The organism is Enterococcus sp. AZ063 (assembly GCF_051715045.1).
Classification (GTDB): domain Bacteria; phylum Bacillota; class Bacilli; order Lactobacillales; family Enterococcaceae; genus Enterococcus_D; species Enterococcus_D casseliflavus.
The window spans coordinates 697,501-812,843 of the sequence record NZ_JBIOTA010000001.1; the positions used below are offsets into that span (position 1 = coordinate 697,501).

General features: G+C 42.9%; 102 protein-coding genes, 2 tRNA genes, 1 pseudogene and 1 other annotated feature (1 of these 106 running past the window's edge). Of the genes and pseudogenes, 77 read left to right on the plus strand and 28 right to left on the minus strand.

Annotated elements, in window-relative coordinates:
• Positions 1–2: 2 nt before the first annotated feature.
• A complete protein-coding gene (locus IGK61_RS03175; protein ID WP_074536336.1) occupies positions 3–359 on the minus strand; it encodes an iron-sulfur cluster biosynthesis family protein in 357 nt (118 codons plus the stop codon).
• A gap of 392 nt (positions 360–751) precedes the next feature.
• Between IGK61_RS03175 and IGK61_RS03180 the strand changes: the two genes are divergently transcribed.
• Together IGK61_RS03180 and IGK61_RS03185 are read left to right on the plus strand one after the other, a co-directional pair.
• The gene (locus tag IGK61_RS03180; RefSeq protein WP_074536338.1) at positions 752–1,186 is read left to right on the plus strand and encodes a universal stress protein; all 435 of its coding nucleotides are present in this window, start codon (positions 752–754) and stop codon (positions 1,184–1,186) included.
• A gap of 356 nt (positions 1,187–1,542) precedes the next feature.
• On the plus strand, positions 1,543–1,782 hold the full coding sequence (locus tag IGK61_RS03185) for a hypothetical protein (RefSeq protein WP_074536339.1): 240 nt from the start codon (positions 1,543–1,545) through the stop codon (positions 1,780–1,782).
• Between the two features lie 95 nt (positions 1,783–1,877).
• Here the strand turns inward: IGK61_RS03185 and IGK61_RS03190 are convergent.
• Positions 1,878–1,950: transfer RNA gene (locus tag IGK61_RS03190), tRNA-Thr, on the minus strand.
• Positions 1,951–2,144: 194 nt separating this feature from the next.
• On the opposite strand from IGK61_RS03190, the gene IGK61_RS03195 reads away from it, so the two are divergent.
• Positions 2,145–2,218: transfer RNA gene (locus IGK61_RS03195), tRNA-Asn, on the plus strand.
• Between the two features lie 90 nt (positions 2,219–2,308).
• Here the strand turns inward: IGK61_RS03195 and IGK61_RS03200 are convergent.
• Together IGK61_RS03200 and IGK61_RS03205 are read right to left on the minus strand one after the other, a co-directional pair.
• On the minus strand, positions 2,309–3,697 hold the full coding sequence (locus IGK61_RS03200) for a hypothetical protein (RefSeq protein WP_438844687.1): 1,389 nt from the start codon (positions 3,695–3,697) through the stop codon (positions 2,309–2,311).
• Positions 3,694–4,083 (minus strand): GntR family transcriptional regulator, encoded by a 390-nt coding sequence (locus IGK61_RS03205; RefSeq protein ID WP_074536342.1) that lies wholly within the window; start codon positions 4,081–4,083, stop codon positions 3,694–3,696. The genes IGK61_RS03200 and IGK61_RS03205 overlap by 4 nt, the downstream gene beginning before the upstream one ends.
• Before the next feature lie 164 nt (positions 4,084–4,247).
• On the opposite strand from IGK61_RS03205, the gene IGK61_RS03210 reads away from it, so the two are divergent.
• The 6 genes from IGK61_RS03210 to IGK61_RS03235 all read left to right on the plus strand — a co-directional run bounded on the left by IGK61_RS03210 (position 4,248) and on the right by IGK61_RS03235 (position 11,004).
• The gene (locus IGK61_RS03210) at positions 4,248–5,264 is read left to right on the plus strand and encodes an acyltransferase family protein (protein ID WP_008377006.1); all 1,017 of its coding nucleotides are present in this window, start codon (positions 4,248–4,250) and stop codon (positions 5,262–5,264) included.
• Between the two features lie 119 nt (positions 5,265–5,383).
• Entirely contained in the window at positions 5,384–6,712 is a 1,329-nt protein-coding gene (locus IGK61_RS03215; RefSeq protein ID WP_005225135.1) for an aminopeptidase C, read from the plus strand.
• A 345-nt stretch (positions 6,713–7,057) separates the two neighbouring features.
• Positions 7,058–8,446 (plus strand): L-cystine transporter, encoded by a 1,389-nt coding sequence (locus tag IGK61_RS03220; RefSeq protein ID WP_010747447.1) that lies wholly within the window; start codon positions 7,058–7,060, stop codon positions 8,444–8,446.
• Between the two features lie 157 nt (positions 8,447–8,603).
• Positions 8,604–9,383 carry a tyrosine-protein phosphatase gene (locus IGK61_RS03225; protein WP_074536345.1) on the plus strand — a complete coding sequence of 260 codons (780 nt, stop codon included), beginning with the start codon at positions 8,604–8,606 and terminating at the stop codon, positions 9,381–9,383.
• Between the two features lie 16 nt (positions 9,384–9,399).
• Positions 9,400–10,230 carry a fructosamine kinase family protein gene (locus IGK61_RS03230; RefSeq protein ID WP_074536346.1) on the plus strand — a complete coding sequence of 277 codons (831 nt, stop codon included), beginning with the start codon at positions 9,400–9,402 and terminating at the stop codon, positions 10,228–10,230.
• Positions 10,231–10,245: 15 nt separating this feature from the next.
• Entirely contained in the window at positions 10,246–11,004 is a 759-nt protein-coding gene (locus IGK61_RS03235; protein WP_015509041.1) for an acyl-ACP thioesterase domain-containing protein, read from the plus strand.
• 50 nt (positions 11,005–11,054) lie between these two features.
• Here IGK61_RS03235 and IGK61_RS03240 read toward each other — a convergent pair whose 3' ends face one another.
• On the minus strand, positions 11,055–12,023 hold the full coding sequence (locus tag IGK61_RS03240) for an asparaginase (protein WP_074536347.1): 969 nt from the start codon (positions 12,021–12,023) through the stop codon (positions 11,055–11,057).
• 88 nt (positions 12,024–12,111) lie between these two features.
• Here IGK61_RS03240 and IGK61_RS03245 point away from each other — a divergent pair, with 88 nt between their 5' ends.
• From IGK61_RS03245 to IGK61_RS03255, 3 genes are all read left to right on the plus strand, one after another.
• The gene (locus IGK61_RS03245) at positions 12,112–12,942 is read left to right on the plus strand and encodes a DUF72 domain-containing protein (protein ID WP_005225141.1); all 831 of its coding nucleotides are present in this window, start codon (positions 12,112–12,114) and stop codon (positions 12,940–12,942) included.
• Between the two features lie 8 nt (positions 12,943–12,950).
• Positions 12,951–13,811, plus strand: coding sequence for a Cof-type HAD-IIB family hydrolase (locus IGK61_RS03250; protein WP_005225142.1), 861 nt, complete (start codon positions 12,951–12,953; stop codon positions 13,809–13,811).
• A 96-nt stretch (positions 13,812–13,907) separates the two neighbouring features.
• Complete coding sequence (locus IGK61_RS03255) at positions 13,908–14,432, plus strand: haloacid dehalogenase (RefSeq protein ID WP_034695349.1); 525 nt, start codon at positions 13,908–13,910, stop codon at positions 14,430–14,432.
• Between the two features lie 71 nt (positions 14,433–14,503).
• Here IGK61_RS03255 and IGK61_RS03260 read toward each other — a convergent pair whose 3' ends face one another.
• A complete protein-coding gene (locus tag IGK61_RS03260; RefSeq protein ID WP_074536348.1) occupies positions 14,504–15,853 on the minus strand; it encodes an aspartate kinase in 1,350 nt (449 codons plus the stop codon).
• Positions 15,854–16,211: 358 nt separating this feature from the next.
• On the opposite strand from IGK61_RS03260, the gene ezrA reads away from it, so the two are divergent.
• The 10 genes from ezrA to IGK61_RS03310 all read left to right on the plus strand — a co-directional run bounded on the left by ezrA (position 16,212) and on the right by IGK61_RS03310 (position 28,561).
• On the plus strand, positions 16,212–17,933 hold the full coding sequence (gene ezrA / locus IGK61_RS03265) for a septation ring formation regulator EzrA (protein ID WP_074536349.1): 1,722 nt from the start codon (positions 16,212–16,214) through the stop codon (positions 17,931–17,933).
• Between the two features lie 186 nt (positions 17,934–18,119).
• Positions 18,120–19,262 (plus strand): aminotransferase class V-fold PLP-dependent enzyme, encoded by a 1,143-nt coding sequence (locus tag IGK61_RS03270; RefSeq protein ID WP_074536395.1) that lies wholly within the window; start codon positions 18,120–18,122, stop codon positions 19,260–19,262.
• Positions 19,263–19,309: 47 nt separating this feature from the next.
• The gene (gene thiI, locus IGK61_RS03275; protein ID WP_005225147.1) at positions 19,310–20,518 is read left to right on the plus strand and encodes a tRNA uracil 4-sulfurtransferase ThiI; all 1,209 of its coding nucleotides are present in this window, start codon (positions 19,310–19,312) and stop codon (positions 20,516–20,518) included.
• Positions 20,519–20,672: 154 nt separating this feature from the next.
• A complete protein-coding gene (locus tag IGK61_RS03280) occupies positions 20,673–21,326 on the plus strand; it encodes a redox-sensing transcriptional repressor Rex (RefSeq protein ID WP_005225148.1) in 654 nt (217 codons plus the stop codon).
• 65 nt (positions 21,327–21,391) lie between these two features.
• Complete coding sequence (gene tpx / locus IGK61_RS03285) at positions 21,392–21,883, plus strand: thiol peroxidase (RefSeq protein WP_074536350.1); 492 nt, start codon at positions 21,392–21,394, stop codon at positions 21,881–21,883.
• Between the two features lie 57 nt (positions 21,884–21,940).
• Positions 21,941–22,175 (plus strand) — a binding site (T-box leader).
• Positions 22,176–22,612: 437 nt separating this feature from the next.
• Complete coding sequence (locus IGK61_RS03290; protein WP_016611927.1) at positions 22,613–25,258, plus strand: valine--tRNA ligase; 2,646 nt, start codon at positions 22,613–22,615, stop codon at positions 25,256–25,258.
• Between the two features lie 147 nt (positions 25,259–25,405).
• On the plus strand, positions 25,406–26,719 hold the full coding sequence (locus IGK61_RS03295) for a bifunctional folylpolyglutamate synthase/dihydrofolate synthase (RefSeq protein WP_074536352.1): 1,314 nt from the start codon (positions 25,406–25,408) through the stop codon (positions 26,717–26,719).
• Entirely contained in the window at positions 26,712–27,386 is a 675-nt protein-coding gene (locus IGK61_RS03300; RefSeq protein ID WP_005225153.1) for an HAD family hydrolase, read from the plus strand. The genes IGK61_RS03295 and IGK61_RS03300 overlap by 8 nt, the downstream gene beginning before the upstream one ends.
• Positions 27,387–27,468: 82 nt before the next feature.
• Entirely contained in the window at positions 27,469–28,161 is a 693-nt protein-coding gene (radC, locus tag IGK61_RS03305) for a RadC family protein (RefSeq protein ID WP_016610434.1), read from the plus strand.
• Positions 28,162–28,360: 199 nt separating this feature from the next.
• A complete protein-coding gene (locus IGK61_RS03310; RefSeq protein WP_005225155.1) occupies positions 28,361–28,561 on the plus strand; it encodes a cold-shock protein in 201 nt (66 codons plus the stop codon).
• Positions 28,562–28,705: 144 nt separating this feature from the next.
• On the opposite strand, the gene rnjA is transcribed toward IGK61_RS03310, so the two are convergent.
• On the minus strand, positions 28,706–30,385 hold the full coding sequence (gene rnjA, locus IGK61_RS03315) for a ribonuclease J1 (RefSeq protein ID WP_005225156.1): 1,680 nt from the start codon (positions 30,383–30,385) through the stop codon (positions 28,706–28,708).
• A 1-nt stretch (position 30,386) separates the two neighbouring features.
• Positions 30,387–30,599 (minus strand): DNA-directed RNA polymerase subunit epsilon, encoded by a 213-nt coding sequence (locus IGK61_RS03320; RefSeq protein WP_005225157.1) that lies wholly within the window; start codon positions 30,597–30,599, stop codon positions 30,387–30,389.
• Positions 30,600–31,000: 401 nt separating this feature from the next.
• On the opposite strand from IGK61_RS03320, the gene IGK61_RS03325 reads away from it, so the two are divergent.
• The 3 genes from IGK61_RS03325 (at position 31,001) to IGK61_RS03335 (ending at position 35,144) form a co-directional block, all read left to right on the plus strand.
• Positions 31,001–32,734 (plus strand): ABC transporter ATP-binding protein, encoded by a 1,734-nt coding sequence (locus IGK61_RS03325; protein ID WP_010747462.1) that lies wholly within the window; start codon positions 31,001–31,003, stop codon positions 32,732–32,734.
• Positions 32,731–34,488 carry an ABC transporter ATP-binding protein gene (locus tag IGK61_RS03330; RefSeq protein WP_074536353.1) on the plus strand — a complete coding sequence of 586 codons (1,758 nt, stop codon included), beginning with the start codon at positions 32,731–32,733 and terminating at the stop codon, positions 34,486–34,488. Before IGK61_RS03325 ends, IGK61_RS03330 begins: the two co-directional genes overlap by 4 nt.
• 62 nt (positions 34,489–34,550) lie before the next feature.
• Complete coding sequence (locus IGK61_RS03335) at positions 34,551–35,144, plus strand: gamma carbonic anhydrase family protein (protein ID WP_254777458.1); 594 nt, start codon at positions 34,551–34,553, stop codon at positions 35,142–35,144.
• Positions 35,145–35,205: 61 nt separating this feature from the next.
• On the opposite strand, the gene clpP is transcribed toward IGK61_RS03335, so the two are convergent.
• Entirely contained in the window at positions 35,206–35,796 is a 591-nt protein-coding gene (gene clpP, locus IGK61_RS03340) for an ATP-dependent Clp endopeptidase proteolytic subunit ClpP (RefSeq protein ID WP_005225161.1), read from the minus strand.
• A 175-nt stretch (positions 35,797–35,971) separates the two neighbouring features.
• On the opposite strand from clpP, the gene IGK61_RS03345 reads away from it, so the two are divergent.
• From IGK61_RS03345 to glnA, 6 genes are all read left to right on the plus strand, one after another.
• Entirely contained in the window at positions 35,972–36,490 is a 519-nt protein-coding gene (locus tag IGK61_RS03345) for a hypothetical protein (protein ID WP_005231097.1), read from the plus strand.
• 222 nt (positions 36,491–36,712) lie between these two features.
• Positions 36,713–37,462 carry a glycerophosphodiester phosphodiesterase gene (locus IGK61_RS03350; RefSeq protein WP_081343887.1) on the plus strand — a complete coding sequence of 250 codons (750 nt, stop codon included), beginning with the start codon at positions 36,713–36,715 and terminating at the stop codon, positions 37,460–37,462.
• Positions 37,459–38,376: a tRNA (adenosine(37)-N6)-dimethylallyltransferase MiaA gene (gene miaA, locus IGK61_RS03355; RefSeq protein ID WP_074536354.1), complete on the plus strand. Its 918-nt coding sequence runs from the start codon at positions 37,459–37,461 to the stop codon at positions 38,374–38,376. Before IGK61_RS03350 ends, miaA begins: the two co-directional genes overlap by 4 nt.
• Complete coding sequence (hflX, locus tag IGK61_RS03360) at positions 38,373–39,617, plus strand: GTPase HflX (protein ID WP_005225165.1); 1,245 nt, start codon at positions 38,373–38,375, stop codon at positions 39,615–39,617. Before miaA ends, hflX begins: the two co-directional genes overlap by 4 nt.
• Before the next feature lie 291 nt (positions 39,618–39,908).
• Positions 39,909–40,289 (plus strand): MerR family transcriptional regulator, encoded by a 381-nt coding sequence (locus IGK61_RS03365; protein WP_005225166.1) that lies wholly within the window; start codon positions 39,909–39,911, stop codon positions 40,287–40,289.
• Positions 40,290–40,348: 59 nt separating this feature from the next.
• Positions 40,349–41,689, plus strand: a complete 1,341-nt coding sequence (gene glnA / locus IGK61_RS03370; RefSeq protein ID WP_005225167.1) for a type I glutamate--ammonia ligase — start codon at positions 40,349–40,351, stop codon at positions 41,687–41,689.
• Positions 41,690–42,005: 316 nt separating this feature from the next.
• On the opposite strand, the gene IGK61_RS03375 is transcribed toward glnA, so the two are convergent.
• Positions 42,006–42,395, minus strand: a complete 390-nt coding sequence (locus IGK61_RS03375; RefSeq protein WP_005225168.1) for a YxeA family protein — start codon at positions 42,393–42,395, stop codon at positions 42,006–42,008.
• Positions 42,396–42,629: 234 nt separating this feature from the next.
• Between IGK61_RS03375 and IGK61_RS03380 the strand changes: the two genes are divergently transcribed.
• The 3 genes from IGK61_RS03380 (at position 42,630) to IGK61_RS03390 (ending at position 45,030) form a co-directional block, all read left to right on the plus strand.
• Positions 42,630–43,232 (plus strand): LysM peptidoglycan-binding domain-containing protein, encoded by a 603-nt coding sequence (locus IGK61_RS03380; protein WP_074536355.1) that lies wholly within the window; start codon positions 42,630–42,632, stop codon positions 43,230–43,232.
• Between the two features lie 153 nt (positions 43,233–43,385).
• A complete protein-coding gene (gene nagB, locus IGK61_RS03385) occupies positions 43,386–44,087 on the plus strand; it encodes a glucosamine-6-phosphate deaminase (RefSeq protein ID WP_005225171.1) in 702 nt (233 codons plus the stop codon).
• Between the two features lie 232 nt (positions 44,088–44,319).
• Positions 44,320–45,030, plus strand: coding sequence for an MgtC/SapB family protein (locus IGK61_RS03390; RefSeq protein ID WP_074536356.1), 711 nt, complete (start codon positions 44,320–44,322; stop codon positions 45,028–45,030).
• 79 nt (positions 45,031–45,109) lie between these two features.
• Here IGK61_RS03390 and IGK61_RS03395 read toward each other — a convergent pair whose 3' ends face one another.
• The 3 genes from IGK61_RS03395 to IGK61_RS03405 form a co-directional block, all read right to left on the minus strand.
• A complete protein-coding gene (locus tag IGK61_RS03395; RefSeq protein ID WP_074536357.1) occupies positions 45,110–46,282 on the minus strand; it encodes a glycoside hydrolase family 5 protein in 1,173 nt (390 codons plus the stop codon).
• A 1-nt stretch (position 46,283) separates the two neighbouring features.
• Positions 46,284–47,492, minus strand: coding sequence for an MFS transporter (locus IGK61_RS03400; RefSeq protein WP_074536358.1), 1,209 nt, complete (start codon positions 47,490–47,492; stop codon positions 46,284–46,286).
• A gap of 254 nt (positions 47,493–47,746) precedes the next feature.
• Complete coding sequence (locus tag IGK61_RS03405) at positions 47,747–48,646, minus strand: helix-turn-helix domain-containing protein (protein WP_074536359.1); 900 nt, start codon at positions 48,644–48,646, stop codon at positions 47,747–47,749.
• Positions 48,647–48,845: 199 nt separating this feature from the next.
• On the opposite strand from IGK61_RS03405, the gene IGK61_RS03410 reads away from it, so the two are divergent.
• The gene (locus IGK61_RS03410; RefSeq protein ID WP_074536360.1) at positions 48,846–50,516 is read left to right on the plus strand and encodes a family 43 glycosylhydrolase; all 1,671 of its coding nucleotides are present in this window, start codon (positions 48,846–48,848) and stop codon (positions 50,514–50,516) included.
• Between the two features lie 132 nt (positions 50,517–50,648).
• Here the strand turns inward: IGK61_RS03410 and IGK61_RS03415 are convergent, their stop codons facing one another.
• A complete protein-coding gene (locus IGK61_RS03415) occupies positions 50,649–51,464 on the minus strand; it encodes a DUF92 domain-containing protein (RefSeq protein ID WP_074536361.1) in 816 nt (271 codons plus the stop codon).
• A gap of 136 nt (positions 51,465–51,600) precedes the next feature.
• Here IGK61_RS03415 and IGK61_RS03420 point away from each other — a divergent pair, with 136 nt between their 5' ends.
• From IGK61_RS03420 to IGK61_RS03445, 6 genes are all read left to right on the plus strand, one after another.
• Positions 51,601–52,908 (plus strand): NAD(P)/FAD-dependent oxidoreductase, encoded by a 1,308-nt coding sequence (locus IGK61_RS03420; protein WP_074536362.1) that lies wholly within the window; start codon positions 51,601–51,603, stop codon positions 52,906–52,908.
• Entirely contained in the window at positions 52,898–54,340 is a 1,443-nt protein-coding gene (locus IGK61_RS03425) for a helix-turn-helix domain-containing protein (RefSeq protein ID WP_074536363.1), read from the plus strand. Before IGK61_RS03420 ends, IGK61_RS03425 begins: the two co-directional genes overlap by 11 nt.
• Positions 54,341–54,471: 131 nt before the next feature.
• Positions 54,472–55,992 (plus strand): glycerol kinase GlpK, encoded by a 1,521-nt coding sequence (gene glpK / locus IGK61_RS03430; protein WP_005225176.1) that lies wholly within the window; start codon positions 54,472–54,474, stop codon positions 55,990–55,992.
• 3 nt (positions 55,993–55,995) lie between these two features.
• Positions 55,996–57,825 (plus strand): type 1 glycerol-3-phosphate oxidase, encoded by a 1,830-nt coding sequence (gene glpO, locus IGK61_RS03435; protein ID WP_015509063.1) that lies wholly within the window; start codon positions 55,996–55,998, stop codon positions 57,823–57,825.
• On the plus strand, positions 57,818–58,534 hold the full coding sequence (locus tag IGK61_RS03440) for an MIP/aquaporin family protein (protein WP_005225178.1): 717 nt from the start codon (positions 57,818–57,820) through the stop codon (positions 58,532–58,534). The genes glpO and IGK61_RS03440 overlap by 8 nt, the downstream gene beginning before the upstream one ends.
• A gap of 90 nt (positions 58,535–58,624) precedes the next feature.
• The gene (locus tag IGK61_RS03445; protein ID WP_050759597.1) at positions 58,625–59,683 is read left to right on the plus strand and encodes an alpha/beta hydrolase; all 1,059 of its coding nucleotides are present in this window, start codon (positions 58,625–58,627) and stop codon (positions 59,681–59,683) included.
• Between the two features lie 59 nt (positions 59,684–59,742).
• On the opposite strand, the gene nrdF is transcribed toward IGK61_RS03445, so the two are convergent.
• The 3 genes from nrdF to nrdH form a co-directional block, all read right to left on the minus strand.
• Positions 59,743–60,708, minus strand: a complete 966-nt coding sequence (gene nrdF, locus IGK61_RS03450; protein ID WP_005225180.1) for a class 1b ribonucleoside-diphosphate reductase subunit beta — start codon at positions 60,706–60,708, stop codon at positions 59,743–59,745.
• A gap of 97 nt (positions 60,709–60,805) precedes the next feature.
• A complete protein-coding gene (nrdE, locus tag IGK61_RS03455; protein ID WP_005225181.1) occupies positions 60,806–62,965 on the minus strand; it encodes a class 1b ribonucleoside-diphosphate reductase subunit alpha in 2,160 nt (719 codons plus the stop codon).
• Positions 62,966–63,062: 97 nt separating this feature from the next.
• Positions 63,063–63,287, minus strand: a complete 225-nt coding sequence (nrdH, locus tag IGK61_RS03460; protein WP_005225182.1) for a glutaredoxin-like protein NrdH — start codon at positions 63,285–63,287, stop codon at positions 63,063–63,065.
• Between the two features lie 357 nt (positions 63,288–63,644).
• On the opposite strand from nrdH, the gene IGK61_RS03465 reads away from it, so the two are divergent.
• The 9 genes from IGK61_RS03465 (at position 63,645) to IGK61_RS03505 (ending at position 72,021) form a co-directional block, all read left to right on the plus strand.
• On the plus strand, positions 63,645–64,112 hold the full coding sequence (locus IGK61_RS03465; protein WP_060793026.1) for a FeoA family protein: 468 nt from the start codon (positions 63,645–63,647) through the stop codon (positions 64,110–64,112).
• Complete coding sequence (feoB, locus tag IGK61_RS03470; RefSeq protein WP_074536364.1) at positions 64,112–66,250, plus strand: ferrous iron transport protein B; 2,139 nt, start codon at positions 64,112–64,114, stop codon at positions 66,248–66,250. Before IGK61_RS03465 ends, feoB begins: the two co-directional genes overlap by 1 nt.
• The gene (locus tag IGK61_RS03475; protein ID WP_010747544.1) at positions 66,247–66,378 is read left to right on the plus strand and encodes a hypothetical protein; all 132 of its coding nucleotides are present in this window, start codon (positions 66,247–66,249) and stop codon (positions 66,376–66,378) included. The genes feoB and IGK61_RS03475 overlap by 4 nt, the downstream gene beginning before the upstream one ends.
• 280 nt (positions 66,379–66,658) lie before the next feature.
• The gene (locus tag IGK61_RS03480) at positions 66,659–67,924 is read left to right on the plus strand and encodes a CapA family protein (RefSeq protein ID WP_074536365.1); all 1,266 of its coding nucleotides are present in this window, start codon (positions 66,659–66,661) and stop codon (positions 67,922–67,924) included.
• Positions 67,925–68,156: 232 nt separating this feature from the next.
• Complete coding sequence (locus IGK61_RS03485; RefSeq protein WP_005225192.1) at positions 68,157–68,771, plus strand: hypothetical protein; 615 nt, start codon at positions 68,157–68,159, stop codon at positions 68,769–68,771.
• A 266-nt stretch (positions 68,772–69,037) separates the two neighbouring features.
• Positions 69,038–69,694 (plus strand): HAD family hydrolase, encoded by a 657-nt coding sequence (locus IGK61_RS03490; RefSeq protein WP_074536366.1) that lies wholly within the window; start codon positions 69,038–69,040, stop codon positions 69,692–69,694.
• Between the two features lie 580 nt (positions 69,695–70,274).
• Entirely contained in the window at positions 70,275–70,658 is a 384-nt protein-coding gene (locus IGK61_RS03495; RefSeq protein ID WP_413131487.1) for a DUF7006 family protein, read from the plus strand.
• A 239-nt stretch (positions 70,659–70,897) separates the two neighbouring features.
• Positions 70,898–71,740 carry a Cof-type HAD-IIB family hydrolase gene (locus IGK61_RS03500; RefSeq protein ID WP_074536368.1) on the plus strand — a complete coding sequence of 281 codons (843 nt, stop codon included), beginning with the start codon at positions 70,898–70,900 and terminating at the stop codon, positions 71,738–71,740.
• Positions 71,741–71,856: 116 nt separating this feature from the next.
• Positions 71,857–72,021 (plus strand): hypothetical protein, encoded by a 165-nt coding sequence (locus tag IGK61_RS03505; protein WP_164888623.1) that lies wholly within the window; start codon positions 71,857–71,859, stop codon positions 72,019–72,021.
• A 157-nt stretch (positions 72,022–72,178) separates the two neighbouring features.
• Here the strand turns inward: IGK61_RS03505 and IGK61_RS03510 are convergent, their stop codons facing one another.
• The gene (locus tag IGK61_RS03510; RefSeq protein ID WP_074536369.1) at positions 72,179–72,817 is read right to left on the minus strand and encodes a CPBP family glutamic-type intramembrane protease; all 639 of its coding nucleotides are present in this window, start codon (positions 72,815–72,817) and stop codon (positions 72,179–72,181) included.
• A gap of 513 nt (positions 72,818–73,330) precedes the next feature.
• Here IGK61_RS03510 and hisG point away from each other — a divergent pair.
• The 8 genes from hisG to hisIE all read left to right on the plus strand — a co-directional run bounded on the left by hisG (position 73,331) and on the right by hisIE (position 80,643).
• Positions 73,331–74,890 (plus strand): ATP phosphoribosyltransferase, encoded by a 1,560-nt coding sequence (gene hisG, locus IGK61_RS03515; RefSeq protein ID WP_074536370.1) that lies wholly within the window; start codon positions 73,331–73,333, stop codon positions 74,888–74,890.
• Positions 74,887–76,167, plus strand: coding sequence for a histidinol dehydrogenase (gene hisD, locus IGK61_RS03520; RefSeq protein WP_081343889.1), 1,281 nt, complete (start codon positions 74,887–74,889; stop codon positions 76,165–76,167). Before hisG ends, hisD begins: the two co-directional genes overlap by 4 nt.
• Positions 76,164–77,222 carry a histidinol-phosphate transaminase gene (gene hisC, locus IGK61_RS03525; RefSeq protein ID WP_074536372.1) on the plus strand — a complete coding sequence of 353 codons (1,059 nt, stop codon included), beginning with the start codon at positions 76,164–76,166 and terminating at the stop codon, positions 77,220–77,222. Before hisD ends, hisC begins: the two co-directional genes overlap by 4 nt.
• Complete coding sequence (gene hisB / locus IGK61_RS03530; RefSeq protein WP_005225202.1) at positions 77,219–77,812, plus strand: imidazoleglycerol-phosphate dehydratase HisB; 594 nt, start codon at positions 77,219–77,221, stop codon at positions 77,810–77,812. The genes hisC and hisB overlap by 4 nt, the downstream gene beginning before the upstream one ends.
• Before the next feature lie 65 nt (positions 77,813–77,877).
• Positions 77,878–78,501: an imidazole glycerol phosphate synthase subunit HisH gene (hisH, locus tag IGK61_RS03535; protein WP_438844688.1), complete on the plus strand. Its 624-nt coding sequence runs from the start codon at positions 77,878–77,880 to the stop codon at positions 78,499–78,501.
• A complete protein-coding gene (gene hisA / locus IGK61_RS03540) occupies positions 78,498–79,217 on the plus strand; it encodes a 1-(5-phosphoribosyl)-5-[(5-phosphoribosylamino)methylideneamino]imidazole-4-carboxamide isomerase (protein ID WP_015509107.1) in 720 nt (239 codons plus the stop codon). Before hisH ends, hisA begins: the two co-directional genes overlap by 4 nt.
• Positions 79,214–79,972, plus strand: coding sequence for an imidazole glycerol phosphate synthase subunit HisF (gene hisF, locus IGK61_RS03545; protein ID WP_074536374.1), 759 nt, complete (start codon positions 79,214–79,216; stop codon positions 79,970–79,972). Before hisA ends, hisF begins: the two co-directional genes overlap by 4 nt.
• Positions 79,973–80,010: 38 nt before the next feature.
• Positions 80,011–80,643 (plus strand): bifunctional phosphoribosyl-AMP cyclohydrolase/phosphoribosyl-ATP diphosphatase HisIE, encoded by a 633-nt coding sequence (gene hisIE / locus IGK61_RS03550; RefSeq protein WP_010747556.1) that lies wholly within the window; start codon positions 80,011–80,013, stop codon positions 80,641–80,643.
• Between the two features lie 131 nt (positions 80,644–80,774).
• On the opposite strand, the gene IGK61_RS03555 is transcribed toward hisIE, so the two are convergent.
• Positions 80,775–81,224 (minus strand): DUF305 domain-containing protein, encoded by a 450-nt coding sequence (locus IGK61_RS03555; protein ID WP_005225207.1) that lies wholly within the window; start codon positions 81,222–81,224, stop codon positions 80,775–80,777.
• A 258-nt stretch (positions 81,225–81,482) separates the two neighbouring features.
• Between IGK61_RS03555 and IGK61_RS03560 the strand changes: the two genes are divergently transcribed.
• Positions 81,483–81,956 carry a DUF1456 family protein gene (locus tag IGK61_RS03560; protein ID WP_074536375.1) on the plus strand — a complete coding sequence of 158 codons (474 nt, stop codon included), beginning with the start codon at positions 81,483–81,485 and terminating at the stop codon, positions 81,954–81,956.
• A 392-nt stretch (positions 81,957–82,348) separates the two neighbouring features.
• Positions 82,349–85,225, plus strand: a complete 2,877-nt coding sequence (locus tag IGK61_RS03565; protein ID WP_167823077.1) for a MucBP domain-containing protein — start codon at positions 82,349–82,351, stop codon at positions 85,223–85,225.
• Positions 85,226–85,329: 104 nt separating this feature from the next.
• On the opposite strand, the gene IGK61_RS03570 is transcribed toward IGK61_RS03565, so the two are convergent.
• Positions 85,330–85,764 (minus strand): hypothetical protein, encoded by a 435-nt coding sequence (locus IGK61_RS03570; protein ID WP_086294613.1) that lies wholly within the window; start codon positions 85,762–85,764, stop codon positions 85,330–85,332.
• Positions 85,765–86,295: 531 nt separating this feature from the next.
• Here IGK61_RS03570 and IGK61_RS03575 point away from each other — a divergent pair.
• The 6 genes and pseudogenes from IGK61_RS03575 (at position 86,296) to IGK61_RS03600 (ending at position 95,759) form a co-directional block, all read left to right on the plus strand.
• Positions 86,296–87,789 carry a helix-turn-helix domain-containing protein gene (locus IGK61_RS03575; RefSeq protein ID WP_086294614.1) on the plus strand — a complete coding sequence of 498 codons (1,494 nt, stop codon included), beginning with the start codon at positions 86,296–86,298 and terminating at the stop codon, positions 87,787–87,789.
• Between the two features lie 485 nt (positions 87,790–88,274).
• On the plus strand, positions 88,275–88,655 hold the full coding sequence (locus tag IGK61_RS03580; protein ID WP_005225213.1) for a DUF7006 family protein: 381 nt from the start codon (positions 88,275–88,277) through the stop codon (positions 88,653–88,655).
• A 197-nt stretch (positions 88,656–88,852) separates the two neighbouring features.
• A pseudogene (locus IGK61_RS03585) lies at positions 88,853–89,446 on the plus strand (HD domain-containing protein).
• Between the two features lie 89 nt (positions 89,447–89,535).
• On the plus strand, positions 89,536–89,901 hold the full coding sequence (locus tag IGK61_RS03590; protein ID WP_074536376.1) for a hypothetical protein: 366 nt from the start codon (positions 89,536–89,538) through the stop codon (positions 89,899–89,901).
• Between the two features lie 100 nt (positions 89,902–90,001).
• Positions 90,002–90,358 carry a RidA family protein gene (locus IGK61_RS03595; RefSeq protein WP_015509114.1) on the plus strand — a complete coding sequence of 119 codons (357 nt, stop codon included), beginning with the start codon at positions 90,002–90,004 and terminating at the stop codon, positions 90,356–90,358.
• Positions 90,359–90,887: 529 nt separating this feature from the next.
• Positions 90,888–95,759, plus strand: coding sequence for a mucin-binding protein (locus IGK61_RS03600; protein WP_275852007.1), 4,872 nt, complete (start codon positions 90,888–90,890; stop codon positions 95,757–95,759).
• A gap of 217 nt (positions 95,760–95,976) precedes the next feature.
• On the opposite strand, the gene IGK61_RS03605 is transcribed toward IGK61_RS03600, so the two are convergent.
• The 4 genes from IGK61_RS03605 to IGK61_RS03620 all read right to left on the minus strand — a co-directional run bounded on the left by IGK61_RS03605 (position 95,977) and on the right by IGK61_RS03620 (position 99,211).
• Positions 95,977–96,327 carry a hypothetical protein gene (locus tag IGK61_RS03605; RefSeq protein WP_015509116.1) on the minus strand — a complete coding sequence of 117 codons (351 nt, stop codon included), beginning with the start codon at positions 96,325–96,327 and terminating at the stop codon, positions 95,977–95,979.
• The gene (locus tag IGK61_RS03610) at positions 96,317–96,556 is read right to left on the minus strand and encodes a helix-turn-helix transcriptional regulator (RefSeq protein WP_438844689.1); all 240 of its coding nucleotides are present in this window, start codon (positions 96,554–96,556) and stop codon (positions 96,317–96,319) included. The genes IGK61_RS03605 and IGK61_RS03610 overlap by 11 nt, the downstream gene beginning before the upstream one ends.
• 148 nt (positions 96,557–96,704) lie before the next feature.
• Positions 96,705–97,025: a DMT family transporter gene (locus tag IGK61_RS03615; protein ID WP_015509118.1), complete on the minus strand. Its 321-nt coding sequence runs from the start codon at positions 97,023–97,025 to the stop codon at positions 96,705–96,707.
• 251 nt (positions 97,026–97,276) lie between these two features.
• Positions 97,277–99,211, minus strand: a complete 1,935-nt coding sequence (locus tag IGK61_RS03620) for a BglG family transcription antiterminator (RefSeq protein WP_074536377.1) — start codon at positions 99,209–99,211, stop codon at positions 97,277–97,279.
• Positions 99,212–99,458: 247 nt separating this feature from the next.
• Here IGK61_RS03620 and IGK61_RS03625 point away from each other — a divergent pair, with 247 nt between their 5' ends.
• From IGK61_RS03625 to mngB, 4 genes are all read left to right on the plus strand, one after another.
• Positions 99,459–99,920: a PTS sugar transporter subunit IIA gene (locus IGK61_RS03625; protein WP_005225261.1), complete on the plus strand. Its 462-nt coding sequence runs from the start codon at positions 99,459–99,461 to the stop codon at positions 99,918–99,920.
• Positions 99,917–100,240, plus strand: coding sequence for a PTS fructose transporter subunit IIB (locus IGK61_RS03630; RefSeq protein WP_005237427.1), 324 nt, complete (start codon positions 99,917–99,919; stop codon positions 100,238–100,240). The genes IGK61_RS03625 and IGK61_RS03630 overlap by 4 nt, the downstream gene beginning before the upstream one ends.
• A gap of 18 nt (positions 100,241–100,258) precedes the next feature.
• Positions 100,259–101,359, plus strand: a complete 1,101-nt coding sequence (locus IGK61_RS03635; protein WP_074536378.1) for a PTS fructose transporter subunit IIC — start codon at positions 100,259–100,261, stop codon at positions 101,357–101,359.
• Between the two features lie 263 nt (positions 101,360–101,622).
• On the plus strand, positions 101,623–104,298 hold the full coding sequence (gene mngB / locus IGK61_RS03640) for a mannosylglycerate hydrolase (protein WP_074536379.1): 2,676 nt from the start codon (positions 101,623–101,625) through the stop codon (positions 104,296–104,298).
• A 158-nt stretch (positions 104,299–104,456) separates the two neighbouring features.
• Here the strand turns inward: mngB and IGK61_RS03645 are convergent, their stop codons facing one another.
• Together IGK61_RS03645 and IGK61_RS03650 are read right to left on the minus strand one after the other, a co-directional pair.
• Positions 104,457–105,548 carry an SGNH/GDSL hydrolase family protein gene (locus IGK61_RS03645; protein ID WP_254777461.1) on the minus strand — a complete coding sequence of 364 codons (1,092 nt, stop codon included), beginning with the start codon at positions 105,546–105,548 and terminating at the stop codon, positions 104,457–104,459.
• A gap of 11 nt (positions 105,549–105,559) precedes the next feature.
• Positions 105,560–106,969: a PTS transporter subunit EIIC gene (locus IGK61_RS03650; protein WP_438844690.1), complete on the minus strand. Its 1,410-nt coding sequence runs from the start codon at positions 106,967–106,969 to the stop codon at positions 105,560–105,562.
• Positions 106,970–107,117: 148 nt separating this feature from the next.
• On the opposite strand from IGK61_RS03650, the gene IGK61_RS03655 reads away from it, so the two are divergent.
• Positions 107,118–107,834, plus strand: coding sequence for a GntR family transcriptional regulator (locus IGK61_RS03655; protein WP_074536382.1), 717 nt, complete (start codon positions 107,118–107,120; stop codon positions 107,832–107,834).
• A gap of 208 nt (positions 107,835–108,042) precedes the next feature.
• Positions 108,043–108,471 (plus strand): GNAT family N-acetyltransferase, encoded by a 429-nt coding sequence (locus IGK61_RS03660; RefSeq protein ID WP_074536383.1) that lies wholly within the window; start codon positions 108,043–108,045, stop codon positions 108,469–108,471.
• A gap of 84 nt (positions 108,472–108,555) precedes the next feature.
• Here the strand turns inward: IGK61_RS03660 and IGK61_RS03665 are convergent, their stop codons facing one another.
• Entirely contained in the window at positions 108,556–109,383 is an 828-nt protein-coding gene (locus IGK61_RS03665; protein WP_074536384.1) for a LysR family transcriptional regulator, read from the minus strand.
• Positions 109,384–109,533: 150 nt separating this feature from the next.
• Between IGK61_RS03665 and IGK61_RS03670 the strand changes: the two genes are divergently transcribed.
• The 5 genes from IGK61_RS03670 (at position 109,534) to IGK61_RS03690 (ending at position 114,344) form a co-directional block, all read left to right on the plus strand.
• Positions 109,534–110,502, plus strand: a complete 969-nt coding sequence (locus tag IGK61_RS03670) for a TDT family transporter (protein WP_074536385.1) — start codon at positions 109,534–109,536, stop codon at positions 110,500–110,502.
• A 93-nt stretch (positions 110,503–110,595) separates the two neighbouring features.
• Positions 110,596–111,555: an L-lactate dehydrogenase gene (locus tag IGK61_RS03675; protein ID WP_074536386.1), complete on the plus strand. Its 960-nt coding sequence runs from the start codon at positions 110,596–110,598 to the stop codon at positions 111,553–111,555.
• A 319-nt stretch (positions 111,556–111,874) separates the two neighbouring features.
• The gene (locus tag IGK61_RS03680) at positions 111,875–112,951 is read left to right on the plus strand and encodes an ABC transporter permease (RefSeq protein ID WP_074536387.1); all 1,077 of its coding nucleotides are present in this window, start codon (positions 111,875–111,877) and stop codon (positions 112,949–112,951) included.
• 5 nt (positions 112,952–112,956) lie between these two features.
• Positions 112,957–113,658, plus strand: coding sequence for an ABC transporter ATP-binding protein (locus IGK61_RS03685; protein WP_074536388.1), 702 nt, complete (start codon positions 112,957–112,959; stop codon positions 113,656–113,658).
• Positions 113,659–113,705: 47 nt separating this feature from the next.
• Positions 113,706–114,344, plus strand: a complete 639-nt coding sequence (locus IGK61_RS03690; RefSeq protein ID WP_074536389.1) for a TetR family transcriptional regulator — start codon at positions 113,706–113,708, stop codon at positions 114,342–114,344.
• 115 nt (positions 114,345–114,459) lie between these two features.
• Here the strand turns inward: IGK61_RS03690 and IGK61_RS03695 are convergent, their stop codons facing one another.
• On the minus strand, positions 114,460–115,343 hold the 3' portion of the coding sequence (locus IGK61_RS03695) for an APC family permease (RefSeq protein ID WP_005225272.1). The gene runs 544 nt beyond the window's last position; the window shows 884 of its 1,428 coding nt (coding positions 545–1,428); the start codon falls outside the window, past its right edge; the stop codon is at positions 114,460–114,462.

Consider the following 115,343-nt stretch of genomic DNA (forward strand, 5'->3'; position numbering starts at 1 on the left):
TGTTACGCATTCGTTTGTTTCAGCTGCGGAGAGGCTTCCAATAAAAGATTGGTATCCAAATAGCCGCTTTCGTTTTTCAAAATCAAGGTTCCTGAAGTTGGGTGAACATCTAGAATCAGATGACCAGTCAAGAACATTTGATCATAGGTTGATGTAAAGAAAGTAAACTGATTGCTTGAGACTAACTCATTGTATGCGTCTAACGGTTCGTCGATCGGTGTGATCAAAAAACGTTCGCCGATCATACAGCATCCAGCTGCTGAAGAAAATTGGTTCGATCCGTCATTACTCGTCAGAATATATAAGTCGTGTCCTTCTGGAAAGCGAGCAGCGGCAGTAGGGGTAATATGTAAGTCCATTTTGCATGATCTCCTTTTTGAAACGAGTGAGCAGCAAACTGTTTCGTTTCGATAATTGTTGATAAACTAAGTGTATCACTCCTCTTAGGGATGTGACAGCAACTTGCTTTTCAACAAACCAAGCTTAAAGTTTTAGCAAGAAAAAGGCGATAATACCGATTATCAGCAAGAAAAGCCCTAAGTACAAGAGCACAGTGACCGCAGCCTGGAAAAAAGAGCGCATTTCTTTCACCTCGAATCATTCTTCTCTTTATTTTACTGCATAATCACGGAGACAAGTAAGGAACTTCACAAATCTTAAAGGAAGTTTTAGGTCTCTTAAGAGTAGACCTTGTCCTTTTTTGTAACGCTTCCATTTTTTGTGGTAAAATAAAGAAAAGGAGGCGATTTGGATGTTACGTAATTGTCAAAATGTACTTGTTGCCTTGGATGGGTCGGATCAGTCAGAAAAAGCGTTCCAAGAAGCACTCGCGATTTGTCGTATGAACAAAGCCAAATTGTATGTCCTCTCTGTTATCAACAATGCTGAGTTATCCACAAGTGCCTATGCTTTTGCAAAAATTTTTGACCAAGAAAAATTGCGTGTGGAAACGGACATGTTGAAAAAAATCTATGATGCCAATCAGCATGGGGTAGAAGAGGTTGAGGTAATCGTTGAAGTCGGCGATCCAAAACGCTTTATCATTCATGCAGCAACAGAATTGTACCCGATTGATTTGATCATTATCGGTGCAACTGGTAAAGGCACATTGACCCGAGCTGTCGTAGGCTCAACCACCGATTATGTCGTCAATCATTCGAAATGTACGGTGTTGGTCGTGAAGTAAGAAGTTGAATCAAACGGAAACAGTATGTTATTTTTTAAGTCAGCATAACGCGTATCCTTTTAAAAAATTCACTGTAGTTGAAAAACTCGCTCTCTTAGCTTTAGGAGAGCGGGTTTTTTGTGGTAAAAAAGATGTATCTAAAATTGAGCTGTGAGCAACGAATGAAAACCCCGTTTTAGTCGTTTTATCAAAAAATCTTAATTTAATTTGAATAAGGTTGACCGTTAGAAGAGATAGTTTGTTACACTTTTAATAAGCAAAGGATGTAGGAAAAGTATTTGAGAGAGGGGCTGATAATTTACTGAGTTCTACGATTCAGCTGGTTGCAAATGTCTATTGTTGAAAAGGAGAATGAAATGAAACGTGTTGCAGAAAACTATTTGGTTGTTTTTTCGATTCTTTTGCTGATTATATGGCTAGGCTTGATCCAAGTGAAAGAATATTCGCAAGAAGCAGCTCTGTCGATCATTTACTTTATTAATCTATATACGCTCTTGTTTAAAATTAAAGATGCAGCGAGGATAGTGAAAGCAGTTGTATCGGTCCTACTATTGGGTTTTACGATCTTATTTCTTTTGTATATCGCAGGAAATTAGGGGCATACGAATGATTAAGTTCAGAAATTATCGCTATACTTTGGGAATTAGATGCACAAAAAAAAGACAACGTCCGACAAACGTTGTCCTACCAAAGCCACTTGACGGGCTTGAACCGTCGACCTCATCCTTACCATGGATGCGCTCTACCAACTGAGCTAAAGCGGCGTGTTATTTAACACAAGATATAGAATACCGTAAAGGCGCTGCTTTGTCAATGAGATTTTCGGATATTTCTTGAGAAAAACACTTTGCGGGAAGGGAAGTTTCTAAAAGGGGATTTTCTTGAAAAAAAGGAACAAAAAATTGATTTTTGCTCTTGCTAAATTATCTGACTATTTGGTATAGTACAGATAGATTCTTCCGGCATAGCTCAGTTGGTAGTAGCGCATGACTGTTAATCATGATGTCGTAGGTTCGAGTCCTACTGCCGGAGTATCAAAAACGACCTTCGTTTCGGAAGGTCGTTTTTTTGGTTGTGGATAGCCTGGGGATAATGGGTTCTCCAGTTTTTTCTCCAGAACACTCACTCCGCTAAGGAAATCTTCTGTACTAGTTCCTCGTATAAATCCGTCGTTTCGGCGGCTTTTTTATTTGTGTAAAAAACGGTAGGCCCATCTTTGGTGGTGACTTTTAAAATAGGTGTCGAGTTTATGTCCACGAACATTCTGGCAGGATCACCAGCAACGGTAAATTTACCGATTTGGTAACTGGCGGTTCCTACACCCATGGTACGAACACGAGGCGATGGCAAAGCTTCGATCAATTCCACCTCTTGAATATCTGCCAAAGAGACCGTTGTTTTCCCAGTCATTGGTGCATCGAAGGTGACTTCTTGTCCTTGCACTTCACCGGTGATCGCATCAGGAGCGAAATCTAAGCGATACATCGGAATGATGGTACCGACCATTAATACAAGTAAGAAGACAGCGGTGATACCTGAGACGATTTGTCCGCTACGTTTGCCTAGATTGATGCCGATATTCATCCCAACACGGTCAGGAACGAACAGTCGCGTATCATTAGGATTGATGTAAAAACCATATCGCCAGTAAGCATCTTCACCATAATAGCGCGGTTGTCCTGCTGGTTCTAAGAGCTGATCTTGCTTTTTACGCAGATCTAGCAACAAGAAGAAGGTAAAGACGATCAAGAAAACAACCAAAACAACAAAGAGCAGTAAGAGGATAGTACTGAATGCTCCAGTAGCGGACATGGACGCCAGTGGGACAGTCAACAAGAGTAGTGTAATGGTACAAGTGACAGCGATCAATAAGGACCAATAGCGTTTTGTTAAATCATTGATGTGCTGGTCGATAGCTGAATCACCGCTGATCCCGCGAACGGGTAAGCGACTGATGATCACCCAGAGATAGAGGAACAGCGCAAAAATTGCTAAGGAGACACCGCCCATCAAGTATCCTGTAGAAAGATCAGGCAACTGCCATGCTTGGTACAAACTGATCATCAACAAAATCCCCGCAGGAACGAGGCTATACCACGGCAGCATCCGTTTATTTTTGGCTTGAACGAGTTTGGTATCGATCCGAATCGGATCGATAGGTAGTTCCCATCCATTGGCAAGGATCAATTGCCGCATTTTCCCGATGTAATGCACTTGCACCAGGTAAGCTGTCCCCAGCAAAGCGGCCATATAAAGCCAGAACAGGGTAAGGATGATGGAGTCAGATAAATTGAACAAAAAAAGGAGACTTGCTACACTAAATGTACAAACGATTTGTAAGATACGCTTGCGAAATTCTGTGATCAAGCTGTGGACGCTAGGATCATCCAGATGCTCAGGCGCAAGGGTATTTTCGAGTAAAACATTTTTGTGGGGTTTACTGATCAAGCGTAAACCAAAGGCGGTCGTCCCGCAGAGGACAAGAGCAATAATGAAAAAAAGATAGGTCATTTGCATTCATTCCTTTCAGGAAATTGGTCCAGCAGTTGTTGAACATCCGTTAAAAGCGCTTGCTTGCTTTTGCCGTGTAAGAGAGCGGTTGCTAGCTGCAGCTGCAAGTTTTGGCGATACTCCGCTTCTTGTCCAGAAGTAAACGGTGGTGGTGCGGCAACGGCGGTTCCTTTACGGCGATCCGTGACTAACAAGCCTTCTTCTTTGAGGGAATTGTAGGCTTTTGAGATCGTCATGGTATTGATGCCGATCTCTTCGGCTAATTGACGGATGGATGGTAGCAATTCGCCAGCGGATAAATCGCCTTTTGCGATACCGACAATGATCTGTTCCCGCAACTGATGGTAGATCGGTTGGTTGCTTTGGGTTTGAATATCAAATATCATCGAAAACAGCTCCTTTGTATTATATATATTAATACAAACGATACAAAATAGCAACTAGTAATCAAATGAACAAGAATCGTTAGGAAAAAGTAAATAGCTTGTTACAGTTCTGTTTCATGGATCAGGTATCCTTTGACAGATACAACTTAGAGGAGGAACTTTTTATGAGCCAATCGCAAAGAACGGCTTACTTTGATAATGCAAAATTTTTACTGATGATCTTGGTCGTCTTCAGTCACTTACTACAGCCTTTTATCGGCGATCAGAAGTTTTATCATGACCTATATTATTTTATCTTCACTTTCCACATGCCAGCTTTTGTTTTTCTGGCTGGGTACTTTGCCAAACCGTTGACGAAGGGACACAAGCTTCGTGAGCTGATGAAAAAGTTCTTGCTGCCTTATGTCTTTTTTCAGGTGTTTTACACCGTCTATTACTGGTTGATCGGTCTACGGGAGTCGTTAAAAATCCAACTGTTGAATCCGCAATGGGCACTTTGGTTTTTGCTTAGCATGTTCTTTTGGCAGCTCTCCTTGTTGATCTTTCAAAAAATGTCCAAAAAGCAGGCGATCCTGCTGAGTATTGGCTTGAGCATCTTTGCTGGCTACGTGCCGTTTTTAAATCAAGTGTTGACCTTGCAGCGGACCTTTGTCTTTTTGCCGTTTTTCATCATCGGGTTTTATTTTCCCAAAAATGAGATGCGCTTTTTATTGAAACCAAAGATTCGGACTATCAGTTTGCTTTTCTTACCGATCATCTACACCTTTATCGCGTTTTTTCATGGGATGAACAAGTACATGGTTTTTGGTTCCAAGCCTTATGACGATTACTTGAGCTATCCGTTGTTCGGCGGTCCCTTGCGTGCGGTCTTTTTCGTGATCGGGCTGATGGGGATCATCGGCTTTCTGAGCCTCGTGCCTAGAGAGCACCTCTTTTTTACGAAGTGGGGCAAAAACACCCTGCTGGTCTATCTTTTACAGGGGATCTTCATCAAGGGCTTGCGGGCATTAGCGATTACCGACTTGAACCTGTCGGTATTAGGCTTTGTGACGTTGGTGTTAGCCAGTGTTTTACTGACGATCTTGCTAGCTAGCCGCCCGATCCGCTTCCTTTATGCACGATTTGAACGAGGACTATCCTTTGTTTTACTTGGCTTTTTGCTTTTAATGCTAACTCTTTAAATCCTTGATACGAGCAACCGCTCTTAGAAAGATGATCCTTTCATTTTTCTAGGAGCGGTTGTTATTTGAGAGGCAGAGGCGTAAAATGGAAGGAACGGAAAGTGAAAGGATGAAGAAATATGTCAGAAATTTCAAAAAAGACCACCGCTGCCTTTGCGCAAGCGTATCAAGACAATAATAAACAAACGGCACTACAACGGAGTGTTGTGAAAAATGGGATCACCGCTTCTGCGGAAAACGTGTCAGCAAAAGTCAACAATGTGCCAGTTTTTTCAGTTGATGTGACAACCGGGAAAGTCTCAAACCAAAAACAATCAGGCCGCTGCTGGATGTTTGCCGCATTGAATACATTCCGTCATAAGATGTTGAATGATTTCAATTTAAAAGAATTTGAATTGTCGCAAAACCATACCTTCTTTTGGGACAAATACGAAAAAGCCAACTATTTCTATGAAAATATTTTAGCAACTGCTAACGAACCTTTAACAAGTCGCAAAGTTGCTTTCTTATTGCAAACACCACAACAAGATGGTGGGCAATGGGACATGATCGTTTCGATTTTCCAAAAATATGGTGTCGTACCAAAAACGGTCATGCCAGAAAGCAGCAACTCTTCCAATTCTCGTGACCTAAACAATTACTTGAACAAAAAACTGCGTAAAGATGCGGTTGCTTTGCGTCAGCTAGTGGCTGAAGGCAAAACAGCTGAAGACATCCAAACAGCCAAAGAAGCGATGTTGGAAGACATTTATCGTTTCTTAGCGACTTCTTTAGGCACACCGCCAGAAACCTTTGATTTTGAATACCGTGATGAAGACAAAAACTATCACATTGATCGCAACTTAACACCGCAAAGCTTTTATGAAAAATATGTCGGGGTGGACCTTGACGATTATGTCAGCATCATCAACGCACCAACTGCCGACAAGCCTTACAATCAATCGTATACCGTAGAAATGCTAGGCAACGTGGTTGGCGGCAAAGAAGTCAAATACTTGAACGTCGATATGCCGACCTTCAAAAAATTAGCGATCGCTCAATTGGAACAAGGGGAGTCCGTGTGGTTCGGTTGTGATGTCGGTCAATCTTCTACCAGAGATACTGGGATCATGGCATTAGATGCGTATGATATCAACGACCTATTTGACATCGACTTTACGATGACCAAAGCAGAACGCTTAGATTTTGGCGAAAGCTTAATGACCCACGCGATGGTCTTGACTGGCGTTGACTTGATCGACGGCGAATCAACCAAATGGAAAGTCGAAAACAGCTGGGGTGAAAAAGTCGGAACGAATGGCTTCTTCGTTATGAGCGATGCGTGGATGGATGAATACACCTATCAAATCGTGGTTCGCAAAGAGTTCCTGACAGCAGAACAATTGGCTGCCTTTGAAGCAGAACCAACAGTCTTAGCACCTTGGGACCCAATGGGTGCTTTAGCGTAAGACAGCAATTTCTAATGATTGCCTGAATATTCTCTGAAATTTTTCAAAAAGTCGAAATGAAAAAATAACGAACCAGTTGCCGCAATCCAACCGTTAGGAAAGTAGAAATCCTAACAGTGTGGGGTTGCGGCAACGGTTCTTTTTTTATTTTCTGACAAAAAAGCGGTACCATCCCAGAAAAGTGGGAACTTATTTATTGTAAGATGAAGCAAACTTCTTTAAAATGGAATAGTCACTAATGATGCCACACGTCTCATTAGAGTGAACTGTTGAAGAATGGTCACTGGGAACCTTTACTTCCTCTGACAGACTTTGTCATGTTTATTGAACAAAAGGAGGATTCAAATGACAAATCTGTTAACTATTATTGTTGTTCTACTTTTTGCTGCCCTTATTTATGGGTTCTACTTATTGCAAAAACGTCACGTGAAGTTTTCTACGCGGGTCTTTGCGGCGTTGTTCGTCGGGATCGTTTTTGGTGGCGTGCTGCAGCTGATTTTTGGGACAGGCTCTGACGTTGTCACGCAAGCTCTTGACTGGATCACGATGGTCGGTAGCGGCTATGTAGCTCTCTTGCAAATGCTGATCATGCCCTTGATCTTCGTTTCGATCGTTGGTGCTTTCACCAAGATGAAAGAAAGCGAAAAAATCAAGAAGATCAGTTTTACGGTTCTTGCGACTTTGCTAGGGACAACGGCGATCGCTGCCTTGATCGGGATCGTGATGGTCATGGTCTTTGGTCTTGACGGTGCCAGCTTTACCGAAGGGGCAACGGAAACAGCGCGGATCGCAGAATTAGCGGAACGTTCGACACAAGTCCAAGACCTATCGATCCCACAACAAATCGTTTCCTTCATCCCAAGCAATGTCTTCGCCGACTTTGCCGGTACTCGTTCGACAAGTACGATCGGGGTCGTGATTTTCTCAGCCTTTGTTGGGATCGCCTTTCTTGGTGTCAAACGCAAATCACCGAAAGAAGCGGAAACTTTTGCGAATTTGATGGACAGCTTATATAAAATCGTGATGCGTATCGTCACGTTAGTTTTGCGCCTGACACCTTATGGCGTTTTGGCATTGATGACAAACGTATTAGCTTCAAGTGATTTTGAAGCCATCTTGAACTTAGGCAAATTTATCATCGCCTCTTATGCGGCTTTGATTTTGGTCTTACTTGTTCATTCATTATTGCTGATCGCTGTTCGGGTCAATCCAGTAACGTATTTCAAAAAGGCTTTTCCAGTCTTGAGCTTTGCCTTTACTTCTCGTTCAAGTGCGGGAGCCTTGCCATTGAACATCGAAACCCAAACCAAAGCGTTAGGTGTTGATGAAGCCACGGCTAACTTTGCAGGCAGCTTTGGGTTATCGATTGGTCAAAACGGCTGTGCGGGTGTGTATCCAGCGATGTTGGCAACGATCGTTGCACCAACGGTTGGGATCAATGTCTTTGATTGGCAGTTTATCCTACTGCTAGTTGCAGTAGTTACGATCAGCTCATTCGGCGTTGCTGGTGTCGGCGGGGGCGCAACCTTTGCTTCATTGATCGTCTTAGGCTCAATGAACTTGCCGATCGCCATCGTAGGCTTAGTTATTTCTGTTGAACCATTGATCGATATGGCACGGACACTCGTTAATGTCAGCGACAGTATGGTTGCGGGAATGGTGACCAGCAGTCGTATCAACGAACTGGATCGTTCGATCTTAGATGATTCTGCCGCCGTGATCGAAGCCGAATAGAAACATTTTGTAACAAGCGAAAGCAAAGAAAGACTGCGTGTGGTCTTTCTTTTTTTGTCCGTTAAAGCTCAGCTCATAGAAAAATCTAGGTTTCAGTGCCCTTAATAGCGAAGTTTCTGCTATACTTTTAACTAGAACATCGCGGGAGGGATAAGCAATGACACAATTGATTCAACTAGAACGAGCAGCAAACGTCAGAGAACTTGGCGGCTATCAAACGAAAAACGGTACGACGATCAAACGAAAAAAATTGATCCGCAGTGCGGCGATCAATGAATTGACTGCTTCAGATCAAGCAGTACTGGCAAACTATGGGGTCAATCAGGTCATTGATTTTCGCTCCATCGCTGAAGCCAATGCACAGCCTGATCGACCGATCGCCACAGCAAAGCAGCTTTTTTTACCTATTTTCAAAGAAGACGAAACGATGGTTTCCTTGTCGCCAGAAAGCTTGAAGCAGCGCTTGGAAGATGGGGAAGATGCCGAAGAGCAGATGAAAAAAGTCTACCGTCACTTTGTTGAAAGCGACTATGCCCGCCAACAATATCGGCAGTTCTTTGATCATGTGATTGCCAATGCGGAAGGCGAAGGTGCAACCTTGTTCCACTGTACCGCTGGCAAAGATCGCACAGGCTTTGGCGCCTTTTTATTGCTGCATGTGTTGGCTGTGGCACCAGCGACGATCAAAGAAGATTATTTAGCGACCAATCGCTATTTAGCCCCAATGCTAAAAGAAAAATTTGCCCCAATGACCCAGCATTTACCGCAAGAGTTGTTAACGGCGATCACAGTTTTGATGAGTGCCAAAGAGAGTTTTCTTGATGAAAGCTTGGCTGCGATCGATCAGCATTTCGGTTCGGTCGATCAGTATCTCCTGCAGGGACTAGGGGTGACGAAAGAGGAACAAGCGTATTTGACTGCCCAACTGACTGAGTAAAGAAAGGGAGATCCGTATGGAGGAAGCATTGTTCGCAGCAATCGGGATGACCGGCTCGCTGACGCCCATCAGTGGTGGGGATGTCAATCAAACGTATCGTTTCACTACAGCAGAAAATCGCTATTTTTTAAAAACTCATCCTCATGTTTCATCGGTGTTCTTTCAAGCAGAGATCAACGGCTTAGCTGAATTAGCCCCTTTCGTGCGGGTGCCAAAAATCGAACGTCTTGGTCAGACTGAAGAGAGGGCATTTTTATTGATGGAATGGATCGATGGTGGGGAAGGACAGCAGCGACGCTTAGGTCAAAGCTTGGCTCGGCTTCATCAGCAGACGCAGGAGTCTTTTGGGTTTTACGAAGACAATTACATCGGTTTTTTGCCGCAAGTCAATCCGAAAACCACCGATTGGCTTGATTTTTATACAGTCTGCCGTTTGGATGTGCAAGTCGAACTAGCGAAGCTGGGTAACCGCTGGCATGCCAAACGGGAAGCCGCTTATCTGCGTTTGAAAGAATTTTTGCATGAGAATTGGCGTGATCGCAGCGTCACACCTGCTTTATTACACGGTGATTTTTGGCGGGTGAATGTGCTGTTCGATCAGCAAGGAGAACCAGTGTTTCTTGATCCAGCAGTCGCTTATGGGGATCGAGAAATGGATATTGCGATGTCCCAGCTCTTCGGTGGTTTTCGTCAGGAATTTTTGGAAGGCTATCAAGAAGTCTATCCATTAGATGAGGATTGGCAAGAGCGACTGCCAGTGTATCAATTGTATTATTTATTGGTCCATTTGAATCAATTTGGCGAAAGCTATGGACCAAGTGTCGATGAAATATTGAGTCGTTTTTAGGAGGCAATTAGAACTATGGCAGCAAAGTATCAAACCACACATGAAGTGGCGTATTATGAATGTGATGTCAACCAAACGATGACGTTTCCAGCCATGCTAGGCATCGCCATCAAGACATCAGAGGAACAAAGTGCGGCGTTAAACCGCGGACCAGAAGTCATCGCTAGTTATGGCTTGACCTGGATCATCACCAGCTATCACATAACGGTGACTCGTTTGCCGCGCGTAGGGGAGCAGATCCAAGTGGCGACCCAGGCGAGAGAATACAATAAATTTTTCTGCTACCGTTACTTCTGGTTATTGGCAGAAGACGGAACGGAACTGGTCAAAATCGAGGCGGTTTTTGCGTTGATGGACCCTGAGACGCGCAAAGTCAGCAGTGTACCAGATGAGATCGTGGCGCCTTTTGGCAGTGAAAAAATCAAGCGAATCAAACGCTACCCGAAGATCACCCCTATCACGCAAGGACAGTTTTTGCCGTATCGGGTGCGTTTCTACGATATTGATAGCAATCAGCATGTCAACAATGCCATGTATTTCAATTGGCTGATGGACGTCTTAGGCTATGAGTTTTTAACAAAACATGAAGTGACACAAGTGACGATCCGCTTTGATCGGGAAGTGGCTTACGGCCATTTGATTGAAAGCCATTTTCAAATCAATGAGAAGACAGTCGATGAAGCCGGCGAGGCTGTGCCGCTGCAAACGATCCACGAGATCAAGATCGGTGAGGATACTTACTGTGAAGCCATCTTTACTTGGCGAGAAAAATAAAACAACCCTTTTGCCTCCGTTAGCGGAATGGCAAAAGGGTTTTTGTTTGGTTAATTCTCCATGAAATCAGGCAGCTCCTCCATGGTCAACCCACGGTTTTTCGCTATCAGCAATTTGATGCGGGCTTTTTGGCTATTGATGCTATTGCAGAAAATCACCCCAAGAGCTTGCAATTCGATCCCGCCGCCTAAGTAATCATAGACCGGCTCGGCAACTCCGTTGAAGCAGCGAGAAACTAAGACGACTGGAATGTTTCTAGCGATCAGTTTTTTCAAAGGCTCTATGGTCTGCGGCGGCAGATTGCCAGCGCCTAAAGCTTCGATCACTAGTCCATCGATCAGCGAGTCGGCTAAAGCATCGAACAATTCCCCAGTCATTCCCGCATAGGCTTTGACGATCGGAAACAGACCATCGACACGATCAACATCCAAATGGCGGTTATTTAACAGCTCTTGCATGAACAAGATACGGTGCTTTGTGACTAAGCCGATCGGCCCTAATGTCGGGGTGCGGAACGTCGCAATATTGGTGGTGTGGGTCTTCGTAACATAACGTGCGGAATGGATCTCATCGTTCATCACGACTAAGACGCCTTTTCCTAAGGCATCAGGTGATTTCGCCACCCGAATCGCACTTTCAAAGTTATAAAGCCCATCACTGCCGATTTCATTACTCGAGCGCATGGCGCCAGTCACCACGATCGGTAACTGACCGCCGATTGTGGTATCTAAAAAGAAGGCTGTTTCTTCCAGCGTATCGGTTCCGTGAGTGATCACGACCCCATCGACACCGCTTAAATGCGCCAGCTGGATACGTTCTTTCAGCTGCAGCATTTCTTTTGGGGTCATATGAGGACTGGGAATATTAAAAATGTCTTCGACGATCAATTCAACATCGTCGTCAATGTGGATCGGTGCATCCATCAGCGGATTGCTGACATCAGGGCTGACGCCGCCTGTCAGGGTGTCTTCTTTCATGGCGATGGTGCCGCCAGTGTGCAACACGAGAATTCGTTTCATTTTTTCATCACCTGCAATGATTTATTTACTCTTAACTCAAAACTATTGTATACTATTAAAATAAGAAAACAAGGAGCGATGGGAAAAAATGATTCGAATTGGTTGTACCACATTTAGTGAACATGGCAGTCTCGTGCAAAGAAAAAACTCGAAATTATTTGAGTATGCCCGTTATTTTCCGTTAGTTGAGCTGGATACCACCTATCATTTTTTGCCAAAAGAAAAAGACGTGCGCAACTGGTTGACCCAGATTCCCGAAAATTTCCGCTTTGTGCTGAAAGTCCATCAAAGTGTGACTACCCAAGGAGATTTGCCAGATCAGTTGACCATGACCGAAGCGCTGCAGCTTTATAAAGAAGCGATCGCACCAATGGTAGAAGCAGGCAAACTCTTTTGCTTATTGGCACAGTTTCCCAACAGCTTTAAATGTACGAAAGAAAATGTTGCCTATTTAGACCAAGTGCGAGAATGGTTTGCGGGCTACCCAGTGGCGATCGAGCTGAGAGACAGCAGCTGGTATCAGCCGAAACTGTATCCTGGAATGATCGATTATATGAAGCGAAAACAGTTTTCCTTAGTAGTTGTTGATCAGCCGAAAAAGCTATCGACTACCATTCCCCTTGATCCAACCGTGACCAATCCCGCGTTTGTCTTGTGCCGTTTTCATGGACGCAACGACAGCGGCTGGACAGCGACGGGACCAGATGCCAAAAATCTGCGGACCTTGTATCGCTATGACCAAGCCGAACTAACGGAGTTAAAACAAGCGGTCCAAGCCATCGAAGCCAATGCCAAAGAAGTCGCAGTGGTCTTCAATAATAATGCCGGTCGTGATGCCGCTGACAATGCCCGCGCATTGATCGATGCGCTGCAGATCGATTACGAAGCATTAAATCCTAATCAGTTGAAATTATTTTGAGGAGTCATATGATAAAAGCAATCTTTTTTGATATTGATGGCACGCTGATCGCCAGCAACGGCAAGGCGCTTGCCAGTACCCGTGAAGCCATCAAACAAGCCCAAGCCAATGGCGTCCTCTGCGGCATTGCCACCGGACGTGGTCCGGTTGATTTAGAGAAGGTGATCGATTACTTGTCGTTAGACATGTTTATCACCTATAACGGCCAATATGTCTATACGAAGGAAAACTTGATTTATGCCAAACCTTTTCCAAAACAAACGCTGGAAGCGATCGTAGAATACGCAGATGAAAATTACCGCCAAGTCATGTTTGGCGGAGAAACCCAAGTGGCTGGCAGCTTAACGATCCGCTTAAGCCAATCACCCGTCATGCAGCGCTACTTACGCTATGTGCCCAAAAAATTTCCCGTCGGTTTTTTAAAGAAAGTCTTGCAGCGTTTTAGTCCCAATCGCAACGCCAAACGCTATGAATCGTTGGATATTTTACGAGAGCCTATCTATCAGTGCATTATGCTGAGCCCTGAATCAGAGCGCGAAAAATTACGCTCCAAGCTGCCACAATGTGATTTTAAGCGATCCAATGCCTATTCTGTTGACATCGTGCCGAAAAACGGTTCGAAAATTAAAGGCATCAAAGAATTTTTGGCCTATGAAGGGATCGCGATGGAAGAAGCGATGGCATTTGGGGATCATTTTAATGATGTGGAAATGCTAGAAGGCGTGGGGATCGGCGTTGCGATGGGCAATGCCCAGCCCATCACCAAAGCCAGTGCCGACTTTGTGACGGATACCAACGATCATGACGGCATCAAGAAAGCCTTGATCCATTTTGGCATCATTGCCGAGGATGCCCAAGCCAGGGAATAAAAAAAATAGGCAAGTAGCCAATCTATGAAGCAACGTAGAAGACAGCGCAGAACCATAAAACAAAACCATGAGAAAAAGCAGAAAGAAGCGAGCAAAATGAGTCCATTTGAAATGACGGAAGAGTTTCATAAAACCTTTGATCCAACGCGACCGCCATATCCACAAGCTTTTTCAGCGGAAAAAGCCCAGTTTCGTGCTGGTTTTAAAATTGAAGAATTAGTTGAGTTCCTTTATGCTGCCAGCAACAATGACGAAGAGACCTTTCAAGCAGGTCTGGAGCATTTGCATCAAGCGATCGATCAAGCCCAAGCCAAGCTGGCTGCCAAACAACAGCCTGTCAGTGATTCTCTAGTAGAACAAGTCGATGCGCTTTGTGATCTGCTGTATTTTACCTATGGCTCGTTTTCACTGTTAGGGGTCGATCCAGCGCCGATCTTGGCTATCGTTCATGACGCCAACATGGGAAAACTTTTCCCAGATGGGCAGCCTCATTATGATCCTGAGACCCACAAAGTCATGAAGCCGAGCGATTGGGAAGAACGGTTTGCTCCTGAACCGCGAATCAAGGCAGAAATCAACCGCCAATTGGCACAAAAACAAGCCCAAGAATCGTCAGAATAAAAACCAAACGTGCCAGTTGCCCGTTCCGATTGCTTATCAGCAAAAGGAGTGGTGCAACTGGCACGTTTGGTTTAATCAAAGAAAGTGTAGTAAAGGGTTCTGACAGCGGCTTTTTCTTGTTCTTTGTGGATACCGAACATGATGCTGACCTCAGAGGACCCTTGGTTGATCATCTCTAAGTTGATATTTTTCCGCGCAAGGGCAGCGGTACTGTCGGCAGTGATCCCGACTCGTTGACGCATTCCTTCACCAACGACGACGACCATGGATAGATCGTGGGTCATTCGCAGTTCATCGGGATCGATCTCGTAGGCGATCTTGCGCAGCAATTCTTCTTCCAATACTGGATTCAACTGGTTGGAGCGCATAATGATCGAGATATCATCGATTCCTGAAGGCATGTGTTCATAATTTAAATCAAATTCACGGAAAATCTCTAAGACCCGTAACGTGAACCCAACTTCGCGGTTCATCAAGTATTTGCGGATATAGATCATACAAAAGCCTTCGTCACTGGCAACGCCGATCACGGGCTGATCCAAATTGTCTCTCTGGTTGGTGATCAAGGTACCAGGATGACTTGGATTATTGGTGTTTTTGATCACCACGGGAATTTTCGCATGGTATGAAGGCATCAACGCCTCATCGTGCAACACAGTAAAGCCTGCATAAGACAGCTCTCGCATTTCTCGGTAGGTCACTTCTTTGATGGACTCTGGATGATGAACATAGCCTGGATGAGCAGAAAAAATCCCATCGACATCGGTAAAGTTTTCGTACAAATCTACTTGCAGACCAGCCGCCACGATGGCACCAGAAATATCTGATCCTCCTCGAGAGAAGGTACAGATCTCGCCGTCTTCTGTGTAGCCAAAGAAGCCAGGAATCACTAAGATTTCAGGACTGTCGCGCCATTGTGCAATCTTGGCGTACGACTTGTTCAAGATACGGGCGTTTTGAGGTTCATCCGTCACCAGCAGCCCAAGTTCTTGCGGATTCATGTAGCGAGCAGCTAACCCACGGCTTTGTAAAATCCCTGCGATCAATTTGGCGTTGTTGTCTTCGCCGCTTGCCAAGACCGTATCATAAAGATGCGGATTGTCTTGGGTAGGCAGCGTTTGAAAAGCCGCCAATGATTGCCAGATGCGGTCTAAATGGACTTGTTCGATCCCAAAGGGGGCAGCGATCGCTGTATAGCGGGCATAGATTTCTTCTATTAAATCAGTGATTTCTTCTTGGGCACACAGACGGGTACAGACTGCTAGTAACAGATCGGTGACTTTCTGATCGTCGCTGGAACGCTTACCAGGCGCTGAAACAACAACAAACCGTCTTTTAGGATCACTTTCAATTATCGCAACAACTTTTTCGACTTGTTCGGCTGAGGCAAGGGAACTGCCTCCGAATTTCGCTACTTTCATTTGACATTACTCCTGTTCAAGCTTTTTACTAGAGTACAGTTTCAATAGGGAGAAATCAAGCGGTTTCTTGAAAAAAATCGGAAAAATCAGAAAAAAAGTCACTTGTTGATGTAAATTTCACGATTTGTTTTCATTATCGCTGGAAAAGCCGTGATTTATTTTATTCGATGCGAAAAAAGTCGATCTTTTTTGCCTCAATCTAATGCTTGATTTTTTTCTTTATGCTATAATCTAGCGTAGATGCTTTTTTATAAAGGGACTATCTGTCCTTTTTATACTCAACGAACTTATCAATCAATCTGCTGATCAGCAGGTTTTAGACGAAACATGTATATTTGAAAATTGGAGGAACCACAAAATGGGAACTAATATCATCTTTGGAATTGTCATTGCCATCATCATCATCGCAGCGGTCTTGTATGCAATTGGCTTTTTCATGCGGAAGAAAAACCAAGAAAAGCTGAATGACTTGGAAAAACGCAAAGAAAATCTGTTTGACTTGCCGGTGATCGAAGAAGTCGATGAAGTAAAAAGAATGCACTTGGTTGGTCAAAGTCAAAACACCTTCCGTGAGTGGAACCAACAATGGACAGATATCTCCACAAAATCTTTTGCTGAACTTGAAAGTCAAATCTTTGAAGTGGAAGAGCTGAACGAACGCATCCGCTTTTTCAAAGCAAAAGGGGCGATCGTCCAAGCCGAAGCGACCATGGACGAGATGGAATGCCAAGTGGAAGAGATTCGCGCAGGCTTGAAAGAATTACGAGAAAGTGAAGAACGAAATTCCCTGGAAGTCCAAAAAGCGCTGGACGTTTACGAAGACTTGAAGAAGAAGCTGCGGGATCAAGGCGAAGAATTCGGTCCTGCTTACAATGAGCTGCAAAAACAAATCAAAAACATTGAAATTGAGTTCACCCAATTTGTTACCTTAAATACTTCTGGCGATCCTGTGGAAGCACGGGAAGTGTTAGACCAAGCGGAAAAACACACCTATGAAGTGGAAGACCTAATGAAACGGATCCCAGCGGCGTACGAAGAATTAAATCGTACCTTCCCTGATCAGTTGAAAGAAATCCAAGAAGGTTATAAAAAATTATTAGAACAAAAATATATGTTCCCAGAAGCAAACATCCAAGAAGAAATCAACCGTGTGAAAAAACGGGTTGAAAACTCCATGAACGATCTAGCGAAAACAGAAGTCGCTTCCGTTGAAGTGGCAAGCCGTGATACTGCAAGTGATATCGATGCCTTGTATACGGTGATGGAACGTGAGATCAATGCCAAGAAATATGTCATGAAAAATCGTCAGATCATCGAAGACTACATTGACCATGCAACGAAGAACAACCGTCAGTTGTTGATCGAGTTGGATCATACGGCACAAAGCTATACTTTGAATCACAATGAATTGGGTCGCGTCCGCGGCTTCCAAACCGAAGTGGACGAATTGGCTCGCCGCAACAACGAGTACTTACCGAAATTGGAAAAACATGAGATTCCTTATTCAGAAGTGCAAAGCTTCTACAAAGATGCCTACAAGATTTTGGATGATGTGGAAAGCCAGCAAGTCGAAATCGATGATTCTCTTGCGGAATTACGTCGTGGCGAAAAAGTTGCACAAGAAAAAGTGGAAAGCTTCGAATTCCGTCTACGCAACTTGAAACGGTTTGTTGAGAAACAACGCTTACCTGGTTTGCCAGGCGAGTATTTAGAATTCTTCTTCGTGGCAACGGATCGTGTCGAAGAATTAGGCAAAGAATTGAACAAGATTCGCATCAACATGCAAGAAATCAATAAATTGGTTTCTGTCTGTGAAGAAGATCTTGATCTTTTAGATGAACAAACAAAAGACTTAGTGGATGCTGCGGCATTGACTGAGCAAATGATGCAATATGCCAACCGCTATCGTCATTCTCATCCAGATATCAAGGCAGCGATCGACAAATCACTTTACTTGTTCAGTAAAGAATATCGCTATCAAGATGCGCTAGATGAAATCGGCACAGCGTTGGAACGAGTAGAACCAGGTGCCTTCAAACGGATCGAAAACTTCTACTTCAATAACCGCGACTTAGTATAATACGAAAGCCAGCAGTGAAAAACTGACTGGCTTTTTTCATGGAAAGAATGGCTCGCTGCATGAGTACCGCTTACGAAGGAAGGAAAAGTTTCCTTTAAAAAAAGCCAAAGCCAGCGAGTCACCTTGAAACTCAGCCCAAGAGCAGTTATAATGGGAAAGAATTTTTTTAGAGAAAGGGTCCTATCATTGATCTATTTTGACAACAGTGCAACAACCGCTATTTATCCACAAGCTTTAAATACATATGTCCAAGTCAGTCAGCGAATTATCGGCAATCCCTCAAGCCTGCATGATTTAGGAAATCAAGCCAATCGTCTGCTGCAGCAATCTCGTCAGCAGATCGCCGATCTGTTAAACGTTTCTTCCAAAGAGATCGCATTTACCAGTGGGGGGACTGAAGGAGACAACTGGGTCATCAAAGGGACTGCTTTAGCGAAAAAAGCCTATGGGAATCACCTGATTATTTCCAGTATTGAACACCCTGCCGTCAGTGAAACAGCGGCTCAATTAGCCGAGTTAGGGTTTGAGGTCAGTGTTGTGCCTGTCGATGCCCAAGGCTTTGTCAACGTGTCTGAATTAGCAAACATGATTCGCAAAGAAACGATTTTGGTTTCGGTGATGGCGGTCAATAATGAGGTAGGGTCGATCCAACCGATCCATGAGATCGCAGCTGTGCTAGCGGACCATCCAACGATCCATTTCCATGTAGATGCCGTCCAAGCCATCACAAAGGTCCCGCAAGAGCAATGGTTCAATGAGCGAGTCGATTTTGCCGTGTTCTCTGCACATAAATTTCACGGACCTCGTGGCGCCGGATTTATCTATTGGAAACAAGGTCGTAAGTTGGCGCCATTGATGACTGGCGGTGGGCAAGAGCAAAACCAGCGCAGCGGTACCGAAAATGTGCCAGCAATCGTTGCTATGGCAAAAGCCCTACGTTTAGTGACAGAACAAAAGGCTGAAAAGCCGAACCATGTTCAATTACTAAAAGGCTATTTGCAAGAAGCACTGGCTGGGTACGAGAAAGTCACGCTTTTTTCTGGCACAGAAGGGTTTGCGCCGCACATACTTTGTTTTTCATTAAAAGGGATCCGAGGAGAAGTCTTAGTCCATGCCTTTGAAGAAAAGCAGATCTATCTTTCGACGACGAGCGCTTGTTCCTCCCGTAAAAAGATGGCCAGCAGTACGCTTCATGCGATGCACGTTCCAGAACAGTTAGCAACATCGGCTGTTCGTATCAGTTTAGATGAGAGCAATACAATGGCAGAAGTCGAGCAGTTTCTGATCGTCTTCCACCAGTTGTACCAAAAATTTTCGAAAATCAATTAAGCACGACAGACCACTATAAAATCAATCCAAATCAAAGGAGTTTTCTCGTGAATTATTCAGAAATCATGGTTCGTTATGGCGAACTGTCAACAAAGGGCAAAAATCGTCGTAGTTTTATTATGCAATTAGCTTCAAACGTCAAACGTACCTTAGCAGATTATCCCCATGTCAAAGTTCATGCCGAGCGAGATCGCATGCACTTGCTATTGAACGGTGAAAACAGCCAAGAGATCATTCCTAAGCTGCAAAAAGTCTTTGGGATTCAAAACTTTTCCCCCAGCATTCGGGTCGAAAAAGATATCGAAGTATTAAAGAAAGCCGTTCAAGACGTCATGGCAGAGATCTATACGGGTGTTGAGACCTTCAAAATCACAGCCAAGCGCAGTGATCATTCGTTTGTGCAAGATAGCAACCAGTTGAATTTGACCTTAGGGAATGCGGTGATCGACCGTTTTCCTGATATCAAAGTCCAAATGAAAAAACCAGACATCAATTTGCGTGTAGAAATACGGATCGATGGCGCTTATTTGTCTTATGAAACGATCCAAGGAGCCGCTGGGCTGCCAGTGGGCACCAGTGGAAAGGGAATGTTGATGCTTTCTGGCGGTATCGATTCGCCAGTTGCAGGCTACTTTGCCATGAAACGCGGCGTTGAGATCGAAGCGGTCCATTTTGCAAGCCCTCCTTATACGAGTGAACAAGCGTTGCAAAAAGCCAAAGATTTAACGAAGAAGCTTGCGCCTTATGTGGGAAGCATCCAGTTTATCGAAGTTCCGTTTACAGAAATCCAAGAAGAAATCAAAAATCGTGTGCCACAAGGCTATTGGATGACCATCACCCGTCGGATGATGCTGCGTTTGACGGATGCGATTCGGGAAGCTCGTCATGGCTTGATCATCTTAAATGGTGAATCATTAGGACAAGTGGCTTCACAAACTTTGCATAGCATGGTCGCCATCAATGAAGTAACCAATACGCCGATCGTGCGCCCAGTGGCAACGATGGACAAATTGGAAATCATTGAAGTTGCCGAAGCCATTGATACCTTTGAATTATCAGTTCAGCCGTTTGAGGATTGCTGCACAATCTTTGCACCTCCTCAACCAAAGACGCGCCCAAGACTGGATAAGGTCCACCAATATGAAGAACGTCTCGATATCGAAGGGATGATGGAACGTGCGATGGCTGGGTTGAAACTGGAAGCAATCACGGCAAATCAAGAAAAAGCAGCAACGGAATTCGCTGAATTTTTATAATAAAACCCCGATTTTAATGCTACGACCACAACTGTTTTTGAACATTTGTGGTCGTTTTTCATCGAGTGAGAGAGTTTGTGAATATTTTCTTGCTATTGAAAATGGAACATGCTACACTCAATATGTGAATCATTTAACAAGGAGGGTGGACAGGATGGAAGCATTAAGAGATAAAAAACTTCCGAAAGCGACGGCAAAACGTTTGCCAGCTTATTTACGACACTTAAAATTACTGGATGCCTCTGGTATTCAGCGAATCAAATCGAAAGAGTTTGCAGAAATCACGCAAGTTCCTTCAGCCACGATCCGCCGAGATTTTTCTCATCTAGGAGAATTGGGCAGAAGTGGCTATGGCTATGATGTTCCTTATCTGATTGAGGTATTGAGCTATATCTTAGAAACCAATGAAGAGAAAAAAATCGCCTTGATTGGTTATGGAAATTTAGGAAAAGCGTTAGCCAACAACAATTTTCGCAGAAATGAAAATCTTTCCGTGGTCGCGGTTTTTGACAATGATCCAGAAATGATTGGTCAGACCATTAGTGGGCGTTATGTCTATGGAATGGATCAATTGGCGGAAGTCGTAGCAGAAAAAGGGATCACCGTAGCGATTTCGACCGTTCCTAGTCGTTATTCACAAATGGCGATCGATGCGATCGTAGATGCTGGGATCACTGCAATTTTAAATTTTGCCCCTGATCCCGTCATCGTGCCAAAAGACGTCAATATCCAATACATTGATTTGACGACAGAATTGCAAACATTGATTTTTTTTGATACGACCTACTCGCAAAAATCGAAAGTCTGAGCAAATCCTTTTCGTTTTTTGACAATCTTTCTTATACTGGGAGAAAATGCTATAGGAGAGATGTTATGCAAGTTACACGCAAAGAAACGGTTTATGAGATGCCCGGCAACCAACCAAAAGTAGGGGATAAAGCAGCTGATTTTCGCTTGAAAAGTTTAGAGGACAAGGAATATACACTGACTGATTTTTTAGGAAAACCAACGATCATCAGCGTGGTTCCCGATATCGTGACACGCGTCTGTGCATTGCAGACCAAGCGTTTCAACCAAGAGGCAAGTCAATTGGATGACATCCATTTTGTCACGATTTCTAACAATACAAAAGAAGAACAAGCGCAATGGTGCGGCCAAGAAGGTGTCGACATGATCATGCTCCATGATCCGGCGAATACCTTCGGTGAGGCCTATCAAATCATGATCCCAGACTTCGGTCATTTTGCCCGAGCAATTTTCGTTTTAGACCGTGAAGTCGTGATCCAACACGTTGAGATCGTGCCTGAGATCTCCCACGAACCGGATTATCAAGCAGCCATTGATGCGGCGAAAGCAAACCTCTGATTGACTTTCAAAAAAGTTCATTGTAGAATGTAGCAAGATGAAACAAGAATCTATGATAGCAAGACAATGTTCAAGAGGAGTATCAGTGACCCTGGCGGTCAGAGAGAAGTCGGTCGGTGCAAGACTTCCCCAGACACTGAAAAGGTAGCTTGAAGGTCTTTGATCCGAACCACGGTTTGTTTCTTGCAGACAAAGCCGCACAGTAAGATCAAGCGCGTCGTGAACGTTACCTCACGTCAAAGTGGCAGAGCAATCTGCAATTTAGGTGGTACCGCGTATCAGCGCCCTAATGCCTCGGCATTAGGGCGCTTTTTGCTGTGAATCACTATGATTGGCTTGCGGAGCAAGACAGAATAGATGATGAACAGTACTAGGCGACCATAGGGAGCGTAGTAACCATACTAGGAATCACTGCGATCGGCTTGCGAAGCAAGACAGAATAGATGATGAACAGTACAAGAAGTCATCAAAATTGGTTCACGAAGCGAGTCAGATCGGTTGCCAAAAGCCCTAAGACACAATAGAGGATCACGGAAGTGTGCCTTGACCTCTGTAAGCAACGTTTTTTTTACGAACAACAAACGAGGCGTCAACAAACAACGGATAATCATCTCTACCACGGCACTAATCCTGAACGATTCAAACATTGTCACGCTTTACCCAGTAACAGGCACAAAAAACCCACACCAACCATTACGTCTAAAAAACGTAACTTTAGGAGGACCAACTATGACAGAAACTGAAAATCTATCCACCAAGTACAATCCCCAAGAAGTAGAAGCGGGGCGCTACCAAGATTGGTTAGAACATGACCGTTTTAAACCAAGCGGCAACAAAGAAGCAAAACCTTATTCTATCGTGATTCCGCCACCAAACGTAACAGGAAAATTGCACTTAGGTCATGCCTGGGATACCACGTTACAAGACATCATCATTCGTCAAAAACGGATGCAAGGGTATGACACCTTATGGCTACCAGGAATGGACCATGCCGGGATTGCTACCCAAGCCAAAGTAGAAGAAAAGCTGCGGGAACAAGGAATTTCTCGCTATGACCTTGGTCGGGAAAAATTCGTTGAACAAGTATGGGATTGGAAAGAAGAATATGCCGGTCACATTCGGGAACAATGGGCGAAACTAGGCTTATCCCTAGACTATAGCCGTGAACGATTCACGTTAGATGATGGATTATCCGAAGCGGTTCGTAAAGTTTTCGTGACGCTATATGAAAAAGGCTTGATCTATCGTGGCGAGTACATCATCAACTGGGATCCGCAAGCCCGCACGGCATTATCTGATATTGAAGTGATCCACAAAGACATCGAAGGTGCTTTTTACCATATGTCTTACGAATTAGCAGATGGCAGCGGTGTGGTGGAGATCGCAACGACTCGTCCAGAAACGATGCTGGGGGATACAGCAGTCGCGGTTCATCCAGAAGATGAACGTTATCAAGCATTGATTGGTAAAAAAGTGATCTTGCCTTTGGTCAATAAAGAGATCCCAATCATCGCAGATGAGTACGTGGACCAAGAATTTGGAACTGGGGTCGTAAAAATCACGCCTGCCCATGACCCGAATGACTTTGAGGTCGGTAACCGCCATGACCTACCACGGGTCAATGTCATGAATGATGACGGAACAATGAACGACTTAGCAGGTACTTATGCAGGCATGGATCGTTTTGCTGCTCGTAAGCAAATCGTGAAAGACTTAGAGGCGTTAGGTCGTCTGATCAAAATCGAAAAAATGGTCCATAGTGTAGGGCACTCAGAACGGACAGGCGTAGTAGTCGAACCTCGTTTATCGACACAATGGTTCGTAAAAATGGAACCATTAGCAAAACAAGCCATCGACAACCAAGAAACCGACGATGCGGTGGACTTTTATCCGCCACGTTTCAACCAAACATTCTTACGTTGGATGGAAAATGTCCATGACTGGGTGATCTCTCGTCAGTTATGGTGGGGCCATCAAATCCCAGCTTGGTACCACAAAGAAACGGGAGAAATGTATGTAGGACTTGAAGCGCCAGCGGATGCCGAAAATTGGCAGCAAGATCCAGACGTATTGGATACCTGGTTTAGTTCTGCTTTATGGCCGTTTTCAACAATGGGGTGGCCAGATGAAAACAATGAAGATTTCCAACGCTACTTCCCAACCAATACATTAGTGACTGGCTATGACATTATCGCATTTTGGGTAAGCCGTATGATCTTCCAAAGCTTGGAATTTACTGGCAAACGACCATTTGAAAATGTCTTGATCCACGGATTAATCCGTGATGAACAAGGTCGCAAAATGAGTAAGTCTCTTGGAAACGGGATCGATCCGATGGAAGTCATTGAACAATATGGTGCCGATGCATTGCGTTGGTTCTTATCAAATGGCTCTGCACCGGGGCAAGACGTGCGTTTCAGCTATGAAAAAATGGATGCCGCTTGGAACTTCATCAATAAAATTTGGAATGCTTCCCGTTTCGTCTTGATGAATGTCAGCGAAATGACTGCCGAAGACATTGATTTTTCTGGTGAAAAATCAGTGGCGGATCGTTGGATCTTGACGCGCTTGAATGAAACGATTGAAAAAGTCACTGATCTTTTTGAACGCTTCGAATTTGGGGAAGCGGGTCGTCAATTATACAACTTTATCTGGGATGACTTCTGTGACTGGTACATTGAAATGTCGAAAGAAACCTTATACGGTGACAATGAAGCAGCGAAACAAGTCAATAAGAGCATCTTAGTCCATGTTCTTGATCAAATTTTACGCTTGTTGCACCCAATCATGCCATTTGTTACAGAAGAAATCTGGAGCAAACTGCCGCATACAGGGGAATCATTAGTTGTTGCTGAGTATCCACAAGTGGCACCAGAATGGACCGATGAAAAAGCGGCGCAAGGGATGGAAGTGTTGAAAGAATTGATTCGTTCGGTTCGAAACATCCGTGCAGAAGTAAACACACCACTTTCGAAACCAATCACTTTGCTGATCCAAGCAAATGAGCCTGAGATCGAAGAATTCTTGATCGCCAACAAAAACTATATCGAACGTTTCTGTAATCCAGAAGAACTAGAAATCTCTAACAGCTTACAAGCCCCTGAATTGGCGATGTCAGCCATCTTATCAGGTGCGACGATCTACTTGCCGTTAGCTGGGTTGATCAACATTGAAGAAGAAATCGCGCGTTTGGAGAAAGAACTAGCGAAGTTCACCCAAGAAGTTCAACGGGTACAAGGCAAACTGGCGAATGAACGCTTCGTTGCCAATGCACCAGAGGAAGTCGTAGCACAAGAACGCAGCAAAGAAGCCGATTATCTTGAAAAACAAAAAGCAGTCCAAGAACGGATCGAGCAATTGCGCACGATTCAATAGGAAGCGTCGACTGTCTGCAAACAAGCATCTCTTGTAGATGCTTGTTTTTGCGTAAGCAATAGAAACCGTCAAACAAATTTCTCGTTTACAGGAAAGAAATTGGGAAAGCTGTGGGATTTTTGATAAAATAAGAGCGAGGTGAAGGAGATGACAAGCGAAGAAGCAACAGCGTGGATCCATTCGCGTTTGGCATTTGGGCAAAGACCCGGATTGATGCGTGTCGAAGCATTATTAAAACGAATGGGCAATCCTGAAAAAAACATAACCATGATCCATATCGCCGGCACGAATGGCAAAGGATCAACCGTCAGCTATTTGCGCAGTCTTTTAGAAGAAGCTGGGCAGCAAGTGGGGACTTTTACTTCCCCGCACATTGAAGCGTTCAATGAACGGATCGAAATCAATGGACAATTTATATCAGATGAGGATTTGGTCGCTTGGGTGGAAAAAATCCAGCCGCTGGTTGCTGAAATCGATCGTGATGAAACCCTGACGGGCATCACTCAGTTTGAGATCATTACTGCCATGGCATTAGGCTATTTTGAAGAAAAAAAGGTCGATGTTGCGATAATGGAAGTTGGCCTAGGGGGACTTTTAGATAGTACCAACGTTATTTCTCCGATGTTGACAGCGATCACGACGATCGGCATGGATCATATGGATGTCTTAGGCGATACCATTGAAAAAATCGCTGCCCATAAGGCGGGGATCATCAAGCCACAAATTCCCCTTGTGACTGGCAATATCGTCGAAAGCGCGCTTTCGGTGATCGATTTGAAAGCTGCAGAAGCACAGGCACCCGCGTATCATGCAGGGCAAGAGTACCGTGTGACCTATCGTCACCCTGATGAAGAGTGGGGCGAATTGTTTGATTTTGAAAATGAGCATGGCAAAATCAAAGGCTTGAAAACGCCGATGTTAGGCCGCCATCAACCAGAAAATGCCGGTGTTGCGATCCAATTGTACAGCCTGTATTGCGACCTGCGGCAACTGCCGTTTTCAGCCAAAGAGATTCGCAATGGCTTGCGAAAAGCTTATTGGCCCGCCCGAATGGAACGAATCAGCAGTGAACCACTGGTGATCATCGATGGCGCCCATAACGTGCATGCCATGGCTCGCTTGGTGGATACGATGAAAGAAGAGTTCAGCGACTATCGCATCCATGTGCTGTTCTCAGCCTTAGAAACCAAAAACGTCAATGAGATGCTTCAGCAATTGCTGACAATTCCGCAAGCCGAGATTTATTTAACGACCTTTGATTTTCCCAAAGCATTGCATTTAGCAGACGGCTATCAGGAACTCGATGAAAAACGAATCTCAACCGTCTCTTTATGGCAGTTTGGCTTGGCAGAATTATTAGAAAAAATGACCAATGAAGATTTGCTGCTGGTGACAGGATCCTTGTATTTTGTTTCAGAAGTTCGTGAATTGTTGTTGGCAATAGGAGGAAGAAATGGCTAAGTTACGTGGTGTGATTTTCGATATGGACGGCTTGATTTTTGACACGGAGCTGCTCTATTACCAAGCAACTCAAATCGTGGCGGATCAAATGGGGATTCCCTATACAAAAGAGTTGTATTTAGCTTATGTGGGGGTCTCGGATGAAGAAGTCTGGGCAGCTTACCATGAGCGGTTCGACGAAGCCTTTGGCCATCAAATGATCGAAGACTTTATCCAAGCGGCTTTTCAGCAAACGCTGGAAATGTTCCAACGGGGCGAGGCTGAATTGAAGCCAGGTATCCACGAGTTATTGCATTATCTTGATGAGAAAAAGATTCCCCGAGTGTTGGCGTCTAGCAACCAGCGCAAAGTGATCGATACCTTGCTGGAAGCAGCAGGCTTAACGGCGGAATTTCCTGAGATCGTCTGCTTTGATGATGTCACACGGGCAAAACCAGATCCTGAGATTTTTGAAAAAGCCCACGCATTATTGGCGGTACCAAAAGAAGAATTGGTGATCCTTGAAGATTCGGCTAACGGTATTCATGCTGCTCATGGGGCAGGGATCTCAGTCATTATGATTCCCGATTTGATCGCGCCGACGACCATCATTGAAGAAAAAGTCTTGAAAGTCTTACCATCACTAGAGGATGTCCCAGATTTTCTAGAAACCGCCTTTTCGATCTAGCTGCGATTTTTTGCGCACCTGATTCATGAAATACTCTCTCCTTTGCGTATCTTTTATTAGACCGACGCAAAGGAGTTTTTTTATGATCAATGAAACAGTGATTCCCCAAAGCTCGTTTCCCCGAGAGCGTTTAGTAGAATATGGAGTGGATGCCCTTTCGAATCAAGAATTATTGGCCATTTTGCTGCGAACTGGCTCACGTCCTCTGAATGTCCTCGAATTAGCGGCCAGTGTCTTGAATCGTTTTCAAGAATTGTATGAACTAAAGCAAGCGACGATCGATGAATTACAAGAAATTCGCGGCGTCGGACAAATCAAAGCCATCGAGATCAAAGCGATGGTTGAATTAGGTGTGCGAATCCAGCGCTCCGCTCAACCAAAGTACGGTAAGGTCAACTCTAGTATGGCAATCGCCCATCAGTTGATCCAAGAGTTGAAGGATTGTCGTCAAGAGCATTTACTAGGACTATATTTGAATACGAAAAATGAGATCATTCAGAAAAAAACGATCTTCATCGGATCGTTGAATCAGTCGATCGCTCACCCACGGGAGATTTTTCATTGGGCGGTACGCTACAGTGCCGCCCGAGTGATCGTCGTCCACAACCATCCCAGCGGCAGTCCCCAAGCCTCAGAGGCAGATCTGCTGTTTACACGCCGCTTGATCAAGTGCGGAGACTTGATGGGGATCGACATATTGGATCATTTGATCATTGGCGACAATGCCTATGTCAGTTTGCGAGAAGAGGGGCTGTGGCAACAGGAAGACTTGTGAAAATAAGCCGAGTTTGCGAACATTATTAAAAATAAAGGTGAATTGTCTAATCGTCTGTCTTGCAAAAAAATACGGGCAAGTGTAAAATATTATTGTAATTTTGTTTGCTGAATAGATGTTGAAACGCACGTTAGGCCTCTATCGCACAAAGGCAATGTTACACACAATTAAGTGCTTATGCACGAGGAGGTTTTTTTTAATGGAACAAGGTACAGTAAAATGGTTCAATGCTGAAAAAGGGTTTGGTTTTATCTCTCGCGAAGACGGTACAGACGTATTTGTACACTTTTCAGCGATCCAAGGTGAAGGATTCAAAACTTTAGAAGAAGGTCAAGCAGTAACTTTCGACGTGGAAGATTCTGATCGTGGACCTCAAGCAGTTAACGTAAACAAAGCGTAAGCTTTCAAACAAACTGCCAGTAAGAGCACTTTGAAATCAAAAACCCCAAAAGACCATCGATTCGATGGTCTTTTTTTTGCTTTTTATAACGGAAAGGAAAAAGGGTAGTTCTCAGTAACCTGAGAACTACCCTTGAATGTGAGACTATAAATCGTCCGGCGTCATGATCATCGAAAGGATCATTGGATGACGCTCGGTTTTTTCAAATAGGAATGGCTGTAACGCCGAAGACATCGCTTCTCTTAATTTGTGTTCTGTTGGGTCTGGTTGGTTCAAGACTTCCCGCAATGCACGGAAGAGGATCTGCTGTGCTTCGTTGATCATCTCGCCAGATTCCCGCATATAAACAAACCCACGAGAAAGGATATCTGGTCCAGCAAGGACTTCTTTCTTCGCCACATCGACTGTCGCGACAGCTAAGACGAGGCCTTCTTCTGAAAGAATGCGACGATCTCGTAAGACGACATTTCCGATATCACCGATACCGCTGCCGTCAACATAAACATCATTGGCATTGAAATGACCAGCCAAGCGAGCGGTATCCGCTGTTAAGGCCAACATGTCACCATTTTCCATAATGAAACAATTTTCTTTTGGTACACCGACATCTTGTGCCAACTGGGTGTGGATGTTCAGCATCCGAAATTCCCCGTGGACAGGCATAAAGAATTTTGGCTTCATTAGACGCAACATCAGTTTTTGTTCTTCTTGGCCACCGTGACCAGAAGTATGGATGTTGTTCAATTTGCCATGGATCACGTTTGCGCCAGCTTCCAACAACAAGTTGATCAGCTGATTGACACTCGTGGTATTTCCTGGAATCGGTGAGCTTGAGAAAATCACGGTATCATCTGGGTGAATTTGGATTTGACGGTGAGTCCCGTTGGCAATCCGACTCAAAGCAGCCATTGGCTCTCCTTGAGAACCCGTACAAAGGATCATGGTTTCGTTTGCAGGCAAACGGTTGATCTCATGAGATTCCACAAAGGTTCCATCTGGCACCTTGATATAGCCAAGGCGCTGTCCGTTGACGATTGCATTTTCCATACTGCGTCCAAAAACGGCGATTTTACGTCCAGTCGCAACCGCCGCATCTGCAGCTTGTTGGAGACGGAAAATGTTGGAGGCAAAGCTGGCAAAAATGATCCGACCATCGATTTTTTCAAAAATCTTTTGGATCGAGCTGCCGATCGTTTTTTCTGATTTGGTAAAGGTCGGAATTTCTGCATTGGTACTATCGGAAAGGAGGCAAAGGACGCCTTCTTCACCAATTTTTGCCATTTTGTGCAAGTTTGCTGGTTCGCCCACAGGCGTAAAGTCAAACTTGAAATCGCCAGTTGCGACGATATTGCCAGAAGGCGTTTTGACAACGACACCTAAAGCATCAGGGATACTGTGAGTCGTTCGGAAGAAGCTGATGGATGTTTTACGGAAACGAATCACCGTATCTTCATTGATTTCGTGTAATTCCGCATCCCGCAATAAGCCATGCTCATCTAATTTGTTGGTGATCAAAGCAAGTGCCAAGGGTCCCGCATAGATCGGGATATTGGCTTCCCGCAACAAGTAAGGGATTCCGCCAATATGGTCTTCGTGACCATGAGTGACGATCAAGCCTTTGACTTTCGGTAAATTTTGAACGATGTAGCTATAATCGGAAATGACATAGTCGATCCCAAGCAGTTCATCTTCGGGGAATTTGATTCCCGCGTCAATTAAGATGATCTCATCTTGGAATTGAACCCCATAACAGTTTTTTCCGATTTCGCCAAGTCCACCGACGCCGAATACGCCAGTCTCATTATTTTTCAGCGAAACTTTCATCTTAAAACTCCGCTAATTTGAAATCAGCGTTTTCTTTTTCGTAAGCTAAATGTTTTTCATCTAGTTCTTGAACGAACTCGATGTTGTATGGGGTATTTTGTTCAACCAGACGGCGTGCGATCACTGCATCGTCTGCTTCAATGTACAAAGAGTGGGTTTGTTCTCTCTTTGGGTTGCGGTCTTTTGTTTCTTGGTAATAAATTTTGTAAATCATATCTTTTCTCCTTTATCTGCTTTTCGCAGTAGTCTATTTGGTTGATGAATTCGCTGCATCACAAAATCGAGGTCCGAATAAAGTGACCTGAAAAGAAGGCTTCGAGAGCCGCTGCATGCTTTTTTCAGACAATCGTTGTGAGAAAAAAGAGAAAGCCTCGTCTTTGCTTTCCAAATGTCGTCATAAAAAATTCACCGGGTTTGTAAGTCGTTCCACTACAAGTATCCCTAGTTTATCACAGAAAAACGAATAAGTATAGAAACACGTCATTTTGAAAAGGCTTACTGAAAGAAAATGAAAGGACTATCGCTGAAGTTTGCTTTTTTTCGTTGAAAGTGCATTACAATAAGAATATTCCTATGCTATAGTAGAAGTAATGAAGTAAAAAAGGAGGGGATTTTTTGAAATTAATGTGGCACTACACGATGAGAAACAAGAAACTGCTGGTTTTTAATTTCATCTGTGTTTTTGGTTTTATTTTGATTGAATTAGGTTTGCCGACGTTATTGGCAAGAATGATCGACAAAGGGATCGCCGCTGGTGATCGCGACTACATATGGAAAATGGGTGCGGCGATGATCGCGATCACCATTGTGGGGATCACGATGAACATTTTGTTAGGCTATTTCACGTCACGTATCACCACTAACATTGTGGCAGATATTCGTGACGATCTTTTTGAAAAAGTCCAAGGCTATTCACATACCGAATATGAAAAAATCGGGGTTTCATCATTGATCACCCGTGTGACCAATGATGCGTATCAAATCATGCTGTTTATGCAAAGCATCTTACGGACAGGTTTAATGACACCCATGATGTTTGTGGTCAGCTTGTACATGGTCATGCGGACAAGTACACAACTAGGGTTGTATGTTTTGGGGGCATTGCCGATATTGCTGATGGCCGTCATCGCCATTGCCAAAATCTCGGAACCCTTATCCACTAAACAACAAGCCAATCTAGATAAAATCAATGGCATCTTGCGGGAAAATCTCTCTGGTTTACGAGTGATCCGTGCCTTCGTCAATGAAAAATTTGAAGAAAAACGCTTTGGCAAAGTCAACCAAGCCTATGCTTCTAGTTCTCGCAGCTTGTTTCGCTTGATGGCAACGGCACAACCAGGCTTTTTCTTCTTATTCAATATCGTGATGATCTTGATTATTTGGACGGGAAGTATTCAAATCGATCAAGGGCAACTGCAAGTCGGTGACTTGATTGCATTTATCGAATACATCTTCCATGCGCTGTTTTCTTTCATGCTGTTTGCGACTGTCTTTACGATGTATCCACGAGCGGCGGTTTCTGCTCGTCGAATCCAAGAAGCGTTAGATGCGACTTCTGAAATCAAAGAGCCAGAACAGCCAGTGACAGAAACTAAGACGAAAGGCTTCTTGGAATTCAAAAATGTTACCTTTGCTTATCCAGGACATGCGCAAAGTCCAGTGATCCGTAATGTTAGCTTTACCGCTTCACCAGGGGAAACCGTGGCGTTTATCGGTAGTACTGGAAGTGGAAAATCAACCTTGATCCAATTGATCCCACGTTTTTACGACGTCAGCGAAGGCCAAGTCTTGGTGGATGGTGTTGACGTTCGGGATTACAGCTTAACGACGTTGCGCAACAAGATCGGGTTTATCCCTCAAAAAGCATTGCTATTTACAGGGACGATCGCAGAAAACCTACGCTATGGGAAAGAAGATGCCACGCAAGCAGAGCTGGAACGAGCAGCCGAGATTGCGCAAGCGGCAGATTTCATTTCTCGCACACCAGATGGCTTTGATGCTCACTTGGCAGAAGGCGGAACCAACTTCTCTGGCGGACAAAAGCAACGCCTAGCGATTGCCCGTGCGGTGATCCGCCAACCAGAGATCTATATTTTTGATGATAGTTTTTCTGCATTGGATTACCAAACGGATGCAAAATTGCGGGCACGCTTGAAAAAAGAAACCACAGAATCGACCGTTTTGATCGTTGCTCAACGAGTAGGAACGATCATGAATGCCGATAAGATCGTCGTCTTGAACGAAGGCGATGTGGTTGGCATCGGCACCCACAAAGAACTGCTGCAAACTTGTCCAGTATACTACGACATTGCGGCGTCACAATTATCAGAGGAGGAGTTGGCACAATGAAAGCAATCTCTTCTTTAAAACGGTTAGGTGCTTACATCAAACCGTACAAAGTACAATTTATCCTAGTCTTGCTGTTTACTGTTGCAACCGTCGGCTTCAATGCGGCAATGCCGTATGTTTCTGGATTGCCAACGACAGAGATCAGCCGCAACATCGCTGCAGGCGAAGGCGTTAATTTTGATTACGTGATCCTTTGCTTGATCTGGATCGCAGTCGTTGGTGTCGGTTACTGTTTCTCACAATTGATGTCAGGGCTGCTGATCACCAACGTTGTCCAATCTGCGATGCGAGATCTGCGGCAAGATATTGAAGAAAAAATCAATCGTTTGCCCGTTTCTTACTTCGACCGCAACCAACAAGGGAATATCTTGTCACGGGTGACCAATGACGTGGATGCCGTCAGCGGTGCAATGCAGCAAGCCTTGATCGGGATCGTCAATGCCTTCTTAGGAATCGTTATGGCGGTTTCCATGATGTTTTACATCAATACCTACATGGCGTTGGTTTCATTGATCATGATCCCAGCCTCCTTATTGATTTCTCGCACGATCGTCAAAAAGTCGCAAAAAGACTTCCAAGGCATGCAAAATGCGTTAGGGGATCTGAACGGCTACGTACAAGAAAACATGACTGGATTCAGTGTGTTGAAAGTGTATGGACGGGAAAAGCAAACACTTGAAGGGTTTAAAAACGTTAACCACCAGTTGCGCTATTACGGCTTTCGTTCTGCCTTTGTGTCAGGCTTGATGATGCCGCTGGTGCAAATGACCGCTTACTTTACCTATATCGCAATGGCAGTCATGGGGAGCTTTTATGTGATCAGCGGCGTGATCGTTGTTGGTCAGCTGCAAGCGTTCATACAATACATTTGGCAAGTCAGTCAGCCAATGGGGAACATTACCCAGCTGTCATCCGTCTTGCAAAGTGCCTCAGCAGCAGCAAAACGGGTCTTTGAAATCCTAGATGAGGAAGAAGAACCCGTCAATCAAACGGATATCCAATTGCCAGAACAAATCAGAGGCGACGTGACCTTTGAACATGTCGGCTTTGCCTATGATCCGAAAAAACCGTTGATCAAAGACTTGAACTTTGAAGTCAAAGCTGGACAAACCGTGGCGATCGTGGGACCAACAGGTGCTGGGAAAACCACCTTGATCAATTTGTTGATGCGTTTTTATGATGTCAATGAAGGGGCCATCAAGATCGACGGCATCGACACGAAGAAAATGGAACGTCATGATGTTCGGTCACTGTTTGGGATGGTCTTACAAGATGCATGGTTGTACGAAGGCACGATCGGCGACAACATTCGCTTTGGGAAATTAGATGCCACCGATTATGAAGTCGTTGATGCAGCGAAAACCGCCAACGTCGATCACTTCATTCGCACGATGCCAGACGGCTACGAAATGATCATCAATTCTGAAGGCGACAATGTCTCCTTGGGACAAAAACAATTGTTGACCATCGCACGGGCAGTCATCTCTGATCCGAAGATTTTGATTCTCGATGAAGCCACCAGTTCGGTGGATACCCGCTTAGAAGCGCTGATTCAAAAAGCAATGGATAAAGTGATGGAAGGTCGTACCAGCTTTGTGATCGCCCATCGTTTGTCAACGATTCGTGAAGCAGATCTGATCTTAGTGATGGATCAAGGGTCGATCATTGAAAAAGGCAATCACGAGGCCTTGTTGGCAGCTGGCGGTTTTTATAGCCAACTGTATCAAAGTCAATTTTCAGAAGAAGCCGAGTAAGCCCAAAAGAGCGTCCAGTCAGACTGGCGCTCTTTTTGCATTGTCGCAAGGGTGGTGCTATAGTGAAAAAAGAAAGCGCATATCCGTTTATGGATTGGAAGGAGAAGTTGATGGACAAAGAACAATCAGGGAATGAAACCCACAAAACAGTTTCGCCAGCCTCGTTGCAAGGAACACCTTGCTTTGTGGCAAAAAATGCGACGATCGTAGGAAACGTGACTCTAGGAAAAGAGAGTACGGTCTGGTTTCAAGCAGTGATTCGAGGCGATGCCAATCGCATCGAAATCGGCGCGCGTACCAATATTCAAGATGGAACGATCATCCACGTTGATCACGATGCCCCGACGATCGTTGAAGACGATGTGACTGTTGGGCATCAGTGTATGCTTCATGGCTGTACCATCAAAAAAGGGGCGCTGATCGGCATGAGCTCGATTGTTTTGAATCATGCAGTGATCGGTGAAAATAGTTTGTTAGGTGCTGGTTCGTTAGTGACGGAAGGAACCGTCATTCCTCCTAATGTGTTGGCGTTTGGTCGTCCGGCACGAGTGATCCGCCCGTTGACAGAAGAAGAGATCGCCAAAAATCAGGCAAACATCACGCATTACGTGGAAAATGGGCATGCTTACCAACAAGGCCAATATGGCGAAGTCTGACGATGAACCAAAAGACGCAAAAAGGTGTACGAATTGCTTCGTACACCTTTTTTATGCAAGCTTATTTCAATTTGTTTGATTCCATGATCTCGTCGATCAAGCCGTAATCTTTGGCTTCTTGTGCGGTCATGAAGTTGTCGCGATCGGTGTCGCGTTCAATCACTTCGATTGGTTGACCAGTACGTTCTGACAAGATTTTGTTCAGACGTTCGCGGGTTGCCAAAATGTGGCGGGCAGCAATTTCGATCTCAGTTGCTTGACCTTGGGCGCCACCTAATGGTTGGTGGATCATGATCTCTGCATTTGGTAACGCAAAGCGTTTGCCTTTTTCACCAGCGGTCAATAAGAATGAACCCATAGAAGCAGCCATCCCCATAACGATGGTTTGAACATCGGCTTTGATAAAGTTCATGGTATCAAAGATCGCTAGACCAGCAGTAACGCTTCCGCCAGGCGAGTTGATGTACAAGTAGATGTCTTTTTCAGAATCTTGTGCGTCCAAGAATAAAAGCTGAGCAATGATCGAGTTTGCTAAGTCATCGGTTACTTGACCACTCAACATAATGATCCGGTCTTTTAATAGACGAGAATAGATGTCATACGCTCTTTCACCGCGAGATGATTGTTCAATGACTGTAGGAATTAAATTCATAGTGATAGTCCTCCTAAAAATCGTTATAGATATAGTTTAGCATAAAGTTTTCGCAATATCTAAGAGATAGTATACCGATTAGGTCAAGAAAGGTCAAATAAAAAGTTCGTTATCTTTTTTGCGAAACTTTCAAATATGATACAATATGAAAAAAGGAATGAGGAAGGATCGAAGAATGGCAGTAGCAATAGCAGGTTTGATCGGCGTCTTAGTGGGCGCATTGTTAGTAACCATCATTTTTAATTTACGCATTCGGTATGAGGAGCAAAAAGAAAAACAACGCCGTTTGTTGGAGCATAAAGTCAAAGAAATCGAAACGTTGGTTTTATTGAATCAAAAAATCAGTGAGATTCTACAAAAACGGGTCATGTTGATGGATGAGTATGTCAGCTTTGATGCCTTTGACGACTGTTATATCACCATCGATGATTTTGCCTATCTACAATCTTTTGCGGCGCAAAACAGTTTTTATCTACCGAATTTTTTCTTAGAAGAATTTTTCAAAAAAATCGGAACACGTCGGGTGATTTTATCCCCAGAGGAAACTGTTAAAATCGGTGGGTATACCTATAAAGGCGGTCGGATCATTATGGAAAATTTCCTTGATCAATTAGTCGAAATGGTCAATGAGCGCAAAACTCAAATGAAAAACATGACCAGCGAACCGTTGACCTATTTTTCAAAAACGATTTGATTCTACTGGTCAGCCGTTTTCCTTGGTTGAGGCAACCAAACCAGAGTATCGACGGTTGCGCTTTTTTAACTGATCACACACACTCTTACTGCGATCATAGTAAGAGTGTTTTTCTTTGACCGAAACAAAGCGCTGTCCCTCTTAAAAGGATCGAAACAAACAGAGGCTTTTTGGTTCTAGGAGATTCCATGGTAAAATAAAGAGTGAGAATGGAGTGAAAGAATGATGGTACAAATCGTTGCCCACCGCGGGAGTAGCGGCAACCGACCTGAAAACACGCTACCAGCATTTGCGGAAGCGGTGCGGGTCAAAGCTGATATCATTGAGTTAGATGTACATCTATCAAAAGATGGCGGCTTGATCGTCATGCATGATGAAACGGTTGATCGAACGACCAACGGCAAAGGTCGGATCTGTGACCTGACGGTTGCTGAACTAAAAGAACTCAATGCTGGCAGCTGGTTTTCTGAGGAATTTCAAGCCGCCAAAGTCCCCACGCTAAAAGAAGTGTTGGATTTACTTGCAGCGAAGAATTATCGTGGCATTTTGACGATCGAATTAAAAACCGATCATTATGAGTATGAAGGAATCGAAGCCAAAGTATCCGACTTAATGAATAGTCAAGAATGGCCCTTTACTCATTGGTATTGTTCCTTCAATATCGAGACCTTGGATCGGATGCATGCGATCGAACCGGATGCGACCCTTGATTTTATTATGGGACGCGGGGAAGACAAACCACCGTTGGCGCTCAGCCGACCGTATATCGAAGGAATTCATCCTGCCTATCGCTGGGTTCAAGAGACAGCAACGGTCTTAACTGATTTTCCGATCGCGATCCGTCCGTGGACTGTCAACGAAGAAGCGGCGATTCGCACCTGCTTGGCTCTGGGGTTGACGGGGATCATCACCGATTTTCCAGAAAAAGCTCGGGCAATTGTGCAGCAGGTCCGCGAGGAAACAAAAGGATGAAAAAAGTCTTAGTAATCGTGGGACCGACCGCAGTCGGCAAAACCGCCTTGAGTATCCAGTTAGCCAAAAAATACCATGGGGAGATCATCAGCGGGGATTCCATGCAAATTTACCGTCAGTTAGATATCGGTACCGCTAAAGTGACGAAGGAAGAAATGGCAGGAATTCCTCATCATTTGATCGATATTCGTGCAATGACGGAAGCATACTCTGCCGCTGATTTCCAGCAAATGGGGCGTGAAACCATCGAGACGATCCAGCAGCAAGGAAAGCTGCCGATCGTTGTAGGGGGAACAGGGTTATACATCCAAGCGCTTTTGTATGACTTTCGTTTAGGGGCAGAAGAAGGCGACCCAACGATTCGTCAGCGTTACGAACAAGAAGCAGCAGCCATCGGCAAAGAAGCTTTATGGCAAAAGCTGCAGGCGGTCGATCCCTTGGCAGCAGCGAAGATCCACTACAACAATGAGCGGAAAGTGATTCGTGCGTTGGAGGTTTTTGAAATGACTGGCGAAAGTATCGCTGCACCAAAAGAGACACCACAAGCTTTGTACGATTTCTTCATGATCGGGTTAACCACTGAGCGAGAAGTGTTATACCAGCGAATCAATCAGCGGGTGGACTTGATGATGGATCAAGGCTTGATCGAAGAAGCAAAAGCTGTTTTGCAGTATCCAGAAACGCAAGCCGCCAAAGGGATCGGCTACAAGGAATTTTTGCCCTATTTTCAAGGGCAGGCCACATTGGAGGAGACCATTGAGCAAATCAAGCAAAACTCACGCCGCTACGCCAAGCGGCAGCTGACGTGGTTCAATAACCGAGCACAGCCCCGATGGATTGATTTAGTGAGGCAACCTGAAGAACAACGTACCCTTGAAACAGAAATCGACCAATGGTTGGAGGAGAAAAGATGAGCCAAGAACGTGTGATTCTTGTCGGAGTAGAAACGGAGAAAAACTATCTTCATTTTGATTCGTCAATGAAAGAATTGAAAAGCTTAACAAAAACCGCCAATGGTGAAGTTGTTTTTTCACTGGTGCAAAAACGGCAGCAAGTCGATCGACAAACCGTGATCGGCAAGGGGAAAGTTGCGGAATTGCAGCAGTTGGCAGAAGCACATGAAGCAGATCTAGTGATCTTCAATCATGAACTGACACCAAGGCAAAGCCAGTTGATCGGTGATGCGCTAGAAGTGCCAGTGATTGATCGCGTCCAGCTGATCCTTGATATTTTTGCGATGCGTGCCCGTTCCAAAGAAGGAAAGCTGCAAGTAGAATTGGCGCAGCTGGATTATTTGCTTCCACGCTTGATAGGGCAAGGAAAGAACATGTCTCGGCTAGGGGGCGGAATCGGAACGAGAGGGCCAGGGGAAACCAAGCTGGAGACCGATCGTCGACACATCCGCAACCGCATTACCATCATCAAACGGGAATTGAAGGAAGTGGCAGCCCATCGAGACCGGACACGCCAAAAGCGCAAAGACAGCCAAGTCTTTCAAATGGGCTTGATTGGTTATACCAATGCTGGAAAATCAACTATTTTAAATATTTTGACCAGTGCGGATACGTATGAGCAAGACCAGTTGTTTGCGACACTCGATCCTTTGACGAAACGCTGGCGGATGCCAGAAGGATTCGAAGTCACCATTACCGATACGGTTGGTTTTATCCAAGAATTGCCGACCCAATTGATCGATGCGTTTCATTCCACACTGGAGGAAAGTCAAAACATGGACTTCTTGCTGCATGTCGTCGATGCCAGTTCCGAAGAACGGGTCCAGCAAGAGGAGACGGTCTTAAAATTAATGGAGGAACTTTCTTTGACCCAATTACCGATGTTGACGGTCTACAATAAGGCGGATCGCATCGACGCCGATCAGTTTGTCCCAACGCTCTTTCCCAACGTCTTGATCTCGGCAAAGAGTACCAAAGGCAAAGAACGCTTGACTCAGGCAATCAAAATGGAATTGATGCAGATCATGCAGCCTTATCATCTAGTGCTGCAAGCCGATGAAGGCAATGCGCTGAATCGTTTAAAACGGGAGTCGCTAGTGTTGAGCAATGCCTTCGATGAAGCAACACAGACCTATCATATCAAAGGATTTGCGCTGGAGGATACCTATCCACTACGCAGAATGGCGCAAGAACAAGAATAAACAGAAGCGGTGCAGCCGATGCACCGTTTTTTTTGTGGTGACAAAATTATGGAAGTATAAGTGGTTTGGCTTCCTTCAAGTGCAAAACCCGAACGTTTTTGGCTAAGGCACCATTTCTTCCAGAAAAAGGACTGCTTGAACATGCGATCAAATCAAGGGCTCAGTGGAAAAATCAAAAAAAATTTGCATTCATGTCACTTTTTCTAACATGAAGGGTTGACACGCAAAAAAAGAATTGGTATAGTTTCCATAAAGTTACGCAGCATCATTGAAACGGAGGGGAGCCAAGTTATGCGGGAAAAAGAATTGCGGCGCTCAATGTCAGTCTTTCCTATCGGAACAGTCATGAAATTGACCGATCTCACCGCCCGTCAAATTCGTTATTACGAAGAACAAGAATTGATCCACCCGGAACGCAGCGATGGCAATCGACGAATGTACTCGCTGAATGATATTGATACCTTGCTTGAGATCAAAGACTATCTTTCCGATGGACTGAACATGGCGGGAATCAAACGAGTTTATGAAATGAAAGTTGCCAAAGAAAAAGAAGCGAAGAACAAACCGCCGCTGACCGATGAAGATGTACGTCGAATTTTTTATGATGAACTCTTGGCTCAAGGTGGATTGAATCAACAACAGCCATACCAGCAAAAAGGTCCACGAATGTAGAGCATTAGTAGATCGTTGCTGTGATATAAAAAAAGAATTGGGAAAAAGGAAGGGATACTATGCCAAAATTTGAAAGAACTGCCGAAGACATCAAACAAATCGTAAAGGATGAGAACGTGCGCTTTTTACGCTTGATGTTTACTGATATTTTAGGAACGAACAAGAACGTTGAAGTACCTGTAAGTCAATTAGATAAAGTACTGGAAAACAAAATGATGTTTGACGGTTCTTCTATTGAAGGATTTGTCCGTATTGAAGAAAGTGACATGTATCTGTATCCTGATTTGTCCACCTGGATGATTTTCCCTTGGGAAAGTGAACATGGTAAAGTGGCTCGTTTGATCTGTGATATCTACAATCCAGATGGCACCCCATTTGCAGGCGACCCTCGCGGCAACTTAAAACGGGCATTAGCAGACATGCAATCCCTTGGTTTTACTTCTTTCAATCTTGGACCAGAACCAGAATTTTTCCTATTCAAATTAGATGAAGCAGGCGAAATCACAACGGAATTAAACGACAAAGGCGGCTACTTCGATTTTGCCCCAACCGATCTAGGGGAAAACTGCCGTCGCGATATCGTATTAGAATTAGAAAGCCTTGGCTTTGAAGTTGAAGCGTCTCACCATGAGGTGGCACCAGGGCAACACGAAATCGACTTTAAATATGCGGATGCAGTGGAAGCATGTGACAACATCCAAACCTTCAAGCTTGTCGTGAAAACCATTGCTCGTAAACACGGCTTGCATGCGACCTTTATGCCAAAACCATTGTTCGGCATCAACGGTTCAGGTATGCACTGCAACATGTCCTTGTTCAAAGGTGATGAAAATGTCTTCTTTGATGAAGAAGGACCAATGCAATTAAGCCAAACAGCGTATCACTTCTTAGGCGGTTTGATCGAACACGCCCGTGCTTACACGGCTGTCTGCAACCCAACCGTCAACTCTTACAAACGCTTAGTGCCAGGTTACGAAGCGCCTGTATACGTGGCATGGTCAGGACGCAACCGTTCACCATTGATTCGGGTACCAGAATCAAGAGGCTTGTCAACACGTTTGGAATTGCGTTCAGTTGACCCATCCGCTAACCCATACTTAGCAATGGCTGTTTTATTACAAGCAGGACTTGATGGCGTTAGACGTGAGTTGACACCACCACCAGCTGTCGACCGCAACATCTACATCATGAACGAAACAGAACGTGCAGAAGCACAAATCGAAGATCTGCCATCAACGATTCACAATGCCATCAAAGCATTGCGCAAAGACCAAGTGATGATCGATGCCTTAGGCAAACACATCTATGCCAACTTTGTCGAAGCAAAACGATTAGAATGGGCAGCCTTCCGCCAAACAGTCTCCGAGTGGGAAAGAGAACAATACTTGGAACTCTATTAAAATCGAAAAAAAAGCCGCTAGAGATAAACAATCTAGCGGTTTTTTATGATGAAACCAGCGTTTATCCTATTGACTCTGGTTTTTATTTATTTCCGATCGTCAATAGCTGCTTGATCAAAATTTGAGAAAAAAACCATTGCGAAGCTAGAGCGGTTTTGTCTATAAGAAGCGTAACTCCTGACCATTGGGAAAAATCAAAAAATACCAGTCGGGCGAGGACTGGTAAGAGGAAGAAAAATAGTTTTGGTATAAAGCTAGCATAGTCGGTCAAAGTAAAATGAACCTTAAAAAGTAGAAAGTTTCTTGTAAGAAGTTCTCATTCGTCAAAGGTTTCCAGCTCAGACAGTATTTTTGCGGGGACTTCTGATTGAGGGACTTCGTTGGGACCAGAAATGATGCGGGTCTTACTGATTTCTGCTTTGACTAAAGTATTTGGAGCCAATGGTTTTACATTTTCGCCCGTCAGGTCATAGGTCATGAGTTCTTTTTCACCATTTTTCTTTACGAATTCAAAGGTGTATTTGTAGGTGAAAGAGCCATCGATTTTTTCACCAGAATCGCTGTAGGTCTGTGTCTTTTCAGGGACTTTGTTGGGCGTGATAGCATAAGCCGTGATGCCGCGATACGTTGTTGCGTAGTACGTGTAGCCAAAATAGCCGGCTACGACAATAATCAAAACGCCAAGCGTTAATAGTAGTTTTTTCATGGGTGTCATTCCTTTCCATTACTAGCATCACTATAGCATGTGGCCACTAAAAGCACTCATCGAAAGGGATAACAATATTGTAAGTTTAGCATTTTTGAATAAAAATCCTGTAACTTTCTGTTTAACAATTGTGATAATGAAAAATATTTCTGAAACCTTCCTGCAATATTGTAATGTTATTCTCTTACTTGTGCCCGATAGCGGGACAAATAATCAAAAGAGAGGTTTTTTCATTTGAAAAAATTTGCATTTACAGTTGTTGCAGGATTTGGTTTATTCGTTGGTGGAACAGTTGTGTCAGCAGCAGAACAAACCCATGTTGTCGAACCAGGAGACACTCTATCTGGGATCGCTGCTACTTATCAAACAACGGTCGAAGACCTTTTAGCTTTAAATGATTCGATCGAAAATCCCAATATGATTTTTGATGGCGAAACATTGTTGGTTTCTAACGATGGCCAATCAGTAGAAAACAAAGAAACAAGTACGAAAGAAAGCACAGAAAAAAGTGAGTCTACAGCGACTGCTAACGTGAGTCAAACTCGTTCAAGCGTTCCTGGTGCTGGTTCTGGTGTCTTGAATCCAGTGGATGGGATCAACTATTTCAATGGTGTGAGAGAATCGTACTACTCACAAAAAGTCTTGCCAGGAGGCGGATTGAATATCCCTGGTCGCCATGTAGCATCAGACGGAACCATCCGTGATGCCGATGGGTACATCGTTGTTGCCAGTGATAATCAACCGAAAGGATCGACTGGTCAATCATCTTTAGGTGCCTATAAAGTCTATGACACAGGTGTCGGTCATAGCGGTATTGATGTTTATACGAATTGGTAAGCAAGTAGAATACGAGTAGAGACGAGCGCATTTTAGAGCTCGTCTTTTTTTGATTGGCGAGAAAAAATCGTCATCTGGTCTAGACTAATTATTGTAATCAAACACAACCTGTGGTATTATTGGACTATACCAAATAGAAACGGAGCGCTGATCATGGAAATTATTCGCGTTAAAGATGCTGCTCAAGGCGGAAAGAAAGCTTTTGAATTGATTCAAGAAGGTATGGCAAATGGCGCCAAGGTCCTAGGTTTAGCAACAGGAAGCACGCCAGAAACCCTTTATGCAGAAATGACTGCCAGTGAAGTTGATTTTTCAGAAATGACTTCAGTCAACTTAGATGAATACGTAGGACTAGGCGGCGAAGACGAACAAAGCTATCGCTACTTCATGAATGCTCATTTATTCAATAAAAAACCATTCAAAGAAACCTTCGTACCAAACGGCAAAGCGGAAGACTTAGAAGCAGAATGCCAACGCTACGATAGCGTGATTGCGGATCACCCAGTTGATATCCAAATCTTGGGTATCGGTCAAAACGGACATATCGGCTTCAACGAACCTGGTGCATCTTTTGAAGGAACGACCTCAGTCGTTGATTTGACTGAATCAACCATCAATGCCAACAAACGCTACTTTGATAAAGTCGAAGACGTCCCAACGACGGCAATTTCAATGGGGATCGGTTCGATTATGCAAAGCAAAAAAATCATTTTGATGGCATTTGGCGAAGTCAAAGCGGATGCGATCCAAAAAATGATTGAAGGACCCGTAACCAACGAATTACCGGCTTCTGTTTTACAAAAGCATGATGACGTGATCGTGATCATCGATGAGGCTGCTGCCAGCAACCTGTAAAACAAAATCAGCCCTTTTCAGAAATAAGTCAGAAGGAAAAATGAGCCATCCTCGCAGCTTCCCCCTGCGCTTGTGCAGTAGCGCCAGCGCAGCTGCGAGCAATGGTTTGTAGCTTACTTGCTTATTTTCTGAGGGGGCTTTTTTTATTTGGCTGATTCGGCGCTGTTTTTTTCTTTTTTTCATCAGAGATGCTATAGTTAAAAGAGAGAATACGAAGAAAAGAGGGATGCAAATGGTTGATATGCATTTATCCATTCCTGAAGTAGCGCTGAGATTGCTGCTGGCAATGATCATGGGAGGAGCGATTGGGTACGAGCGGCAGTACAAAAGCCGACCAGCTGGTCTTAGAACCCATATCTTGGTTTGCATGGGAGCTTGTGTCATTGCTTTGATCCAAGTGGAGATCGCCACAGGTGCCATGCGAGATGCACTAAATCATCCAGATTTAGCAGGCGTGATTCGCTCAGACGAAGCACGATTGATCGCACAAGTCGTCAGCGGGGTCGGTTTTCTAGGCGCCGGAACGATCATTGTGACGAAGCGCTCGGTGACGGGGTTGACGACGGCTGCTTCCTTATGGGCGATCGCAGGTTTAGGAATTGCCATCGGGATGGGCTTTTACACCATCGCATTAAGCAGTTTTATCGGGATCTTCTTTGCATTGACGATCGTTAAGCGGATCGTCCGCGTACCAACAGCAAAGAAATTGGAGATCCAGTACATCCATCGCACCGAGACCAAAGAGTTTTTGACGGAGTACTTCCAAGAGAAAAATATCGTGATCGAAGATGTCAATTTTGATGTCAAATTCATGGAAGACTATCGCATTTATACCAACATTTATACGATTGATCTCCCGCGAGGGCTAGGCTTTTCTGAAGTGATCGAAGAATTGTCTGTCTACAAAAATGTCACAAAGATCCGCTTAGTGGATATTGCTTAAAAGCAACAAAAAAGCGAGATTGAAACGTAACGCAAACAGGTATCGTTTGCTTCGTTCCAATCTCGCTTTTTGTTGTGTTTTAGAAACGTGGATCGATCCAGTTTTTTGCCATAGCGCGACTAGCATCCCAGGAATCCCAGCCATACCAAGCAGGCTCATTGATCGTATCGATGGATAACTTATAGGTCCAGTACATATGTCCGGCTCCTTGGTTCCAAGCTGTGATTGAAGCACGCCACAAAGTTTGATAAACTTCTTCTAATTCACTTTTTGTCAAACTACGGTTACTGCTGAATTCTTCTTGTGTTGGATTGATGCCGCCTTTGGTATCTGTACCAACAGCATAGGAGTTGAACAAGGACCACTCTCCAACAAAAACCTCGACATATTGTGCAACCGTGGCGATCTCTTTGGCTAAGCCATCAATGAAAGACACGTAGGCTTCCAAGGATTGCTCTGTGCCGGCCATTTCTGCCATCATAACGTATTGGTGCGTATCTAGCATGACATTGTGAAAATCGTTTTGGGCGAAAAACTCTTTCCAAGCATGCAATTGGAAGCCGTCATGAAAGACGATCACTTTGTCATCGCTTAAATAGTTGCGCATTCTTCGATAGGCATCTTGATAAAAAGTTTTCAAAAAGTCTAAAGAGATTGGTGCGCTACCTTTTGCTAACGCAAAATCACGAGGTGGAAAACGTTCCATGGGATTCATGCTGTGCCATACTTCACCATCTGTGATCGGTTCATTTAATACTTCAATGCCCCACAATGCCTCGTGATCTGCATATCTTTGCGCCAAACGTTCCAAGACCGTTAATTCGAACGCCACTTCTTCGGGCATTTGTGCCCATCTGACTACACCCGAGAGACCACCATTGTCAAAACCATTTTGGCTGAAGGGTGCGGTATGCAGATCGATCAAGATTTTTAGGTCATAAGCCTTCGCCCAAGCGAAGGCTTTATCCAAATAGTCGATACAGCCAATGAAGGGGGCACGATCACCAAAAATAAAATAAGGGACAGGTATTCGAACGGTATTGAAGCCAGCTGATGAAATGCGCAAGAAATCAGCTTCAGTGATGAATGTTTCACGATGAATCAACAACCGTGCTTGGTATTCAGCTTCTGGTAGATCATAGGCTAAATAATACTCGTCATCGGCAGGTGTTCCTTGAAAGAGACTAGGTGCCATCCATTTTTCTAATACAAGCCAACCGCCTAGGTTGACGCCTCTAAGTTTTTGTTCCATCTTATAGTTCCTCCTTACTAATAGGTGTGGTCGTTTTGTTGAAAGCGAGAAATAGAAAAATCAGAGCAATGATAGCCATGATTCCGGCAGCGATTCTGACTTGCATGACTGCCGTTGTCATGCCAAGTAGTTGACTGATAAAGTTTATGACATAGGGGGAAGAAAAAGCACCAAGATTACAAGCGACCATTGCCAAAGAAACAACTAAGTTATTGGCTTCTGGATCTACATCGCTAAGAATGACACTGTATACATAAGGAACGACAAGATTGGCAAGATAAACCACTAATAGACCAATGAAAAAGACGGTCATCGTAGGTGCAAAGGTTATCGTGAAAAAACCAACCATTGCGAAACTGATGACGACAACTGGCGTAAAGCGCTTTAATAATTTGGTGATTTGACCAAATGCTAATGCGACCAAGCTGCTAAAAATACCGGCGATCGCTAATGCGGTGGAAAGAAATCCTTGATTCGTCAGCGCCAATTCTTGAATCAGTAATGCAGAAGAAGTAATGACGACCATCAAACTAATGAAGAATAAAAAGAGAGTCAAAATACCTAAAGTTACGCTTAATGGCAGCTTTCTTCTTTTTGTAGCGGTGGTTGATGGCTGCGTTGTTTCAACTGGATTTTCATTGACGTTACGATAACCGAAAAGAAAAAGAAAGAGAATCGGTAAGATGACCAAGTACACTAAGAATGAAGCTTGCCACGAGATCGTTAACAGTAGGCCCGCAGCGAACGTCGCTAGGCTATTCCCTAAAGTCATCACGGCTGATTGAATACCTAATAAATTTTTTTGCTCGGCACCTGTAAAGTTGTCGCCGATCAAGGAGACGGTCATTGAGTTAAAGAGTCCCAGACCTGCGCCAAACAAAATACGGGCAAATAAAATCAAGCCAAAGTTCATTGTAAATGCCGGTAAGATGCCACCGACTAAAGCGATCATCAAGCCTAAACAGACCGTTCGCTTTTTGCCAAGTACTTTGATAAACCATGAACTTAGCAGAATGAAAATCAAGATTGCCATTGAGGGCAGTGTCAAAATAGATTGGACTTGTGCGGTGGTTCGGTCAGAAAAATCGTTCATAATAAAAGGTACGGCTGCTGCTACTGCACCAGCAGCTTGTACGACCAATGAAAGACTCAAAATTCCGATTTTTAACGGCAACCGACTTTTGATTGACATTGAATTTTCTGAAATCATACATATTCCCCTTAATGTAGTGCAAAGCAAGTGTGCTGAGAATATCCCTCATCTTGCTATTTTGCAACTAACTGTTTTTATTCCTGCAAACGATTTCTTGGTATTAATCATAAAGAATGCAGACAGGACTTGAAATATCAAAAAAAAGGGGAAATTTACCATTTTTCATTTATTATGCGAAAAAAAAGCTTTTTTTCGCATCCTCAGAGGAAGAAGTAGGGGTCGCTTTTCTCGAATCATTATTTGTCGATTACTTATTTTGCTGCTTCTAACTGGAGCTTACGGTATTTATTTGGCGACATGTTTGCCCATTTTTTGAATTGTCTCGTAAAGTGGGCGGCATTTTGATAGCCAATGATCTCTGCGATTTCGGCGATGGTCAATTTGGGTTGATGGAGATAGAATTTTGCCTGGTTGAAACGTAATTGATCTAAGTACTGTTTTGGACTACTAGCATAAACTTTTTTGAAAACCGTCAGCATCGTACTATTACTAATGTTCAATGAATTGGCTGTATAACTCATGGAAAGCAAGGCTTTGTTTTCTTCCGTTGGGCTTTGTGTGTACGTACGAAAATTTTGTTGGATCGATTCTGCGATCGCTTTTGCTAAAACAAGGGAAGTGTTATCTGTATGCGCTAACTGGTTTTTTTCATCTTCGACATAGTCTAGTAAGGCACGCATCAGTTCTAACAGTAAGATCTCAATGGCGATTTTTTCTTTCATTCCAAAGTATCCGCTTGCCAAAAACGCAATGTATTGCTGAAGGATCGCAACGATCGCTTGGTAGGCGGGATTCGTCTTTTTTAGTAGTAAAGGACAATACATCAACAACTGTTGCTGAATCTCAGGATCATCAAGATCGAAATGCATACAAAAATACTCTAAACCTTCTGTTACGAGACAAGTATTTTCATGAGCGGTACCAGGCGGTATCAGGATCACGTCATTTGCCACAAAATCAAACTGCCTGCCTTCAAATATTGTGCGTTGCTCTCCATCAATGATCATCATGATCTCAAAAGCAAAGTGGGTCTCTTGCGGTGCACACCATCCTTGGGAAACGCGTTGCTTGTGTCCACCAAAGGTTTTTAAATTGATATCGATATCGGGTAATTTGACCAGCTGTTCTAGCCATTTAGGTGTTGGGTTCATTCAGAACGACCTCCTTAAAAATGAAAAATGGTAAGTATTGGCTTTTTTTTGATATTCATTCTACCCTAAAAGTTTCGTAAGATAAATGTAGCAACCAAATAAAACGGTTTCAATTTATCGCATTCGCCTGCAAACGATGATAAAAAAACTGTCGTTTGGTTGCAAAACGAATAAAAAGTTAAGAATAGGAAGGAAGCTTATGACAATCATCAAAAATCCAGTTATTCCTGGAATGGCGCCTGATCCCTCTATCATTTGTGTGGATGAGCGTTATTATATCGCAACTTCAACCTTCCATTGGAAACCTGCGATTCAACTTTTCGAATCAAAGGATCTTGCGAATTGGCAACTTGTTGGCTATGCCTTGAACAATGAAGAAGTGAATTTACGTGGAACCAATACACCAGCTGGTATTTGGGCACCGCATTTATCTTATGATCCACAAACAAAACGATTTTGGCTGGCGTATTCACATATGGTCAACATGGCAGGACGTGAATTTAATGCTGATTCCTATGCCGTTTGGGCGACTGACATCCGAGGACCATGGTCAGAACCGATTTATTTTACCTCAATTGGCTTTGATCCAGCGCTGTTTCATGACGAGGATGGGCGGCATTATTTAACGATTTTGGAATGGGAAACAAGAGAAGGTTATCAAGCGCCGGGGCATATTGTTCTTGCGGAGATCGACTTGCCTTCAGGTAAATTACTGTCCCCTTGGCATCGCGTAACGCAAGGATTCACCACCAGAGGGTGTGCGGAAGCACCCCAAATCTACAAGCATCAAGGGGCGTACTTTTTATTGCTGGCATCTGGAGGCACGGGCTATGCTCATGGTGTGGAAGTCGGTCGCGCAGAAACTATTTTTGGCCCTTATGAAGCACATCCTTCAGGCGAACCGATCCTTACTTCTTCTCCAAGGCATCTGTTTTCTTTGGGCGACCCTGATGCTGGGCATTTTGAAATGGTCAATCCTCATTCAGTGATGCAAAAAGCAGGACATGGTTCGCTCGTCCATACCCATACTGATGAATGGTTCATGGCTCATTTAATGGCAAGACCCTTAGAGGGGCAGCTGTTGAATCCTCTTGGAAGAGAAGCTTCTATTCAAAGGATGCACTGGACCGAGGACAATTGGTTGGAAATGGAAGATGGAAGCAATTTGGCAAAAATGACTTTTAAAGGATTAGCTGGTGTTCCAATTGACAATGAACCAAACACTGATTTATTTGATTCATTTCAAGAGCCGCAGTATCTGTTAGAATTTATGACACCGTATCGCCAACAACATCAGTCATGGGTCAGTACGCAAAAGCGGCAGGGGTTCTTACGGATCTATGGGGGCAATTCCTTGTTTTCACAGATGAATCCTGCCATCATGGCAACACGAGCAACCTCTTTCACCTATGAGGTGGAGACCTTGTTGGAGTTTCAACCGAACCATTATTCACAAACAGCAGGACTTGGGCTTTATTATGATTCAAACAATTGGTTATATGCTCATGTTACCTATTCAGAAGAAAAGCGATGTCCTTATTTGACTCTCTTACAAGCAAAATTAGGACAAAGGATCGAATATGTAAATACGCGCGTCGTCGTTCCCGAAGGAAATATTCAGCTGAAAATTGGATACGACCACGGGATCGCAAATGTCTACTATCGATTAGAGGAACAAGAGACTTGGCAAGTTGTGCTCCAAGATCTGTCAGTGGCTTACTTATCTGATGAAGGAGTCAATGGAATGCCTGGAGAAATAGGTGGCTTCACAGGATTGTTTAATTTTATTGGTGCCGTGGATGCACATCAACATCAATCCTATGCTGATTTTGCTTATTATAAAGTGACGAATCATTCGCCTGCATCTTAATCAGGCTCCTTATGGAGTGAGCACCCGTATCATTCTTTCACTAAACAAATAAAAACCTTCAAGAGAAACACAAACGTGTAGCTCTCGAAGGTTTTTTGTATGAAGGAACTGTCATCGCAGTGGATTGCCTGATTACTTGAAAAAATAGCCAGTTAGCAAGATCGATACAATAACGATCACTATTGAAGTCAGCAAATTGACCCCTTCATTCGTTACAAAGGAAAGACCGCCGACTTGCTTGGTGGCAACGTCGTGGTGGACTTTTTTTTCGGTGTATTGGTGACAGACAGGGCATTGATAGCGCACCTGAATCGTTGCGCCCAGTAAGCTATCCAAGAGACTACCGCAAAAGCCTAAAGCAGTCAAGGTCAACCAGAGATCAAAGGAGAATGGCTTGCTGTTCAACCATAAGGCTGCTGCGAATAAACCAGTGATGGCGAGACTCCCTGCTAGGGAAGCGGCAGTTCCCAACCAACTGACACCACCGGAAAGTCCTGGTGGTAATTTTTTTCCCGTTAGTAAGTGACGCGGTGGACTTGGACTCAGCACGCCGATTTCTGAGCCCCAAGTGTCAGCCGTACAGCTAGCGATTCCCGCCACAAATCCCCAAAGGAATAGCGGTTCTTTCGTCCAAAAGGCAAGCAGTAGAGCAAAGATGCTTGGTGCGATGTTCGCAAAGACTTGTTTTGCATCACGGCGAGCACCTTTGGCAGGTACAGCTGACTCTGGCTGACTGCGCATTTTCTTTAAAAGACCAATGATGCCAGAGCTGGCAAAGAAAAAGCCAATCAAAAAGATGCTGTACCACGGACCAAAGCCAATGACCAGTGTGCCGCAAAGAATCGCAGCCAGTGCGCCAGAAACAGTCAGCCACTGAAAGACGAATGCTGCCGCTGCAACGAATGTACTGGCAAACAATCCCAGCATGAATTGATAAAAGAAAACCATTTGAACACTCCTTTGCGTATAGTGTAGCATAGGTCTCATTTATTTTACCGCAGTTAACAAAAAAATAGTCAGCCTGATAGCTTTTTACTCGTCAAATGAGAGCGTTTCATTTAAGCTAAGGGAGAGAGGTGATCCAATGAAAATCATTATCGTAGGCGGGTCCTTTGGGGGTGTCAGCTGCGCCCGTGAAGCACGCCGATTATACCCTGACGCAGAGATTTTATTGATAGAAAAAAAAGCCCATCTTGGGTTTGTTCCAAGCGGTTTGTTATTGCTGATCGAAGGCAGGATCGCATCGCTGGAAGAAGCATTCTTTTGTACGAAGGAGCAGCTGGAGGCAGAAACGATTGACGTTGCCTTAGAAGAAACGCTTCTGGAGATTTTTCCTTCGGATCATCGGATTCGAACGGATCAGCGAGAACTTAGTTATGATCGACTCGTCTTGGCAGCAGGCTCCAGTCAAGATTCCACTGTTTTGCCACAACCAGAAGAAGCACTACTGACCTACAAGGAATATGAGGCAGCCAAGCATTTCTTGCAGCAATTGCCCCAAGCAGAGTCGATTACCATCGTAGGTGCTGGTCAAGCGGGGATGGAAGCGGCGAATACCTTGACTGCGATCGGAAAAAAAGTCAGTGTGATCGAATCAATGTCATATCCTTTATTCAAGTACTTTGATCACGATTTTTTGCAGCCCTTTTTAACGGAGATCGAAAAAATCCCCAACTTGCAGCTGCATTGGTCCAAGCCAACTTTGGCAGTCGTTAAAACGGAAACAGGCTTTCGGATCGAAACCGCCGATCAAGGCTATGAAAGCGATCTGGTATTGACGACAGTCAACGTTCATCCTCGCTTGCCAGAGGCATTTGCGGTCTTTGAATTACACAGTGATCAAACCATCTGGACAGATGCCTACTTGGAAACTTCTGCCACGGATATTTTTGCGGTCGGCGATTTGATCCAAATTCCGAATGCTATTACGAAAGACACGGTCTATATGCCCTTAGTCAACAATGCTGTTCGCTCAGGGATCGCAGCAGCTCGCAATCTGGCAAGCAAAACCATCCCGTTTCGTGGCGGATTGCGGACAGTCGGTACGCAACTGTTTGGGTGGTACTTAGCAAGCACCGGCTTGACCGAGTCGGATCGGTTTTTCTTCGAATCTCCGATCGTCTGTCATACGTTTACTGCCGCCAGTTCCTTGTTTGATCCAACACAGGTTCATGGAAAAGTGATGATCGAACAAGCCAGCGGCCGAATCGTTGGTGCGCAGCTTTTATCAAAAGCCAATATTTTGGAAAAAATCAATTTACTAGCGTTTGCGATCGAGCAGCAGGCAACGATGGAGGAGTTGACCCAAAAAGACTTTTTCTTCCATCCACGGTTCACTAATGTAATCGACGAAACTTTTCTATGGTCGGGAAGTGATGCCGATGAGACTTGATCAGTTATTAGAAAAAAAAGAAGCAAAGCAATTGCAGCTGATCAAAAAGCTTTTACTGGTGGGCGGAAAAATGGAGCTGCACGAGCTGGCGAGCTATCTTGGCATCAGTAAGCCTTCCTTGGAAAAATATGTGGAGGAGTTGCAAGATGAGCTGGCTCACTACCAAGAGCAGTGTCAGTTGTATTATCGAAAAGGTGTCCTGGTCTTTGAAATGAGTCCCACTTTTTCCCTCAATCAAATCGAATGGGCGTTTTATCGTTCAGCATTGAAATTTCAAATCCTCGAGCATCTTTTGCAGCATCAAGAGGTGACCACTGTCCAGCTGGCACAAAAATTAGCGGTCAGCGAGTCATCCTTGTTTCGCAAAATCAAAGAGCTAAATGGCTTGCTAGCAGAATTCGAGTTAGAGATCTGGCAAGGAAAGCTGATTGGGGAAGAAACGCAAATTCGTTATTTCTATTTTGAACTCTTTTGGTATGTCCATTCTTTCGACAGTCAGCCGCTGCCGATCGATGAAAAATACGTCGGTCTGATCACACGAGGTCTGAACATGACCTTCACGAAAGAAGCACAACAGCGCTTGTCCCTATGGCTGAGGATCATGAAGGCGCGACTGAAAATTGCTACTCAATCCTTTCAAGTCTTACGGGAGAAAATGGTACCCTACACGAAAGATCCTTTGTTTCAGCAATTACGGGAGTTGGTATTTCGTGGGTTTGGCCATTACGCATTAGAAGTCAGAGAAGAGGAGGCGATGCTGCACTTTGTCTTTTTACTGTCGTTCTCGGTGTTATCCGAACACGATCTGCAAGTGTATATGCTGCAGCGTTCTCGGTTTACGCCAACTGCCTTGACGGATACCTTGATTTTGGAACATATTTTGCATCTCTACCGCCCATCGTTTGTTCCCCGTGAAATCGAAGCCACTTGTTATGGTCACCTGCTGCAGATCCACAGCCGCGTGTATTTTTTCAAAGGGGATGTGGAGGTTTTTGATCGAGAAAATATTTGGCAGTTAGAAGCGCAGCTATCCAGTCGTAACATCCAGCAAATCAGTCACGAACTATTGGATAAGGCTTTAGCAGAGCTTGATATCAAGCCATCTGATAAAAATAGTTTGTTGATGATGACGATGGTCAAATACTTGAGTGTGATCACGATCATCGATTATCAAATCAATCGGGAGTTTCGCGTCGGGATCGCTTTGAAAATGGATGAACTGTTTAAAGAAGCCCTCTACTACATGTGGCTGCTGTATCTCAAAAATTTGAATGGCGTAGTCGTAGAACGCTATCGCCCAGAACAAGAATATGACTTGATCTTGGCAAATTATGCTATCGAGACGAAAACACCGACTTATCGAATCAGTGAACTAGGTACCGCTTATGATCGGGAAACGATCAAAAAAATGATCCGCGAACGCTTTCAATAGTGGATTTCGTCAATTTCTTAGAAATTTGAAAAAAAATTGACGAACCACATAGCGAAAGTTCAGCTAAAATAAAAGCAAGTCAGAAAGCGCTAACAAGAAAAGCGTATAAAAAACTAAAGGGAGCGAATCAAATGGCAGAAAAAAATTATGTAATGGCGATCGACCAAGGAACCACTAGTTCAAGAGCAATTATTTTTGATCGTAATGGGAAAAAAATCGGTAGTTCACAAAAAGAGTTTCCGCAATACTTTCCAAAATCGGGTTGGGTAGAACACAACGCCAACGAAATTTGGAACTCTGTCCAATCAGTCATCGCAGGGGCATTTATTGAATCAGGTATCCGACCAGAAGCAATCGCCGGCATCGGGATCACCAACCAGCGTGAAACGACAGTGGTTTGGGACAAAACGACAGGCCAGCCGATCGCAAATGCAATCGTTTGGCAATCCCGCCAATCTTCACCGATCGCTGACCAATTAAAAGCAGATGGCCATACAGAGATGATCCATGAAAAAACTGGGTTAGTCATTGATGCGTATTTCTCAGCGACCAAGGTGCGCTGGCTTTTAGACAATATCGAAGGGGCACAAGAAAAGGCGGATAATGGTGAGCTACTCTTCGGAACGATCGATTCATGGCTTGTGTGGAAACTGACAGATGGACAAGTCCATGTCACCGACTACTCCAATGCTAGTCGGACGATGCTTTACAACATTCATAAATTAGAGTGGGATCAAGAAATTTTGGATCTTTTGAACATTCCAAGCTCGATGTTACCAGAAGTCAAAAGCAACTCAGAAGTCTATGGTCACACCCGCAGCTACCATTTTTACGGCAGTGAAGTACCAATCGCTGGAATGGCTGGGGACCAACAAGCCGCCCTCTTTGGGCAAATGGCCTTTGAAAAAGGCATGATCAAAAATACTTACGGCACTGGGGCATTTATCGTCATGAATACGGGTGAAGAACCACAATTGTCTGACAATGACCTACTGACGACCATCGGGTATGGCATCAACGGCAAAGTCTATTATGCCTTAGAAGGAAGTATCTTCGTTGCTGGATCAGCGATCCAATGGCTGCGGGACGGTCTACGAATGATCGAGTCTTCTCCGCAATCAGAAGAAATAGCTGCCAAAGCAAAAGGCGATAATGAAGTGTATGTGGTGCCTGCCTTTACTGGATTGGGTGCACCTTATTGGGATTCAGATGCAAGAGGAGCCGTCTTTGGCTTGACTCGTGGGACGACGAAGGAAGATTTTGTTCGGGCAACATTGCAAGCTGTTGCGTATCAATCAAAAGATGTCATCGACACGATGAAAAAAGATTCTGGCATCGATATCCCATTGCTGAAAGTCGATGGCGGTGCAGCCAAAAACGATCTATTGATGCAGTTCCAAGCGGACATTTTAGACATTGACGTGCAACGAGCTGCGAATCTGGAAACAACCGCATTAGGTGCAGCTTACTTGGCAGGGCTAGCGGTTGGCTTCTGGAAAGACTTGGATGAATTGAAATCAATGGCAGAAGAAGGGCAAATGTTTACACCAGAAATGCCAGCAGAAGAAAGAGACAATTTGTACGAAGGCTGGAAACAAGCGGTGGCAGCTACTCAGACCTTCAAATTCAAAGCGAAGAAAGAAGGCGAGTAAGCCATGACCTTTTCACATAAAGATCGGAAGCAAACCATTCAAGAAGCGGCAAAGACCACCTATGATGTATTGATCATCGGTGGTGGGATCACTGGCGCGGGGGTTGCTGTTCAAACCGCAGCCGCTGGGATGAAGACGGTGCTTTTGGAAATGCAGGATTTTGCCGAAGGAACGTCTTCGCGGTCCACCAAACTCGTTCATGGCGGTATTCGTTATTTGAAAACCTTTGACGTGGAAGTGGTCGCTGACACCGTGCGGGAACGGGCGATCGTGCAGCAAATTGCTCCGCATATCCCGAAACCAGATCCAATGCTTTTGCCAATCTATGATGAACCAGGGGCAACCTTCTCCTTGTTTTCTGTCAAAGTGGCGATGGATCTTTATGATCGCTTAGCGAATGTGACAGGCAGTAAATACGAAAATTATCTGCTGACGAAAGAAGAGGTCTTAGAACGCGAACCTCAGCTGCAGGCGGAAAACTTAGTCGGTGGCGGTGTCTATCTTGATTTTCGCAACAACGATGCCCGCTTGGTGATCGAAAACATCAAACGAGCACAAGCCGATGGGGCAGCAATGATCAGTAAAGCCAAAGTCGTCGGCATCTTACATGATGAGCAAGGCATCATCAATGGGGTAGAAGTGGAGGATCAACTGACAAACGAGCGCTTTGAGGTTCACGCCAAAGTCGTGATCAACACGACAGGCCCTTGGTCAGACATCGTTCGTCAATTAGACAAGAATGATGAGCTGCCGCCACAAATGCGTCCGACGAAAGGTGTCCATTTAGTGGTCGATCGGGAAAAACTAAAAGTGCCGCAACCAACCTACTTCGATACTGGGAAAAATGATGGTCGGATGGTTTTCGTGGTACCAAGAGAAAATAAGACCTATTTTGGCACAACCGATACGGATTATACAGGCGATTTCGCCCATCCAACGGTCACGCAAGAAGATGTTGATTATCTACTGACCATCGTGAATGAACGCTTCCCTCACGCTCAGATCACCCTTGATGATATCGAAGCGAGCTGGGCAGGATTGCGTCCGTTGATTGTGAATAATGGCGGGTCTGATTACAATGGCGGTGGTAAAGGCAAACTATCGGATGAAAGCTTTGAGCAGATCGTTGAAAGCGTCAAAGAGTATCTTGAAGATGAGCGGCAGCGACCAGTCGTAGAAAAAGCCGTAAAACAAGCACAAGAACGAGTAGAAGCCAGCAAAGTGGATCCATCGCAAGTTTCTCGCGGCAGCAGTTTGGAACGCTCAAAAGACGGACTATTGACGTTGGCAGGGGGAAAAATCACCGATTATCGCTTGATGGCGGAAGGAGCAGTCAAACGGATCAATGAATTGCTCCAAGAAAGCGGTGCATCCTTCGAGTTGGTGGATTCAACCACGTACCCAGTTTCTGGTGGTGAGCTTGATGCAGCCAATGTAGAGGAAGACTTAGCGAAGCTGGCTGACCAAGCGCAAGCCGCTGGATTCGATGAAGCCGCTGCAACGTATTTGGCTCATCTTTATGGGTCGAATCTTCCCCAAGTGTTGAACTACAAGACGAAGTTTGAGGGCTTAGATGAAAAAGAAAGTACGGCCTTGAACTATTCCTTGCATGAAGAAATGGTTCTGACGCCTGTCGATTATCTATTGCGTCGGACCAACCATATCCTATTTATGCGAGACACCTTAGATGAAGTCAAAGCCGGTGTCGTTGCAGCTATGACCGACTTCTTTGGCTGGAGCGAGGAAGAAAAAGCAGCCCATGTAGCAGAATTGAACCAAGTGATCGCAGAATCAGATTTAACAGCCTTAAAAGGAGGAAAAAAAGATGAATGAAACAACCCAGATCTTTAGTGAATTTCTAGGAACGGCTATTTTGGTTTTGTTAGGGGATGGTGTGTGTGCGGCTGTCAATCTGAAAAAGAGTAAAGCAGAAGCCTCTGGCTGGATCGTGATCGCAATGGGCTGGGCGACAGCGGTAACGATTGCCGTTTACGTTTCAGGGTACATGGGACCTGCTCACTTGAATCCAGCCGTTACATTAGGCATGGCGATGACGGGGAATTTTTCTTGGAGCTTGGCTGTACCGTTTATGCTGGCACAAATTGCTGGTGCGATCGTAGGGGCGATCCTCGTTTGGCTCAACTACTTGCCATTATGGGATGAAACAAAAGACCAAGGCGCGATTTTAGGTACCTTTGCAACAGGGCCTGCAGTTCGTAATTTAGTATCGAATACCATCACTGAAGTGATTGGTACCTTTGTCTTAGTCTTTGGCTTATTGGCTTTTGGTGCCAATACCTTTACGGATGGATTAAATCCCATCGTCGTTGGGATCTTGATCTTAGCGATCGGGCTGTCGCTTGGTGGACCAACAGGCTATGCCATCAATCCGGCACGGGACTTAGGACCACGGATCGCTCACCAAATCTTGCCAATCAAAAACAAAGGGACTTCCGATTGGGGCTATGCGTTAGTACCAATCATCGGTCCAATGATCGGGGCAGCGATCGCTGCTGGTTTGTTTATGATGTTGCCATTATAAACGATGTTATTTTAAGGATGATGCCTATTGGTATCATCCTTTTTTAATCTTTAGCGATTGTCATTGAATTTGCTAAAAAAACATGGTTAAATGAAAAAGCTGAAACAGAAAGAAGGAAGGAGCTTTTACTTGAAAAAAATTCTGCGCTTTTTCATGTGGGTGGCGATTGTCCTGATCGGACTCTTAGCTGCCGTTTTTCTGGCTTTTCAACTCTCCCCACGACCGGGGGCTTTTTTGATCGGTCATCTGTTTAACCAAGAAGTGACCATCAAGGATGAGGCAGCTTATCAAAAAAGTTTGCCGAATGTGACGGTCAAACAGGACTTGACGTATCAATCGGATTATCAACGTAGTACCTTTGATCTATATTATCCCAAAGAGGCACAAGAAGGCCCTGTTCCAGTCATTTTTTGGGTCCATGGGGGCGGCTATGTCGGCGGAGACAAAGAAGGGGTCAAAGAGTTTGCGACCTATGTCGTCGATGAAACCAAAGCCGCTGTGATTTCGATTAATTATGAATGGGCGCCAAGTTTGCATTATCCGGGACAGGTCAAACAATTAGCCCAAGCGGTAGACTCGATCAAAGCAGATGCCCAAGCATACCCCATGCTTGATTTCGATCAACTCTTCTTTGGTGGAGATTCTGCAGGTGCCCAAATTGCCGGGCAATATGTGGCGCTGCAAACCAATCCAGCGTATGCGAAGGAAATGTCCTTTGATCAAGATATTCCTGCATCGGCCCTGAAAGGGTTTATTTCCTATTGCGGACCGCTTGATTTGAAGCAGATCGCTGGGACTTCTTCAGATGATCGCTTTATGAAATTCTTTGTCAAAACGGTGGCTTGGTCGTTATTAGGAAAAAAAGAATGGCAAGATAGTCCCCAACTGCAGGAAATCTCACTGGTGGATAAATTGACGGCTGATTTTCCACCAACGTATATCACGGATGGCAATGCCTATTCCTTTGAAGACCAAGGCATTGCCTTTGCCAACCAGCTGCAAGCTCTTGATATTCCCGTGACGAGTCGCTTTTACAAAGGGGATTCGGAAACGGTGACCCACGAATACCAATTTGATTATAGCTTGCCCCAAGCACAGGCCTGTTTGACAGAAACGTTGACCTTTATCAAAGACCAGTTGGCTCACTAAAAAACACCTTGTTTCTCACCCTCAATTGGCGAGAAACAAGGTGTTTATTTGTCAGCAGATCAATCAAGTCCGATGAAGTAGTCATCGTCTTTCATCGCTTCCACGGAACCAAGCAGATACCCGTTCCCAACTTGTGAGAAGAAGTCGTGGTTGCTGGTACCAGTTGAAATACCGTTCATGACGATTGGATTGACATCGTTGGCGGTATCTGGGAAAAGCGGGTCTTGACCTAGATTCATCAAAGCCTTATTGGCATTGTAACGCAAGAAGGTTTTGACTTCTTCGGTCCAGCCGATCTCATCGTATAATTCTTCGGTATAACGCTCTTCATTTTCATACAACTCATACAACAAATCGTACATCCAGTCTTTCAGCTTTTGCTGTTCGTCTTCTGGTAATTCGTTGAAACCTAATTGGAATTTGTAGCCGATATACGTGCCGTGAACGGATTCGTCACGAATGATCAATTTGATGATCTCCGCTACGTTCGCTAGTTTGTTATTGCCTAAGTAGTAAAGGGGTGTATAGAAACCTGAATAGAATAAGAAGGTCTCTAGAAATACACTGGCGATTTTTTTCTCTAGCGGTGTGCCATTTTTGTAGATCTCATTGATTCGTTCGGCTTTCTTTTGCAAATATGGATTGGTGTTGGTCCATTCAAAAATATCAGCGATCTCCGCTTTTGTATTCAGGGTGCTGAAAATCGATGAATAGCTTTTTGCATGGACAGATTCCATAAATTGGATGTTGTTCAAGACCGCTTCTTCATGTGGGGTGCGGACATCTTTACGCAGTTGATCCATACCGCTTTCTGATTGAACGGTATCTAATAAAGTCAAGCCGCCAAAGACGTAGCCCACCGTTGTTTTTTCTAATGGAGATAGCGTCCGCCAGTCATCAAGGTCATTTGATAAAGGGATCCGCGTATCTAACCAGAATTGTTCTGTTAATTTTTCCCAAGTGGATTTATCGATGATATCTTCGATCTCATTCCAGTTGATTGCTTCATAGTAAGTCTTACCCATAGTCGGTTCCTCCAATAATCGTATCAAGACAACAGCCGACCCGCTGTCAAGAAAGAGCAGGGGCAGGCGGTTGGTTCGTTTTCAGGCAAAAGTTGGATTAGATGACGCAGCTTTCACATTGGTTGCTGCCGATCTCTTCTGCATCATCTGTAAAGGTCCGTACATAGTAGATCGATTTGATGCCTTTGTGGAAAGCGTAGTGACGCAAAATGTTCAAATCACGGGTGGTTTGTTTTGTCGTTTCTTTCCATTCGTAAAGACCTTCTGGAATATCTGAACGCATAAACAAGGTCATACTCATACCTTGATCGACGTGTTTTTGAGCAGTTGCGTAAACATCGATCACTTTGCGCATATCCATATCGTAGGCTGATTTGTAGTAGCCGATCGTCTCATTGCTCAAGTAAGGTGCTGGATAGTAGATCTTGCCGATTTTCTTTTCTTGGCGTTCTTCGATCATCCGTGTGATTGGGTGGATGCTGGCACTCGTATCATTGATATAAGAGATCGAACCATTTGGTGCAACGGCTAGGCGGTTTTGGTGATACAAGCCGGTTTCTTTGACGGTTTGTGCCAAGGCTGCCCAATCTTCACCAGTTGGTAAAAAGACGCCTTCGAACAATGCTTTGACTTTTTCCGATTTTGGTTGGTAGTCACCTTGGATATAATCGGTGAAGTAGCTGCCGTCTGCATACGCTGATTTTTCAAAGTTATGGAAAACTTCGCCTTTTTCTTTGGCGATGGCATTGCTTTCAACCAATGTCCAATAGTTCAACAACATGAAATAAAGATCAGTAAATTCAAGGGATTCTGGTGAACCATATTCCATTTGATTTTTTGCAAAATAGGTATGCAAGCCCATTGCGCCTAAACCGATCGTGTGGTTCAAGGCATTCCCATTTTGGATCGATGGTACTACGTCAATGTCAGACGCATCAGTAACAAAGGTCAAGGCACGAGTCATTGCTCGAACAGATTTCCCAAAGTCAGGGCTGTCCATCAAGTTCACGATATTGGTGGAACCTAAGTTACAGCTGATATCTGTTCCTAAAACTTCGTATTCTTGTTTGCCGTTGATCTCAGATGGTGCTTGGACTTGAAGGATCTCGGAACAAAGATTACTCATGATGATCTTGCCATCAATTGGGTTGCTGCGGTTTGCTGTATCGATATTGATGATATAAGGATAACCAGATTCTTGCTGCAATTTAGAAATTTCGTTTTCTAAATCACGGGCTCTGATTTTGGTTTTGCGAATCCGTGGGTTCATGACTAAGTTGTCGTATTCCTTGGTGATATCGACATAAGAGAAGGGTACGCCATATTCTTTTTCGACACTGTAGGGACTAAAGAGATACATCTCTTCATTTTTGCGCGTCAATTCGTAGAATTTGTCCGGTACGATCACGCCTAATGATAAGGTTTTGACACGGATTTTTTCATCCGCATTTTCTTTTTTCGCTGATAAAAAGCTGATGATGTCTGGGTGGAAGACGTTCAAGTAGACCACGCCAGCCCCTTGCCGTTGACCCAATTGGTTTGAGTAGCTGAAGCTATCTTCAAACAATTTCATTACAGGCATCACACCACTTGCTGCCCCTTCGTAGCCTTTGATAGGCGCGCCGGCTTCCCGCAAGTTTGATAACGTGATCCCGACACCGCCACCGATTCGTGAAAGTTGCAGCGCGGAGTTGATCCCACGACCGATCGCGTTCATGTCATCAGTGATTTGGATCAAGAAACAAGAAACCAACTCACCGCGACGTTTGCGTCCTGCATTCAAGAAAGAAGGGGTTGCTGGTTGGTAACGTTGGTAGATCATTTCATCTGCCAAGCTCATTGCTAACTCTTCATTGCCATCCGCAAAGTAAAGGGCGTTGAAAGCGACCCGATCTTCGTAACGTTCTAGATACGCGGTACCATCATTCGTTTTTAATGCGTATTGGGAATAAAACTTGTAAGCAGCCATAAATGATTTGAAAGTAAAGTGTTGCTCATCTAAGAATTGATACAATTGCTCAATAAAGGCAGGGCGATACTTTTTGATAAATTCCTCTTCTAAATAATCATTTTCAATCAAATAATTGATTTTGTCCATTGCAGTCGCAAAGGTTAAGGTATTTGGTTCAACGTTTTCTTTAAAGAATGCCGCTAAGGCTTCTTTGTCTTTATTTAATGGAATTTGACCATCTACTGGACGGTTGATCTCATTATTCAATTTGAAATAACTGACATCTTTGATTTCTTTCAAGCTCATAAATGGCTAACCTCTTTTCTTGTTTTGTTCGTATAAAAAAGGACTTGCGGTCTGGACGACTGACAAATCCCTCAAAAGCATCACATTGAGAAAAATCTTAGCTCGCTAATTGACGTAGTTGATCTGGACGGAAACCGATGATCGTTTGCGCATCAGAGGTAATGACTGGCACACTTTGGAATCCTTGTTCTTTCAAAAATTCTAATGCTTCAGGCTCATTATCAATATTGATTTCTTCAAAGGCAATCTGATTTTCACTTAAAAAGCGTTTCGCCATTTTACATTGCATGCAGTTATTTTTCGAAAATAGTTTGATATTCATAATTGTTTCCTCCGAGTTGTAATAGTTATAAACCTAGTATAAATAAGTCTCGGAGAAAGTCAACGAAAAAACACTATATCTTGTGCTTGTGAATTCGACATACACAATTTATAGTGTTTCCGTGTTTTTTATGCAAGGGAAAAAAGCGGAAAATACTTAGAATTACAAGGTTTTTGCGTAATTAATACAGGGGATATGCAATCAAAATGAGTAAAAAAAATCCTTATTGTGAAGGAAGATTCAAAGTGAGATCCAAAACAGATTGACTTCTTATGGAAATGGCTCTATTATAATGATAATCATTCTCAATTAAAGTAGGTTAATTATAACAACACTTCACAAAAGGAGTAAGAAGCAATGAAAATGGCGCAAACTCGGGCTTCTGGAACATACAAAATCGACTCGTTGGCAACCACCAAAGAAATCACGGCTCATTTAAATGATCTTGGTATTCGCACGGGCGTTGAAATCGTTGTGGTACAAAAAGATCGCAAAGGCGGCATCATTTTACACCAAGGGACGCGGATCGCTTTAGATGAACGGGTCATGGAACAAATCGATGTCACAGAAACCCAGCAGCAAACCATCATTACCTCTTTGGATCAGCTACAAGTCGGTGAAAGCGGGAAGGTCAATCAGATCGCCGCCAAAGGTGCGGTGCGCCGTCGATTGATGGATATGGGGCTTACGAAAAACGTCCATTTGGAAGTGGTGAAGCTGGCTCCTTTAGGTGATCCGATGGAGATTCGGCTCCGCGGCTATGAATTGTCTTTGAGAAAGCAAGAAGCAGCGTTGGTTTTTGTCGAAAAAGGAGTCGAAGCGTAATGATCTATCACTTTGCATTAGCAGGAAATCCCAATAGCGGGAAAACGAGTACCTTCAATCAATTGACCGGTGCCAAACAAACAGTGGGGAATTGGCCAGGCGTTACCGTGGAACGAAAAGCGGGGCGACTGCGAAAAGACCGACAAGTATTGATCCAAGATCTACCAGGGATCTATTCCTTGTCGCCGTACACACCAGAAGAACTGATTTCTCGCAATTATTTGATGGAAGCATCATTGGATGCGGTGATCAATATTATCGATGGAACCAACCTGGAGCGCAACCTGTATCTAACATTGCAATTATTAGAAATGAATGTCCCGACTGTGGCAGCCATCAACATGATCGACCTATTAAAGAAAAAAGGCTTGCAGATCAATTTCGAAAAGCTGGCTTACGGTCTAGGGGTTCCCGTAGTAGGGATCAGTGCTTTGAAGCAACGCGGCTTAACCAAAATGATCGAGGCAGCGAAGCATGTAGCCAATACACAACCGCTTCCTCCCCGCTACGATGCTCGTCTAGAAGCTGGCTTGACCGAGATCATGGCGATTTTGCCAGAGACGATCCCTCAGCAGCAAAAACGCTGGTTTGCCATAAAACTCTTTGAAAAAGATGAAGCGATTCAGACGATGTGTAAACTGACTGATTCCCAGCAGGCAGTCCTTCAGGAGACGATTTCGATTTTAGAGCTGATCTTTAAAGACAGCAGTGACGCCATTCTCGTCAATGAGCGCTATGGCTTCATTGAAGAATTGTTGGCGCTGGCAGTCATCAAGGAAACAGATCAGCACTTAGCCTTCAGCGACAAAATCGACCGTGTGTTGACCCATCGCGTATTGGCACTACCGATTTTTGCCTTCATTATGTGGGGAATCTACTATTTATCGATTCAGACGATTGGTACGATTGGTACTGATTGGGTCAATGATGTATTATTTGGCACCTGGATTCCCGAAACAGCAGCGCACTGGCTAGAACAGCTGCAAGTCGCCCAGTGGCTGCAAGAACTGATTTTAGACGGCATCGTGGCAGGTGTCGGTGCGGTCTTAGGCTTTTTGCCACAGATCTTCGTGCTGTTTTTTTGTTTGGCTATCTTGGAGGACTGCGGATACATGGCACGGGTGGCATTTGTCATGGACCGCCTGTTTCGCAAGTTTGGTCTATCTGGCAAGTCGTTTATCCCCATGTTGATCGCTACCGGTTGCGGGGTGCCCGGCGTGATGGCAAGCCGAACGATTGAAAATGAAAAGGATCGTCGGTTGACGGTGATGGTCACGACCTTCATGCCTTGTTCTGCCAAATTGCCGATCATCGCATTGATTTCAGGAGCCTTTTTCCCTCAGTATAGTTGGGTCGCCCCATCGGCCTATTTTGTCGGCATGGGTGCTGTGATTTTTTCAGGGATCGTCTTGAAAAAAACGCCTTTATTTGCAGGTGATCTGGCACCATTCATTATGGAACTGCCAGCGTATCACTTGCCGCAGCTCACAACGATTTTGAAAAGTGCCTGTGATCGAGCCATTGCTTTTGTGAAAAAAGCCGGGACGATAATTTTTGTGGCTTGTATCTTTGTCTGGTTTACCTCCAGCTACAGCTTTGCCTTGCAGCGGGTCACAGAAGACCAAAGCATTTTGGCCTTTTTCGGACGACTTTTGGCGCCGCTTTTCGCTCCCCTAGGCTGGGGAACCTGGCGAGGCGCCGTGGCGACGATCACTGGCCTGGTCGCCAAAGAAAATGTGATCGGCACCTTTGGGATCCTTTACGGACAAACCGGGGAGTTGTCAGAAAGCGGGACGGAGATTTGGCAAGTGTTGCGCGGCGATTACACTGCTGTGGCGGCATACTCTTTTCTCGTCTTTAATTTACTATGTGCCCCTTGTTTTGCTGCTATCGGTGCGATCCACCGTGAAATGGGGGACAGCAAGTGGACGTGGTTAGCCATTGGCTATCAATGCGGCTTGGCATACTGCGCCAGCTTGTTGGTCTACCAATTCGGGCACGTCGTCTTTGAAGGCGGACACCTCACGCTGGGTGTTTTCGCGGCAATCCTCATTGCTGGGCTATTGGTATTTGCTCTGTTGAAGAAACCATTCCGCGGGAGTGTACCCTTGATCCAAGTCGTAGGAGGCGAAAAATGATTGCTACAATAATTCTAAGCGGCCTGATTTTTGGCTATGGCACCCGTGTAGTGTACCGCATGGTGAAAAAGGATCATTGTTCTGATTGTCATAGCAGTTGTCCCGTGAAGCATGAGGAAGCAAAGTAGAAAATAGCTTCAGGAAGCAAAAATTTCTGAGGTCAGAGCTACTATAGAAAAGAATAAAAGAAGCGAATCAAACAACTCAGAAGCGAATAAAACAGTTCGATCACGATCGGGCTGTTTTTTTATTCTTTACAAAATGACCTATTAAAGGAATCTCAAATATAGTATAATTATTTAATGAAAAGATATTATTTAGTGGGGATCGCAGGAAAGGGAGCAGGGAACCTCGTTAGAACGTAAACGAAGATAGGTTTTTGATAAAGCAGAGTGAAAGGGTGAGGGCATGAGACAACAACGAAGACGGGAGCGTCAGAAACGCCAGCGGATCATTGTGGGGGTAAGTACAGCGTTGCTGGCAATCATACTTGGAGTGATTTATCTAGTGATTCAAGTGACAAGCATCCCCGAACAGCGTCATACAGCAGAAACGACAAAGGCAACAAAGCCAATGCAAGAAACGAGTAGTTCTACCGAAACAAAGCCAGCAGTAAAAACCATCACAGTGACAGCTAGTGGCGATATGCTTTATCATACACCTGTTTATTTAAGCGCTTACGATGGGAAGCGTTATGATTTTGACAATGATTTTGAGCAAGTCAAACCGCTGATTGCATCGGCGGACCTTGCTTTAGGTGATTTTGAAGGAACCATCAATCCTAATAAACCGCTTGGCGGTTTTCCCTTATTCAACGCCCCTATCGATGCCGTTGCCAGTATCAAAGACGCGGGCTTTGATGTGATTGATCTTGCCCATAACCATATTTTAGATACAGGGATCGAAGGAATCAAAACAACGGCGGCTGCTTTTCACGACCAAGGCTTGGCAACGATTGGTGCCACGGTCGACAATAGCGGAATCCTGGTCAAAGAAGTCAACGGGATCAAAGTTGCTCTCTTGGCCTATGCCTATGGCTTCAATGGCCTTGAAGAAAGCTTAACTCAAGCAGAGTATGACACCTATTTGAAAGACTTGTCGTTAGATAAAGTGGAAGCAGAGATCAAAGAAGCGGAAAGCTTGGCGGATATCACCATCGTGATGCCTCAGTCTGGTGTCGAGTATTCTTTAGAACCAACGGAAGAACAACAAACTGTTTATCGGAAGATGATCGATTTTGGTGCTGATATTATCTTCGGCGGCCATCCGCATGTAGCAGAACCAACCGAAATCATCGAAAAGGACGGTGAAAAGAAATTTATCATTTATTCAATGGGAAACTTATTGTCGAATCAACGTTATGAAACCGTCAATAACAACTATTGGACCGAACGAGGCGTTATCCCAGAAGTTGAAATCTCCAAAGAAGGGCAGCGGACCTATTTAAGCAAGATTGCCATGCATCCGACTTGGGTCTCCAAAGAACCGATCCCTGATCGTACCTATTATGATCCAGAATACGGCGTCTTGCAGGCCTTTGATTTTCAAGTCTACCTTGCCGAAAATTATCTGCCAGATGGGCAATATGCCAAAAATGTCCCTGAAGAAAAGCGCCAGCGGATCGAAACCGCCTACCATGAAATGCTGGAGCTGTTGGATTTGAAGTGGGAGTAGTGAGGGCAAGAAAGCAATCTGGCTAACAGGTTGCTTTTTTATTGGCTATCGAAGAGTATGAACCATGAAATGAAAGTCGATCTATTTTTTAAAACATGACACCAGATCACCATTTATGAACAAAAAATGACACCTCAAGCTGATAAAAATAAGTAATAATGTCAACATAAAGTATTCAGAAATCATTTCCAACTCATTTCTGAATAAATAAGAAAGGAAAGTAGGGTGTATCATGAGAATTATCATATTGACGAAAAATATATCATATGAGATTGATTTGCAGCGGGAGCTGCAGATTTTGAGCCATGAAGTGTTCGTGGGCAGAAGTACCGAAGAGGAGGAATGGTTGATAGAAAGTGCCAAGTTATTTGACTGTTTATTTGTCAGTGAAACAATTGCTGATCCAGAATTTTTATTGCTCAATCAGACATTGGCTCCTTATTATCAACAGCGGATCGTTCGAATCTTGCCAGGGAATGACGAACAAGAAATGATACTGGAAAAAGCGGAAAATGCGACCTATCTTAATCGGTCATTTGTCGAGTTGAGAGAATTTTTGGCGGCTTTGCCACCAAATACTCGCAAGTTAGAAAAGGCATCAGTAACGAAGGAATCGTTCCCTAAATTTCTTAGTCTGCAAGAACAGATCTTTTTCAATAATCTAGCAGAAGAGCAATTTATCAACCGAGAGGACCTTTGCTGGAAAATTTGGGGCAACGGCGGCACGAATTCCCGAAAATCGCAGCTATCGATTTTGGCGAAACGAATCAATGAGAAATTAGATGAATACGACTATACTGAAAAACGCGTCCGTACCGCTTGGGGCAAAGGATATATCTTGCAATAAAAAAGCTAAAAATGGGTTTAACTTTTTATGCCTGATAAATAGGCCTTCAGGTAAATTTGCCTATCTTGTAGAAACGACTCTGTGTTCAAAGCGAGTCGTTTTTTATATAAGTATATTAGCAATAAATGAAGAAGGTTATGGAAAAATATGATAATGCTTTTTTTTAGTGATAAAATAGAGATAATCAGTAATGGAAAGAAATACTGGGTAAATGAAAAAAGCATTTGTAGAAAATTGATGGAATACCTTTTGGAGGAGGAAATATCGTGAAGCAGGTTGAATGTGTGCTATTTGATTTAGATGGAACTTTATTGGATTCAAAAGAATGTAGTGTGAAGGCGACAAAAGCAGCTTTTAAAGAGATGGGACTCAAAGTACCCAGTGAAGTAGTCATTGAACATTATATGGGGATACCGATCGAAGAATCATTTTTTAAAATGTCTGAACAGCCATTAGATCAAGAAACCGCAACGGAATTGATTCGGATTTTCCGAGCCTATTACCAAACCTATGAAGAAAGTACCTTGAAAGTATTTCCAGAAATTCCCCATGTCTTAGAAATCTTAAACAAACGAAAGGTACCTTGTTTCGTCGTTTCAAGTAAGAAGACAGCGGTTGTCAAACGAAACCTAGCTGCTCAGGACCTTGTCGCGTTCTTTGAAGAAATCATCGGCTCTGATGCGGTGACCCACTACAAACCTCATCCCGAAGGAATCAATAAAGTCGTGGCACACTATCAATTTGACCCGACAAAGACGATCATGATAGGAGATGCTATTTTTGATATCCAAATGGGAAAAGCCGCGGGTGTCAAAACGATCGCCGTTACGTGGGGCAGCCACGATCCGAAAAAGCTTTCTGAAGAAAACCCAGATGCTTTGGTAGACGCGCCACGTGAGATTTTAGATTTTCTATATGCATGATTCTTTTTTGTGCTCACAGTGTAAGAGGACGTTTTAGCCTCGCTTATATCTTGGCATGATCCAAAAAGAAAGGACAGATCGTGCTTTTACAACATGCAATTTGAGAACTTTGACCAATGATCGAAACCAGCGATCATTGGTTTTTTGTGCTGTCGTGGGAATGAAGGCGCCACAGCATTGGTTAAAAGCATTCATTTCCATTCGTTCTTTTGGTTGATCGTGTAATCATCGGAAAATCACTGCAAATAGATTCCTTTTGATCTTTCTTCTTGTTGATACAGCAATGCTGGTACGCTGGATTTTTCTCTCTTATTCCTCTGCTAGAGCAAAAAGGAATTATAAGCTTGGAGAAACAAAAAACTATAATGAGAGTAACTGATTTTCTTAGATCATGCATTGGAGGTGAGCGCAGAAAGGGATGCCACCCAAGGATTTCATGTGATTTGAAATACTAGAAGATAAAGCCTTTGTTTTATGTGAAGGGATGTAAGGGCAACTAACGAGGATGGAAATCATTACGATCAAATGAGGGATCAATGCTATCATTGAAGAAAAGCCATGGATGGAAAGGAGTGATTCTGTGTTATCAGAAAAAATAAATGACCCGAAGGATTATCTGTCTTATTCAAAGGAAGTATTGTTAAGCGCTGGGGTACTGACAGCCTATCCGAAACTTTTTACTTATTATAAGGAACTTTGTGTTGACTTCGAAGACATTTACTATGATCGAACAAAGAACTTATTTGATACCTTTCGAGCGCTTCTGGCTGTGGACGCACAGATCCAAATTCTACTGGAACTTGTGACCAATACCAAAACTGACTTATGTCAAGAGCTGGGGATGAAGGAAGAGGAAATTATCAGTATGATCAAGCATGACAAACGGTACTATTATCGCGAGCTTACGGGTCATGCAACTAACCAACTACCTAAATGGGGGTTGATTTATTTAAGTGAAGAGTAAGCTACGCAAAGGATAAGTCACCTTAAAAGTGATCAAATGAAAGCCATTTGACGATCATCAAGGATAAAGGGCATCGAGAAAAAACGAGAGCGTGTTTATGTATGAGTCAGTAAAATAGTCTAGCGAGGTTATCTTGTGATTTGTTATACTAATAGCAAGCGGCTGATGGTGACATCTTGGATTCAGCAAATATGTTCATGTGAGCGTTTTATTGATTGGGTTAGGAAAGAAGGAATGAAATGACGAAGAAAATTGTCTTTTTAGATGTAGATGGAACATTGTGCGATGATGCGGGAAACGTACCAGAAAGTGCTCGCCAAGCGATCACAGCGGCACATAAGAAGGGGCATGAGTTTTTCTTGTGTACAGGTCGTTCAAAAGCCGAAATCACAGAAGATGTACTGGCACTGCCTTTAAGTGGAATGATTGGTGCCGGCGGCGGTTATTGCGAGGTGCACGATGAGGTGATTTTGCACAAAGTTTTTGAAAAGGAAGCCTTATTAAGACTGATCGATTTCTTAAAAGCAAACCAAATCGAGTATTACTTGGAATCGAATCAAGGATTATTTGCAAGTACCAATTTACGAAATCGGTTGATTGAGATCGTCTTAGCAGGTGAGCCTGTTGAAAGTGAAGCAGGAAAACAACGCGTTCAAACTATTCAGTGGTTCCTTGATTTACTGATTGAGGACGAAGCGAAAATCGATTACGATGACGTGAACAAAGTTTCCTTTATCAATCATTCCATTCCTTATGAACAGGTTCATGACCAATACCACGAACAATTCCAAATGATTCGCAGTACAGTTCCTGTTTTTGGCAAAGACAGTGGCGAGATCGGCATCAAGAATATCCACAAGAAAACAGCCATCGATTTTCTCTTGAACCATCTAGGGATCGATAACAAAGATACCTTGGCGTTTGGTGACGGCCATAATGATGTCGAAATGTTTGAAGCCGTTGCGACAGGAATTGCGATGGGCAATGCCTGTGAACAGCTATTGGCAGTAGCTGACGAGCTGACGGCTCGTCCAGAAGACGGCGGGATTGCGCAAGCACTCCAAAAGCACGGTCTGGTGTAACCACTAAGAAGCAGATGTCTGCACAATTCTTTTGTTTCCTAGAGGAATTGATCAGGAGTTGAGCGACGTTGTTAAAGTGACCTGTAAAACCAACGATTGACAAGGAGGCTGGGTAAATGAAGGAAACGACCTTTTTTTGTTATCTTGAACAAGCTTTGAAAAACCTGAAGGCGACAGAAGCCCTGCGTTTTAATATCGAAGGCGAAGTCAAGCGGCTGATGAAGGTGTACAGTGAAGCAGAAATTTGTGAGAAAGTAAAAGAGGATCCCTTTAAAAAGTAAGGACATTTTCTTATGAAACACAGCGAATAGAACAAACACCCAACCTCGTGAAAGGCACAAAAGCGATCAATGCTTCCTTTCAGGGAGGAATACTCAGGCAACTAGTTGTTGTATCAAAAAAGACTGATTTCAATTGAATCAGTCTTTTTCGTTTTTCTCAAGCAGTCAGATAAGCCACTAAAATAGCAAACAGGTCGAACAAGACATGTGTGCCCCAACTAGTCAGGATCGAGTTGCTCTTGATGGCAGCTTGGTTAAATAGCAAGCGCGCCACCCCTTGAATGAAAAGAATATGAACCAAGGTATGGAAAACATTGCCGTTGTCATAAGTGCTGTAATGAACCAAGCCAAAGATGATCGCGGAAAGGATGCTGGCAACTGGCAAGGTACATTTACTAGAAAAAATCGCTAAAAAGAAGATGGAAAAGAGTTCTTCTCCAAGTAACATGATTGGAATAACTAGCAGAGTCAACCACTGAAAGCCTTCGTTCACAGGGTTTCCGTGAAGATCCCACTTTAGTCCGTATTGCAAAACGAGAGAAACGAGAAAGCTGATCAGGATGTTTAAAAGAAAATACTTGCTGATCGTCTTCACTGGCGCGATGGGTTTTCCAAAGAGCTGCTTGACTGCTTCTTTACCGTAAACTAGCCGTAATGCCCAATAGCTGGCAATCGACAATGAGAAGATGCTGACGATGGCAGGGGCATACAAAAGACCGACCAAACCGATACCTGCGAGGACCGTTCCTAGTAAAGCGTTGTTCCATGAGATTTGTTTTCCTATAAGTTTGTTCATTTACTTTTCTCTCCTTATTAAGCTATAGAGCATGTACTATTTAGCTGTTTTCTCTGATTCTTCTGCTGTGTGTTTTTTGTGCCGTAATATAAGCGATAAGTACAACAATGAACGTTTTGGGTGATTTTCATATCATCGCTTCATTTGCGCCAATTCTTTGTACGGTACAAAAGATAGAGTAATCGATAACGAGTTTCTGAAACAAGATGGTCGTATATTTCGGACTTTTTTATGGTTGAGCAACTAAGTGATGGAGGATGCACAAGTACTAAGTTACTTCATTAAGAAAGGAAAACTGACTTCCAGATTCGATGGAATAATCGTCAACAAAGAAACGACATCGCTATGTTCTCTTGAAATCGACTAAAAATTCCAGAATATTTCGAAAAATACCATTGCTTATTTATGGCAAAACCATTAGTATTATTAGAAAAACTGATGGTGAATCGATGATAAAGCGTGACTTTAGCAGTGAGAAAGCCGAATCAGTGGCATGAAATAGGAGTGATAAGTGTGGAAGAGTTATGGAATGTATTAAAACCAGCCGAACAAGTCGAACTGAAATTAAGAAAATTGTATACGCAGCATCATTTTTCACCTTATCACTCGAACAATTTTGAAGAGTATCGCAACTATCAGCAAAGTGATCAGTTCTTGCGTGGTTCTTCCATCATCACGTTTACAGGCACGGATGGCAGGACGATGGCGCTAAAACCCGATGTCACCTTGTCGATTGCCAAAAATACACCTTCTGGAGAAGCGCGCAGAGTGTATTATGTGGAAGATGTCTATCGACAGGATCGTCAAGCAGGGGAATACCAAAAGATCGATCAAATCGGTTTGGAGCTCATTGACCAAATCACATGGGAAGATCAACTGGAGGTTGTAAAACTGGCTTGGGAAAGTTTGGCTCAGGTGGGAAAAGGGACCTTGGATCTGTCTCATATGGGGATTTTGGATGGCATCTGCCAACGCTTCCCCGAAGCGGATCGACAAAAGGTACTGCACTGCCTGCGGGACAAGAGTTCCCATGGCATGGATGCACTGACTGAAAAGGCTGGCTTGTCAGCAACAGAAGCTGAAAAATTGGCGAAACTGGTACGTTTGTCAGGTGATTTTGAAACCAAGTATCAAAAAGCCAAGGAGCTGATGGCTGATTATCCCCAAGCACAAGCTGGTTTAACAGAACTAAAACAACTGTATCAAGCATTGCAAAAAGAACAACTGTCAGCCTCCATTCGGATAAGGCTGGATTTTTCAATTTTAAATGATGCCGATTATTACAGTGGCTTGCTGTTTCAAGGATTCATCGAAGAAGCAAGAGAGACGATTTTATATGGCGGCCGTTATGATCGCTTGATGAGTCGCCAAGGCAAAGAGCAAGGGGCGATCGGTTTTGGTATGAAGCTCAATCATGTAGGGCAAAAGTTGCCGACTGACAACGAAAGTTCAGGCTATTTGAACATTGCGCTACCTAAAGGCCGCATGGGGGATGCCGTATACGATTTATTCACGAAAGCTGGAGTCGCTGCGCAAGGCGTCTTCAAAGACAATCGCCAACTAATTTTTTGTGATGAAGAAAACAAGCTGCGCTTTTTCTTAGTCAAGCCGAGCGATGTGGCGATCTATGTGGAGCACGGAGTGGCGGATATCGGTGTCGTAGGCAAAGATATTTTAATGGAAAGCAAGGCAGAAGTCATCGAATTTCTTGATTTGCATATGGGGGTCTGCCGTTTGGCAGTAGCTGCGCGTACGGATTTCGAGGAAGATTTCTCCCGACCGCTGCGGGTCTCCACAAAATATCCGCAGATCACCCGCCAGTTTTATCAAGGATTAGGTCGCTCGGTGGAATTGATCCAACTGCATGGATCCATTGAATTGGCTCCTTTGTTAGGTCTCTCCGATGTGATCGTTGACATCGTCGAAACGGGGACGACACTAAAAGAAAATGATCTAGAAGTGATCCAAGACATCGCGCCGTCTTCAGCGCGTTTAGTGATCAACCACGCCACGTGGCGTTTCAAGCAAGAACGCATTCAAACAGTGATTGAGAAGGTGAGGGAGCAATTATGAGAATTTTTTCGACCCAAAAAGATACGATCGAAACGATTGTGGCAAGGAAACAGTCGGAAACGAAGGATGTTTCAACCGTTGTCGCCCAAATCATTGCCCGTGTTCAGCAGCAAGGAGATCAGGCGTTGTTTCAATTAATTGAAGAAATCGATCAAGTGACCTTGTCTTCCTTAACCGTCAGTCTTGAGGAGGTTGAAACGGCTGTCCAAGCCGTCTCCCCTGAGCTGCTTGAGGTGATGGAACAGGCGAAGGAAAACATTTTGGCATTTCATCAAAAGCAAGTCCAGCAAGGCTTTGTCTTGACGAAGGAAAATGGCGTTGTGATGGGACAGCGGGTCTTGCCACTAGCAAAAGTCGGGGTCTACGTTCCTGGCGGCACAGCAGCTTATCCTAGTACGGTTTTGATGGATGTCCTGCCCGCAAAAATCGCCGGGGTCAAAAAAATCGTTATGATCACACCGACGGACAGCCAAGGAAAAGTTCCAGCTGCTATCTTAGCGGCAGCTTCCGTTGCTGGAGTGGATGAAATCTACAAAGTCGGTGGTGCCCATGGCGTAGCGGCATTGGCTTATGGGACAGAAACGATTCCCAAAGTCGACAAAATCGTGGGACCAGGAAATATTTATGTCGCCACAGCGAAAAAAATGGTGTACGGCGAAGTTGATATCGATATGATCGCAGGGCCCAGCGATGTGCTGATCATCACCGATGCCAGCGCAAATCCTCGCTGGCTGGCAGCGGATCTTTTGGCACAAGCCGAGCATGATATCTTAGCGCAAGCCATCTTAGTCACAACAGAAGCAGCCTTGATTGAACAAGTCCAAGTAGAGCTTGACTTGCAGCTGAAGGAACTGCCCCGAAAAGACATTGCTGCTGCAGCGCTTGAATCTAGCGGAAAGCTGATCCTAGTCAAAGATTTGACCGAAGCTCTTACCATTGCCAATCAAATCGCCCCAGAACACCTTGAATTAGCAGTGGCAGATCCTTTTGCTTTGTTGGGACAAGTAGAAAATGCGGGCAGTGTCTTTTTAGGACATCATACACCAGAAGTGCTGGGAGATTATTTTGCTGGGCCAAATCATACCCTACCGACGGAAGGGACCGCCCGTTTTTACTCACCGTTATCAGTGGATGATTTTATTAAGAAAAGCAGCTACTTGTATTACCCAGAAGCAGCCATGAAGGCGGCTGGTCCAGCCGTAGCATTGTTCGCAGAAACCGAAGACTTGATCGGCCATGCCCGTTCGATCAATGTACGAAGAGAGGGAGAAAAATGACCTTTTTACATCAAAAGTATCACAAGCTGACTCCTTATACACCAGGGGAACAAGTAGACGAGCAAGCCGTTATTAAACTGAACACCAATGAAAGTCCTTATCCGCCAGCGCCAAGTGTTCAAGCAGCGGTTGCCGATGCCGCCCACAAGCTGAATCGTTACTCGGATACTGCTGCTGAAGTGGTGACAACCCCTCTGGCTGCTTATCTTGGCGTTACACCAGCCCAGCTGTTTCTCGGTAATGGCAGTGACGAAGTTTTGTCCTATCTCTTTCAAGGCTTCACGGAAAACGGCATCGCCTTTCCCGATGTGACCTATGGGTTTTATCAAGTGTATAGTGCCTTGTACCAAGTCGCTGCCACCGTTGTTCCGCTGCAAGAAGATTTCTCGATTGCGTTAACGGACTACGATTCGCTCAAAGGGACCGTTATTTTTGCCAATCCCAATGCGCCGACTGGGGTTTATCAAGAACAAAGTGAAATTTGTGCCTTTCTAAAACGGCATCCCGATCGCTTAGTGATTGTCGATGAGGCCTATCTCGATTTTGGCGGCTCTTCAATGGTTTCTTTGATCGATCAATACCCAAATCTCTTGGTTGTGGGGACGTTTTCGAAATCTCGGCAGCTGGCAGGGGCACGCCTAGGCTTTGCGGTTGCTAATGAAGGACTGATCCAAGACTTGAATCGGTTGAAATTTAGCTTGAATCCTTACAATGTCAATAGTTTGACCCAAGCCGCTGGTGCAGCCGTTTTGCAAGAACAAGCGTATGTCGATGAGAAGATCCAAGCAACGATCCACGTGCGTGAGTGGAGCAAGCAAGCCCTAGCGAAACTCGGCTTTGAGCAGACCGACAGCCAAGGAAATTTTTTGTTTGCAAGGCACCCTGCGATTGCTGGTGAAGAGTTGTATCAGGCACTGAAAGAGCAGAAAATCTTCGTCCGCTGGTTTAATCAGCCCCGCATCAAAGAGTATTTACGGATCACGGTAGGAACGAGGGCCCAGATGGAACGATTGATGACGGTGTTAACAACGATCATAGAAGAGGTGAAGGAATGAGAAAAGCAGAAGTTACCCGCAATACGACTGAAACCAAGATCCACCTGCAGTTGACGATCGATGGTACTGGTCAGCAATCAATCAAGACTGGTGTGGGGTTTTTAGACCACATGCTGGAATTATTTGTCCGCCACGGTCGCTTTGATTTGACGTTGGTCTGTGATGGTGATACAGAAGTAGATGCCCATCACACAACAGAAGACGTAGCCATCGCCATTGGCCGAGCGTTTTCAGAAAGTCTTGGGGAGCGACGAGGCATCAAACGCTATGGCAGTATGCTGCTGCCGATGGACGAAGCCTTAGTCATGACAGCGATCGATATTAGCGGTCGTGGCATGGCAGTCGTAGAGTTGGCGATACCGAGCGAAAAAATCGGGCAGCAGTTTGATACGGAATTGGTTGAAGAATTTTTCATTGCTTTTGCCCGTGAATTAGGTGCTACGATCCATCTCCATCAAATCGCTGGCAAAAACAGCCACCACATTGTGGAAGCTTGTTTTAAAGGCTTTGGGCGGGCTTTAGGTGAAGCAGTAGCGATCAATCAAGCAGCCCCAGATGAGATCCCTTCAACCAAAGGGACGATCCAGTGATTCATGAGGGGAAAATGATTACGTATCTTCCACACAGAGGGATGAGATAAGGAAAGGGGCGTATTATGTTAGCAATCATCGACTATGGGGGCGGCAATTTGTTCAGCTTGTCTCGTTCGCTGGATTATTTGGGGGTTGACTGCCAAATCACGCGTTCACTAGCAGAATTAAAAGCTGCCGACCGCATTCTTTTACCCGGCGTAGGCGCTTTTGGCGATGCCCGCCAAAAGTTGGCAGAGTTGTCGCTGATCGAACCGATCCAAGAATTGGCAGCAGCTGGCAAACCCTTTTTAGGCATTTGTTTAGGGATGCAGCTGTTGTTTGATAGCAGTGAGGAGTTTGGCACACATGCGGGGCTGGGTTTGATTCCAGGACGGATCGTTTCCATGCAAAGCGCCTTTGAAGAAGCCAAACAGAATCTGAAAGTGCCGCAGATTGGTTGGAATCGGCTGACTGTCAGAAAGGAAAGTCCTCTCGTCAGCGGGCTAGGGGAACAAGACTTTGTCTACTATGTCCACAGTTATTTTGCTACTGATTGCCAAGAGTATGTCATAGCAGACAGTGACTATGGTCTAGCAATTCCCGGTATCGTGCAAAAAGACAATGTCTTCGGCACTCAGTTTCACCCAGAAAAAAGTGGGGCTGTCGGGTTGAAGATTTTAAAAGCATTTACGGAGGTGCCGCTATGAAAATTTTTCCAGCAATTGATCTGTTAGATCAAAAAGTGGTCCGTTTGTACCAAGGAGACTATGAGCAAAAAGAAGTGTTTGGGGATGATCCAGTGGCATTTGCTCGTTCATTTGAAGAAGAAGGTGCCAACTATCTGCACCTCGTCGACTTAGATGGTGCCAAAGCTGGCAAACTCCATTACTTTGATGTCGCAAAAAAAATCGTCCAGCAAACCAATCTGTTTGTCGAAGTTGGCGGCGGGATTCGTGAGGAAGAAACGATCCAGCATTGTTTGGCAGCAGGCGTTCACCGGGTGATCCTCGGCACGATTGCCCAGAAAGACCCAGCATTCACAAAAGCGATGCTCAAGAAATACGGCAATAAGATCGCGATTGGGGTCGATGCCAAGGAAGAAAAAGTGGCCGTGGAAGGCTGGCTCGAGAAAACGGCAACAGACGCGTTTACTTTTTGCCAACAATTGGTGGAATGGGGCGCGCAAACGATCATCTTTACCGAAATCTCGCGTGACGGTACAGGAGAAGGCATCAATCTGCCGCTATACGAAAAACTCAATCAATTGGATTGCGACATCGTGGCTTCTGGCGGCGTGGCTTCATTGGCAGATATTAAAGGATTAAAACAGTTGGGCATCTCTGGCGTGATCGTCGGGAAATCCTTATATAACGGCAGTCTCCAATTGGCGGATGTCTTAGCAGCAGGGGAGGCAGAAGCATGATCGCCAAACGAATCATTCCTTGCCTTGATGTGCGAGATGGGCGAGTCGTGAAAGGGGTCAATTTTGCTGGCTTAAAAGATGTCAATGATCCAGTGACTTTGGCGCGCTTTTACAATGAACAAGGCGCCGATGAGCTGGTTTTTTATGACATTACTGCTTCTGCAGAAGAACGCGGCTTATTCACGGACATTTTGCAGCGCGTGGCGTCAGAAGTGTTTATCCCCTTGACGGTGGGCGGTGGCATCAATCAAGTAGCAGATTTTGAACGAGTCTTAAACTGTGGCGCCGACAAAGTCAGCGTCAATTCGGGGGCGCTTCGCAGACCAGAGTTGATTGCAGAAGGCGCGAAACGCTATGGCAGCCAGTGCGTTGTTTTATCCGTTGATGTTCGCCGTGTCGGTGAGAACTGGCATGTGTTTGCCAAAGGCGGACGGGAAGATACAGGCTTAGAAGCATTGGCATGGATTCGCCAAGCTGAGCAGTTAGGTGCTGGTGAACTAGTCATCAACAGCATGGATACCGATGGCGTGAAACAGGGGTTTGATTTAGACTTGCTGAAAGCTGTCAGCGAAATCACCAAATTACCGATCGTCGCATCGGGTGGTGCTGGCAAAAGTGCCGATTTTATCGAGCTGTTTCAATTGCCAAATATTGAAGCAGGGTTGGCGGCCTCAATTTTTCACTATGGCGAGGTAAAAATCCCGGCGCTGAAAAAACAATTACAGGCCGTCGATATTCCCGTACGAATCGTATAGCGTTGGCGTTTTGATAGGCAATAGAAGGAGTGGATAACATGGTGCAAGTACGATTTGATGAACAAGGATTGGTTCCAGTGATCGTGCAGGATGTGGAAACGAATGAAGTCTTGACCTTGGCTTATATGAACCAAGAAAGTTTGACCTTGACCTTGAAAGACCGATTGATGACCTTTTATTCCCGCAGTCGCCAAGAATTGTGGCGCAAAGGAGAAACCAGCGGCAATTACCAGCATTTAGTATCATTGACCGCAGATTGTGATCAAGATGCTTTAGTCGCCAAAGTAAAAAAAGACGGACCTGCTTGCCATACAGGCACAGAAAGCTGCTTTACAGAGGTGCTTTATGGTACAGAATCCTCTCCGACCATCGATGCGTTGTATGAGCTGATAAAAGGTCGTAAAGATACGCCGCAAGAAGGCAGCTATACCAGCTACTTGTTTGAAAAAGGCAGTGAGAAAATCTTAAAAAAAATCGGCGAGGAAGCAACCGAGGTCGTAATTGGGGCGATGAAGGAAGACCGTCAAGAAACCGTTTATGAGATTGCTGATTTGGCGTATCATACATTGGTTTTAATGGCAGAAATGGGGATTGATTTAGCGGCTATTCGCCAAGAGCTTGCCAAGCGTCATGTTGTGGATAAGAAAGTCAAACAAGAACGGATGCAATAACGGTCAGGATTTTTCAGTAGAAAGAAAGTAGCTGACGATAAAAAAGAAGCCCTTCAGCCATTGCTTGAAGGGCTTCGTAACCGTGGCGATAAAGTTGATCTGCTGGTTCTTTGAATGAGCACACAAAATGGCTATTTGTTTTCCAACTCTTCGATCAATTCTTTCATTTCCTTGATTTCTTTTTCCTGTGCGTCAATGATTTTTTCTGCAAGTTCTTTTACTCTTGGATCAGACAAATCGGCATTTTTACTGGTTAAAATCGCAATCGAATGATGGGGAATCATGGCTTTCATCCAGGCCGTATCTCCCACGGCGGTTTGGCTTCTGACCATAAACAGTGAACCAAAAAAGAGTACAACACTGACAACTAAAATTCCGATATTCATTTTCTTGTTGTCATACATCTTCCACATAAATAACAGCATGATGATCGCCATCATCGCGCCCATCATAAGTGCCATAAACAGTCGGGTTTGGCTGAAAAAGATATGATCGAGGGCGTAGACATTGAAATACATCATACAAAACATAATCACCGTCGATACCCCAATCATCACCAAAAATTTCCCGTATTTCTTCATTTCTTTCCTCTCCTTTTTGTATACAAAATAAAAACAATAAAGCAATCCAAAACATCATCGTAACAGATGCTTTTTTTTGTTTATTGTTTTGTTAGAATAAATTTACTCCCTAAATCAAGTATAGCGGAGGAAGTAGAATGAGAGAAGCGATATACATTTGAACGAAAACAATGGGTTCTTAGAGTAAAAAAGCGAAAACGGGATTACTCGTCTAGGTTTATTTGTTATAATCAACCTAAGAAATGGATGGTGTATAGAATGAATCACAATGATCGCTTGACGCGTTTACGCTATGCTTTGGATATCAAGGATACCGACATGGTGAAAATTTTTGAACTTGGCGGCGCTTCTTTCACAAAAGAAGAAGTAAAACAATTGTTGAAGAAAAAAGACCCTGAGACCTATGAGATTGAATGTACCAATGAAGCCTTTGAGCGTTTCTTAAATGGTTTGATTCGCTCGCAACGAGGAACAAAGCCAGATGCTGCAGAACCTGTCTTGGAGTTGAACAATGGCAATGTAAATAATTTGATGCTGAAGAAAATAAAAATCGCCCTTTCCCTAACAACAGATGAAATGCTGGACATTTTCCAGCAAGCGGGAGTCAAAGTTTCAAAAGGTGAATTAGGCGCCATTTTACGAAAAGAAGGCCATCGCAATTACAAGCCATGTTTAGACAAATATGCCCGCAACTTTTTAAAAGGATTGACGATCGAGTATCGGGATAACTAGTAAAAAATCAATAATAGGCTGAACTTACAATGGGCCGCCCAAAGAGATGCATGTTATGTGTCTCTTTTTTTGTGTAAATTCAAAAAACAATGTAAATCAGTGATTATAACGCTAACTGAGGCCAAACTTGGAGCATGAAGGAGCAGGTGAAGTGAGCGATCTGTTTGCTTGAATAACCTGTTTGTTAAAACCTGACAAGTTTGGTCATTTCTGATACAAATGTTGACGTGTTCAGAATGATGAACCATGTAATACTATCAAAATGAACAGGAGTATCCTGTGTCTAAAAGTTGTAATTAACAAGTCGTCACCATCATCAGAAGGGGAAGTTTGTCGATAGGTGAAAGATAGGAAAGCGTATCGTATTTAAACGAATATAAAAGGAGAATGTTATGAAAAGGAAATTTTGGGGCTATTTGTCATTGGCGATCTTGTTAAGTCAGCCTGTGTTGGCACCTTTGGCACAAGTTATGGCTGATGAACAGGAAACCATTCCATCAAACAAAGAAATAACGACATTAGGAACATTAGAAAAAGTGGAGGAGACTACTGAAACAGTCGATTCTTCTCGTATAAAAGAAGAAATCAACGGTGACACCACAAGTAACTCAGAATCGCAAGAAGTGGTTAATGATGATGAGAAAAGTGGCTCGACGGAGAGTACAGAAAAAAACCTCCCTGATTCAAGTGAAGACACAGCTAGCTCGGCAACTGAATCATCAGCGGAAATGAAAGAGGTATCTAATCGCAGCGTTTCATTAGACGCTTGGATGCCAGATAAGAATTTGCAAAATGAGGTAGCGAAAGGGTTAAACAAAACAGTTGATACAATCACTCAAGAAGATATGGTGAATCTAAAACAGTTAGATTTTTCTTCTTTAGCCAAAGACACAGTAGTCGATTTTACTGGTTTAGAATACGCTAGCAACTTGCAGGCGTTATATACGACATCTATTATTGCTACGAATGTTCCCAAAATCACTATGGCGGAAAATGCAACATTGTTTACCCGTCCTAATGTACTAGCACAGATTTTTCCAAAAGGATCTTTTTCAAATATCCACATAGGAAATTATGATGCCTATTTGACAGCCCAAGAATTAATTGGGGTTGGTCAATATCTTAGTGGATGGGTAACAGATTATCTGACGGTCTATGCAAGTAGCATGACGGATTTTTCTAAGTTAGAGCTATCTCCAGAACACCATCAAAATTCCCAACTATCTATTATGACTCAGGAGAAAATACTATTAGAGCCAATGCTAGTAAAAGATGGCCAATCTGATGTTCTTTATAAAGACCGTATGATGGTTGATACCCAAGGAAATGCGTTGCTCTCTTCTTTGTCCAACAAAAAGTATTCTTATTCGATTCGGGGGATAGATAAAAATGGCTATAGCTTTCCCTTATATGAAAATGATGGGTTTGAACTGACTGAAGAAGGAATTCAATTTAAAAATATTCCCGCCAATGTTGACTATTTGTCAATCACTTCTCTTGTTCCTAATCGTTTATCCACCGAGAGAGCTGCTAGTACAGGTACCATTCAATATTTAGTGAATTATCAAGTACCTGTGAAGTATGTGAATACTGCAGAAGATGTTACGGTCAAGTATCTTGACGAAAACGGACAGACGCTTGCACCAAATGTCACTTTATCAGGGTATGTAGGCGACCCCTTTACTACGGAAGAAAAGGATATCTCAGGTTATACACTGAAAGAGATCCAAGGGGATAGGATAGGGATCTTCAGTGATGTCGCGCAAGAAGTCGTTTATGTCTATGAACGTAGTGATGCAGCGCCAGTGACGGTCAAGTATGAAGATACAGAAGGCAATGAATTGGCAACACCAACCGTATTGAATGGCAAAGTAGGTTTGCCATATGAAAGTGAAGCCAAAGCGATCCCAGGCTGGTACGTTTCTCAAACACCAACTAACGCTAACGGGACTTACAGCGAAACGGCACAAGAAGTCGTCTATGTCTATGAACGTAGCGATGCAGCGCCAGTTACCGTGAAGTATGAAGATACAGAAGGCAATGAATTGGCAACACCAACCGTATTGAATGGTAAAGTAGGGTTACCCTATACAAGTGAAGCCAAAACGATCCCAGGCTGGTTTGTAGCTCAAACGCCAAGCAATGCTAATGGGACTTATAGTGAAACAGCTCAAGAAGTCGTTTATGTCTATGAACGTAGTGATGCAGCGCCAGTTACCGTGAAGTATGAAGATACAGAAGGCAATCAACTATCTACATCGACAATATTGAACGGCAAAGTAGGTTTGCCCTATACAAGTGAAGCCAAAACAATCAATGGCTGGTACGTTTCTCAAACACCAACTAACGCCAACGGGACTTACAGCGAAACGGCACAAGAAGTAATTTATGTCTATGAACGTAGTAATGCGGCACCAGTTACGGTCAAGTATGAAGATACAGAAGGCAATGAATTAGCAGCACCAACCGTAATGAATGGCAAAATAGGTCTGCCATATGAAAGTGAAGCCAAAGCAATCCCAGGCTGGTACGTTTCTCAAACACCAACTAACGCTAATGGGACTTACAGCGAAAAGGCACAAGAAGTCGTCTATGTCTATGAGCGAAGTGATGCAGCGCCAGTTACGGTCAAGTATGAAGATAAAGAAGGGAATCAACTATCTGCACCGACAGTATTGAGTGGAAAAATAGGTTTACCATATACAAGTAAAGCTAAAGCCATCCCAGACTGGTATGTTTCCCAAATGCCAACTAACGCTAACGGGACTTATAGTGAAAATGCGCAAGAAGTTACCTATGTCTATGAACGTAGTGATGCAGCACTGGTTATCGTAAGATATGAAGACATGGAAGGAAATCAATTAGCTGAACCAACGATCCTTAGTGGAAAAGTTGGCTTGTCTTATGAAAGCAACGCCAAAGAAATATCTGGCTGGCGGGTTTCAAAGACGCCTAAAAATGCAAAAGGTACCTTCAGTGCTGCCGTCCAAGAAGTTATTTATGTTTACAGTGCTGATAAAGAGAATGAGCCGGGAGAAGATTCAGGAAAAGATACACCAGAATCAGAAAACAAGACGCCGGAAGAAGAGAACGGGAATAGCTCAGGAAATAACAGCAAGCAAACAAACAAACAAACCAAATCAAAAAATAAGTTGCCTGCAACAGGAGAACAACTTACAGGTCAACGAATCATGGGCTTTTTGGGAGTCATCACTGTTCTGTTTTCTTTCGTAGTAATTTTGAGACGAAAAAGAAAAACTGAAAATTAAAAGCTTTTCAATAGAGAGGAAAGAGTATCCAGAATTGATTATTTTCTGGATACTCTTTGTTTAACCCTATTTAATTATGAGCGAGAATATGAGATTTTTATCAGTTATCTTTCGAATGTTACGTTCTTGAATTCATCATTCAATCCATCCCGATAGGCAATAGTCAAGACTAATTTTCCTGTTGTTTTGTCATAGTCTATCACGTTTAGTTCTAGAGAGAAGTTCTTAACATTGGCATCAATATAAGAAACAATTTCTTTTTCTTCCTCACCGATTTTTATCGAAAGTGTACTTTCTCCTAATAAATTCGCCTCCTCCAGAGCTGTTTTGGCTGAGCGTATTTCAGGCTGATAGAAGACAGTGTTTGTTTGAGTTAAATAGGTTCTATTTATTCGCAACGGAACGGTGATCTTTCCAAAGTCATTTGAGACAACGATCCCAGCTTTATTACTAGGGGAGAAAAAGACAGCGAGACCTATTAAAATTAGAACGAGAATACTAGCAACACTTGACCATACTATTTTTTTTGATATTTTCATTGATTTCAGTTCATTCAGCGAAGCATGAACACCTGTCCCCCCATTCTTTTTAAATAATGTAAGAAGTTAGCTTGATTATGGCGAAGATACTTTAAAAATAACTGTACTAATTTTCAACTTTATATAAGCGTAATTGATAGAAAGTAAAAGCTTTTGGAATTGTTGAAATGCTCAAAGGCTACCTAACTATTCGATTGTAAATACTCCTAAAAACCGACTCTCTTATTATCGTAGCAAAATATACGTTTTTTTACTTTTATTATTATAAAATAATTTTTTGATAAATTGCGGTTTGGACTGTTTTGTCGTCTTAAACCAGCTGTTAGAAAGAGCAATGCTCTCCAGATGCAGTAACTCGTAGTTCTAAGTAGTTGTAGCCATGCTTTTGCTTATCCTAAATGATTCAGAAGGTGATAGTTTCAGAGACAACTTCTTATAAAATGAAATAAGTAATCAATGAGTTCACACTGAATGAAAATAGATCGTGAAAGGAGTATAATTACCTTAAAAATAAAGTTAAGAGGTATTATTATGTATAAATTTCTTTTAACTAAATTAGACCAAGATGTTTATGAATTGTTTGCGCATTTTTTTGAGCAGGCGGTGGAGCGTGAAAAACTAAATGACCTTGCTGAAAAGACTAACTTATCAAAACGAAGAATCGTCTTAGTTTTTGAGCGAGCACTCGATTTGCAAAAGGCGTATCCTTATTTTGAGATTGCGTTGCATGAAGGTAGAGAGATGACGCTTTATTTTGCGCCGAATTTTCTTTTGTCTAAGCTTTATTCGGTCATGCTAGCAGAAAGCATGCCATTTCAAATTTTAGACAGACTCTTCAGTGATAAATATGTGTCGCTGGAAGAAACCGCCCAACAACATTATGTCAGCAATCGCACGGTTCAAAGAAAACTAAAGGAAGTAGAAACGATTCTTGAAAATTATCACATTCGATTGAACCTAAAAAGAAAACCGCTTTTTGTGGGCGAAGAATACCGCATTCGGCATTTTTTCCACATCATGTATTGGCAGATCTATGATGCAACGAACGCGCGTTATAGTGGATTGACGAAACAAAGTGTCAGTACATTGAAGAAAAAGTTGACAAGTTATCCCAGTTTTTATCGCGGGATTGATCAGGAGAAATTTGTGCAATTGCTGGCATTGAGTATTTATCGTTTTAAAAGAGGCTTTCCTGTAAAAGAGATTCCTCAAGAGATGAGGGAGATGAGGCATCTGACGATTTCCTTTGAAGAATTTAAAGAAGAGCTGATCAAGCCATTGCTAAGAAACAATTTGATTCTAAATGGGCTTCCAGAAACAGAATTTCTCTTCTTGTATTATATGTTTTCTGTCATGACGACGTACTTACCTGAAGAGATTCCTAGTCAGCTAACAATTGGGGCTTATTTTTCTCCTCAAGCCATCGCTGCAGCAAGGCTATTTGCGGAAAACGCTCAGAAAGTTTTTCTCGTTTCTGAAAGCAATATTGATTATTTGTTGGTCAATGCCTTGAATATTCATTCGGTTTCGCTTCTTTTTGCATCGAAAAATAAGATCGATGCCTTTGGAAAAAGCACCACGGACAAAGATTATCGCCGTGTCTTTCCTAAGATTTTTCCGCTTGTTCAGGAGATGTACCAATCGTTAGCGCAACAATCACCAATTTTTGCAACCATGTATGAAGCGAACAATCGCTTGCTTTTTCAATATAGTATGCTTCTTTCTCTGGTAGCGAAAATTGATCGTTCTACGGTTCGTATTTTTCACGAATCAAAATTCGGAAAAATCCAAGAAATCAGACAAAAGGAACGATTGAAACGCTGGTTCGGTTACACACTTTCATTTGTTTCCGAAAATCCCGATTTTGTCGTGACAGATTACCCCGTCAATCGGCAAGCTTTTATTGACCAAAACCCCAACGTCCAATTTTTTAAATGGAATAGTTTTCCAACGGGGGATCGCTGGCTTGAACTGATTGAAGCAGTTGAAAAGTTCCAGAATGAGTTTAGTCAAAAACATACGTAAAACTGTGAATTTCACAGTATGAAAAAAAGGGGGATTCTCAAAACCAGAGAATCCTCCCTTTTTATAGTGGGAAGCGAAAAGTTTTGCACAGCGTTTCTCAGATTTCCTATGTAGTTTGTCAATCGCTCAATCGGCTCTTGGGCTTGTTTACTTTTATGAAACTAAAATTGATACGATCCAACCCGAAGGTATCTAACAGGACTTTATTTGCTTCTAACAAACAAATGATTGGCGTCTCCTTTCCTAAAAAACATGTAATAATGCAGGCATAAAGATCTCGGTCAACAGAAACGTTTTACGAAAAAGCGAAGGGAAAAAAAAGTGTTCGAATCCTCTATTTAACGTAATGCTAGTGATTTCAGCCTAAAGGTCGATTTCCTTTCAATATTTCCATAGAGTACGCATCGACGTATTCGTTACAACGATAAACATATAAACAGGATTTTACATAAGATTCACCAATCAATAGAACAGGAGGGCTAAAGATGGAGTCAGCATTTAAGATCCATTCAATGGAAGAATATTTAAACTTCTACATGGAAGAAACGGAGCGGCTTTTTTTCAAGGAAGAGTTTCCAGAACTCAAAGAAAAGATTCTTGCCAATTGCTTCGAAATCAAACGAGCGATCCAAGAAATCAATCACGAGAACTTTTTTGAACAGTATGCGAGAATCAATACATTAGAAGCAGAGATTTTGATTATTTTGGAATGCAGTGAATTGCGGGGGAGTGACAATGTGGTCCCTTTTGCTGAAGCAGAAATTTTGCAAGTGGCGAAACAAGATAGCAAAACCTATTTTAAAGAAAGATGTGGACTGACATTGATCGCGCCTACGCCCCATTCATTGCATTTTTCCGTGGAGTAGTTTAAGTATCAACAAAGATCATTCGTGAGAAAAAAGTGTTGTAGGAAGTTTGAAGGGAGACTCCATTAAGGTTTGTGCAGGAGTAATTGTTTTACCAAAAGAAAAGGCTGCAGTCTTTTTATGCAACTTTGGAGGCACTGTGGAAAAAAGCTGTACCTTTGATATAAATTCATTTAACAAATAAGTGGAGGTCACAAATGAATGCAATAGAAAAAAGGATCCAGTTTATTGTCGAAGCTGACAAGCTTAAATCCATCCTTAGACAATCGACACTAATCTATGATAGAAACCAACGAGAAAATGATGCAGAGCACACCTGGCATTTGACATTATGTGCACTATTGCTTGCAGAACATGTCGCAACCGAAGGGCAAGTGGATTTGTTGCGAGTACTCAAAATGTTAATTATTCATGACATGGTAGAAATCGAAGCAGGTGATACCTATTGTTATGATGAAGCTGGGTACCTGGATAAAGTACAGCGAGAACGGGAAGCAGCTACAAGTTTATTTTCTACATTACCGAGTGAACAATATGATGAATTTATGGCTTTGTGAGAAGAGTTTGAGGAAATGGCAACCGTAGAAGCAAAATATGCATCGGCTATCGATAGGTTACAGCCTGTCTTGCAGATATACTACTTTGACGGGAATACCTGGATAGAAAATAACATTGATGTTGAACGCGAATTAAAACGAAACGAGGTCATCAAAGAAATTATGCCAGAAGTTTGGGACTATGTTAGAAAACTTATAGATGATGCCGTAAATAAAGGCTGGCTGAAGCAATAAAGAAAAAATCAATAAGCTGTTAAATATGAGCCAAAGTAGAAGAGCATCATAAAATGAACACTAAATGTACTAGAAGAGAAGGAATGGGTATGAGTATCGGGGAAGCAGGGTATATTTTTACAAAGTATTTTATCGTAACAGTGTCTATTCTTACATCAATATATGGGGGCTATTGGGTATACTATGCCTTTGTCCAAACGAAAGATGAACAAGAAAAAGCGCTTGTTTGCTACACGGCAGCAAAAGCATTCGGTGTCACTGCCCTATTGTTTTTCCTCTATTATCTTTTACAGCTGATCGTAAAAGCCGCAAATGTAAAGCAGCTGACAAGGCTTTGGCAGATTCTTCATTTTGGAAGTCGTGATGAGTTTTCTGTAGGAATGGCTCTTTCCATCATGATGGTAGTCCTAGGAGTTTTTCTTTTGGTTGAAAAACGAAACATTCATTTGCGGTAATCATTGAATTTCCTGTGTTTTGGCAAAACATAGGCATAGAAGTTTTTTTTATAAAAGTAGTGAAAAAAATGGCTCAAACGCAAAAGGAGTAAAGAAGAAAATGATAAAACGTTACGATATTAATGAGGAATGGGCGCTTTCGGGCGTGATCGAAGCAGGAAATTTTGTTTTTGTTGGCTATTGCGTGGGAAATATTGGCGAGCCGATCGAAAAGCAGATTGTAGGAGCACTGAAGCAATTAGAAGAGCGATTAAAATTGGTGGATTTGGCACTAGCAGATGTGGTAAAGATGGATGTACTTTTCAAAAATATTTTTGATATTCCGATTATGGAAAAGATTTTAAAAGAAACCTTCCATGGGAAATTTCCTGTTAGAAAATCGATTCAGACAGAATTTGCTCATTCTGGCGAGGTGGGGATTCTTTTTCAAATTGATGCGATAGCTTTTAAGGGATAGTGCGATAAAGAGAGCATTTTAGAAAAACGGAACGTTTCTTTATGGTTACCTATCGGCAAAAGTAATGGTAAGCCAGTGTTTTCTTGAATAACGGTGTTGCTTACGCTTCATTGATTAAAAAGCAGACAAAGCAAAAGGGGGCTGAGGAATCAGTCCTCTTTTTTTAATCTAACACATCTTTTTTAGAATCACAGAACTCCCATCAGTGTGGTAAGTTATTGAGAAGAAAGAGTTAAAAATAGAGTGTAGTCTGACAATAACGTGTTATTTATTGTATTTTGTATACACTTTTAGCGATCGCCCCCTTCATATTCCTTTATTTTCTTTTTATAAAATAGGACTTTTTTTGTATTTTTCAAGCCGTTTATTGTCGTGTCCTGATCCGAGAACCATGTAATAATGCAGGCATAAGGAATGAGAACAACGAACGTATTACATAGAAGTAAGAAGTAGTTGTCAACGGGCAGCTTTTTTGCATTGGGGAGAGTATCGCTGCGCTTATTCACTTAAATTGAAAGAGGGAACAGTAATGAAAAAATCAGCGAAGCAAGAACTATTGTCGCGTCTTCTTGTTAGTTCGTCAGTGTTTATTTTGGGAAGCCCAATTGTCACACAAGCAGTTGTTAGCATCCCTGCTGCGGCCGAAACAATCAGCACTTCAGAGATAGAGGAAGCAACACTGAGTACGAGTGAGAATCTTTCTGAACAGCAAGTTTCCGAACCAGCAGTAACGGAGGAAACGACCACTTCTGAAACGGGTGGCAAAGAAAAAGCAGTTGAACAAGAAACAGTCGAGACAACTCAAGTAGAAGAAACGGAACCTGATCAGCGAACAGAACAGTCTGCAGAAAATGCCAGTACAGAAGAAGACACAGAAAATAGTATGGCGGTTGATGAGAGTCAGGAAGTAAAGTCTGCGCTAGCAGAGAATATATTGTGGACGGGCATGTGGGGGACTGCGCCAGCAACCTTAGATATTGAAGGGGTTTTGACTGTAGGAGCAGGTACATTGACAACTGCGGTGGATCAAGTGATTCCATTAACGGAAGAACTTAAAAATATGGTCATAAAAAAAGTTGTTCTCACAGCGCCAGTCATTTTGCCAGCCGATGTGGCAGGTTTGTTTGAGAGTTACTCCCACTACGGCACCGTGCCCTCTCAATTGAATGAGATTGTGGGACTGACTTATCTTGATACGAGTCAAGCAACCACGATGAATAGTATGTTTTATGGTTATAGCGGATCTACATTAGATTTATCGAATTTTGATAGCACCGGTGTCATAAATTCTTTAGGTGCCGGGATGAACCAGTTTTTAGCAAATGTACGCTATCTAAGAGAATTAAAATTAGGACCAAAATTCAGTTTTGTTGGGTGGAATAATTGGCCAGGCAATTCCTATCCGGTGAACTTGGTTGACCCGAGTGGGATGTACGGATTCCATTCAAGTTATTATACCGGTTACTGGCAAAATGTAGGGATAGGTACCGTAGATGCGCCATATGGTGAACACATATTGAAGTCAGAGGAACTAGTGTTGACCTATGATGGCGCGACGATGGCTGATACCTATGTATGGCAGCCTTGGTTTATTGAAGCCGCACCAGTTACGGTCAATTACTTAGATGAAGATGGTAATGAATTATTGCCGCCTAATGTACTGACTGGCGGAAATATTGGCGATACAGTTGAAGTTGTTCCTGAAGATATTCCTCACTATATATTGAAGGAAGTCCACGGTGATGAGAAGGTTGTCTTTAGTAATGTTCCGCAAACGGTCACGTATATCTATAGTCCTAAAATAGAAAGCAATGAGGAAAGAAAAATTGTCGCACGAATCATTCACTATTTGCATGAAGACGGTACGGAAGTTGCTCCAGATCACGTAGATACAGTTGAATTTACTCGAGAAGTGACAACGAATCTAGCCACTGGCGAAGAAACATTCGGTGAATGGCAAGCAAGAGATGATGATACAACCTTTGACTTAGTCAAGAGTCCAGAGATAGCCAACTACTTTACAGATAGGGAATTTATCGATGAAGTCATGGACGTAAAGGCCGATTCAGAAGATATTGAAGAATTTGTCATGTACTCGCCAAAGATGGTGGAATCTACGGAAACCAAAGAAGTCAAGAGAATGATTCATTATGTGTATGAAGACGGCAAAGAAGCAGCCCCAGACAATGTAGACACAGTCACCTTTACACGAACAGTGACAACGAATGAAGCAACAGGTGACAAAACTTTTGGTCAATGGCAAACTAAAGATGATGATACGACGTTTGATGAAGTGTTAAGTCCAGCAATTGACAAATACAATGCAGACCAAAAAACGGTTGAGAAAGTCATTGAGTTGACTGCAGAATCAGAAGATCTTGAACTAACTGTCACTTATTCGCCAAACATGATCGAATCTACGGAAACCAAAGAAGTGAACCAAACGATCCATTATGTTTATGAGGACGGTAAAGAAGCCGCACCAGACAAAGTCGACACGGTCACCTTTACACGCACAGTGACAACGAATGAAGCAACAGGTGACAAAACTTTTGGAGAATGGCAAGCCAAAGATGATGATACGACATTTGACGAAGTGAAAAGCCCTGAAATCAAGAACTATCACGCAGACAAAACAAGCATAGATGAAGTCAAAGGTTTGACAGCCGACACCAAAGACCGCGAATTGACCGTTACTTACTCGCCAAATATGACTGAGTCAACAGAAACTAAAGAGGTCAAGCAAACGATCCATTATGTGTATGAAGATGGCAAAGAAGCCGCCCCAGACAAAGTAGACACGGTCACGTTCACACGCACAGTGACAACGAATGAAGCAACAGGAAAAAATACCTATGGTCAATGGCAAGCCAAAGATGATGACACGACGTTTGATGAAGTGTCAAGTCCTGAAATCAAGAACTATCACGCAGACAAAACAAGCATTGATAAAGTCACAGGTTTGACAGCAGAGGACAAAAATCGTGAATTGACCGTCACTTACTTACCAAACATGATCGAATCTAGAGAAACTAAAGAGGTCAAGCAAACGATCCATTATGTTTATGAAGACGGCAAAGAAGCCGCCCCAGACAAACTAGACACGGTCACCTTTACACGGACAGTGACAACGAATGAAGCAACAGGGGAAAATACCTATGGAGAATGGCAAGCCAAAGATGATGATACGACGTTTGATGAAGTACAAAGTCCTGAAATTGACAAATACAATGCAGACCAAAAAACGGTTGATAAAGTCATTGAGTTGACTGCAGAATCAGAAGATCGCGAAGTGACTGTCACTTATTCGCCAAACATGATCGAATCTACGGAAATCAAAGAGGTCAAGCAAACGATCCATTATGTGTACGAAGACGGCAAAGAAGCCGCCCCAGACAAAGTAGACATGGTCACTTTTACACGCACAGTAACAACGAATGAAGCAACAGGTGACAAAACTTTTGGAGAATGGCAAGCCAAAGATGATGATACAACGTTTGACGAAGTGCAAAGTCCTGAAATCAAGAACTATCACGCAGACAAAACAAGCATTGATAAAGTCACAGCTTTAACGGCAGAGGACAAAAATCGTGAAGTGACTGTCACTTATTCGCCAAACATGATCGAATCTACGGAAACCAAAGAAGTCAAACAAACGATCCGTTATGTTTATGAGGACGGTAAACAAGCCGCACCAGACAAAGTCGACACGGTCACCTTTACACGCACAGTAACAACCAATGAAGCAACAGGGAAAAATACCTATGGAGAATGGCAAGCCAAAGATGATGATACAACGTTTGACGAAGTGCAAAGTCCTGAAATCAAGAACTATCACGCAGACAAAACAAGCATTGGGGAAGTCACAGGTTTGACAGCAGAGGATAAGAATCGTGAATCGACTGTTACCTACTCACCAAATATGACTAAGTCAACAGAAACCAAAGAAATCAAGCAAACGATTCATTATATGTATGAAGACGGCAAAAAAGCCGCACCAGACAAAGTCGACACGGTCACCTTCACACGCACAGTGACAACGAATGAAGCAACAGGTGACAAAACTTTTGGAGAATGGCAAGCCAAAGATGATGACACGACGTTTGATGAAGTGAAAAGTCCTGAGATCGAAAACTACGCACCAGATAAAGCAAGTGTGGAGGAGGTTTTAGGGGTAAATGAAGCTGATAAAGATTCTGAAATCACTGTCACCTATGCAGTCAAAACGGAAACAAAAATGGAAACAAAGACAGTCAAACAAGTCGTCCATTATAATTATGAAAATGGTGAATCAGCAGTAGAAGATCATACTGATGAAGTAATCTTCACGCGGACAATTACCACAAATCTTGCGACTAATCAAACAACTTACAGTGAGTGGCAAGCCAAAGATGATGATACAACGTTTGATGAAGTGCAAAGTCCTGAAATCAAGAACTATCATGCAGACAAAACAAGCATTGAGGAAGTCACAGGTTTGACAGCCGACGCCAAAGACCACGAAGTAACTGTCACTTATTCGCCAAATATGACTGAGTCTACAGAAACCAAAGAAGTGAAACAAACGATCCATTATGTTTATGAGGACGGCAAAGAAGCCGCACCACACAAAGTAGACACGATCACTTTTACACGCACAGTGACAACGAATGAAGCAACAGGTGATAAAACTTTTGGTCAATGGCAAGCCAAAGATGATGACAGGACGTTTGATGAAGTGAAGAGTCCAACAATTGACAAATATACTGCAGATCAAAAAACAGTTGAGAAAGTCACAGGTTTGACTGCAGAGGACAAAAATCGTGAAGTGACTGTTACTTATTCGCCAAATATGACTGAGTCTACAGAAACCAAAGAAGTGAACCAAACGATCCATTATGTTTACGAGGACGGCAAAGAAGCCGCGCCAGATAAAGTAGACACGGTCACTTTCACACGCACAGTCATTACCAATGAAGCAACAGGGAAAAATACCTATGGAGAATGGCAAGCGAAAAACAATGATACGACCTTTGATGCGGTGAAAAGCAAGAATATTGATGGCTACACGGCAGATGTTACGACGGTCAAAGAACAAACAGGATTGACTGTGGAAGATGAAGATAGGGAACTGACTGTGACGTATATAAAAAATCCAACCGATCCAACCAATCCGACAGATCCATCAAAAGAGCCAGGTAACACACCAAATAATCAGACAAAACCAGAAGCTACGACACCGTCTACTGATAAGAAACCAACGGCTAAAGTACCAGAAACAACAAAAACAGCAACTAGTGGAAAAATTCTTCCGAAAACAGGTGAACAAGCAACACCGTACGGTTTGTATGGAGGAGTGGCATTGGTTGTCGCATCACTATTAGGTCTCTTTATGAAACGCTCAAAAAGAAAGAGTGAGTAAATCATAATAAGAAGGATCAAAGAAACGGTTGAAGAAGCTTTGATCGAGTGTTGCTTATACTGAATTAGAGGTAGGAAACTGCAAACAATTTTCGAATGTGACGATTGTTTACAGTTTTTCTGCTTTACTTCTGTGAATAAAAAGTGAGTGATCTATGAACAGGTACTGATCACAGAAAAAAACTCGGTTCCCATCTTAAAGGGACCGAGTTTGTTTTTTATAAAAATTGTTTTCTATACTGATAAACCAAACTCAGCCCGCTCACTATAAAAGCCAGAGCATACTTGTAAAGGAAAAACTGATTCCACATGTAATCTTTTGGAAAGAGAATGTCTAAAAAGACGATCGTTAGCAGCATCGCAATGGTGGAGATGTAATAAATTTTTTGCGAATGTTCATCTTCTTTGCCAATTTTTTTAGTGTAAACATAAACCAAAGCAATGCCAAAAATCAGTAAAAGCATGCCGATACCTAGCAATAGGTTCCAGTTGGCATTAGAATATTCTGCCCATGTTTTCAGACGGTAAAATAATGCGCTGGGAATATCTGAAAGTGATTTAATGACCATATTTCCTCTCTCCTTCTGTATAAGTAAATAAATCTGTGATGTCCACTTGAAAAACGTTCGCTAGACGATAGGCTAATAAAAGCGTTGGCGTATAGTTGCCTTTTTCCATGACAAAAATCGTTTGTTTTGAAACACCTACTTTGTCCGCAAGTTCTTGCTGAGTATGCCTAGCTAACACCCGATATTCATATACTTTATTAGCAATAGAGTCGCCAAAATCTTCCTTCAAACGATCACCTCCCAAAATCATTGTAAACCATAGTTATATAAAAGTAAAGTTTAATTATACTTAAGCTAACTATATCTATACTGAAACTGAATGAATTGCCATAAAATAGCCGCCAGAAGTGAACTGACGGCTGTTTTTTTAGATATCATCAATGTCCGCTGGTAAACTTGATGCCCAAAATCCCGACTATTAATAAAGCAACGAACACCCAAGTCAGAAGGGATAGCTGGTCTTTGAAGAACACGACGCCGATAATGATCGAACCAACTGCGCCGATCCCTGTCCAAACGGGGTAAGCAATACTTAATGGTAAGTTTTTTACCGCTAAAGCCAGGAAGCCAAAGCTGAAAATCATTCCGAGTAGTGTAGAGACACTATACCAAAAGTGGGTAAATCCATTACTTAGCTTCATAGTCGAGGCCCATACCACTTCAAAAAAGCCGCCTAAAAATAAATACATCCATGTCATATACTTTTTCCTCCTCAAAAAAAACAAGCATCCAGTAAACTCTTCAAGGACCTAATGAGTTTACCAAACACTTCTATCACCCGGTGGTGGTTTGGATATTGAATTAATGTAACAATAATAAAATCTTAGCTGAAAAGGGTGGGATTGTCAAACTCTCCCTTTTCAGCTAAGATTTTCATTTACTAACCATTGCTTGCATGCATTTCACAAAAGTTAGAATCAACAAAAGGAGCTGGATTCCCCAGCTCCTTTTATAATTGCTTTATACAGCTCAAAAAGTGGTGATAGTCACTTTTTTGCAGGATTGCTTGTTGAATATCTTCACGATCCATCAACTCTAATAAAAGACTATAGATTTCTTCGGTATCTTCATATTCGTCTTTTTGAATCGCAAAGAGAAAGACGAATTTAACCAAATCACCATTTCCCCAATCAACGCCATCAGGAATGATCGCCACTGAAACGGCTGAGCGTTTTGCCATCAATGTCATGGGGTGGGGGATAGCAAGCCACTCGTTAATATTGGTCTGATTAATTGCTTCTCGTTTTTTCACACTGTCATAAAAATCTTGGGGCACAAAATCTTTTTGATACAATTGCTGCGCCATTTTTTTTAGTAAGGTTTCTTTATCTACATGATTTTCATGAAGAAAAAATGCTTTATGAAACAATGAATAGATGCCGTCTTTTGTTTCGCTGAGCGTTTCAATAAACGGTTCGATTTTGTCAATTTCTTTATCTAGCTTGGCCATGTTGATATAAATAGAAGGAACCGAGAACTGTTCTAATGGAACGGTTGTGATCACAAAATCAATCGAAGAAAGATCATATTGTTGTAGCTCGACGTAGGAAAAGCGATCAACGACTTCGATCGTTTCTTGATAGTGCTTGATAATTTTTGCTTCAATAATACGACTCATGGCTCGACCCGTTCCGCAAACAAGGATGACGCGATGTTTATGATGATTTCTGATAGAACTCCTTTCCATAGCACCTGCGATGTGCAAAGCAATATAGCCGATCTCATCAGGAGAAAAATAAAAACCGTGTTTCAGGCTTACCGTTTCTAAATGAGTCAAACATAAATCATAAGCCTGTGGAAAAGATTTTCTGATCGTTGCCAGCAATGGATTGCTACGGCGTGCATCCATTAGATTCATGTTGATAAAGCCCTCAATATGAGATGTCAAATCTTCTATTAGCATCTTGTCTGTCTCTAACGCATAGTTTGACGTCTGTTTGATCGCAGTTAATAATTCTTCCACAATGGCTTTCGCAGTTTTCGTGGAAGACTCGCTTGCATCGCCTGTTTCAACTAAACGTGGTGCATTCATCGCAAGATAGTAAATGAAGTATTGTTTTTCTCCAGCAGTCAATTGTATATCAAATGCATGATCGATTTCTTCTAAGAAGTGACTAACAACTTTCTGGGCGTCTTCTTTGAGCGCGGGCACGTGCAAGGGAAATTCGTTGATCTGATGGCCAGCTATAAAGCGACTGATTGCTAAAGCAAAATGAGAAAGAATGTTTTTATGATAGTAGTCAGAGTCTAACAAGTCTAAGGGCGCCAGATGATTTAATGACAATTCTTGCAAGCGGGTCAGATCAATCGTATCAAACAACTCAAGTTCCATTTCCGTAAAGCCCACCAAATACTCTTGGAGATCTTTTTCAATCAACAGATCACTGATTGCTTGGCGTTTGGCGAATTCGTTACCCAAGACTTCAAAGCCAATATTTGGACGATTTACTATTTTTAATTGATAGGTCGCTAAATTGTCTCGAGCCGTTTTTAAGTATGAGTAAAAGGTGTTTTTACTAATAAATAATCGATCGAGAAAATCATCTAGGGATAAAGGGTTTTCATTCTTAAATAAAAGGAAAAGTAGATAGGTTTGTCGTTCTTCACTCGTATTTAGAAAGGACTCGGTAGTCGACATACTTTCAGTCCACCAGTCATGAAATCGTTCTTTTGAACCAATAGACAACAAATAGCCCTGCCCTCGAATCAACTTGATGGAGGCACCCACATTTGTTAACAAATCGTTCAAATTTGCAATGTCTGTCCGAACCGTTCGCTCAGAAATCGAGAAGCTTTTTGTTAACTCCTTCATTGGTAGCGGCGCCGTTTGTCTAGTTAATACTTCCATTAGATCATCTAATCGTTGATAAGCAAGTTTTGACACTTGTTTCACCTCCGTGCTCTTTCTCATCATACAATAGAAAGGATAAGAATGAAATGCTTCACCAGTACCGAAAATTTCCAGAAGAGTTGGCAATCATTTTGGAAAACGCTTTACTAATGATTGCCACTTGAATTGGAAATTTGTTGTGTTTACATCGTGAATTAGAAACCGTAAATTAAACGTGTACAGAAAATAAACCACACGAATTACGATAATGGTTTCATAATAAGGGAAAGGAGCAGATGAGATGGATTTTCAGAAAAAAAATATTCTCTTGAATGTGGCTGTTACATCAAAAGAAGAACTGTTTCACGTAATTGCGCATCATGCCTATGAATCAGGGATCGTTACCAATGCAGCAGATACATGTGCGGCATTCATTGAACGGGAAGCACAATATTCAACCGGCTTACAAGAAGGCTTTGCTATTCCACATGCAAAAGCTGAACCGGTTTTGGAACCGACCGTTTTGTTTATTCGTTTAGAGCAAGCCATCGAATGGGAAACCTTCGATGATTCGGCAGTCAAAAATGTGTTTGCTTTGATGGTTCCTAAAAAAGATGAAGGAACGGTGCATCTGCAAATGTTGAGTCGCCTAGCAACCGCATTGCTTGAAGAGACATTCATCCAGCAGATTCAACAATCAGAAGACAAAGCTTATTTAGCAGAATTGATCAAAAAGGAAATGATGGGAGAGAAAATTGTATGAAAATAGTAGGAATTTCCGCCTGTCCAGCTGGATTGGCACATACACCGATGGCGGCAAAAGCTTTAGAAAAAGCTGGTGCGAAACTTGGCTATGAGGTCAAGATCGAACAGCAAGGCTCATTAGGGCAAGTCAATGAGATCACTGCAGCCGAAGCAAAAGAAGCAGATTTCTTGCTTTTAGCGACTGACCAAAAAGTTGTTGGGATGGAACGGTTTGAAGGAAAACCACAAATTCGAGTAAATATCAATACGTGTATCAAAGCACCGGAAGCGGTGCTGAAGAAATGTGTAGCTGCTGTTGAACAAAGAAACGCAAACTAAAGGAAAGAGGCAAGGATGATGAAAAGAGTTCTAGCAGATTTAAAAGGCCACTTGATGAGTGGAATTAGTTTTGTACTGCCATTGATTATTGGTGCTTCACTGGTTGTTGCCATTCCGAAAATGATTGCTCTTGGTATGGGGATCACAAGCTTAGATCCTTATGCTGACACGGAAGGCTTTAAACATGCGCTTTATTTGATTGAACAAGTAGGGTGGACAGGAATCGGCTTGATCAATACTGTCTTGGCTGGTTTTATCGCGTATTCTGTTGGAGATAAGGCTGCGCTAGGTGCTGGCTTTATCGGTGGTGCAGTCGCTTCTAGCACCAATGCTGGGTTTTTAGGGGCAGTTATTGCTGGGTTCTTAGCAGGATACTTAGTGAAGTGGGCGAAAGAACATATCAAATTACCGGAGTTGTTTGCTGGGGTGATGCCGCTGGTAATTTTACCCTTGATTGCTACATTGTCTGTAGCAATCGTCATGGGCGCCTTACTCTCTGAGCCATTGGCGTGGATCAATACTAGTTTGGTTGAATGGATCCGAACCATGATTGAAAATGACGTTAACAAAATTTTACTGGCAGTCATCATGGGGGCAATGATTGGCTCTGACTTAGGAGGACCTGTAAACAAAGCTGCTTGGATGGCAGGAAATGTGTTACTAGCGGAAGGGGTCTATTTACCAGCCATCATCGTGAACGTTGCGATTTGTGCGGTACCATTTGGATATGCCTTAGCAACTTTGTTCCACAAAAATCGATTCAACAAAGAGCTACTGGATGCTGGGCGTAATAACTTTATTATGGGGTTCATCGGAATCACAGAAGGAGCAATTCCTTTTACATTAGTCAATCCATTACGACTTGTGCCGATCAACATGTTGGGAGGTGCAATCGCTTCTGGTTTGGGGATCGCATTAGGAATGTATGACAAAATGCCGCCAGTTGGGGGAATCTACGGCTTCTTCACTGTTGGAAACGGTTGGGCGTATTTGATTGGACTATTTGCAGGAGCAGCCTTCATCGGTTTTGTCGCGCCTTTATTCGTGAATTTCAATAAGCAAGAAGAACAAACAGAAGATATTGCCCTCGATGATATTGAAGTGAGCTTTGAAAATTAAGCAACAAGGCTGATTAGCTAAATAGTAGCAAAAGAAAAGGCACGAGCAGGTGATTTTTCAAGAACGCTTTAAGGTATCTGACAAGGACAAGACTTGGGGAAGAAAACAAGAGTATTTGAAGAGAAACGATTTTCAAAATTCGAAGCATTTATGTAAGGATCAAATTATGCGTACCAGATGGTAAAAAAATTGAGAAAAATTAATAGGCACGAACGACACCCATCGTTACGTGCCTTTTTTAATCACGGGAGAGGAATGATTGAATGAAAAAAACAGTACATGTCGTACCCCACAGTCATTGGGATCGCGAATGGTATTTTACGACGAGTCGCTCGAAAATCTATTTGATGCACGATCTAAAAAACGTCATTGAACAACTAGAAAAGGATGATCCTTATGAAAGTTTCATTTTAGATGGACAGGCTTCTCTGTTAGATGATTACTTGAAATGGCGCCCACAGGACAAAGAAAGGATTCAACAACTTGTTCAACAAGGGAAATTGATCATTGGCCCATGGTACACACAAACCGATCAATTAGTGATCTCGGGAGAAAGCATTGTTCGAAATATGTTATATGGCATGAAAATTTGTGAAGCATTCGGAACCTACATGAATGTCGGCTATGTGCCAGATTCTTTCGGACAAGCAGCTAGTATGCCACAAATCTATCGTGAGTTTGGTATCACTGACACGATGTTTTGGCGCGGTGTCAGTGATGACGATGTTAAACACACAGAGTACAAATGGCGTGGAGAAGATGGTTCTGTGGTCAATGTTTACCAGATCCCAAGTGGGTACTACATTGGCGGTGCCATTCCTGAACGAGAAGCAGAATTAGCAGAGTTTTTACATCAAGAACCGTTTAAAACAACTTGGGGACGCAGTGCAACGGATCAAGTGTATTTTCCAAATGGTTTCGACCAAGCACCAGTTAGAGAAAATCTTCCAGAATTAGTTGATCGAATGAATCAATTGTATCAGGATGAGTATGAGTTACAATTTTCAACGATTGAAAAATACATTGCTGCGGTCAAAGCACGCCATCCTGAGTTGGAAGAAATCGCTGGTGAACTGATCAACGGCAAATTGATGCGAATCCACAAAACGATTTTTTCTTCACGTCCTGATTTGAAGGCGATGAACACTCAGATCCAACATTACTTAGTCAATGTCATGGAGCCTATCTTAACCATGGCTATGCAATTAGGATTTGAGTACCCCGTGGAAACAGTCATAGAGATTTGGAAGTTAATGTTTGAAAATGCGGCGCATGATTCGATTGGTTCTTGTGTTTCTGATACGACCAACGAAGATATCTATATGCGCTATAAGCAAGCGCGAGATATTTCTATGAATCTTGTCGAATTGACGTTACGACAGATTTCTACTGCAATCAACAACCCACAAGCAAAAGAAATTACTTTTACGCTTTTCAATACCTATGACACAAAACGTAATGGGGTGATCGAAGCAGAGATTTATTTGCCGCAAAAAGATTTTGCGATCCTTGACCAGTCAGGTCAGGCGTTACCTTATACGATTTTAGAGCTTACCGACCAAACGGAGTATGTGTTGAATCAGGGGAACATATTAGATCCAGTCAAGGAGATCTATTTGCCGGAGAAAGTCTATAAAGCAAAGATTGCCATAGAAACGACTGACGTGCCGAGTATGGGGTATACCCAGCTGACAATTGATTTAAAAGGTGATACAAGCGCACCATTGCAGGAGATTACAACCAATACGATCGAAAATGAGTACTATCAGATCACTGTCAATAGCAATGGCTCGTTAGATATTCTAGATAAAACCAATCAGGTGCTTTATCAAAATCAAGGGATCATTGAAGAAAATGGCGACGATGGTGATTCATTCAATTATTCACCACCTGTGAAAGATTTTGTGATTTCATCAATTGATGCGCAACCAACGATCTCGATTCAGCAATCAGCAATCTACCAAAAGATTGATGTGGCATTCACGCTGAGGGTTCCGAAGGATTTAGCTGAACGTGCAGAAAAGAAGGTCTCGGCTTCACTACCGATCCAATTGACGATCGTGTTGAAAAAACAATCGCAACAAATTGATTTCAACTTAACGGTTGAAAACCAACAAGTGGATAGTCATCGGGTATGTGTGCTATTTGATACCGGAATTGCCTCGAAATTTTCGCTGGCTGACCAACAGTTTGGTACGTTGCAGCGCCCTGTTGTGTTTGAAAAAGAAATGGCTCTTTGGGAAGCTAATAAAGAGCAATGGAATGAGCAGCCGATCGCCATAGAAACGTGTCAATCGTTTGTCGGTTTATTCGATGCATCCCATGGCGTAGCAGTCATGCCCAAGGGTGTACGTGAATATGAGATCGTGGGCAAAGCGTTTAATACGATTCGCCTAACGATTTTCCGAACCTATGGCTTCATGGGGAAAGAGAATCTACTGTATCGACCAGGGCGTGCTTCAGGAGAATCAGTGATTGCGACACCAGCTGCACAGTGCCACAAAACGATGCACTTTGATTTCTCTGTTGCTTACTTTGCTCAAGGATTTGATCAAGCAAATGTTGCACAACGTGCCAAACAAGCAGTAACACCGATCACGCTTTATCAAACCGCAGAATTCCTGAATTCCCGCTTGATTTTTACTTTAGGACCGGTTGAACCAACCTTACCGGCAAACTTTAGTCTTTTTGAGATCAATGGCAATCTGACCCTGAGTGTATTGAAAAAAGCCGAAGATCGTCCAGGTTATATTTTTCGCCTATACAATGGGCTTTTAGATGAATGTGGACACGCGACGATCACATTCAATCATCCAGTGAATGTAGTAGAAACAGTCGATTTAAAAGAAGCTACAAAAGAAGCACTTGTTGTGGAAAAGAATGTAGTCACTCTTGAAAAAATAGGCCACGCAAAATTTGTGACATTGTATGTAGAATAATTGCTAGTGATCGAGAGTAAGGATAGTCAAACGCAGAGTTGAAGAAAATTCATAGTGAAAAGGTCAACCTCCCGTATACATTTTAACCAGATGTGTACGGGAGGTATGTTTTATTTTCGACTATTTTTAGCAGTCTTTTTTATTGAGAGTCTATCAATTCATAGCAATGACAAGTAAAGAATTTTCTCAGCCACAGCTTTTCCTAAAATTTCCCCTCCAGTTTGAGAAAAATGCAGATGATCCCCCGAATCAAATACAGAAGCTAATCTTGTTATATCAGAAGGATCTCTTACCATATCATTGATATCGATCGTATTTTCTTGCGTCATTAACCATTGATTAAACGCAGTTCGGATAGCTTCTTTTTCCTCGGTCCAACTCGGCTTTCCTTGGTTGTAAGAATAGTTAAAAGGGGGAAGCGTGAGAGGAACAAACGGAATTTCGGCTTTTTTTGCCAGACTTATTAGAACTTTGTAGTGTTTGATCAACTCCTCTTTGGTAGGTAATTCTGAAAGTGGAGAGCCCGTTCCTGGATGAAATAAGTCATTTAACCCAATCAATGAAACGATCATATCTGGCTTTTGATCCACGACATCTTCTTGGAACCTGTTTATCCCAGCAACCCCAAAGCTGTCTTTCCAACGAGAAATCCCTGAACCTGCACATGTCAGACGGTTACCTGATATGCCAGCATTAAAGCTTGTTGCAACCAGACCACATTTATTTAGATTGTCGATGACATTATCACTAAAATATCCTTGATTCGTTAAAGAGTCGCCGAAAAAAGCAATGACTTTTGCATCAACTTTCGTTTCTAGAGCAACTGAAGTAATACCAAAAATAAAGTTATTGGTTTCTCTTATATTCGAACGGACTAATTGATCAGACAGTAAGTTTGCCGAGGAAGATACTCGATTGATCTCGTTAGAAAATAATGCTTCTATCAGAATATCGGCTCCTTTGGTTACTGAAAAATCAATGTCATCTGTCCATAAAGTGGCCCCAGCTGGGACAATGAATTGTGGTCGATTATCTAAGGTAATAACACTAGATTGTTGGGTTCTCGGATCACTACTGATTTTTATCGACTCTACGTTTAAATCAAAAGAATCATAGCGGTTACAAAGTTCGAGTGCTAATCGTTTTCCAGAAAGCGGCTGCTTGATTCTCAAACGTAATTTACGTCCATTAGGAGAAAAGTTTAGTACTTGGTAATTAGAAAATACTTGATGCCAAATTATTTTTTTCATCATATATCACCTTACAGTTCATCTGCAGCTTTCATTTTATCATTGAAACCAAAAAGCCAAGTCAAAAGAAAGGATAGCAAAAATGTTCCTATATGAGAGAGTAGATAAGCATAGAAGTTTTTATCGATCCCTGCAACCGGGTTGATAAAAGAGGCAAATCCTATAACCCCACCTGCGAATCCATAGTTGACCAAGTGAAGGAAACCTGCTAGAGCACCACCAAAAATATTTGAAAGGGTCACGAGATAGAAGACTTTTTTGTATTTTAGTAGAATACCATAGATTGCAGGTTCGCCAACACCGCATATTTGTGAAAGAGTGGCAGCAAAGGCAACTTGTTTTAGTTGAGCTTTTTTTGTTTTCAATGCGATTGAGCACGTTGCACCCGCAATACCCATCATCAATACAGACGAGAAGGCATTCATCATACTAAATCCGTTAACAGTTAAATCGTTGACGATGATCGGAATCAATGGCCAATGCATGCCGAAGACCACTAAGACTGGAAAAAGTGCGCAATAGACTGCTCCGCCAATAATTGTGTTAAAGTCAAAAATGGTACTAATTCCGAATGCTAGCCCATCACTAATAATCGTTATGATTGGTCCGATGATAAGAAGAACGGCTAAACTTAGTACCAGAACTTCAACGATTGGTGACACAATGGAAGAAATCACGAGAGGAACAATTTTCTTTAAAAACTTTTCAACATACGTTGCTAACCAAGCAGCGACCAGAATAGGGAAAACCGAAGCTGTATAATTCATAATGGGAAATTTTACGCCAAAAATAGCGACCTTCGCAGCTGTACTTGAAGCAATAGTGACTATATTTGGGTGAATGAGTATCGCACCCACGACTGCCAGAACAATAGGATTCACCTTTAATTTTTGAGCCGTAGTAAAACCTAAGATGACAGGCAAAAAATAAAAAATGCCATCTGCAATCGTGCTAATCAATAGATAAGCTTGCGAACTATCTTGCAATAAACCAAACGTCACCAACGAAGCTTGTAATCCTTTGATTATTCCAGCTCCTGCAAGAAGACCGATGACGGGCATAATTGAACCTGTAATTATGCCAATAAACTGATTGAAGCCATTTCGAAATAGCTGAAGAAAATCACTATTGGAATCATTTTCCACCACTCCCTCTATAGAATCAAAGACTTGATCATTGTTTAACTGGTGCATTACTTCCTCGTAAATAGCATTTACTTTGTTTCCAACAACCACCTGATATTGTCCTTGAGCTTCTACGACGCCCATTACACCATCCAACTCTTTTATCTTATTTGTATCGGCTTTCTCTTTGTCCACTAGATAGAAACGAACACGTGTAATGCAGTGGATCACATTTTTGATATTATTTTTTCCACCAACGTACTCAATCATGTACTCCGCTAACTGTTTGTCACTCATAATAAAACCTCCTCATTTCTTTTAACCGGTTACGCTCATTTTAAATTTGTTTAAACAAATAATCAAGCATTTGTTTAAACAGATTTAAGTTTTTTGTATAGGTAGAAGGATATCATGCTATAATTAACTGAAAGAGTGAGGTGGAACTATGGTGAATAAGTTTCGGGATATATATGACACTTTGAAAAATGAAATTAATGAGGGACTCTATAACGATACAATGGTTTTACCGACCGAAATGGCGTTAATTGAGCGATTTGGTACTAGTAGAAATACAGTTCGCAGAGCGATTCAACTGCTTAATGAAGATGGATTGGTTTATAGTGTGAAAGGAAGAGGGGTAGTTATTCTTGAAAGAATCGAGATTGACAAGAAGTCTTTCAAGGTAGGAAATTTTCAAGGATTGAAGGCACTATCCGCAGACACTGAAGTCGAAAAAAAAACAATTGTGCAAGAATTTCGCGAGTTGACTGTTGATGATTCATTAGCAAAAAAAATTTCATTTCCGGTTGGTGAAAGAGTATACCTTGTGAAACGATTACGAATCATTGATGGGAAAGCGATGATGTCAGATACGAGTTATTTCAAAAAAAGTATTGTTAAGGGACTTAATGAGAAAATCATAGCCGGATCAATCTACGACCATATCAGACAAAACTTAGATTTTAAAATCGCTGCATCAAAATCCATTATGAAAGTTGAGTCTGCAAAAGATTCTGACTTTAAAGAATTAGCTTTGGGAAAAAATAATTGTGTGGGGATACTGGAAAATGCGGTCTATAATGATATGGGAAAATTATTCGAATATACGACAATCAGGTATATACCTAACGAATACGCACTCATTTCATTTGATCAGACGTAAATATTGATTTAGCAAAATAACTTGAAGGAATTTAGCAAGCGGGAAAAAGATAGTGAAAACAATAAGGTGATCGCTAGTATACTGTCTGTATATTTCCGTTTTCTATTGTGGTTGCACAAAGCGACTACTTACCATTTTTCCAAGTTGAAAATGAAATTAAACTTTCTAAAGAAATGACCGAACCAAAAGCAAAAGACAGGAGAATATCATGAAAATTAGAGCCGCAGCATTGTCTGATCATAAAGAACTAGCTCATTTGTCGAAAGTACTAGGCTATCCGATTGAAGAAGAAGTATTGATCGAAGGTCTAAAGAGAATCTTTACTGAGGAGGATCATCTCTTGCTTGTTGCCGAAATAAAGGGTAAAGCAGTTGGGATGATTGAAGCACAGCCGTATTCAACAATTTATTCTGCTGGGCAATTTTTTAATGTCTTAGGTTTGGTAGTGGATGATCAAGTGCAAAAGCAAGGCGTTGGCGGGAAACTACTGTCGGCAATTGAAGAAGAAGCCCGACAGCGAGGAATGCAAGGCATTCGATTAAATTCGAATGTTAAACGCCAAGCTGCTCACAGGTTTTATGAAAACCATGGCTATCATAGCAGTCATGAACAGAAACGGTTTATCAAGGAACTATAAAAATACGAAGACGCTGGAGGAGTGACAAACGACACTCCAGCGTCTTTTTTTGTATTCACTTTAATTGGTTCAAAAGACTAATATTTATGGAATCAATGCCAACAACAGCCGTTTAATCTCCTCATAAACCTCTCCGGTTTCCGGCGTCACACGCTGACGATTCTGAATGATAAAAAGATCACGATAGCGGTACTCTGGATCAAGTTCCTGCCAGGGCAAGTCTTCTGGTAATGAAAGTTTCGAAATGATCGATTTGCCGATGTTTTGTTTTAATAGGGACAAAATCACTTCACTGTTATTGGCTTTGATGATTTGCGGATGCAGATGCTGGGCGTACAGATAGGTTTCGTTAATGTAATACATCCCCGAGTCGTTTTCTCGCAAGACCCAAAAATCAGAAGCGAGGTTGCCTGCTAACACCAATTCATCGCGATAAACGAATTCTTTTTGGATCAATGGTGAAACGATTGATTTTTCGATCAGGCCGACATGGGCTTTGTTTGATTCGACGGCATCGATCACTTCTTGCGAATTCATGATTTTGATTTCAAAGGCAAACGTTGGAAATTCTGCAATCAGCTGTGCCATGATGCTGGGCAGTAAGTAAACGGCGGTGGTATTTGAACAAGCGAGCACACACGCTGTTTTAAAATTTTTGGTGTCTTTGGCTTGCGAAAAAATAGTGGACAATGAGCGGAGGGACTCGACCACACGAGGATACAAAAACTCCGCTTGGCTAGTGGGTAAAATCAATTGTTTTCCTTTACGTTCAAAAAGTTTGAAGCCAAGTTCCGCCTCTAATCGTTGGATTTGCAAGGAGATCGTTGGCTGAGTTTTATAGAGCTGTTTGGCGGCAAGACTAAAGTTTCTCGTTTCATAAACAACAATGAAGGTTTTGAGCAATTCAATCATTTTGCGGACTCCTTTATTATTAATAAAATTTATAATTAGTATTTAAAAGTACAATTTTACAAATAGTTATCAGGTGATTATAGTATAAGTGTAGAGAAAAAAGAAAGCAAATTTAATTGAAATTTTCATACATTCAGAAAGGATGAGTTGATGAAAACATCGATCCAGCATTTTTTACATTCATTGCCAATCCCGATTTGCGGCTTGATTTTAGGCACTGTGTCTTTGGGGAATTTATTGTATTCAGAAGGAATGGAGACGGTTGGAAATGGGTTTTGCACCCTTGGTATTTTCATCATGGGGCTCTTCCTTCTGAAAGTATGCTTTACATTTAAGCACACGATGTCAGAGTTGAAAAACCCAATCGTTGCTTCGGTGGCGCCGACCTTTACGATGGCGCTGATGGTGATTTCCACTGTTTTTGAACGGGTCATTCCCAATGCAGTGGTGAATGATCTGCTCTGGTGGGGGGCTATCGGCTTACATTTTGCTTTAATGATCTATTTTGTTGTCGTGCATATTTTGCCTGTCGACCTTTCGCTGGAATACATTTATCCAAGCTGGTTTATTACCTTCGTCGGGATTGGCGTAATTCCCAATACTTCTGCTGTCTTTTTTAAAGAGCTAGGGGAAGTGATCGTCTGGATCGCATTGGTATTGTATTTTGCGCTTTTGCCGATTATTTTAAAGCGAATCGTCCATCAAAAGCTGACGGAACGGGCGGCAGTTCCATTGATCACGATTTTAACAGCACCAGGTTCTCTTTGCTTAGCAGGTTACCTTTCCGTATTTGAACAAGGCTCTGCTTGGTTTGTCGCCTTTATGCTGTTATTGTCACAAACGATTTATTTCTGTGTCGTCGCTTATATGAAAAACATGCTGGCAGTCGGGTTTTACCCCAGCTATGCGGCATTTACGTTTCCTCTTGTGATTTCAGCGACGGCTATGTTCAAATCAGCGCTGTTTTTTGCGAATCACCCATTGATATTTGGGTTTCTACAAGCCTTAACGATTATTGAAACAAGCTTTGCCGTGATTGTTGTCAGCTATGTGTTAGGAAAATATGCTGTTCATTTGTATCAGCAAACCAAAGCGCTGATTGCCGGTCATAGTTACTAAGGAAGCACAAGAGATCATCCATTTTTTGAGAAAATGCGTACTATACGCAAAACAATAGCACAAGTATTTGAAAAGAAAAGGAAGGGATCGCACATGAAAAGTACAAGCAGAAAAGTTGTCGTTGTCGGAACAGGTTTCGTTGGAACGAGCATTGCGTATTCCATGATCAATCAAGGACTGATCAATGAATTGGTCTTGATCGATGTCAATCGGGACAAAGCAGAAGGAGAAGCCCTCGATTTGTTAGACGGTATGTCATGGGGGCAAGAAAACATCAAAGTTTGGGCTGGAGAGTACTCGGAATGTAAAGATGCTGACATCGTGGTTATTACCGCAGGGGTCAACCAAAAGCCAGGACAAACACGGCTTGAATTGATCGATGTGAACGCCGAAATTATGGCAAGCGTCACAAAACAAGTGATGGCTTCAGGCTTTGATGGCGTGCTTGTCATCGCTTCAAACCCAGTCGATGTTTTAACTTATCAAGCATGGCGCGTGTCCGGGTTGCCAGCCAATCGTGTCGTTGGTACGGGAACGACCCTCGATACTACGAGACTTCGAAAAGAAGTGGCGGCAAAATTAGCCATCGATCCACGGAATATTCATGGATATATCATTGGGGAACACGGTGATTCGGAAGTCGCTGTCTGGTCCCATACAACGATCGGGGGGAAACCGATCGTAGAATTGATCAAGCAAAAGGATCGTTTGACCGTTGCCGATCTAGCGGTTCTTTCTGAACGAGTAAAAAATGCTGCCTATGAAATCATCGATCGAAAACAAGCAACTTTTTACGGGATAGGGATGAGTGTCGCAAGAATCGTTCGAGCGATCTTAAATGATGAGCAAGCGATTCTACCGGTGTCTTCTTACCTTGATGGGGAATATGGCATCAACGATTTATTCACAGGTGTTCCTGCAGTCGTGGACCAAAACGGCGTCCGCGAAATTATTGAATTGACGCTTACTCCTGAGGAAAAACGGCAGTTTGATACTTCGTGTCATCAGTTACGAGCAGTAATTTCCACAATTGGACAAAGCAAAGTCAGCTGATCTCTAGAACACCATTAATGAAATCCTCGTGTTCGTTTTTGCCAAAGCATGGTTCGACTATTTACGGTCGACCATGCTTTTTTTACATCTAGCAAAGAATGTTAAAAGGAAATGGCGTATTTTACGCGAAACACACAGTATTCAACTCTCTTTTTTTTCACTCCTTTAAAAAAAAACATCCTCAGTGAATGACAGAAAAAGAATGATCGATCAACCTTACAAACTTTCCGAGTTGTAAAAAGTGACAAAGTGTCACTTTGTGTGGTATTCTTCAAGAAGTGACACTTTGTCAACATTTGGAAAACAGGAGGAAAGAGCAATGTTTCTGGCTATAAAAGAAATGCGTTATTCAAAATTAAGATATGGGCTGATCGTAGGAATCATGTTTTTGATCGCCTATGTTGTTTTTATATTGTCTGGCTTAGCTACCGGACTTAACTGGGATTTTAAAAAGGCCATCGTCGACTGGGATTCATCCGCAATCGTTTTATTAGAAGATGCGAATGACACATTTGCGGCTTCGCAATTGACGAGAGGGGATCTAGACCGTGTAGAAGGGACCCAAAAAGCCCCGATTGGTTTATACAGCAGTGTCATCACGGTCAACGATGAACAAGTCAATGTGACTGTTTTTGGTACACAAGACGATGCGTTCTTGTTACCAGAAGCCTTAGAGGGCAAGCTGTTTTCAAAAGAAAATGAGATTACGATTTCAGAAAACTTAGCAGAAGAAGGTATCAAGGTCGGGGATCAAGTGAAAATCGGGCGTTCAGATGAAACCTTCAAAGTCGTTGGGATCACCCCAGAAACGTCTTATACGGTGTCACCAGTGATTTATACTTCCCTCGATACTTGGACGAAAATGAAGTTTGCTAATCAACCATTTCCATCTGATAAGGAGCAGCCCATCAATATCATTGTGACCAAATCAAGTGATCCGAAAGTCGATAACCAAGGAGGAACCCAGCTCAAAGTCTTGGCAACGGAAGACTTTATTGAAAAGCTTCCCGGATTTTCTGCCCAAAACTTGACCTTAAATGCCATGATCTACTTCTTATTTGTTGTTGCAACGGCAATCGTGGGGATTTTCATGTATGTGATCACCCTACAAAAAACGGCGATTTTTGGTGTGATGAAAGCCCAAGGGATTCGGACCAGCTTTATTGCTAAATCAATTATTGCGCAAGCATTTATGGTCGGTGTGATCGGGGTAGCCCTAGCCTTTGCGGCGGCATACGGCACCAGTTTGTTTTTACCAGATGCCATGCCATTTTTCTTTGAATTCAAGCAATGGCTGCTTTATAGCGGCATCTTGATTCTCGTGGCAGTTCTAGGCGGCTTATTCTCCATTCGGACGGTCACAAAAGTCGATCCAATCACGGCAATAGGAGGGTAACAAAGATGAAAGACATTTTAGTAATGAAGGATATTATAAAAAAATTTGGCAAGCAGCATACCGAAGTAACGGCATTAAAAGGACTGAATTTTCATGTTCAAGAAGGGGAGTTTGTCAGTATCATCGGTCCTTCTGGTTCAGGAAAAAGTACCTTTTTGACCATCGCTGGCGGCTTACAAAATCCAACAACCGGAGAGATCATCATCAACCAGGTGAACTTTTCCCAATTAAATGAAAAGCAACGAGGGAAGTTGCGTTTTAAAGAGATTGGGTTTATCTTGCAAAGCTCGAATTTGATCCCTTTTCTAACGGTAAAGGAACAATTTTATTTGGTCGACAAAGTTACAGGAAAAGCCAAGGAAAAGGAACGGATTGATGAATTGCTTGCTTCATTAGATATTCTCGATCTTCAAGACAAGTTTCCCCGCGATTTATCTGGTGGGGAACGTCAACGAGTGGCGATCGGCCGGGCGTTGTTTAATGACCCAAGCTTGATTTTGGCGGATGAACCAACTGCCAGCTTAGACACCGATCATGCGTATGAAGTGGTGAAGTTATTGGTGAAAGAAGCGCATGAGAAAAAGAAAGCGACAGTCATGGTCACTCACGACGAGCGAATGATCCAATGGAGTGATCGCATTTTCCGAATGGAAGATGGCAATCTGATCGAACAAAACGCCCCGTCAAGAGAAACTGCACAAGTCTGAGTGGAAAAGTAGAGGGATTTGTTTATAATAGAGGGAGTAGATTGCGAATGATGGAGGAGAATCCCTTGCCAAGTACAACATTTTTTCATTTAAAACAAGAGAAAAAAGAAAAAATCGATGCCGTGCTTTTAGAAGAATTCTTCAGCAAGCACATCAGTCAAGTCAAGGTCTCTGCCATCGTCGAAAAGTCGCACATTTCTAGAGGGGCGTTTTACAAGTACTTTCAAAACTTAGAAGATGCCTATGACTATGCGATCGCCGACTATTCAAACCAAATCCATTCTGCGATTTTTACGTTTATCAATCGCAACAAAAATGATTTTTTCAAAGGGATCGAAGAATACTTGGCTTGGTGCAGTCAATGGTCACCTGAAGATGATCATTGGAAAATGATCCACTTATGTACCCAAAGCAATGCCTGGACGAAGCGCGATGCGATCCCTGACGATTCGCCCATGATTCGCCAATGGTTGGAGCTGTTGGAAGAAAATCGCTTCACGATCCATGATACGCAAGAAGCCGTCAGTTTCCTTTACTTTATTATGGCGGTCGTGATGGATAGTCTGACAGATTTTATTTCGAATGAATGGACCGCAAAAGAGCTGATCAAAGATTTTCGCTATAAGGTGCAATGGATCAAGTATGGAATCAAAGAGGACAACAATGAGGACAATGAAGAAGAATGAATGCTTCGGCAAGAGGATGGAGCAAATGCCTCGCACGGCGGAGAAGTTCATTTACAAAGAAAGAGGTGCCCGACAACTGAAATAGTTGTCGGGCACCTCTTTTTTGAGGGAATGATTATTTTTTATTTACACGTTTCGCAATGATCGGCAAGATCAAGCCAATCAAAAGAAAGGCGATTGGCGTAATGATATTTAAGGCCAATTGGAAGAACCAAGCTTGCGGATCTGCCGCATAATCAAGTTTAGGAACCATCCCTAAAATGCAGGCAAAGGCCGTGAACAAGAAGCACCATAAGCCGATCCCAAAGCCAACCTTGGTGTTTTTCACGAATTTATAATCGGAAGTAAAGCGATTGGCGTGTTTGTTGACTAGCATAAAGGCTAAGAAGACCCATAAGTAACGCAATGGCATGACAACTGAATTCAAGTTTAGCAACCAACGATACAGTTCGGTCATATTGCCGATTCCTAGTGCTGGAATGATGATCAAAATGCTGACTAGGATACCAGTCATAATATACCCATTTACTGGTGTTCCTTTTTTGTTTAGTTTTGCTAAGCCATTTGGTACAAATTCTGAATCAGCATCAGACAATAATATTTTCAATGGGGCATCAATTGAAAATGCCAACGCAGAAATTTGCGCTAACGCATTGGCGATGGAATAAAGAATGACAAAGAAATTGCCGATACCGTAGAAGTTTCCTAGTCGTTGAAAGGCTTCATAAGCGCCGTTGACCATCAAATCTTCTGGAATATGATTGGCATCAAAAAGCATCCCCATAGCAATCGAGCCGAGCAAGGCACATAACGCCACCATACCGGCTAAAAAGATCATGCCTTTTGGAAATTCTTTGGCAGGATTTTTTGTGTTATTTACGTAAGGCGAGATTTTTTCACAGCCACCTACCGCAAATACCAGCATCGAGATCGTGGTTAAATAGGTAAAATCAAATTTAGGGATATAGGTTGAAACAGATGACATGTTTGGTGTAGCAA

What these genes read in the sequence shown, in the direction of transcription:
- IGK61_RS03175 (WP_074536336.1), bottom strand. Translation starts at nt 359, where the DNA reads ATGGACTTACATATTACCCCTACTGCCGCTGCTCGCTTTCCAGAAGGA.
- IGK61_RS03180 (WP_074536338.1), top strand. Translation starts at nt 752, where the DNA reads ATGTTACGTAATTGTCAAAATGTACTTGTTGCCTTGGATGGGTCGGAT.
- IGK61_RS03185 (WP_074536339.1), top strand. Translation starts at nt 1,543, where the DNA reads ATGAAACGTGTTGCAGAAAACTATTTGGTTGTTTTTTCGATTCTTTTG.
- IGK61_RS03200 (WP_438844687.1), bottom strand. Translation starts at nt 3,697, where the DNA reads ATGACCTATCTTTTTTTCATTATTGCTCTTGTCCTCTGCGGGACGACC.
- IGK61_RS03205 (WP_074536342.1), bottom strand. Translation starts at nt 4,083, where the DNA reads ATGATATTTGATATTCAAACCCAAAGCAACCAACCGATCTACCATCAG.
- IGK61_RS03210 (WP_008377006.1), top strand. Translation starts at nt 4,248, where the DNA reads ATGAGCCAATCGCAAAGAACGGCTTACTTTGATAATGCAAAATTTTTA.
- IGK61_RS03215 (WP_005225135.1), top strand. Translation starts at nt 5,384, where the DNA reads ATGTCAGAAATTTCAAAAAAGACCACCGCTGCCTTTGCGCAAGCGTAT.
- IGK61_RS03220 (WP_010747447.1), top strand. Translation starts at nt 7,058, where the DNA reads ATGACAAATCTGTTAACTATTATTGTTGTTCTACTTTTTGCTGCCCTT.
- IGK61_RS03225 (WP_074536345.1), top strand. Translation starts at nt 8,604, where the DNA reads ATGACACAATTGATTCAACTAGAACGAGCAGCAAACGTCAGAGAACTT.
- IGK61_RS03230 (WP_074536346.1), top strand. Translation starts at nt 9,400, where the DNA reads ATGGAGGAAGCATTGTTCGCAGCAATCGGGATGACCGGCTCGCTGACG.
- IGK61_RS03235 (WP_015509041.1), top strand. Translation starts at nt 10,246, where the DNA reads ATGGCAGCAAAGTATCAAACCACACATGAAGTGGCGTATTATGAATGT.
- IGK61_RS03240 (WP_074536347.1), bottom strand. Translation starts at nt 12,023, where the DNA reads ATGAAACGAATTCTCGTGTTGCACACTGGCGGCACCATCGCCATGAAA.
- IGK61_RS03245 (WP_005225141.1), top strand. Translation starts at nt 12,112, where the DNA reads ATGATTCGAATTGGTTGTACCACATTTAGTGAACATGGCAGTCTCGTG.
- IGK61_RS03250 (WP_005225142.1), top strand. Translation starts at nt 12,951, where the DNA reads ATGATAAAAGCAATCTTTTTTGATATTGATGGCACGCTGATCGCCAGC.
- IGK61_RS03255 (WP_034695349.1), top strand. Translation starts at nt 13,908, where the DNA reads ATGAGTCCATTTGAAATGACGGAAGAGTTTCATAAAACCTTTGATCCA.
- IGK61_RS03260 (WP_074536348.1), bottom strand. Translation starts at nt 15,853, where the DNA reads ATGAAAGTAGCGAAATTCGGAGGCAGTTCCCTTGCCTCAGCCGAACAA.
- ezrA (WP_074536349.1), top strand. Translation starts at nt 16,212, where the DNA reads ATGGGAACTAATATCATCTTTGGAATTGTCATTGCCATCATCATCATC.
- IGK61_RS03280 (WP_005225148.1), top strand. Translation starts at nt 20,673, where the DNA reads ATGGAAGCATTAAGAGATAAAAAACTTCCGAAAGCGACGGCAAAACGT.
- tpx (WP_074536350.1), top strand. Translation starts at nt 21,392, where the DNA reads ATGCAAGTTACACGCAAAGAAACGGTTTATGAGATGCCCGGCAACCAA.
- IGK61_RS03290 (WP_016611927.1), top strand. Translation starts at nt 22,613, where the DNA reads ATGACAGAAACTGAAAATCTATCCACCAAGTACAATCCCCAAGAAGTA.
- IGK61_RS03295 (WP_074536352.1), top strand. Translation starts at nt 25,406, where the DNA reads ATGACAAGCGAAGAAGCAACAGCGTGGATCCATTCGCGTTTGGCATTT.
- IGK61_RS03300 (WP_005225153.1), top strand. Translation starts at nt 26,712, where the DNA reads ATGGCTAAGTTACGTGGTGTGATTTTCGATATGGACGGCTTGATTTTT.
- radC (WP_016610434.1), top strand. Translation starts at nt 27,469, where the DNA reads ATGATCAATGAAACAGTGATTCCCCAAAGCTCGTTTCCCCGAGAGCGT.
- IGK61_RS03310 (WP_005225155.1), top strand. Translation starts at nt 28,361, where the DNA reads ATGGAACAAGGTACAGTAAAATGGTTCAATGCTGAAAAAGGGTTTGGT.
- rnjA (WP_005225156.1), bottom strand. Translation starts at nt 30,385, where the DNA reads ATGAAAGTTTCGCTGAAAAATAATGAGACTGGCGTATTCGGCGTCGGT.
- IGK61_RS03320 (WP_005225157.1), bottom strand. Translation starts at nt 30,599, where the DNA reads ATGATTTACAAAATTTATTACCAAGAAACAAAAGACCGCAACCCAAAG.
- IGK61_RS03330 (WP_074536353.1), top strand. Translation starts at nt 32,731, where the DNA reads ATGAAAGCAATCTCTTCTTTAAAACGGTTAGGTGCTTACATCAAACCG.
- clpP (WP_005225161.1), bottom strand. Translation starts at nt 35,796, where the DNA reads ATGAATTTAATTCCTACAGTCATTGAACAATCATCTCGCGGTGAAAGA.
- IGK61_RS03345 (WP_005231097.1), top strand. Translation starts at nt 35,972, where the DNA reads ATGGCAGTAGCAATAGCAGGTTTGATCGGCGTCTTAGTGGGCGCATTG.
- IGK61_RS03350 (WP_081343887.1), top strand. Translation starts at nt 36,713, where the DNA reads ATGATGGTACAAATCGTTGCCCACCGCGGGAGTAGCGGCAACCGACCT.
- miaA (WP_074536354.1), top strand. Translation starts at nt 37,459, where the DNA reads ATGAAAAAAGTCTTAGTAATCGTGGGACCGACCGCAGTCGGCAAAACC.
- hflX (WP_005225165.1), top strand. Translation starts at nt 38,373, where the DNA reads ATGAGCCAAGAACGTGTGATTCTTGTCGGAGTAGAAACGGAGAAAAAC.
- IGK61_RS03365 (WP_005225166.1), top strand. Translation starts at nt 39,909, where the DNA reads ATGCGGGAAAAAGAATTGCGGCGCTCAATGTCAGTCTTTCCTATCGGA.
- glnA (WP_005225167.1), top strand. Translation starts at nt 40,349, where the DNA reads ATGCCAAAATTTGAAAGAACTGCCGAAGACATCAAACAAATCGTAAAG.
- IGK61_RS03375 (WP_005225168.1), bottom strand. Translation starts at nt 42,395, where the DNA reads ATGAAAAAACTACTATTAACGCTTGGCGTTTTGATTATTGTCGTAGCC.
- nagB (WP_005225171.1), top strand. Translation starts at nt 43,386, where the DNA reads ATGGAAATTATTCGCGTTAAAGATGCTGCTCAAGGCGGAAAGAAAGCT.
- IGK61_RS03390 (WP_074536356.1), top strand. Translation starts at nt 44,320, where the DNA reads ATGGTTGATATGCATTTATCCATTCCTGAAGTAGCGCTGAGATTGCTG.
- IGK61_RS03395 (WP_074536357.1), bottom strand. Translation starts at nt 46,282, where the DNA reads ATGGAACAAAAACTTAGAGGCGTCAACCTAGGCGGTTGGCTTGTATTA.
- IGK61_RS03400 (WP_074536358.1), bottom strand. Translation starts at nt 47,492, where the DNA reads ATGATTTCAGAAAATTCAATGTCAATCAAAAGTCGGTTGCCGTTAAAA.
- IGK61_RS03405 (WP_074536359.1), bottom strand. Translation starts at nt 48,646, where the DNA reads ATGAACCCAACACCTAAATGGCTAGAACAGCTGGTCAAATTACCCGAT.
- IGK61_RS03410 (WP_074536360.1), top strand. Translation starts at nt 48,846, where the DNA reads ATGACAATCATCAAAAATCCAGTTATTCCTGGAATGGCGCCTGATCCC.
- IGK61_RS03415 (WP_074536361.1), bottom strand. Translation starts at nt 51,464, where the DNA reads ATGGTTTTCTTTTATCAATTCATGCTGGGATTGTTTGCCAGTACATTC.
- IGK61_RS03420 (WP_074536362.1), top strand. Translation starts at nt 51,601, where the DNA reads ATGAAAATCATTATCGTAGGCGGGTCCTTTGGGGGTGTCAGCTGCGCC.
- IGK61_RS03425 (WP_074536363.1), top strand. Translation starts at nt 52,898, where the DNA reads ATGAGACTTGATCAGTTATTAGAAAAAAAAGAAGCAAAGCAATTGCAG.
- glpK (WP_005225176.1), top strand. Translation starts at nt 54,472, where the DNA reads ATGGCAGAAAAAAATTATGTAATGGCGATCGACCAAGGAACCACTAGT.
- glpO (WP_015509063.1), top strand. Translation starts at nt 55,996, where the DNA reads ATGACCTTTTCACATAAAGATCGGAAGCAAACCATTCAAGAAGCGGCA.
- IGK61_RS03440 (WP_005225178.1), top strand. Translation starts at nt 57,818, where the DNA reads ATGAATGAAACAACCCAGATCTTTAGTGAATTTCTAGGAACGGCTATT.
- IGK61_RS03445 (WP_050759597.1), top strand. Translation starts at nt 58,625, where the DNA reads ATGAAAAAGCTGAAACAGAAAGAAGGAAGGAGCTTTTACTTGAAAAAA.
- nrdF (WP_005225180.1), bottom strand. Translation starts at nt 60,708, where the DNA reads ATGGGTAAGACTTACTATGAAGCAATCAACTGGAATGAGATCGAAGAT.
- nrdE (WP_005225181.1), bottom strand. Translation starts at nt 62,965, where the DNA reads ATGAGCTTGAAAGAAATCAAAGATGTCAGTTATTTCAAATTGAATAAT.
- nrdH (WP_005225182.1), bottom strand. Translation starts at nt 63,287, where the DNA reads ATGAATATCAAACTATTTTCGAAAAATAACTGCATGCAATGTAAAATG.
- IGK61_RS03465 (WP_060793026.1), top strand. Translation starts at nt 63,645, where the DNA reads ATGAAAATGGCGCAAACTCGGGCTTCTGGAACATACAAAATCGACTCG.
- feoB (WP_074536364.1), top strand. Translation starts at nt 64,112, where the DNA reads ATGATCTATCACTTTGCATTAGCAGGAAATCCCAATAGCGGGAAAACG.
- IGK61_RS03475 (WP_010747544.1), top strand. Translation starts at nt 66,247, where the DNA reads ATGATTGCTACAATAATTCTAAGCGGCCTGATTTTTGGCTATGGCACC.
- IGK61_RS03480 (WP_074536365.1), top strand. Translation starts at nt 66,659, where the DNA reads ATGAGACAACAACGAAGACGGGAGCGTCAGAAACGCCAGCGGATCATT.
- IGK61_RS03485 (WP_005225192.1), top strand. Translation starts at nt 68,157, where the DNA reads ATGAGAATTATCATATTGACGAAAAATATATCATATGAGATTGATTTG.
- IGK61_RS03500 (WP_074536368.1), top strand. Translation starts at nt 70,898, where the DNA reads ATGACGAAGAAAATTGTCTTTTTAGATGTAGATGGAACATTGTGCGAT.
- IGK61_RS03505 (WP_164888623.1), top strand. Translation starts at nt 71,857, where the DNA reads ATGAAGGAAACGACCTTTTTTTGTTATCTTGAACAAGCTTTGAAAAAC.
- IGK61_RS03510 (WP_074536369.1), bottom strand. Translation starts at nt 72,817, where the DNA reads ATGAACAAACTTATAGGAAAACAAATCTCATGGAACAACGCTTTACTA.
- hisD (WP_081343889.1), top strand. Translation starts at nt 74,887, where the DNA reads ATGAGAATTTTTTCGACCCAAAAAGATACGATCGAAACGATTGTGGCA.
- hisC (WP_074536372.1), top strand. Translation starts at nt 76,164, where the DNA reads ATGACCTTTTTACATCAAAAGTATCACAAGCTGACTCCTTATACACCA.
- hisB (WP_005225202.1), top strand. Translation starts at nt 77,219, where the DNA reads ATGAGAAAAGCAGAAGTTACCCGCAATACGACTGAAACCAAGATCCAC.
- hisH (WP_438844688.1), top strand. Translation starts at nt 77,878, where the DNA reads ATGTTAGCAATCATCGACTATGGGGGCGGCAATTTGTTCAGCTTGTCT.
- hisA (WP_015509107.1), top strand. Translation starts at nt 78,498, where the DNA reads ATGAAAATTTTTCCAGCAATTGATCTGTTAGATCAAAAAGTGGTCCGT.
- hisF (WP_074536374.1), top strand. Translation starts at nt 79,214, where the DNA reads ATGATCGCCAAACGAATCATTCCTTGCCTTGATGTGCGAGATGGGCGA.
- hisIE (WP_010747556.1), top strand. Translation starts at nt 80,011, where the DNA reads ATGGTGCAAGTACGATTTGATGAACAAGGATTGGTTCCAGTGATCGTG.
- IGK61_RS03555 (WP_005225207.1), bottom strand. Translation starts at nt 81,224, where the DNA reads ATGAAGAAATACGGGAAATTTTTGGTGATGATTGGGGTATCGACGGTG.
- IGK61_RS03560 (WP_074536375.1), top strand. Translation starts at nt 81,483, where the DNA reads ATGAATCACAATGATCGCTTGACGCGTTTACGCTATGCTTTGGATATC.
- IGK61_RS03565 (WP_167823077.1), top strand. Translation starts at nt 82,349, where the DNA reads ATGAAAAGGAAATTTTGGGGCTATTTGTCATTGGCGATCTTGTTAAGT.
- IGK61_RS03570 (WP_086294613.1), bottom strand. Translation starts at nt 85,764, where the DNA reads ATGAAAATATCAAAAAAAATAGTATGGTCAAGTGTTGCTAGTATTCTC.
- IGK61_RS03575 (WP_086294614.1), top strand. Translation starts at nt 86,296, where the DNA reads ATGTATAAATTTCTTTTAACTAAATTAGACCAAGATGTTTATGAATTG.
- IGK61_RS03580 (WP_005225213.1), top strand. Translation starts at nt 88,275, where the DNA reads ATGGAGTCAGCATTTAAGATCCATTCAATGGAAGAATATTTAAACTTC.
- IGK61_RS03590 (WP_074536376.1), top strand. Translation starts at nt 89,536, where the DNA reads ATGAGTATCGGGGAAGCAGGGTATATTTTTACAAAGTATTTTATCGTA.
- IGK61_RS03595 (WP_015509114.1), top strand. Translation starts at nt 90,002, where the DNA reads ATGATAAAACGTTACGATATTAATGAGGAATGGGCGCTTTCGGGCGTG.
- IGK61_RS03600 (WP_275852007.1), top strand. Translation starts at nt 90,888, where the DNA reads ATGAAAAAATCAGCGAAGCAAGAACTATTGTCGCGTCTTCTTGTTAGT.
- IGK61_RS03605 (WP_015509116.1), bottom strand. Translation starts at nt 96,327, where the DNA reads ATGGTCATTAAATCACTTTCAGATATTCCCAGCGCATTATTTTACCGT.
- IGK61_RS03615 (WP_015509118.1), bottom strand. Translation starts at nt 97,025, where the DNA reads ATGACATGGATGTATTTATTTTTAGGCGGCTTTTTTGAAGTGGTATGG.
- IGK61_RS03625 (WP_005225261.1), top strand. Translation starts at nt 99,459, where the DNA reads ATGGATTTTCAGAAAAAAAATATTCTCTTGAATGTGGCTGTTACATCA.
- IGK61_RS03630 (WP_005237427.1), top strand. Translation starts at nt 99,917, where the DNA reads ATGAAAATAGTAGGAATTTCCGCCTGTCCAGCTGGATTGGCACATACA.
- IGK61_RS03635 (WP_074536378.1), top strand. Translation starts at nt 100,259, where the DNA reads ATGAAAAGAGTTCTAGCAGATTTAAAAGGCCACTTGATGAGTGGAATT.
- mngB (WP_074536379.1), top strand. Translation starts at nt 101,623, where the DNA reads ATGAAAAAAACAGTACATGTCGTACCCCACAGTCATTGGGATCGCGAA.
- IGK61_RS03645 (WP_254777461.1), bottom strand. Translation starts at nt 105,548, where the DNA reads ATGAAAAAAATAATTTGGCATCAAGTATTTTCTAATTACCAAGTACTA.
- IGK61_RS03650 (WP_438844690.1), bottom strand. Translation starts at nt 106,969, where the DNA reads ATGAGTGACAAACAGTTAGCGGAGTACATGATTGAGTACGTTGGTGGA.
- IGK61_RS03655 (WP_074536382.1), top strand. Translation starts at nt 107,118, where the DNA reads ATGGTGAATAAGTTTCGGGATATATATGACACTTTGAAAAATGAAATT.
- IGK61_RS03660 (WP_074536383.1), top strand. Translation starts at nt 108,043, where the DNA reads ATGAAAATTAGAGCCGCAGCATTGTCTGATCATAAAGAACTAGCTCAT.
- IGK61_RS03665 (WP_074536384.1), bottom strand. Translation starts at nt 109,383, where the DNA reads ATGATTGAATTGCTCAAAACCTTCATTGTTGTTTATGAAACGAGAAAC.
- IGK61_RS03670 (WP_074536385.1), top strand. Translation starts at nt 109,534, where the DNA reads ATGAAAACATCGATCCAGCATTTTTTACATTCATTGCCAATCCCGATT.
- IGK61_RS03675 (WP_074536386.1), top strand. Translation starts at nt 110,596, where the DNA reads ATGAAAAGTACAAGCAGAAAAGTTGTCGTTGTCGGAACAGGTTTCGTT.
- IGK61_RS03680 (WP_074536387.1), top strand. Translation starts at nt 111,875, where the DNA reads ATGTTTCTGGCTATAAAAGAAATGCGTTATTCAAAATTAAGATATGGG.
- IGK61_RS03685 (WP_074536388.1), top strand. Translation starts at nt 112,957, where the DNA reads ATGAAAGACATTTTAGTAATGAAGGATATTATAAAAAAATTTGGCAAG.
- IGK61_RS03690 (WP_074536389.1), top strand. Translation starts at nt 113,706, where the DNA reads ATGATGGAGGAGAATCCCTTGCCAAGTACAACATTTTTTCATTTAAAA.